The 112559-nt window shown below is 72.4% G+C and carries 101 protein-coding genes, 2 tRNA genes and 2 pseudogenes (1 of these 105 running past the window's edge); 27 read left to right on the forward strand and 78 right to left on the reverse strand.

The window, feature by feature from the left end; translation table 11 throughout:
* The 4 genes in view from WD794_04250 to WD794_04265 are tightly spaced (at most 27 nt apart) and all read left to right on the forward strand, a layout consistent with a single transcriptional unit that may run on beyond the window.
* Positions 1-1409, forward strand: the 3' portion of a protein-coding gene (locus tag WD794_04250) for an FAD-linked oxidase C-terminal domain-containing protein (GenBank protein MEX2289524.1). 76 nt of this gene lie to the left of the window's left edge; the window shows 1409 of its 1485 coding nt (coding positions 77-1485); the start codon falls outside the window, past its left edge; the stop codon is at positions 1407-1409.
* A gap of 2 nt (positions 1410-1411) precedes the next feature.
* A complete protein-coding gene (locus WD794_04255; GenBank protein MEX2289525.1) occupies positions 1412-2599 on the forward strand; it encodes an FAD-binding oxidoreductase in 1188 nt (395 codons plus the stop codon).
* Positions 2600-4231: a glycolate oxidase subunit GlcF gene (gene glcF, locus WD794_04260; protein MEX2289526.1), complete on the forward strand. Its 1632-nt coding sequence runs from the start codon at positions 2600-2602 to the stop codon at positions 4229-4231.
* A 27-nt stretch (positions 4232-4258) separates the two neighbouring features.
* Positions 4259-6148, forward strand: a complete 1890-nt coding sequence (locus tag WD794_04265; GenBank protein ID MEX2289527.1) for an L-lactate permease — start codon at positions 4259-4261, stop codon at positions 6146-6148.
* 10 nt (positions 6149-6158) lie between these two features.
* Here WD794_04265 and WD794_04270 read toward each other — a convergent pair whose 3' ends face one another.
* The 7 genes from WD794_04270 to leuS all read right to left on the reverse strand — a co-directional run bounded on the left by WD794_04270 (position 6159) and on the right by leuS (position 14002).
* Positions 6159-6776, reverse strand: coding sequence for a lactate utilization protein C (locus tag WD794_04270; GenBank protein ID MEX2289528.1), 618 nt, complete (start codon positions 6774-6776; stop codon positions 6159-6161).
* Entirely contained in the window at positions 6773-8257 is a 1485-nt protein-coding gene (locus WD794_04275; GenBank protein ID MEX2289529.1) for a LutB/LldF family L-lactate oxidation iron-sulfur protein, read from the reverse strand. The genes WD794_04270 and WD794_04275 overlap by 4 nt, the downstream gene beginning before the upstream one ends.
* The gene (locus tag WD794_04280; GenBank protein ID MEX2289530.1) at positions 8254-8991 is read right to left on the reverse strand and encodes a (Fe-S)-binding protein; all 738 of its coding nucleotides are present in this window, start codon (positions 8989-8991) and stop codon (positions 8254-8256) included. The genes WD794_04275 and WD794_04280 overlap by 4 nt, the downstream gene beginning before the upstream one ends.
* A gap of 98 nt (positions 8992-9089) precedes the next feature.
* Positions 9090-9956: a ComEA family DNA-binding protein gene (locus WD794_04285; GenBank protein ID MEX2289531.1), complete on the reverse strand. Its 867-nt coding sequence runs from the start codon at positions 9954-9956 to the stop codon at positions 9090-9092.
* A 75-nt stretch (positions 9957-10031) separates the two neighbouring features.
* Positions 10032-10607 (reverse strand): glycerol-3-phosphate acyltransferase, encoded by a 576-nt coding sequence (locus WD794_04290; protein MEX2289532.1) that lies wholly within the window; start codon positions 10605-10607, stop codon positions 10032-10034.
* Positions 10604-11449 carry a DegV family protein gene (locus tag WD794_04295; protein MEX2289533.1) on the reverse strand — a complete coding sequence of 282 codons (846 nt, stop codon included), beginning with the start codon at positions 11447-11449 and terminating at the stop codon, positions 10604-10606. Before WD794_04295 ends, WD794_04290 begins: the two co-directional genes overlap by 4 nt.
* Before the next feature lie 42 nt (positions 11450-11491).
* Complete coding sequence (gene leuS / locus WD794_04300; protein ID MEX2289534.1) at positions 11492-14002, reverse strand: leucine--tRNA ligase; 2511 nt, start codon at positions 14000-14002, stop codon at positions 11492-11494.
* Positions 14003-14146: 144 nt separating this feature from the next.
* On the opposite strand from leuS, the gene WD794_04305 reads away from it, so the two are divergent.
* The 3 genes from WD794_04305 (at position 14147) to WD794_04315 (ending at position 16502) form a co-directional block, all read left to right on the forward strand.
* A complete protein-coding gene (locus tag WD794_04305; protein ID MEX2289535.1) occupies positions 14147-15211 on the forward strand; it encodes a phosphatase PAP2 family protein in 1065 nt (354 codons plus the stop codon).
* Positions 15212-15335: 124 nt separating this feature from the next.
* A complete protein-coding gene (locus tag WD794_04310; GenBank protein MEX2289536.1) occupies positions 15336-16205 on the forward strand; it encodes a Rieske 2Fe-2S domain-containing protein in 870 nt (289 codons plus the stop codon).
* Positions 16206-16328: 123 nt separating this feature from the next.
* Positions 16329-16502: a hypothetical protein gene (locus WD794_04315; protein ID MEX2289537.1), complete on the forward strand. Its 174-nt coding sequence runs from the start codon at positions 16329-16331 to the stop codon at positions 16500-16502.
* 30 nt (positions 16503-16532) lie between these two features.
* Here WD794_04315 and WD794_04320 read toward each other — a convergent pair whose 3' ends face one another.
* From WD794_04320 to WD794_04350, 7 genes are read right to left on the reverse strand one after another with little or no spacing between them, the layout of a single operon-like run.
* A complete protein-coding gene (locus tag WD794_04320; protein MEX2289538.1) occupies positions 16533-16907 on the reverse strand; it encodes a hypothetical protein in 375 nt (124 codons plus the stop codon).
* 12 nt (positions 16908-16919) lie between these two features.
* The gene (gene hypF / locus WD794_04325) at positions 16920-19184 is read right to left on the reverse strand and encodes a carbamoyltransferase HypF (protein MEX2289539.1); all 2265 of its coding nucleotides are present in this window, start codon (positions 19182-19184) and stop codon (positions 16920-16922) included.
* Between the two features lie 2 nt (positions 19185-19186).
* Positions 19187-20278 carry a hydrogenase expression/formation protein HypE gene (gene hypE, locus WD794_04330; GenBank protein MEX2289540.1) on the reverse strand — a complete coding sequence of 364 codons (1092 nt, stop codon included), beginning with the start codon at positions 20276-20278 and terminating at the stop codon, positions 19187-19189.
* Positions 20275-21414: a hydrogenase formation protein HypD gene (gene hypD / locus WD794_04335; protein ID MEX2289541.1), complete on the reverse strand. Its 1140-nt coding sequence runs from the start codon at positions 21412-21414 to the stop codon at positions 20275-20277. Before hypD ends, hypE begins: the two co-directional genes overlap by 4 nt.
* Positions 21411-22055, reverse strand: a complete 645-nt coding sequence (locus WD794_04340; GenBank protein MEX2289542.1) for an SIS domain-containing protein — start codon at positions 22053-22055, stop codon at positions 21411-21413. The genes hypD and WD794_04340 overlap by 4 nt, the downstream gene beginning before the upstream one ends.
* The gene (locus tag WD794_04345) at positions 22052-22765 is read right to left on the reverse strand and encodes a HypC/HybG/HupF family hydrogenase formation chaperone (protein MEX2289543.1); all 714 of its coding nucleotides are present in this window, start codon (positions 22763-22765) and stop codon (positions 22052-22054) included. The genes WD794_04340 and WD794_04345 overlap by 4 nt, the downstream gene beginning before the upstream one ends.
* 2 nt (positions 22766-22767) lie before the next feature.
* Positions 22768-23085: a HypC/HybG/HupF family hydrogenase formation chaperone gene (locus tag WD794_04350; protein ID MEX2289544.1), complete on the reverse strand. Its 318-nt coding sequence runs from the start codon at positions 23083-23085 to the stop codon at positions 22768-22770.
* 101 nt (positions 23086-23186) lie between these two features.
* On the opposite strand from WD794_04350, the gene WD794_04355 reads away from it, so the two are divergent.
* From WD794_04355 to WD794_04365, 3 genes are read left to right on the forward strand one after another with little or no spacing between them, the layout of a single operon-like run.
* Positions 23187-23948 carry a hypothetical protein gene (locus tag WD794_04355; protein MEX2289545.1) on the forward strand — a complete coding sequence of 254 codons (762 nt, stop codon included), beginning with the start codon at positions 23187-23189 and terminating at the stop codon, positions 23946-23948.
* Positions 23945-24262, forward strand: coding sequence for an AAA family ATPase (locus WD794_04360; GenBank protein ID MEX2289546.1), 318 nt, complete (start codon positions 23945-23947; stop codon positions 24260-24262). Before WD794_04355 ends, WD794_04360 begins: the two co-directional genes overlap by 4 nt.
* A gap of 21 nt (positions 24263-24283) precedes the next feature.
* Entirely contained in the window at positions 24284-24679 is a 396-nt protein-coding gene (locus tag WD794_04365) for a hypothetical protein (GenBank protein ID MEX2289547.1), read from the forward strand.
* Between the two features lie 75 nt (positions 24680-24754).
* Here WD794_04365 and WD794_04370 read toward each other — a convergent pair whose 3' ends face one another.
* Positions 24755-25543 carry an AAA family ATPase gene (locus WD794_04370; protein MEX2289548.1) on the reverse strand — a complete coding sequence of 263 codons (789 nt, stop codon included), beginning with the start codon at positions 25541-25543 and terminating at the stop codon, positions 24755-24757.
* Between the two features lie 187 nt (positions 25544-25730).
* Between WD794_04370 and WD794_04375 the strand changes: the two genes are divergently transcribed.
* Entirely contained in the window at positions 25731-26300 is a 570-nt protein-coding gene (locus WD794_04375) for a NifU family protein (GenBank protein ID MEX2289549.1), read from the forward strand.
* Between the two features lie 12 nt (positions 26301-26312).
* On the opposite strand, the gene WD794_04380 is transcribed toward WD794_04375, so the two are convergent.
* Complete coding sequence (locus WD794_04380; protein MEX2289550.1) at positions 26313-26810, reverse strand: hydrogenase maturation protease; 498 nt, start codon at positions 26808-26810, stop codon at positions 26313-26315.
* A gap of 18 nt (positions 26811-26828) precedes the next feature.
* On the opposite strand from WD794_04380, the gene WD794_04385 reads away from it, so the two are divergent.
* Complete coding sequence (locus WD794_04385; protein ID MEX2289551.1) at positions 26829-28055, forward strand: hypothetical protein; 1227 nt, start codon at positions 26829-26831, stop codon at positions 28053-28055.
* Positions 28046-28852, forward strand: a complete 807-nt coding sequence (locus WD794_04390; protein ID MEX2289552.1) for a hypothetical protein — start codon at positions 28046-28048, stop codon at positions 28850-28852. The genes WD794_04385 and WD794_04390 overlap by 10 nt, the downstream gene beginning before the upstream one ends.
* 43 nt (positions 28853-28895) lie before the next feature.
* Here WD794_04390 and WD794_04395 read toward each other — a convergent pair whose 3' ends face one another.
* The 3 genes and pseudogenes from WD794_04395 to WD794_04405 form a co-directional block, all read right to left on the reverse strand.
* Entirely contained in the window at positions 28896-29648 is a 753-nt protein-coding gene (locus WD794_04395; GenBank protein ID MEX2289553.1) for a hypothetical protein, read from the reverse strand.
* A gap of 16 nt (positions 29649-29664) precedes the next feature.
* Positions 29665-31587 carry a nickel-dependent hydrogenase large subunit gene (locus WD794_04400; GenBank protein ID MEX2289554.1) on the reverse strand — a complete coding sequence of 641 codons (1923 nt, stop codon included), beginning with the start codon at positions 31585-31587 and terminating at the stop codon, positions 29665-29667.
* A 308-nt stretch (positions 31588-31895) separates the two neighbouring features.
* Positions 31896-32867, reverse strand: a pseudogene (locus WD794_04405) (hydrogenase expression protein HypE).
* Between the two features lie 322 nt (positions 32868-33189).
* Here WD794_04405 and WD794_04410 point away from each other — a divergent pair.
* The 4 genes from WD794_04410 (at position 33190) to WD794_04425 (ending at position 34878) form a co-directional block, all read left to right on the forward strand.
* Positions 33190-33324 carry a hypothetical protein gene (locus tag WD794_04410; protein MEX2289555.1) on the forward strand — a complete coding sequence of 45 codons (135 nt, stop codon included), beginning with the start codon at positions 33190-33192 and terminating at the stop codon, positions 33322-33324.
* 1 nt (position 33325) lies between these two features.
* The gene (locus tag WD794_04415) at positions 33326-33712 is read left to right on the forward strand and encodes a hypothetical protein (protein MEX2289556.1); all 387 of its coding nucleotides are present in this window, start codon (positions 33326-33328) and stop codon (positions 33710-33712) included.
* A gap of 144 nt (positions 33713-33856) precedes the next feature.
* Entirely contained in the window at positions 33857-34114 is a 258-nt protein-coding gene (locus tag WD794_04420) for a helix-turn-helix transcriptional regulator (GenBank protein ID MEX2289557.1), read from the forward strand.
* Complete coding sequence (locus WD794_04425; GenBank protein ID MEX2289558.1) at positions 34111-34878, forward strand: AAA family ATPase; 768 nt, start codon at positions 34111-34113, stop codon at positions 34876-34878. Before WD794_04420 ends, WD794_04425 begins: the two co-directional genes overlap by 4 nt.
* A gap of 7 nt (positions 34879-34885) precedes the next feature.
* On the opposite strand, the gene WD794_04430 is transcribed toward WD794_04425, so the two are convergent.
* On the reverse strand, positions 34886-35632 hold the full coding sequence (locus WD794_04430) for an AAA family ATPase (protein MEX2289559.1): 747 nt from the start codon (positions 35630-35632) through the stop codon (positions 34886-34888).
* Positions 35629-36423 (reverse strand): hypothetical protein, encoded by a 795-nt coding sequence (locus tag WD794_04435; protein ID MEX2289560.1) that lies wholly within the window; start codon positions 36421-36423, stop codon positions 35629-35631. The genes WD794_04430 and WD794_04435 overlap by 4 nt, the downstream gene beginning before the upstream one ends.
* Before the next feature lie 127 nt (positions 36424-36550).
* Here WD794_04435 and WD794_04440 point away from each other — a divergent pair, with 127 nt between their 5' ends.
* Positions 36551-38080: a sialidase family protein gene (locus WD794_04440; GenBank protein MEX2289561.1), complete on the forward strand. Its 1530-nt coding sequence runs from the start codon at positions 36551-36553 to the stop codon at positions 38078-38080.
* Positions 38077-38553: a hypothetical protein gene (locus tag WD794_04445; GenBank protein ID MEX2289562.1), complete on the forward strand. Its 477-nt coding sequence runs from the start codon at positions 38077-38079 to the stop codon at positions 38551-38553. Before WD794_04440 ends, WD794_04445 begins: the two co-directional genes overlap by 4 nt.
* 20 nt (positions 38554-38573) lie before the next feature.
* Here the strand turns inward: WD794_04445 and WD794_04450 are convergent, their stop codons facing one another.
* The 7 genes from WD794_04450 to WD794_04480 all read right to left on the reverse strand — a co-directional run bounded on the left by WD794_04450 (position 38574) and on the right by WD794_04480 (position 49041).
* On the reverse strand, positions 38574-40220 hold the full coding sequence (locus tag WD794_04450) for an ABC transporter substrate-binding protein (protein MEX2289563.1): 1647 nt from the start codon (positions 40218-40220) through the stop codon (positions 38574-38576).
* Positions 40221-40335: 115 nt separating this feature from the next.
* Entirely contained in the window at positions 40336-40923 is a 588-nt protein-coding gene (locus WD794_04455; protein ID MEX2289564.1) for a hypothetical protein, read from the reverse strand.
* Positions 40924-42036: 1113 nt separating this feature from the next.
* Positions 42037-43284 carry an alpha/beta hydrolase gene (locus WD794_04460; GenBank protein MEX2289565.1) on the reverse strand — a complete coding sequence of 416 codons (1248 nt, stop codon included), beginning with the start codon at positions 43282-43284 and terminating at the stop codon, positions 42037-42039.
* Entirely contained in the window at positions 43284-45206 is a 1923-nt protein-coding gene (gene ftsH, locus WD794_04465) for an ATP-dependent zinc metalloprotease FtsH (GenBank protein MEX2289566.1), read from the reverse strand. The genes WD794_04460 and ftsH overlap by 1 nt, the downstream gene beginning before the upstream one ends.
* 18 nt (positions 45207-45224) lie before the next feature.
* A complete protein-coding gene (locus WD794_04470) occupies positions 45225-46421 on the reverse strand; it encodes a kelch repeat-containing protein (GenBank protein ID MEX2289567.1) in 1197 nt (398 codons plus the stop codon).
* A gap of 312 nt (positions 46422-46733) precedes the next feature.
* Positions 46734-48389 (reverse strand): hypothetical protein, encoded by a 1656-nt coding sequence (locus tag WD794_04475; protein ID MEX2289568.1) that lies wholly within the window; start codon positions 48387-48389, stop codon positions 46734-46736.
* Between the two features lie 91 nt (positions 48390-48480).
* Entirely contained in the window at positions 48481-49041 is a 561-nt protein-coding gene (locus tag WD794_04480; GenBank protein MEX2289569.1) for a hypothetical protein, read from the reverse strand.
* A gap of 267 nt (positions 49042-49308) precedes the next feature.
* Between WD794_04480 and WD794_04485 the strand changes: the two genes are divergently transcribed.
* The 3 genes from WD794_04485 (at position 49309) to WD794_04495 (ending at position 50283) form a co-directional block, all read left to right on the forward strand.
* Positions 49309-49647, forward strand: coding sequence for a metalloregulator ArsR/SmtB family transcription factor (locus tag WD794_04485; GenBank protein ID MEX2289570.1), 339 nt, complete (start codon positions 49309-49311; stop codon positions 49645-49647).
* Positions 49644-49949 carry a hypothetical protein gene (locus WD794_04490; GenBank protein ID MEX2289571.1) on the forward strand — a complete coding sequence of 102 codons (306 nt, stop codon included), beginning with the start codon at positions 49644-49646 and terminating at the stop codon, positions 49947-49949. The genes WD794_04485 and WD794_04490 overlap by 4 nt, the downstream gene beginning before the upstream one ends.
* Before the next feature lie 145 nt (positions 49950-50094).
* Complete coding sequence (locus tag WD794_04495) at positions 50095-50283, forward strand: hypothetical protein (protein ID MEX2289572.1); 189 nt, start codon at positions 50095-50097, stop codon at positions 50281-50283.
* A gap of 56 nt (positions 50284-50339) precedes the next feature.
* Here WD794_04495 and WD794_04500 read toward each other — a convergent pair whose 3' ends face one another.
* A complete protein-coding gene (locus tag WD794_04500; GenBank protein ID MEX2289573.1) occupies positions 50340-53201 on the reverse strand; it encodes a hypothetical protein in 2862 nt (953 codons plus the stop codon).
* A gap of 259 nt (positions 53202-53460) precedes the next feature.
* Between WD794_04500 and WD794_04505 the strand changes: the two genes are divergently transcribed.
* On the forward strand, positions 53461-55356 hold the full coding sequence (locus WD794_04505) for an AAA family ATPase (GenBank protein ID MEX2289574.1): 1896 nt from the start codon (positions 53461-53463) through the stop codon (positions 55354-55356).
* Positions 55357-55381: 25 nt separating this feature from the next.
* Here the strand turns inward: WD794_04505 and urtE are convergent, their stop codons facing one another.
* The 16 genes and pseudogenes from urtE to nadD all read right to left on the reverse strand — a co-directional run bounded on the left by urtE (position 55382) and on the right by nadD (position 68303).
* Positions 55382-56074 (reverse strand): urea ABC transporter ATP-binding subunit UrtE, encoded by a 693-nt coding sequence (gene urtE / locus WD794_04510; GenBank protein ID MEX2289575.1) that lies wholly within the window; start codon positions 56072-56074, stop codon positions 55382-55384.
* Positions 56074-56862 (reverse strand): urea ABC transporter ATP-binding protein UrtD, encoded by a 789-nt coding sequence (urtD, locus tag WD794_04515; protein MEX2289576.1) that lies wholly within the window; start codon positions 56860-56862, stop codon positions 56074-56076. Before urtD ends, urtE begins: the two co-directional genes overlap by 1 nt.
* Complete coding sequence (gene urtC / locus WD794_04520; GenBank protein ID MEX2289577.1) at positions 56859-57992, reverse strand: urea ABC transporter permease subunit UrtC; 1134 nt, start codon at positions 57990-57992, stop codon at positions 56859-56861. The genes urtD and urtC overlap by 4 nt, the downstream gene beginning before the upstream one ends.
* Before the next feature lie 65 nt (positions 57993-58057).
* Complete coding sequence (urtB, locus tag WD794_04525) at positions 58058-58942, reverse strand: urea ABC transporter permease subunit UrtB (protein ID MEX2289578.1); 885 nt, start codon at positions 58940-58942, stop codon at positions 58058-58060.
* A 3-nt stretch (positions 58943-58945) separates the two neighbouring features.
* Positions 58946-60181 carry an urea ABC transporter substrate-binding protein gene (gene urtA, locus WD794_04530; protein MEX2289579.1) on the reverse strand — a complete coding sequence of 412 codons (1236 nt, stop codon included), beginning with the start codon at positions 60179-60181 and terminating at the stop codon, positions 58946-58948.
* Positions 60182-60392: 211 nt separating this feature from the next.
* On the reverse strand, positions 60393-61136 hold the full coding sequence (locus WD794_04535) for an urease accessory protein UreD (GenBank protein ID MEX2289580.1): 744 nt from the start codon (positions 61134-61136) through the stop codon (positions 60393-60395).
* Positions 61137-61138: 2 nt separating this feature from the next.
* Positions 61139-61756, reverse strand: a pseudogene (ureG, locus tag WD794_04540) (urease accessory protein UreG).
* A 91-nt stretch (positions 61757-61847) separates the two neighbouring features.
* Positions 61848-62543, reverse strand: a complete 696-nt coding sequence (locus WD794_04545; GenBank protein MEX2289581.1) for an urease accessory UreF family protein — start codon at positions 62541-62543, stop codon at positions 61848-61850.
* The gene (locus WD794_04550) at positions 62543-64264 is read right to left on the reverse strand and encodes an urease subunit alpha (GenBank protein MEX2289582.1); all 1722 of its coding nucleotides are present in this window, start codon (positions 64262-64264) and stop codon (positions 62543-62545) included. The genes WD794_04545 and WD794_04550 overlap by 1 nt, the downstream gene beginning before the upstream one ends.
* The gene (locus tag WD794_04555; protein MEX2289583.1) at positions 64261-64578 is read right to left on the reverse strand and encodes an urease subunit beta; all 318 of its coding nucleotides are present in this window, start codon (positions 64576-64578) and stop codon (positions 64261-64263) included. The genes WD794_04550 and WD794_04555 overlap by 4 nt, the downstream gene beginning before the upstream one ends.
* The gene (locus WD794_04560) at positions 64575-64877 is read right to left on the reverse strand and encodes an urease subunit gamma (GenBank protein MEX2289584.1); all 303 of its coding nucleotides are present in this window, start codon (positions 64875-64877) and stop codon (positions 64575-64577) included. The genes WD794_04555 and WD794_04560 overlap by 4 nt, the downstream gene beginning before the upstream one ends.
* 344 nt (positions 64878-65221) lie before the next feature.
* Positions 65222-65294 (reverse strand) — tRNA-Ala (locus WD794_04565).
* 16 nt (positions 65295-65310) lie between these two features.
* Positions 65311-66093: a histidine phosphatase family protein gene (locus WD794_04570; GenBank protein MEX2289585.1), complete on the reverse strand. Its 783-nt coding sequence runs from the start codon at positions 66091-66093 to the stop codon at positions 65311-65313.
* Positions 66012-66413, reverse strand: a complete 402-nt coding sequence (rsfS, locus tag WD794_04575; protein ID MEX2289586.1) for a ribosome silencing factor — start codon at positions 66411-66413, stop codon at positions 66012-66014. Before rsfS ends, WD794_04570 begins: the two co-directional genes overlap by 82 nt.
* A 46-nt stretch (positions 66414-66459) precedes the next feature.
* Positions 66460-67662 (reverse strand): LCP family protein, encoded by a 1203-nt coding sequence (locus WD794_04580; protein ID MEX2289587.1) that lies wholly within the window; start codon positions 67660-67662, stop codon positions 66460-66462.
* A complete protein-coding gene (gene nadD / locus WD794_04585) occupies positions 67659-68303 on the reverse strand; it encodes a nicotinate-nucleotide adenylyltransferase (GenBank protein MEX2289588.1) in 645 nt (214 codons plus the stop codon). Before nadD ends, WD794_04580 begins: the two co-directional genes overlap by 4 nt.
* 37 nt (positions 68304-68340) lie before the next feature.
* Here nadD and WD794_04590 point away from each other — a divergent pair, with 37 nt between their 5' ends.
* Positions 68341-69012 carry a TetR/AcrR family transcriptional regulator gene (locus WD794_04590; GenBank protein ID MEX2289589.1) on the forward strand — a complete coding sequence of 224 codons (672 nt, stop codon included), beginning with the start codon at positions 68341-68343 and terminating at the stop codon, positions 69010-69012.
* Entirely contained in the window at positions 69009-69797 is a 789-nt protein-coding gene (locus WD794_04595) for a maleylpyruvate isomerase family mycothiol-dependent enzyme (protein MEX2289590.1), read from the forward strand. Before WD794_04590 ends, WD794_04595 begins: the two co-directional genes overlap by 4 nt.
* A gap of 28 nt (positions 69798-69825) precedes the next feature.
* Here the strand turns inward: WD794_04595 and WD794_04600 are convergent, their stop codons facing one another.
* The 20 genes from WD794_04600 to WD794_04695 all read right to left on the reverse strand — a co-directional run bounded on the left by WD794_04600 (position 69826) and on the right by WD794_04695 (position 96108).
* Positions 69826-71007: a DUF4349 domain-containing protein gene (locus WD794_04600; protein MEX2289591.1), complete on the reverse strand. Its 1182-nt coding sequence runs from the start codon at positions 71005-71007 to the stop codon at positions 69826-69828.
* Positions 71007-71540: an RNA polymerase sigma factor gene (locus WD794_04605; GenBank protein ID MEX2289592.1), complete on the reverse strand. Its 534-nt coding sequence runs from the start codon at positions 71538-71540 to the stop codon at positions 71007-71009. Before WD794_04605 ends, WD794_04600 begins: the two co-directional genes overlap by 1 nt.
* Before the next feature lie 103 nt (positions 71541-71643).
* On the reverse strand, positions 71644-73041 hold the full coding sequence (locus WD794_04610) for a VWA domain-containing protein (protein MEX2289593.1): 1398 nt from the start codon (positions 73039-73041) through the stop codon (positions 71644-71646).
* Positions 73042-73043: 2 nt separating this feature from the next.
* Positions 73044-73910 carry a MoxR family ATPase gene (locus tag WD794_04615; GenBank protein MEX2289594.1) on the reverse strand — a complete coding sequence of 289 codons (867 nt, stop codon included), beginning with the start codon at positions 73908-73910 and terminating at the stop codon, positions 73044-73046.
* A gap of 67 nt (positions 73911-73977) precedes the next feature.
* The gene (locus tag WD794_04620) at positions 73978-76269 is read right to left on the reverse strand and encodes an EAL domain-containing protein (protein ID MEX2289595.1); all 2292 of its coding nucleotides are present in this window, start codon (positions 76267-76269) and stop codon (positions 73978-73980) included.
* On the reverse strand, positions 76266-77348 hold the full coding sequence (gene cheB, locus WD794_04625; GenBank protein MEX2289596.1) for a chemotaxis-specific protein-glutamate methyltransferase CheB: 1083 nt from the start codon (positions 77346-77348) through the stop codon (positions 76266-76268). The genes WD794_04620 and cheB overlap by 4 nt, the downstream gene beginning before the upstream one ends.
* Entirely contained in the window at positions 77345-79498 is a 2154-nt protein-coding gene (locus WD794_04630; GenBank protein ID MEX2289597.1) for a response regulator, read from the reverse strand. The genes cheB and WD794_04630 overlap by 4 nt, the downstream gene beginning before the upstream one ends.
* Positions 79488-80966, reverse strand: a complete 1479-nt coding sequence (locus WD794_04635) for a methyl-accepting chemotaxis protein (GenBank protein ID MEX2289598.1) — start codon at positions 80964-80966, stop codon at positions 79488-79490. The genes WD794_04630 and WD794_04635 overlap by 11 nt, the downstream gene beginning before the upstream one ends.
* The gene (locus WD794_04640; GenBank protein MEX2289599.1) at positions 80951-81493 is read right to left on the reverse strand and encodes a chemotaxis protein CheW; all 543 of its coding nucleotides are present in this window, start codon (positions 81491-81493) and stop codon (positions 80951-80953) included. Before WD794_04640 ends, WD794_04635 begins: the two co-directional genes overlap by 16 nt.
* Positions 81493-82899 carry a protein-glutamate O-methyltransferase CheR gene (locus WD794_04645; GenBank protein MEX2289600.1) on the reverse strand — a complete coding sequence of 469 codons (1407 nt, stop codon included), beginning with the start codon at positions 82897-82899 and terminating at the stop codon, positions 81493-81495. Before WD794_04645 ends, WD794_04640 begins: the two co-directional genes overlap by 1 nt.
* Entirely contained in the window at positions 82896-83417 is a 522-nt protein-coding gene (locus WD794_04650) for a chemotaxis protein CheW (GenBank protein MEX2289601.1), read from the reverse strand. Before WD794_04650 ends, WD794_04645 begins: the two co-directional genes overlap by 4 nt.
* A gap of 178 nt (positions 83418-83595) precedes the next feature.
* A complete protein-coding gene (locus WD794_04655) occupies positions 83596-85317 on the reverse strand; it encodes a hypothetical protein (protein ID MEX2289602.1) in 1722 nt (573 codons plus the stop codon).
* Between the two features lie 52 nt (positions 85318-85369).
* Positions 85370-86617, reverse strand: a complete 1248-nt coding sequence (locus tag WD794_04660) for a glutamate-5-semialdehyde dehydrogenase (protein ID MEX2289603.1) — start codon at positions 86615-86617, stop codon at positions 85370-85372.
* A gap of 38 nt (positions 86618-86655) precedes the next feature.
* Positions 86656-87735, reverse strand: a complete 1080-nt coding sequence (gene proB / locus WD794_04665; GenBank protein MEX2289604.1) for a glutamate 5-kinase — start codon at positions 87733-87735, stop codon at positions 86656-86658.
* Positions 87732-89216 (reverse strand): GTPase ObgE, encoded by a 1485-nt coding sequence (gene obgE, locus WD794_04670; protein ID MEX2289605.1) that lies wholly within the window; start codon positions 89214-89216, stop codon positions 87732-87734. The genes proB and obgE overlap by 4 nt, the downstream gene beginning before the upstream one ends.
* Positions 89217-89294: 78 nt before the next feature.
* Complete coding sequence (rpmA, locus tag WD794_04675) at positions 89295-89549, reverse strand: 50S ribosomal protein L27 (protein MEX2289606.1); 255 nt, start codon at positions 89547-89549, stop codon at positions 89295-89297.
* A gap of 11 nt (positions 89550-89560) precedes the next feature.
* Positions 89561-89893 carry a 50S ribosomal protein L21 gene (gene rplU / locus WD794_04680; GenBank protein MEX2289607.1) on the reverse strand — a complete coding sequence of 111 codons (333 nt, stop codon included), beginning with the start codon at positions 89891-89893 and terminating at the stop codon, positions 89561-89563.
* 253 nt (positions 89894-90146) lie between these two features.
* A complete protein-coding gene (locus WD794_04685) occupies positions 90147-93203 on the reverse strand; it encodes an Rne/Rng family ribonuclease (GenBank protein MEX2289608.1) in 3057 nt (1018 codons plus the stop codon).
* A 110-nt stretch (positions 93204-93313) separates the two neighbouring features.
* Positions 93314-94105: a TIGR03936 family radical SAM-associated protein gene (locus WD794_04690; GenBank protein MEX2289609.1), complete on the reverse strand. Its 792-nt coding sequence runs from the start codon at positions 94103-94105 to the stop codon at positions 93314-93316.
* A gap of 77 nt (positions 94106-94182) precedes the next feature.
* The gene (locus tag WD794_04695) at positions 94183-96108 is read right to left on the reverse strand and encodes a TIGR03960 family B12-binding radical SAM protein (protein ID MEX2289610.1); all 1926 of its coding nucleotides are present in this window, start codon (positions 96106-96108) and stop codon (positions 94183-94185) included.
* A 191-nt stretch (positions 96109-96299) separates the two neighbouring features.
* On the opposite strand from WD794_04695, the gene WD794_04700 reads away from it, so the two are divergent.
* The gene (locus tag WD794_04700; protein ID MEX2289611.1) at positions 96300-97301 is read left to right on the forward strand and encodes a hypothetical protein; all 1002 of its coding nucleotides are present in this window, start codon (positions 96300-96302) and stop codon (positions 97299-97301) included.
* A 142-nt stretch (positions 97302-97443) separates the two neighbouring features.
* Here the strand turns inward: WD794_04700 and rodA are convergent, their stop codons facing one another.
* The 8 genes from rodA to valS all read right to left on the reverse strand — a co-directional run bounded on the left by rodA (position 97444) and on the right by valS (position 107675).
* Positions 97444-98646, reverse strand: a complete 1203-nt coding sequence (gene rodA, locus WD794_04705) for a rod shape-determining protein RodA (GenBank protein ID MEX2289612.1) — start codon at positions 98644-98646, stop codon at positions 97444-97446.
* On the reverse strand, positions 98643-100673 hold the full coding sequence (gene mrdA, locus WD794_04710) for a penicillin-binding protein 2 (protein ID MEX2289613.1): 2031 nt from the start codon (positions 100671-100673) through the stop codon (positions 98643-98645). The genes rodA and mrdA overlap by 4 nt, the downstream gene beginning before the upstream one ends.
* A gap of 22 nt (positions 100674-100695) precedes the next feature.
* Positions 100696-101202: a rod shape-determining protein MreD gene (gene mreD, locus WD794_04715; GenBank protein MEX2289614.1), complete on the reverse strand. Its 507-nt coding sequence runs from the start codon at positions 101200-101202 to the stop codon at positions 100696-100698.
* Positions 101199-102017 carry a rod shape-determining protein MreC gene (gene mreC / locus WD794_04720; GenBank protein MEX2289615.1) on the reverse strand — a complete coding sequence of 273 codons (819 nt, stop codon included), beginning with the start codon at positions 102015-102017 and terminating at the stop codon, positions 101199-101201. Before mreC ends, mreD begins: the two co-directional genes overlap by 4 nt.
* 3 nt (positions 102018-102020) lie before the next feature.
* Positions 102021-103040, reverse strand: coding sequence for a rod shape-determining protein (locus WD794_04725; GenBank protein ID MEX2289616.1), 1020 nt, complete (start codon positions 103038-103040; stop codon positions 102021-102023).
* Between the two features lie 170 nt (positions 103041-103210).
* Positions 103211-103615: a nucleoside-diphosphate kinase gene (gene ndk, locus WD794_04730; protein ID MEX2289617.1), complete on the reverse strand. Its 405-nt coding sequence runs from the start codon at positions 103613-103615 to the stop codon at positions 103211-103213.
* A gap of 182 nt (positions 103616-103797) precedes the next feature.
* A complete protein-coding gene (locus WD794_04735) occupies positions 103798-105123 on the reverse strand; it encodes a folylpolyglutamate synthase/dihydrofolate synthase family protein (GenBank protein MEX2289618.1) in 1326 nt (441 codons plus the stop codon).
* Positions 105120-107675 carry a valine--tRNA ligase gene (gene valS / locus WD794_04740; protein ID MEX2289619.1) on the reverse strand — a complete coding sequence of 852 codons (2556 nt, stop codon included), beginning with the start codon at positions 107673-107675 and terminating at the stop codon, positions 105120-105122. The genes WD794_04735 and valS overlap by 4 nt, the downstream gene beginning before the upstream one ends.
* Here valS and WD794_04745 point away from each other — a divergent pair.
* Complete coding sequence (locus WD794_04745; GenBank protein MEX2289620.1) at positions 107601-107972, forward strand: hypothetical protein; 372 nt, start codon at positions 107601-107603, stop codon at positions 107970-107972. The genes valS and WD794_04745 overlap by 75 nt on opposite strands.
* 73 nt (positions 107973-108045) lie before the next feature.
* Here the strand turns inward: WD794_04745 and clpX are convergent, their stop codons facing one another.
* The 5 genes from clpX to WD794_04770 all read right to left on the reverse strand — a co-directional run bounded on the left by clpX (position 108046) and on the right by WD794_04770 (position 112482).
* Complete coding sequence (gene clpX, locus WD794_04750; GenBank protein MEX2289621.1) at positions 108046-109323, reverse strand: ATP-dependent Clp protease ATP-binding subunit ClpX; 1278 nt, start codon at positions 109321-109323, stop codon at positions 108046-108048.
* Between the two features lie 154 nt (positions 109324-109477).
* The gene (locus tag WD794_04755) at positions 109478-110116 is read right to left on the reverse strand and encodes an ATP-dependent Clp protease proteolytic subunit (GenBank protein MEX2289622.1); all 639 of its coding nucleotides are present in this window, start codon (positions 110114-110116) and stop codon (positions 109478-109480) included.
* Positions 110117-110128: 12 nt separating this feature from the next.
* Positions 110129-110704 carry an ATP-dependent Clp protease proteolytic subunit gene (locus WD794_04760; GenBank protein ID MEX2289623.1) on the reverse strand — a complete coding sequence of 192 codons (576 nt, stop codon included), beginning with the start codon at positions 110702-110704 and terminating at the stop codon, positions 110129-110131.
* 242 nt (positions 110705-110946) lie between these two features.
* A complete protein-coding gene (gene tig / locus WD794_04765) occupies positions 110947-112353 on the reverse strand; it encodes a trigger factor (GenBank protein ID MEX2289624.1) in 1407 nt (468 codons plus the stop codon).
* 56 nt (positions 112354-112409) lie between these two features.
* Positions 112410-112482, reverse strand: a tRNA-Pro gene (locus tag WD794_04770).
* Positions 112483-112559 lie beyond the last annotated feature (77 nt).

Consider the following 112559-nt stretch of genomic DNA (forward strand, 5'->3'; position numbering starts at 1 on the left):
CCGAACGGGTGCTGACCGACCGGGCCCAGCTGCGCACCTACGAATGCGACGGCCTGGCGAACTTCAAGGTCACCCCCGCCGTCGTGGTGCTGGCCGAGAACCGGCAGCACGTCGTCGACACGGTGCGGTTGTGCTCGCAGGCGGGGGTGCCGTTCGTCGCGCGCGGTTCCGGCACCGGGCTGTCCGGAGGCGCCCTGCCCAGCGCCGACGGCGTGCTGATCGTGCTCTCCCGGCTGCGCCGGCTGCACCCGGTCGACGCGGACAACGCGCGCGTCGTCGTGGAGCCGGGCGTCATCAACCTGTGGGTGACACGGGACGCGACCCCGCACGGGTTGGCGTACGCCCCGGACCCGTCCTCGCAGCTGGTCTGCTCGATCGGCGGCAACGTGGCGGAGAACGCCGGCGGCGCGCACTGCCTGAAGTACGGCTTCACCGTCAACCACGTCCTGGGAGCGGAGGTGGTGCTGCCCGACGGAGAGGTGGTGCACCTCGGCGGAGCCGCACCGGAGCACCCGGGCTACGACCTGCTCGGCGCCTTCATCGGCAGCGAGGGCACCCTCGGCGTGGCGACCGAGCTGACGCTGCGGCTGATCCGCATCCCCGAGGCCGTGCAGACGATGCTGGTCGGCTTCCGCAGCGTGGAGGACGCCGCGGCGACGGTCAGCGACATCATTGCCGCCGGAATCCTGCCCGCCGCGATCGAGATGATGGACGCCCTCGCCATCGAGGCCGCGGAGGCCGCGGTGCGGTGTGGCTATCCGCCCGGTGCGGTGGCTGTCCTGGTCATCGAGCTGGACGGGCCGCAGGTCGAGGTCGAGTCGCAGTTCTCCCAGGTCGAGCAGATCGCGCGGAGCCGCAACGCCTTCGAGACCCGCATCGCCGCCGACGCGGCCGAGCGGGCGCTCATGTGGAAGGGCCGCAAGTCCGCCTTCGCCGCGGTCGGGCGGATCAGCCCGTCGTACTTCGTGCAGGACGGCGTGATCCCGCGGACGAAGCTGCCCGAGGTGCTCGGCGAGATCACCCGCATGGCCGACGACGTGGGGCTGCGGGTGGCGAACGTCTTCCATGCCGGTGACGGCAACCTGCACCCGCTGGTGCTGTTCGACGACGCCGTCGAGGGGCAGGCGGACGACGCGGAGGAGCTCGCCGGCGCGATCCTGGACCTGTGCATCAGCTCCGGCGGGTCCATCACCGGCGAGCACGGCGTCGGACACGAGAAGCGCGGCAAGATGGGCAGGCAGTTCACCGCGGAGGACCTCGACACGATGCAGCTGGTGCGCTGCGCCTTCGACCCGCACGGCCTCGCCAATCCGGGGAAGATCTTCCCGACTCCCCGGCTGTGCGGCGAGCGCCCCGGCCCGCGCACCGCTGCCGACACCCACGACCCGGCACTCGGCGAGGTGTTCTGACGATGACGACGGCCACCGTGGGGCGTCGCCCGGGCAGACCTGACGAGGCCGTCGGCGGAGTCGTGCCGCGTGAGGTGGTGTCACCGTCGACGGTGGCGGAGGTCGCCGAGGTGATGCGTGCGGCGGCCGCCGACCGGCTCACGGTCGTCCCGGCCGGTGGGCGCAGCAAGACGAGCTGGGCGGCGCCGCCGAGCTCGTGCGACCTGCTGCTCGACACGAGCCGGCTCGACCGGGTGGTCGAGCACGTGGCCGGTGACCTGGTGGTGGTCGCCGAGGCCGGTGTCCGTCTCGCGGACCTGCAGGCCCAGCTCGGCGCGGCCGGCCAGCTGCTCGGGCTCGACCCGCCGGAGCCGGGCGCGACGCTGGGCGGCATCGTCAGCGCGAACGCCTCCGGGCCGCGGCGACTGCGCTACGGCACCGCGCGCGACCTGCTCATCGGTGCGACGGTCGTGCTCGGAGACGGCACCGTCGCCTCCGCGGGGGGCAAAGTGGTGAAGAACGTCGCCGGCTACGACCTCGGCAAGCTCTACACCGGCGCCCACGGCACGCTCGGCGTCGTCGTGTCGACGACCTGGCGGCTGCACCCGGTCCCGGTCGCCCGCCGCGCGGTGGTGCTCGACCTTCCGGCAGCGTCCGCGGCCGGGCCGCTGGCGGTGCGGCTGTCCCGCTCCACGCTGACGCCGTCCGCGGTGGAGCTGGTCGGCACCGCGGGCGGCGCCGGGCAGCTGCTCGTGCTGTTCGAGTCGATCGCCGAGTCGGTTGCCGCGCAGGCGTCGGCCGCCGTCACCCTGCTCGGTGGCGGCTCCGAGGTCGAGGAGTTGCCGGCCACCTTCGGCCGGCGGCCCGGCAGCCCCGACGACGTCCTGCTCCGGCTGGCCTACCTCCCGACCGCCCTGCCGGAGGTGCTCGCGGCGCTCCCGCACGGGACGGCCGTGACCGCCTCCGCCGCGACGGGTGTGGCGTATGCCGCCCTCGCCTCGTCCGACGCGGTCGACGCCCTGCCGGCGCTGCGGGCGGCGCTCGCACGGCACGACGGGACCGCGGTCCTCCTGCGCGCACCGGAGCCGGTCCGCGGCAGGCTCGACCACTGGGGGCCCGTCGGTGACGCACTGGACCTCATGCGCAGGGTCAAGGAGCGGTTCGACCCCGAACGGCGGATGTCGCCGGGACGCTTCGTCGGAGGGCTGTAGATGACCGAGATCACCCCGGGCAGCGGGTCCGCCGGCGACTCCCCGCCGGCCGGTGCACCGGGCGCCTCCCGCAGCACCGAGCCGGTGCGCGGCTCGGTGGAGGACCTGCCTGCCGGCACACCTACCGGAGCGGGCCGCGCCACCGATCAGGCATCGGCGGAGGTGGTGGGCGCCCGCCGGCCGCTCGATCTCATGCAGAACGTCGAGCTGCCCGCCAGCACCGCCGTGGCCACGGTCGGGTCGCCGGTGCCGCTCGGACTGCCCGGCCTCGGAGACCCGCAGACGCCGGCCTTCGACGACCACCACCCGCCCGATGCCGCGCTGATCGGCGACTGCGTGCACTGCGGCTTCTGCCTGCCGACCTGCCCGACCTACGTGCTGTGGGGCGAGGAGATGGACAGCCCCCGGGGCCGCATCTACCTGATGAAGGAGGGCCTGGAGGGCGAGCCGCTCGACGCCTCGATGGTCCGCCACCTCGACCAGTGCCTGGGCTGCATGGCCTGCGTGACGGCCTGCCCGTCCGGCGTGCAGTACGACAAGCTCATCGAGAGCACCCGGGCCCAGCTCGAGCGCCGGGTCGAGCGGCCCCGCGCGGAGCGGCTGATGCGGGCGGCGATCTACGCGCTGTTCCCCTACCCGAAGCGGCTGCGGGCGCTGCGCGGCCCGCTGCGGGCCTACCAGGCCAGTGGGCTCGGCCGGCTGCTCGCGCGCAGCGGCCTGCTCGCGCGACTGCCGGAGAGCCTGCAGGCGATGGAGTCACTGGCCCCCAAGCTGGGGCGGATCGAGCGACTGCCGGTCCGCATCCCCGCCCGCGGCACGAAGCGGCGCACCGTGGGGCTGTTGACCGGCTGCGTGCAGGGCAGCTTCTTCCCCGATGTCAACGCCGCGACGGTGCGCGTGCTGGCCGCCGAAGGGTGCGAGGTCGTGGTGCCGCCGGGCCAGGGCTGCTGCGGCGCGCTGTCCGCGCACGCCGGCCGCGAGCAGGAGGCGATCGACTTCGCCAAGCGCGTCATCGAGACCTTCGAGGCGGCCGGCGTGGAGACCGTGGTGGTCAACGCCGCCGGCTGCGGCTCCAACATGAAGGAGTACGGCCACCAACTGCGCGACGAGCCCGGCTGGCCCGAGCGCGCCGAGGCGCTCGCCGGGACGGTCCGGGACGTGACCGAGCTGCTCGACGAGCTCGGGCCGGCCGCGCCGCGGCACCCGCTCCCGATGACGGTCGCCTACCAGGACGCCTGCCACCTGGCCCACGCGCAGGGTGTCCGGGACCAGCCGCGCCGGTTGCTCCGCGGCATCCCGGGGATCGAGCTGAAGGAGCTGGTGGAGGCCGAGATCTGCTGCGGCAGCGCGGGAACCTACAACCTGCTCAACCCCGGGCCGGCCCGTGAACTCGGCGAACGCAAGGCCGAGGCGGTGCTGTCCACCGGCGCCCAGGTCATGGTGACCGCCAACCCCGGCTGCTGGATGCAGGTCGCCACAACGCTGGCCCGGATGGGCACCCGGCTGCCCGTCGCCCACACCGTGCAGGTCCTCGACGCGTCCATCCGGGGCGTGCCGGTGGGCTCGCTGCTGTCCGCGGCCCTCGACGGGCCCGGCACCGCGCTGCCGCGCCCGGAGGCAGCACGCCACTGACCGAGTTCACGACCCGAGAGGCACGACATGGACAACCTCGCTGTGCTCAGCCTGCTGGCGTTGACGCCGATCGTGGTGGTGGGGGTGCTCCTCGCGGGCCTGCGGTGGCCGGCGAAATTCGCCATGCCGATCGGCTACGTCACGGTCGTGCTCGTCGCGCTGCTGGTGTGGGAGATGTCGCCCACCGCGGTGGCAGCCTCCACGGTGCAGGGCCTGCTGCTGGCCGCCACCCTGCTCTACATCGTCTTCGGGGCACTGCTGCTGCTCGAGACCCTCACCCGGAGCGGCGCGATGTCGACCATCCGCGCCGGCTTCACGAGCATCAGCCCCGACCGCCGGGTGCAGGCCATCATCGTCGGCTGGCTGTTCGGCAGCTTCATCGAGGGCGCCTCCGGCTTCGGCACACCTGCGGCCGTGGTCGCACCGCTGCTGCTCGCGCTGGGCTTCCCGGCCATGGCCGCTGTCATGGTCGGCCTGACCATCCAGAGCACGCCGGTGAGCTTCGGCGCGGTCGGCACGCCGATCCTCGTCGGGGTCAGCGGCGGGCTGAGTGGTGACGCCGCGGTCGACGAGCGGCTGTCGGTCCTGGGGGTCGACCTGCCGGGCTACCTCGACCAGGTCGCCCTGCAGGTGGCGCTGCTGCACGCCGGGGTCGGCACGCTCATCCCGCTGGCGCTGGCCTGCATGCTGACCGGCTTCTTCGGCTCGCGCCGGCGGTTCGCCGACGGCCTGGGCATCTGGCGCTTCGCGCTGTTCGCGGCCTTCGCGATGACGATCCCGTACGTGCTGGTCGCCGCGATCCTCGGCCCGGAGTTCCCGTCGCTGCTCGGCGGACTGACCGGGCTGGCCGTCGTCATGTTCGCGTCCAGCCGCGGCTTCCTCATGCCGAAGGACCCCTGGGACTTCCCGCCGCGGGAGCGCTGGGCACCGTCCTGGATGGGCAGCCTCTCGCCCAAGACCGAGGACGTCGCTGCCCGGAAGATGAACATCTGGCTGGCCTGGACGCCGTACATCGTCGTGGCAGGCCTGCTCATCCTGACGCGCACCGTGGACAGCGTGATGGAGTTCCTCATCACCGACTGGCGGATCGTCAACGTCGAGGGCATCTTCGGCACGACCGTCAGCCAGCCGCTGCAGCCGTTCTTCCTGCCCGGCTTCCTGTTCATCGTCACCTGCCTGATCACCTACGGGCTGCACCGGATGCGGCCGGCCGACATCGCCGCCACGTGGCGGGTGGCCGGCAGCCAGCTGGCCGGGGCAGCCGTCGCGCTGCTGTTCGCTCTCCCGCTGGTGCGGGTGTTCATCAACTCGGGCGAGGCCTTCAACGACTCCGACCTGGCCTCCATGCCGCTGACCCTCGCGCAGGGCGCAGCGACCGTCGCGGGCGGCGCCTGGCCGGCCTTCGCGCCGTGGATCGGCGCCCTGGGCGCGTTCGTCGCCGGGAGCAACACGGTGAGCAACCTGATGTTCTCGCTGTTCCAGTTCTCCACCGCCGAGCAGATCGGCGTCGTACCGGAGACGGTCGTCGCGACGCAGGCGGTCGGCGGTGCCGCCGGGAACATGATCACCGTGCACAACATCGTGGCGGCCTCGGCCACGGTCGGTCTGATCGGCCGCGAGGGTGACCTCATCCGCAAGACGGTGCTGCCGACGATCTACTACTGCCTGCTGGCAGGAGGGTTGTCCCTGGTGGCGATCTACGGCCTCGGGGTGAACCTCAGCACGCTGTGGCTGCTGGTCCTGCTGGGCGCGATCGCCGGGCTGATCGTCGGCATGCGGCGCTCGCCCGGACGGCCCAACCCCGAGCTGGTGGGCGCCGGCTCGGCCGGCCCGGACACCGGCGACGGCCGGCAGCACACCGACAGCGAGCACACCGACCTGGTGCCGGATCCGGGCAAGAACCCGGACCGCGACTGAGAACCGAGCCTCAGTCCTCCACGACCACCACTTCGAGCCGGCGGGGGCCGTGCACACCCTCGACCCGCTCCAGCTCGATGTCACTGGTCGCCGACGGCCCGCTGACAAAGGTCAGCGGGCGCAGCGGGTCCAGCCGCGCCAGCGCCTCCGGGACGGTGCCGACGATCTGCCCGACCGGCACGACGCAGACGTGCAGGTCAGGCACCAGCGTCACGGCGCGCCGGCCCTGGTCGGGCGAGCCGTCCAGCACCAGCGTGCCGGTCTCGGCGATCGCCACGGCGCAGGCCGTGACCACGGCCCCGGTCCGGTCCAGGGCCTGCACGTCCAGTGGCGGGTCGTCCACGACAGCCCCCGGGACCCAGTCGGCAGGAAGGCCCGGCGGCACGACCACCGACGGCGACCCGTGCTCGGCCAGTGCCGCCGCGACGGCCTGCGGAACGGCCTCACGGGAGGCCCGCCGCACGCCGGCACGGTAGTCACGCAGCCGGTCCTCCAGCAGCTCGACCAGCTCGGCAGCGCCGGGGAGGTGGTCGCCGGCGGGCCGGTAGTCCCGCGGCACCGACGGCACCTCGGGGTCGGCGCCGAGCGCGCTGCGCACCCGGGCCAGCACCTGTTCGCGGGCGCTCATCCGCGCTCCCGGGCCCACCAGTCGCGGAAGGTCTCCTCCGGCGGTACGGGCAGCTCACGGCTCGAGGTCCACCTCGCGAGGGGGAAGGGCAGGGCCGGCAGCCGCCCGGACCGGCGGGCCAGCAGCCGCCCGATGCGGCTGGCGCGCTGCGCGCGTACCCACCGCTTCGATCGGGCCATCGTCCAGGCCGCCGCGGCCATCGCCACCGCCTCGGCCGACGGGACCGGGTGCTCCTCGGCCCGCGCCTCGACGTGCTGCGCCCGGAGCTCGACCAGCAGCCGCGGGATGTCGATCTTGACGGGGCAGGCGTCGAAGCAGGCGCCGCAGAGGCTGGAGGCGTAGGGCAGCGAGGCGTTGTCCTGCACCCCGGTCAGCTGCGGCGACAGCACCGCGCCGATCGGTCCGGGATAGACCGAGCCGTACGCGTGTCCCCCGGTCCGCTCGTAGACCGGGCAGACGTTCAGGCAGGCCGAGCAGCGGATGCAGTGCAGCGCGGAGCGACCGACCTCGTCGGCGAGCGTCGCGCTGCGGCCGTTGTCCAGCAGCACCAGGTGCAGCTCCTGCGGGCCGTCGCCGGGAGTGACGCCGGTCCAGGTCGAGGTGTACGGGTTCATCCGCTCGCCGGTGGAGGAGCGCGGCAGCAGCTGCAGGAAGACCTCGAGGTCACGCCAGGTCGGCACCAGCTTCTCGATGCCCATCACCGTGATGAGCGTCTGCGGCAGCGTCAGGCACATCCGCCCGTTGCCCTCCGACTCCACCACCGCGAGAGTGCCGGTCTCCGCGACCGCGAAGTTGGCGCCGCTGACGGCGACCCGGGCGGACAGGAACTTCGCGCGCAGGTGCCGCCGCGAGAGGGCCGCCAGCTCGGCCGGGACATCGCTCAGGTCGGCCGGCACCTCGGTGCCCAGGCCAGGCATCTCGCGCCGGAAGATCTCGCGGATCTCGGCCCGGTTGCGGTGGATCGCCGGGACCAGGATGTGGCTGGGCCGGTCGCGACCCAGCTGGACGATCAGCTCGGCGAGGTCGGTCTCCCACGCGGCGATCCCGGCCGCCTCCAGGGCCTGGTTGAGCCCGATCTCCACGGTCGCCATCGACTTGACCTTCACCACCTCGTCGGCCCCGGTGGCCTGCACCAGCGAGGTGACGATCCGGTTGGCCTCGTGCGCGTCGCGGGCCCAGTGGACCGTCCCGCCGCGGGCGGTCACCTGCTCCTCCAGCTGCACGAGCAGCTCGGGCAGGCGGGCCATCGTGGCCGCCTTCAGGGCCGAGCCGGCATCACGCAGCTGCTCCCAGTCGGGCACCTCGTCGACCATCCGCTGGCGCTTGTCCCGGATGGTCCCGGTGGCCCGGCGGATGTTGGCCCGCAGCTGCGGGTCGGCGAGCGCCCGGCGGGCCGCAGCGGGGAACGGCTCCTGCTCGCGCAGCATGCCCACCCCGCGAGGAGCCCGCACGAGCGGCATGCCGAGGTGGACGGTGGTCATGCGGGCTGCTCGGTCGCGGCCAGGATCTCGGCCAGGTGGACGGTGCGCGTGCCGGACCGCAGCCGGGCGAGCCCCCCGCCGATGTGCATGAGGCAGGACGAGTCCCCGGCCGTGCAGGCCTCGGCACCGGTGGACAGCACGTGCCGCATCTTGTCGGCCAGCATGGCGGTGGAGGTGTCGGCGTTCTTGAGGGCGAAGGTACCGCCGAAGCCGCAGCACTGGTCGGCCTCCGGCAGCTCGACCAGGTCCAGGCCGCGCACGTGACGCAGCAGCCGCAGGAGCTTGTCGCCGACGCGCAGCAGCCGCAGCGAGTGGCAGGTCGGGTGGTAGGTGACGCGGTGCGGGTAGGCCGCCCCGACGTCCTCGACACCGAGCACGTCGACCAGCAGCTCGGACAGCTCGTAGATCCGCCCGGCCACCGCTTCCGCCCGCGCGGCCAGCCGGTCGTCACCTGCCCTGCGGGCCACCATGGCGTGCTGGTGACGGACGCTGCCGACACAGGACCCGGACGGCGCGACCACCACGTCGTACGGCTCGAAGACCTCCACGTGGTGACGCACCAGGGGCAGCGCGTCGCGCTGGTAACCGCTGTTGACGTGCATCTGCCCGCAGCAGGTCTGCCGGTCGGGAAAGACCACCTCGTGACCGAGCCGCTCGAGCAGCGTGACGGTGGCCCGTCCGACGTCGGGGTAGAGCGTGTCGACCAGGCAGGTGACCAACAGCGCGATCCTCACTCGCTGCTCCTCCCGCTGCGGCGGCCCCTCCGGTGCTGGCACGGTAACGCGGTACGACGCGCGCACGCGGCCGGGCCGGTCCCGCGGCGCACGAGCGTTCAGACGGTGACCTTCGCGCGCAGGTCCTCGTACTTCGCCTCGCCGATGCCGGTCACCTCACGCAGCTGGTCGACGCTGGCGTAGCGGCCGTTCTGGGTGCGCCAGTCGACGATGCGCTGGGCCAGCACCGGGCCGATGCCGGGCAGCGCGTCGAGATCGGAGGCGCTCGCCGCGTTGAGGTCGAGCAGGGCCCCGGCGGCGGCACCGCCCCCACCAGGAGGCGCGGCACCCGGGGGCGGCTCGACGCCGACCAGCACCTGCTCACCGTCGACCAACCTGCGGGCGAGGTTCAGCAGCCCGGCGTCGGAACCGGGCACGACGCCACCCGCCGCCCGTACCGCGTCGTCGACGCGACTACCGACCGGCAGCCGCACCAGCCCCGGCGAGCGGACCTTGCCCGCCACCGCGACCACCACCTCGCCATCCGGGTGGGCCGACGGCTCGACCGAGGTGCCCGGCAGCGGCACGCCGGCCGCCTCGACCACCGGCACGACCACCTCCTGCGGCCGCCCGCGCAGCACCACCGCTCCCGCCCCCGACGCCGCCAGCAGCGCCACGAGCAGCAGCGCCACGGTCCCGCGGCGGCCCGGGTCCAGCCGCCAGCGAGGGCCGTCGAGCAGGTGGGCCCCGGGAGGACGGGCCGCCCAGGACCGCTCGCCGCCGTCGAGCTGCTCGTCGGGCAGGTCGCCGGCCGGGTCCAGCTCGCGCAGGTCCCCGGCCGGGTCCGTGTCACGCAGGTCCCCGGCCGGGTCCGGAACGACGTCGTCCCCCTCGTCCGGAGGCAGCCAACCCCGATCGGTCTCGGGCAGCAGCGCTGCCACCCGGGCGGCAGCGGCCGAGCCGTCGGGGCGAGAGCGCAGCAGCACGTCCGGGACGGTAGGCAGCCCGGCGCCCCGACAGCCGCGGCCCGACCCATCTGTGGAGGACCGTGGGCCTGTGGATCAGGGCTCGACCCGGGGCACCCGGCGCGACTCGAGCCGGCGACGGACGTTCGGCTGGTGGCGGACCAGGATGATGGCGGCCAGCCCCGCAGCCCACAGCACGTCCACCCGGACGACCACCGCCACCAGCAGAACGGCCAAGGCGGCGCACACCGACGCCAGAGTCATCCAGCGGGAGGCGGCCAGCACGACCACCCAGACCAGCAGCACGACCGGCGCCCAGAGTGGATGCGAGCCGAGGATCGCGCCGGCCGCCGTCGCCACGCCTCTGCCGCCGCGCCCGCGCAGGAACGGCGAGGTCACGTGACCCAGCACCGCCGCCAGACCCGCGATCAGTCCCGCCCGGTGGTCGATCGCCCCGAATCCCGCCGCGGGCAACGCACCCTTGGCCACGTCGAGCAGCGCGACGACCATCCCCGTACGCCGTCCCAGGGCACGGCCGGCGTTGGTGGCGCCCGGGTTGCCGGAGCCGACGCTACGCAGGTCGACGCCGCGCCGGCTGGCGAGCAGGGTGGCAGGGGACACCGCCCCGACGGCGTAGCCGACGAGCAGCGCCAGGACCTCGGTGCCGCTCATCGGCGCGCGACGACCACTCCGAGCAGACCCGGCCCGACATGCGCCCCGACGACAGCGCCGACCTGCGAGACGTGGAGCTCGCCGACCTGCGGGATCCGCGCACGCAGGCGATCGGCCAGTGCTGCCGCCTTGTCGGCCGCAGCCAGGTGGTGCACCGCCAGGTCGACCGGTCCAGGACCGGCTCGTCCGACCGCGAGCTCCTCGAGCCGCGCCAGCGCCTTCGACGCCGTACGCACCTTCTCCAGCGGCGCGATCCGGCCGCCACTGACATGCAGCAGCGGCTTCACCGACAGCGCGGTCCCCAGCAGCGCCGCCGCCGCACCGATCCGGCCGCCCCGCCGCAGGTGCTCGAGAGTGTCCACGTAGAACAGCGTGTCGGTCCTGCCGGCGGTCCTGCGCGCGCTCGCCTCGACCTCGTCGACACCGGCGCCCCCCTGGGCCGCGCGAGCGGCGGCCAGCACCGAGAAGCCCAGCCCCATCGCGATGGACAGGCTGTCGACGACCCGTACCTCGATCCCCTCCGGCGCCACCTCGGCCGCGGCCACCGCCGCCGCGTCACAGGTCCCCGACAGCTCGGCGGACAGGTGCACCGACACCACACAGGCGGAGCCGGCGGCACGGTAGGCCGTCGCGAACTCGCCCGGCGTCGGCCGTGACGTCGACACCTGCAGCCGCCGCTCGGCCAGCGCCGAGGCGACGTCGCCGGGCGAGACCTGATCCCCCTCCGTACCGGTACGGCTGCCGAGCACGACGTGCAGCGGCACCACCCCGACGTCGTACTCCTCGGCCACGCCCTCCGGCAGGTAGGCCGTGCTGTCGGTGACCACCGCGACCGTGCTCATGAAGCGCAGGCTAGAGGCCGCGCGCAGGCTCCGGCGGCAGGGTCAGCTCGGCACCACGTTGACCAGCCTCGGCGCCCGCACGATCACCGTGCGGACCTCCCGGCCCTCGAGCGCCTTGACGACGCCGTCGGACGCGAGCGCCAGCGCGCGCAGGTCGTCCTCGGAGATGTCCGGCGCGACCTCCAGCCGGTCGCGCAGCTTGCCGGCGACCTGCACGACACAGGTCACGGACTGCTCGACCAGCAGCACCGGGTCGGCGGTCGGCCAGCGGGAGTCGTGCACCGAGTCCCCCGCCTCCACGTCGTGCCCCAGCCGCGACCACACCTCCTCGGCGGTGTAGGGCGCGAAGCAGCCGAGCATCACCGCGAGCGCCTCGGCACCGTCCCGCAGCGAGGCCACGGCCGGCGTCGGCGTATCCGCCGCCTTGCGCAGCGCGTTGGTCAGCTCCATCAGCCGGGCGATGCAGACGTTGAGCCGCTGCGCCTCCACGAGCCGGGTCACCTCGTCGACGGTCCGGGCCACCACCCGGTCGACCGCCTCGTCGCGACCGCCGCCGCTCAGCAGCGCCACGTCCTCGGCGAGCCGCGCCACCCGGGCCAGGTACTTCACCGAGCCGGACGGCGACACGTCGGCCCAGTCGATGTCGTCCTCCGGCGGGCCGGCGAACACGACCGTCAGGCGCACCGCGTCCACGCCGTACGTCGTCAGCTCCTGGCCCAGGTCGACACCGTTGCCGAGCGACTTGCTCATGGCCTTGCCCTGGTTGATGACCTGCCCCTGGTTCATCAGCGCAGCGAACGGCTCCACGCCGTCGACCATGCCCATGTCGTGCAGCACCTTCATGAAGAAGCGGCTGTAGAGCAGGTGCAGGATCGCGTGCTCGACCCCGCCGACGTACTGCGCGACCGGCATCCACTCGCGCACGGCCGCCGGGTCGAATGGGCCGTCCTGGTGATCCGGTGAGCAGTAGCGCAGGTAGTACCAGGAGGAGTCGACGAAGGTGTCCATCGTGTCGGTGTCACGCCGGGCCGCACCGCCGCACGACGGGCACGGCACGTTCACCCACTCCTCGGCCGCCCCCAATGGCGAGGTGCCGGCCGGCTTGAGCGCCGCGCCGCGCAGGTCGGGAAGCCGCACCGGCAGCTGGTCGTCCGGCACCGGCACCTCGCCGCACGCCTGGCAGTGCACGATCGGGATCGGCGTCCCCCAGAACCGCTGCCGCGACAGCAGCCAGTCGCGCAGCCGGTAGTTGACGGCTCCCCTGCCACCGCCGCGCGCCTCGAGGTCGGCGACGATCCGCGCGATCGCCTCGTCCTTGCGCAGCCCGTCGTACGGGCCGCTGTTCACCAGCACGCCGTCACCCACGGTCGCGACTCCGGTCGCAGCCGGATCCGCGTCGCCGGTGTCGACGACGACCCGCACCGGCAGCCCGAAGGCGCGGGCGAAGTCGAGGTCGCGCTGGTCGTGTGCAGGCACCGCCATGATGGCGCCGGTGCCGTAGTCGGCCAGCACGTAGTCCGCCGCGTACACCGGGATCTGCTCGCCGGTCACCGGGTTCAGGGCGGTCACACCGAGGTCGACGCCGGTCTTGGGCCGGTCGGTGGACTGCCGGTCGATGTCGGAGAGCGTGCGGACCTGCTCGCGGTAGGCCTCCAGCGCCTCCCGCTGCGCCGGCGCGCACAGCTCCAGCGCCAGCGGCGCGTCGGCCGCGACGACGAAGAAGGTCGCGCCGTACAGCGTGTCCGGTCGGGTGGTGAACACGGTCACGCTCGTGTCGCCGGCTGCGCCCTCCCGGTCGGCCCGACCGACCAGGAACTCCACGTGGGCGCCCTGCGACCGGCCGATCCAGTTCTTCTGCATCAGCAGCACGCGCTCCGGCCAGGAACCGCGCAGCGACTCCATGTCCGCCAGCAGCCGGTCGGCGTACTCGGTGACCTTGAAGAACCACTGGGTCAGCTCGCGCTTGGTGACCTGCGCGCCGCACCGCTCGCAGGCCCCCTGCACCACCTGCTCGTTGGCGAGCACCGTCTGGTCCACCGGGCACCAGTTCACCGCCGAGGACTTCCGGTACGCCAGGCCGCGCTCGCGGAAACGCAGGAACAGCCACTGCGTCCAGCGGTAGTACTCCGGGTCGCTGGTGTGCAGCCGGCGCGACCAGTCGAAGGAGATCGCGTACCGCCGGAACGACGCCGCCTGCGTCTCGATGTTGCCGTACGTGTAGGTGGCCGGGTGCTCGTCCCGCTTGATGGCGGCGTTCTCGGCGGGCAGGCCGAAGGAGTCCCAGCCGATCGGGTGCAGCACGTCGAAGCCGCGGCGCATCCAGTAGCGCGCCAATACGTCGCACAGGCCGTAGGCCTCCGCGTGACCCATGTGCAGGTCGCCGCTCGGGTAGGGGAACATGTCGAGCACGTACTTCTTGGGCGCGGCTGTCCCCGCCTTCTCGGCCATCCGGCCGGCGCGGTAGAGGTCGAGGCGGTCCCACACCGGCAGCCAGCGGTCCTGTACGGCGTGCGGGTCGTACGCCTGGCGTTCGGGCGCCGTCTCGGTCGTCATGTGCGCCGATCCTACGCGGCGCCGGTCAGGCCTTCTTGATCCACGGGGAGTTCGAGGCGGTTGTCGCACCTGGATCCACCTCGAGATGCGCGTGGATCACCGGGGGAAGCGCCGCCCGTAGGCTCGAGCACGACAGGAGGACGCGTGACGGACACGGGCGGGTCCGCGGGGCGGCTGCGGGTGCTCTCCCCGTGGCAGGCGATCTCGCCGCAGGCGAAGGCGCGCCGCAGGACGTGGTTCCTCGGCGTCGGCGCGCTGTTCGTCCTGGTCTCGCTGCCGTTCGGTTTCCCGACCGGCCGTGAGGTGGTCACCGGCTGGGTGCTGCTCCTGCTGCTGGCCGCCTGTGGCGGCGAGTGGCCGATCTGGCGCCGGTCGGTCGCCCGGGACTGGCTGCCGCTGATCGGCGTGCTGTTCCTCTACGACCTGCTGCGCGGCGTCGCCGACGAGGTCGGCGGCCGGCTGGTCGACCTGCCCGCGCTGCAGAACGGCAAGGCGGGCGCTGCGGGCACCGATCATGCCCACGTGCTGCCGCAGTTGCGGGCCGACGAGGTGCTGTTCGGCTGGCTGACCGGAGGCCCCGTGCCGACCGTCTGGCTGCAGGACCGGCTGCACGTCGCGGGTGATGTCCGGTGGTACGACGTGCTGATCGTCCCGGTCTACATGTCGCACTTCGTCGTGCCGATGGCATTGGCCGTCGCGCTGTGGGTCACCCGTTACCACCTGTTCCGCCGCTACGTGTGGACCCTGGTCGCGCTGACGCTGATCACCCTGGCGACCTACGTGGTGTTCCCGGCCGCTCCGCCGTGGATGGCCGGGCTCAACGGCTACCTGCCGGAGGTCGCGCGGGTGGTGGGCGACACGCTGCGGGCGACCGGCATCGGGGAGGTCCGCAACGCCGTGGCGCGCGGCGAGGCGTACGCCAACGGCGTCGCGGCCATCCCCTCGCTGCACTCGGGCGTGCCGGTCATGGTGCTGCTGTTCAGCTGGCGGCTCGTCCGAGTCCGCACCCGCGTGCTGCTGGTCCTGTACGTCCTCGCCATGACCTTCACGCTGACCTACGCCGGCGAGCACTACGTCGTCGACGCCTTCGTCGGCTGGGGCTACGCCGCGGTCGCCGTCCACGGCGTCGCCTGGCTGTTCCGCCGCAGGCAGGTGCCGGTGACCGCCGACGACGCCGAGGTGCTCGACGCGCTGGTCCCGCGGGCCTGACACCGAGCGGCCGGCGCCGGCGCCGGCTCGCCCAGCGACACGGGCCCCTCGGGAGCGTGCGGAGGAGTTTGCGGGCCGGCCGCGGGGGCCACGTCCTGTGGTGGGACGACCCCGAGGAGGCACCGTGTTCTGGTCGACGCTGACCGGCAGGCTCGAGCAGGCCAAGGTTCTGGACCCGGTGGTCGAAAGCGTCGCGGGCGTCGTGCACGCGGCGCTCCCCCGCGGCCGGGTCAAGGACGCGCTGCACGGCACCTGGCTGGGCCACCAGCTGCACCCGCTGCTCATCGCCGGCCCGATCGGCCTGTGGTCCGGCGCCGTGCTGCTCGACCTGACCGCCGGTGAGGGCGGGCGCGACGCCGCCCGCCGGCTGGTCGGGGCGGGTGTGCTGGCCGTCGCGCCCACCGCCGCCTCCGGGCTGGCGGACTGGTCCGAGCTGGGCAGCGCCAAGCGGCCCAAGCGGGTCGGCCTCGTCCACGCGGCGGCCAACACCGCCACCACGGTGCTGTACGCCGCCAGCTGGCTGGCGCGGCGCCGGGGCGACCACGCCGCGGGCCGCCGGCTCGCGCTGGCCGGCACGGCCGGCCTGGTTGTCGGCGGCTATCTGGGCGGCCACCTGTCCTACGCGCAGGGCGTGGGGGTCAACCGCAACGCCGACGAGCAGGTCGAGCCGCGCGACTGGACGGACGCCGCGGCGGCGGCCGACCTCGTCGACGGTCGTCCGTACCGCGTCGAGGTGCAGGGTCAGCAGGTCGTGCTGGTCCGCTCCGGCGGCCGGCTGCACGCCCTCGGCGCGACGTGCGGCCACTGGGGTGCACCGCTCGAGGACGGCACCTTGGTCCAGGCGGGCGGTGACACCTGCCTCGAGTGCCCCTGGCACGGCAGCCGCTTCCGGCTCGCGGACGGCAGCGTCGCTCGGGGGCCCGCCACCTCACCGCAACGGTCGTACGACGTGGCGACCGTCGGCGAGCGCATCCAGGTCCGGGTCCACTCGTAGCCCCCCGGGCTGATGAGCCTGCTGCGGCCCTGCTCCTCGCGGCGGCCGCCGGCGTACCCGCCGGGAATGCCGCCGGCCGACCGCGTTGTTGCACCGACAACTTGACCTCGACGGAGAGACACCATGACCCACGACGGCACCGACATCCTCGACCCGGCGACGGGTCTGACCCCGGCGAACCTGCGCGCCGCGGCGCTCACGGCCTGCAACTACGCCACCGACGCCGAGGACGCGCGCTACCTGCTGGAGGCCCTCGGACTTCTTCAGGACCTGCGCCCGGACGCCCTGGCGAGCTAGTGCGGGCCTGTCGCCTCCAACCGAGGTGGCTCAGCCGCCGAGCTCCTCGATCAGCTGGCTGACCGCACGCAGCAGTTCGCCGTGGTCCGGCTCGTCGGCGTGCGGGTCACGCTGCCCGGCGGCGAAGGCCTCGGCAGCCACCGCGGCGGTGACGGCGGCGAACGCAGTGAACTGCCGGCCGACGACCTCCAGCATCACCGTCAGCGCCGGGACCGACTCCTCGCGTACGTGGCCGATGCCGCCGACCACGCGGGCCAGCAGGTCGTTCAGCGCCACCCCCGAGACGGCCCGCAGGCCGTCAGCGCCGGCATCGGCGTACATCGCCGTCAGCAGCGCGAGGGCAGCGCGGCGCGCGGCGGCGTCCTGCTCGGGGTCCGGCACCAGCTCGATCGAGATGTCCACCACGCCTGAAGCGTCTCAGGCCGGCGTCGCGGCCGCGACGGCAGCCTGACCGACGCTGATCGACCCGTCGTTGGGCGACAGCTGCTCGTGCTGCAGGACCCGCAGCCCGGCGCTGCGCAGCCGGGTGGCCAGCAGGTCGCTCAGCAGGACGTTCTGGAAGACGCCCCCGCTCAGGGCCACGGTGTCGACACCGGCCTGCGCGGCCTGCGCGACGGCCAGCGCGGCGGCACCCTCGGCCAGGCCGCGGTGGAATCCGGCAGCCATCACCTCCACCGGGAGACCTCGCCGCCGGTCCCCGAGCAGCGCGGCGAGCATCGGCGCCGGGTCGAGCGTGGCGTCGCGGATGTCGAACTCGTACTGCGGCACCGATCCCGGATCGGCTGTCCGCGCCACCGCCTCGAGGTCGACCGCAGCCTGTCCTTCATACGTCACGCAGGTACGCAGCCCCAGCAGGGCCGCGACCGCGTCGAAGAGCCGGCCCGCGCTCGAGGTCTCCGGTGCGCGACCGGACGCCACCACCGACAGGACGGATGCCCACCGCTCGTCCAGGCGCGGGCCGTGCTCGGCGGCGACGTCGGCTCCCAGGCTGCGGTGCAGCCATGCCAGCGCCATCCGCCACGGCTCGCGGACGGCCGCATCACCGCCCGGCAACGCGACGGTGGCGAGATGGCCGACCCGGGTGAAACCGGTCAGGTCGGCGAGCAGGAACTCCCCGCCCCACAGCGTCCCGTCGGTCCCCAGACCCACGCCGTCGAAAGCGATCCCGAGGACAGGCGAGATCACCCCGTGCTCGGTCAGGCAGGCCGCGATGTGCGCGTGGTGGTGCTGCACGCCCAGCAGCGGCAACCCGCTCTCGGCGGCCCAGGCCGTCGACCGGTAGTCCGGGTGCAGGTCGTGCGCGACCACCGCCGGCAGCACCCCGCTGAGCGAGACGAGGTGCTCGACGGCGGCGACGAAGGCGGTGTACGCAGCCCACTCGTCGAGGTCACCCAGGTGCTGGCTGAGCACGAGCGAGCGGCCGCGCGCGAGCGCGACGGTGTTCTTGAGCTGGGCCCCCACCGCGAGCACGGGGCGGGCAGCCTCGACCGGCAGGCGTAGCGGCTGCGGGACCCAGCCCCGCGCGCGCCGCACCATCTGCACCCGCTCGCCCGGCAGGCTGCGCAGGATCGAGTCGTCGACCCGGACGTGGATCTCCCGGTCGTGCGACAGCAGCCCGTCGGTCATCGGGCCGAGCCGGTCGTGGGCCTCGTCGTCGCGGTGGACGACCGGCTCGTCGCTCTGGTTCCCGCTCGTCATGACCAGCGGCCGCCGGGCGGCGCCGAGCAGCAGCTCGTGGAGCGGGCTGGAGGGCAGCATCACGCCCAGGTCGGGCAGCCCGGGAGCCACCGCCGCCGCGAGACCGGCCGCCGGAATACGGGGCGCGAGGACGATCGGGCGCCGCGAGGACACCAGGGCCGCCCGGGCCACGGCGTCCAACCGGCACAGTTGCTGCGCGCCGGCCAGGTCGCCGACCATGACCGCGAACGGCTTCTCGTCCCGCCGCTTGCGCTGCCGCAGCGCCTGCACCGCGGCCTCGTCGGTGGCGTCGCAGGCCAGGTGGTAGCCGCCGATGCCCTTCACCGCGACGATGCCGCCGCCGGTCAGGCAGGCCACGGCGGCATCCAGCGCAGCCGGTCCGTCCAGCTCCGCTCCGCCGCTGGACCAGGTCAGCCGCGGCCCGCAGACGGGGCAGGCGTTCGGCTGGGCATGGAAGCGCCGGTCCGCCGGGTCGTCGTACTCCGCCTGGCACCGGGCGCACATCGCGAAGGACGCCATCGTGGTCGCCGGGCGGTCGTACGGGACCGACCGGACGATCGTGTAGCGCGGGCCGCAGTCGGTGCAGTTGGTGAAGGGATAGCCGAAGCGCCGGTCGGCCGGATCGGCCAACTCCGCCAGACAGGCCGCGCAGGGCGCGACGTCGGCGCTGACCCGCACGTCGGTCGCGTCCCCCGGCGTGCTGGCGACGATGGTGAAACCGGTCCCGCCCTGTGGGGGGAGCACGGCGGCGTCGACGGCCTCGACGGCGGCCAGTGCAGGCGGATCGGTCTCCAGCGCGCGCTGCAGCAGGTCCAGCGCCGCGGCCGGACCCTCGACCTCCAGAACGACGCCCTGTCCGTCGTTGCCGACCCACCCGGCCAGGCCGAGCTCGACCGCCCGCCGGTAGACGAACGGGCGGAAACCGACACCCTGCACCGTGCCCCGGACAGAAAGGCGCCGACGCTCGACGGCGGGCAGGGGCACGGTCAGCAGATGCGCGGGAGCGGGTCGCCGACGAGCATGTCGACGATCCGGGTGCCACCGAAGGCGGTCTCCAGCAGCACGATCCGTTCCGGCTCCGCCGCGATCCGGCCGATGACGGCAGCGTCGGCGCCCAGCGGGTGCTGCCGCATCGCGGCCACCGCGGCCTGCGCCTGGTCGGCCGGCACGACGGCGACGAGCTTGCCTTCGTTCGCGACATAGAGCGGGTCGATCCCGAGCAGGTCGCAGGCGCCGACCACCGGGCGGCGCAGCGGCAGGGCGGCCTCCTGAAGCACCACCGCGACCTCGGCATCGGCCGCCAGCTCGTTGCACACCGTCCCGACACCGCCCCGGGTGGGGTCTCGTAGCCAGCGGGTGTCCGGCGCTGCGGCCAGCAGGAGCTCGACCAGCTCACCGAGTGGCGCCGTGTCGGACTCGACGTCGGCCTCGAGGTCGAGGTCCCCGCGCGCGAGCATGACCGCGACCCCGTGGTCGGCGAGCGTCCCGCTCACCAACACCGCGTCACCCGGGCGCACCAGCTGCGCGCCCAGCTGGCGCTCCGCCGGGATCATCCCCACACCGGCCGTGGTGATGTAGAGGCCGTCGGCAGCACCGGTGTCCACCACCTTGGTGTCACCGGTGACGATCGTGACGCCGGCCTTCGCCGCGGCCTCCGCCATGTCCGCGACGATCGCCTTGAGCTCCTCGACCGGGAAGCCCTCCTCGATCACGAACGCCGCCGACAGCCACATCGGGCGGGCACCGCACATCGCCAGGTCGTTGACCGTCCCGTGCACGGCCAGATGGCCGATCGAGCCGCCGGGGAACCGGCGGGGCTTCACGACGTAGGAGTCGGTGGAGAACGCCATGCGGTCCCCGGACGGCGTCACGAGCAGCGCCCCGTCGCCCAGCTGCTCGAGCTGCTCGTTGCGAAACGCCTCGAGGAAGACCGCGTCGATCAGGGCCGCGGACGCCTTTCCCCCGGCGCCGTGCGCGAGCGTGACGACATCGTCGGTCAACCGAGGGCGGCGCCGACGGAAGGACTCGACCCGCTCGAGCACCAGCTCCTGGCGGCCGTCCGCGGTCGGCGCCGTCACACCGCCGCCGCGGCGAGACCCGCGGCCGTGCTGTGCAACCGGCCGAAGGTGTAGTAGGCCGCGCAGGCGCCCTCGGAGGAGACCATGCAGGTGCCGATGGGTGTCTCGGGCGTGCACGCCGTGCCGAAGACCTTGCACTCCCAGGGCTTGATGACGCCCTTGAGCACCTCACCGCACTGGCAGGACTTCGGGTCGGCCACCCGCACGCCGGGCACCTCGAACAGCCGCTCCGCGTCGTACGCCGCAAAGTCGTCGTTCAGAGCCAGCGCGCTCTGGGCGATGAAGCCCAGGCCGCGCCACTCGAAGTGCGGCCGCAGGGTGAAGACCTGCTCCAGGATCCGGAGCGCAATCGGGTTGCCCTCATCGGTGACGACCCGGTTGTACTGATTCTCCACCTCACACCGGCCGTCGGCGTACTGCTGCAGCAGCATGACTACGGCCTGCAGGATGTCGAGCGGTTCGAAACCGGCGGTGACCAGCGGCAGGCCGTACCGCTGCGGGACGAAGTCGTACGGCCGGTTGCCGATCACGGTACTGACGTGGCCCGGGCCGAGGAAGCCGTCCAGGCGCAGGTCCGGCGAGTTCAGAATGGCCTTGAGCGGCGGCACGATCGTCACGTGGTTGGAGAAGACGCTGAAGTTCTGCACTCCCAGCTCGCGCGCCCGCAGCAACGTCACAGCGGTCGACGGCGCAGTCGTCTCGAAGCCGACGGCGAAGAACACCACCTGCTTGTCCGGGTTGGCCAGGGCCAGCTTCAGCGCGTCGAGCGGGCTGTAGACCATGCGCACGTCGGCGCCGCGGGCCTTGGCCTCGAGCAGGCTGGAGGTGCTACCGGGCACTCGCAGCATGTCGCCGAAGGACGTGAAGATCATGTCGGGTCGCTCGGCCAGCGCGATCGCGTCGTCCACGCGCCCCATCGGGATCACGCAGACCGGACAGCCGGGCCCGTGCACCAGCTCCACGGTGTCGGGGAGCAGCTGCTCGATGCCGTGTCGGTAGATGGTGTGCGTATGACCGCCGCACACCTCCATGAAGGCGTACGGCACGCCGCCTCGGCCGCCCTCGGCCAGCTCGGTGATGCGGCGGACCGCGACGCGCGCGGCCGCAGGATCGCGGTACTCGTCGACGTACTTCACAGGCCCTCCTGGGGCTCGAGACGATCCTGGACTCGCTGCCAGAGCGCATGGGCGAGCGCCGACTGCGCCTCCTGCGTCCGGTGCACACTCTGCCCCTCGACAGCGAGACAGTGCTGGAGATCGGCGCAGGTACCCATGGCCCCGCCGCCGTAGCCGGCCAGCCCGACGGTCAGCATCCCGGCTCGACGGGCCTGTGCGAAGGCGCGCAGCACGTTCGCAGACCCGCCGCTGGTGGACAGCCCCAGCGCGATGTCGCCGGCCCGGCCGTGCGCCATGAGCTGGCGGGCGAACACCACCTCGACGCCGACGTCGTTGGACAATGCCGTCAGCACCGCCGGGTCGGCCGCCAGGGACCGCGCGGGCAGCGACCGGCCGGTCGTCGGGGAGACGAACAGCGCCGACATGCCCGCGGCGTCGGTGGCCGAGCCGCCGTTGCCGAAGCAGAACAGTCGCCCGCCGGCGGCGAAGGCCGCGGCCATGGCGTCCGCAGCGGCGTCGAGCACCGGTCCCAGCTCGACCACGGTACGGATGCGTGCCTGCGCGCTCTCCAGCGTCTTGGCCTGCGCCGAACGGGCGAGGTCGGCGAGCAGGGCCGTGGCGTCACGCTCGTCCGTGTCGAGCATCGGGTACAGGAAGCTCATGACGGGCCCGCCAGGCTGGTGATGGCCATGCCGGCGTGCACCACGAGCAGGTCATCGGGTGCTGCCGCTCCCACGAGCGAGAGGTCGACGTCCTCGAGCCCGTCGGCGGTGCGCACCCGCGCCGTGGAGCCCGACGCACTGACGACTTCCGCGAGGCGCCCTTCGTCGGAGCAGGTGATGCACACCGGGCCGTCGCAGTCGGCGGGCGGCACGAGCAGCCCCGCATGCTCGAGGCAGACGTGGGACAGCTCCCACAGCAGGTGATAGAGCAGGATGAAGCTGCCGTCGTGGGCGGCCGTCTGGTCGTCGGGCAGCCACAGGACGTGGTCGGCCGCGCCCGCCTCCGGTCGCTCTCCCGCGCCGATCCACAGCGTGGCCGCACCCCAGACCGGGGCCCGGCGGACGAGCTCGCGGGCCACCGGGTCCTGCGCCGTGGCGATGACCAGGAGCACGTCGCCGCTGCTCAGGTTGGCGCGCGCGGTCGGGATCAGCTGGTGCGACGAGAGCGCCACCGAGGCCAGCGCCGGCTTGCCGACGATGACCGGGTGCACGAACTCCACCGCGACGTGCTGCGCGTGGTGCGGCCAGGCCGGTGACGCGCACCAGAGGGTGCCGCCCGCCGACAGCCGCCGCGCGAGCGCGAGCGAGGCCGCCGCGAGATCGTCGGCGAGGCCGCCCGACAGCCCGGTGGCGACGGCAGCCTCGGCCACACTCACGACTGGCCGCCGGCGCCGACCGCTGTCCCTTCGAGGCCCTCGATCGCTGCCGAGTAGTCGTTGATCTCCTGCTCGTACATGTCGCCGAGCGCTTTGAGGGCGTCGAGCGTCTCGCGCGCCTCGGCCTCGTCGATCTTGGCCATCGCGAAGCCGACATGGACGAGCACCCAGTCACCGACCTGCGCACCCCCGGGGCCGTCGAGCCCGATCAGGGACACCGAGACCTCACGGCGGACGCCCTCGACGTCCACCTTCGCGCGCTGCTGTGCCGGGTCGTTGATCTCGACGATCTGGCCCGGAATGCCGAGGCACATGTCGCGCTCCCTTGTCAGTGTTCCTCCGACTGTAATCCCGTTCGGTAGATGTGTGGGGCCAGTAGCAAACAGAAAATCCGAGCCGGCCGTACAGTCCGCCCATGCGACTGGCATTCGTGGGCAAGGGCGGTGCGGGCAAGTCCTCGTTGTCGGGCACCTTCGCCCGGTTGCTCGCCGGGACGGAGGAGCGGGTTCTCGCCATCGACTCCGACCCGATGCCGGGCATGGCCTTTTCCCTCGGGGCTCCGCAGAGCGACGCGGGGCTGCCCGACGAGGCCGTCGAGGAGTACGAAGACGACCAGGGCCGCCGGCGCTACCGGCTGCGCGAGGGGCTGACCGGGCCGGAGGCGGTCGAGCAGTACGCCGTACGCACGCCCGACGGCGTGCACTTCTTCCAGCTCGGCAAGGCCCGCGGGCCGAAGTGGACCAATCCGCGGCAGCACTTCGGTTTCCAGCGCGTGCTGGACGACCTGCCCGGCGACGGCTGGAGCATCGTCGGCGACCTGCCGGGCGGCACCCGTCAGCCGTTCCTGACCTGGGGCCGCTACGCCCAGACGTTCCTGGTCGTCGTCGAGCCGACGCCCGCGTCCCTGCTCACGGGTCGCCGGCTCGCCAAGCTCGCCGCGAGCGCCAAGGCTCCCCGTGTCGTGGCGGTCGCCAATAAGGTCCGCGAGCCGCAGGACGCCGCACGGGTTGCCGACCGGACCGGCCTCGAGGTGATCGCCTCGGTTCCGTTCGATCATGCGGTCGGCGAGGCGGATCGTCTCGGCCGGGCGGTCCTGGACCACGATCCCGACGGACGGACCGTGACGGCGGTACGGTCCCTTCTCGAGGTCCTGAGGAACGAGACGGAGCGCGTATGAAGGTCGCCGTGGTCGGCAAGGGCGGATCGGGCAAGACGACGACCTCCGCCATCCTCGCCCGTACGTTCGCCCGCTCGGGCCGGACGACGCTCGCGCTGGACTGCGACAGCAATCCCAATCTCGGGATCTCCCTGGGAATCGGCGAGGACGCCACCGAGCAGCTGGTCGCGGTACGCGATGCGCTCGACGCGGGTGAGGAGCAGCACGCCACCTCGTCCGACGACCTGATGGACCGCTTCGGTGCCGACGCCCCCGACGGGGTCCGGCTGGCGGTCGTCACCGCGATCCAGAATCCCGAACCAGGCTGTCCATGATGTGGCATCTCACCTGAGCAGTTGCTCGGGAAGCTGGCACGTCCGGACCGTGTGGTCATCGCCGACTTCGAGGCCGGCATCGGCACCGTGATGCGCCTCGATGCGCCGGTGGACGTCGTCGTGGTGGTGGTCGAGCCGACAGCCAAGTCGCTGGAGGTCGGCCGCCGGGCCGCCGATCTCGTCGCCGAGGGACATCTGGGACGCGTCGTGGTGACGGCGAACAGGGTCCGCGACGCGGAGGACGAGGCGCGGGTCCGTGCGGCCTTCCCGGGCCTGGAGCCGGTGCTCGTCCCCGACGACCCGGCGATCGTCGACGCCGAGCGGCGTGGTCTCGCCCCGCTCGACGCCGCGCCGGGCTCTCCCGGTGTGCGCGTCCTGGTCGCCCTCGCCGAGAGCCTGGCGGCCGACGGCGGCTGAGCGCCGGGCCCCGGCGGCGAGCGAGCCGGGCACCGCCGCGGCCGGCTGACCGCGGCGGTCCCTGAGGCTCTCCCGTCAGCTGCGGGCGCGGGCGTGCGCCTTGTCGAGGGCGTCCAACACCTCGTCGAGGGCGACCTGCACGTCCGGTGCGACCGGCGTCAGGCCGACGGCGCCGGTCCGGTCCGCCGAGGCGACCTCGGGGTCGTAGGGCAGCACGCCGGCCAGCGGGATGCCCTCAGCGGCCAGCGCGTCGCGGAAGAACGCGACGTCGTCCGGCGTGCGTGCCTTGTTACCGAGCGCGAGCACCTCGGGGATGCCCAGCTCGGCGGCGAGCGCCGCGGTGCGGGACGCCGTCAGCACCGACTTGCGGGTCGGCTCGCAGACCACGAGCAGCACGTCGGCGTGCGCGAGCGTGCCACCGGAGCGGCTCAGGTGCTCGAGGCCGGCCTCCATGTCGACCAGCGCGAGCTCGACGTCCTCGAGCGCGTCGGCGAGCAGGCTGCGCAAGGTCGCGTGGCCACTGCAGGTGCAACCTGCGCCGGCCTCGGTCACCTTGATGGCCGACAGCAGGGTGGGGCCCGCCGGCGTCGGTCGGCCGTACTCCGTCAGCAGGTCGGCGGCGGAGGTGTTCCCGCCGGAACCGACGATGGTGGCCCGTGGGAGGACGGGGACCAGCTCGGTCTCTGCCAGCGACAGGCCGAGCGACAGGCCCAGGTTGGGGTTGGAGTCGGTGTCGATCGCCACGACGTGCCGGCCCCGCTCGGCGTACGCGCGAGCGATCAGCCCGGAGACGGTCGTCTTGCCGACGCCGCCCTTGCCCACGACCCCGAGCTTGAGCTTGAGCTGGTTGGCGACAGTGGTCATGTGTTCCTCCTACGGAAGGGGCGGTAGTGGCGCGAATCACCTAGTAGCGTGAGCCAGGTAGTAGGAGGCACACTGCCAGGAGTGGGCCCGGGAGTCGACAGCTAGGAGCTGTGCATGGTGTTTGCCTCGCTCATGAATGCGGTCGGGCCGCCCGTCGTCGATCACGTCACGAAGGGCCGATCCAGCCGTGGCTGAGTCGACTCCGGAGGTCAGCGTCGCGGAGACCCGTGGTGGCTCTCTTGCTGCGCTCGGTCCGCTGCTCGACCGCCTCGAGGAGCTGTTGGAGGACATCGAGGGGCTCGACGAGCAGGTGCGCAACCGCATCTTCGAGTTGCTCGACGGCGTCGACGCGGTGCACCGCCTCGCGGTGACCCGGACTGCGGAGGTCCTGGGCGAGGACCTGGAGCCGCTCCGGCGCAAGGACGTGGCCATCGACTGGCTGTTCGAGGCGTACGGCGTCGGCGTGAACGACAGCGAGGCGGCTGAGCAGGCGCTGGAGCAGATCCGCCCCTACCTGCATGAGCACGGCGGTGAGGTCGAGGTCCTGGGGGTCGAGCACGGAGTGGTGCAGGTCCGTCTCACCGGTGCCTGCTCCGGGTGCACGTCGGCCGGCGAGACGCTGCGTCACGGCGTCGAGGAGGCGCTACGGGAGAACCTGCCGGGCTTCGTCTCGATGGATGTCGCACCGGACGACGGCGCGGCGGCGCACCCGCCGCCGAACCAGGTGCTGCTGCAGATCACCACGCGGCCGGCCTGATCCGTTGGTGCGTCAGGACACCGCGGCCGCATGCTCGCTCAGCAGCCGCCGCACCTCGGCGACGGCGAACGGGACGGCTCTGGTCGTGACGGCGGACAGGCCTATCCGCGGCTCCTCGGTGTCCGTCGTCTGGACGCCGATGAGCAAGCGGGTGGCGGGCAGCACCCCCAGCCCGAGCGCGACCATCATCGCCTTCTCGGGCGTCGCCAGGTGCATGTCGGCCAAGGTGTCGCGGCGCCGGTCGACGCCCAGCGTGTTGACGTCCAGGACGTCGGGTCGCTGCACGAGGACGGTGCCCGGCGGCCGGCCGAGATCCACCGCGTCGACGATCAGCAGCAGGTCGGCTCCCTCCCGCAGCAGCTCCTGCACCAGGTGGATGCCCCCGATCCCGATCTCCATCACCCGCACCCCGTCCGGCAGGGGTTCGTCGAGCAGCGCATGCGCGACAGCGGGACCGACCCCGTCGTCAGCCTTGAGGACGTTTCCGAAGCAAGCCACCACCGCGTTCATGGGCGAAGGGTAGATCCAGTGGCACAGTCCGAGCAGGAGGTGCTCACCGCGCGCCTCACGCAGTACCCCGTGGATCGCTATCCGGTGCAGCACGCGACGACGCAGTTCCACCTGGGGTCGGTGCTGCTGCAGGCCGGCGAGACCGACCCTGCGCTGGCTGCGCTGACCATGGCACGCGAGATGTTCCGGAGCGCCGGCATGCGGCTGGAACAGGCCAAGGCGGCCGTCATGCTCGGCGCGGGTCTGCGCCTGGCCGGTCGGCTCGAGGAGGCGGCCGAGACCTTCTCCGCCGCGTCCACCGAGCTGGCCGACCTGGACTCGCCCCTCGAGCAGGCCGCTGCCGCGTACAACCTCGGGCTGGTCCGTCAGGACCTGGGTGACGTGGAGGCTGCCTGCGCTGCCTGGGCGCGCGCGATGGAGCTCTTCCTGGCCGCCAACTACCCGGCGCAGGCCGGTGCCGCCGCACGCGATCACGGTGCTGCCCTGCTGGCCGCAGGAAGAGCCGAGGAGTCCCTGCGCCTGCTCGAGGAGGCACTGACACTCGCCGAGCGAGCCGGTGACGAGGCAGGAGCCGGCATGGCGGCCAACGCGCTCGGGCTGGCCCAGATGGCGGCGGACGACCCCGCCGCCGCCGTGAAGTCGCTGCAGCATGCCCTCGGCGCGTTCCCGCGCAGCATCCGGCCCGCCGAGTACGCCATGGCCAAGGCGAACCTCGCCCTCGCGCACGAGCAGGCCGACGATCCCGCCCGGGCCCGGCTGGCGGCCCGGCAGGCCCTCGGCATCCCGAGTGCGGCAGCCCCGGTCCGGGCGCAGGCGCAGGCGGTGCTGAGCCGGCACCCGGGAAGGCCCGAGGACGATCTGCTGGCCGTCCTGGACGGCGAGGATCCGGAGCAGTGGCCCCGGGTGATCCGCGAGGAGGTGCTGCGGGTGAGCGAGTTGTCCACCGAGCACCGCTGCGCCCTGGTCAGCGGCTTCTTCGACGGCCTGCTGGTCCGGACGCCCGCGATGTACAACCTGGCCGAGAGCCTGCTGCAGGTCATCCTGGAGCTGCCACCACGCACCTACCAGCAGTTCGCGACGGCAATCGTCCAGGCCAGTGCGGACCGGCCGGAGCCGGACGACCAGCGCATCCGCGCGGTGCTGGCTTCGGCTCTGGCCAGGTTCGCGATCCCTCAGTGGCAGCGCCTGGTCGAGAGCCTCAACGCGGCGGCCACTGCGGAGGGGCAGCCGGCCACATGGCGATGAACGCCGATCTGAGCGTCGATGCCCTGGCGGATGTGCTGGGCGACCGGTCGGTGCGCAGCTACCCGGCTCTGCTCTCGACCGAGGCCACCGCCATGGCGTGGGCGCGCGAGGGCGCGCCCTCCGGCTCGCTGGTGGTGGCCGACTACCAGGCTTCCCCCCGCGGGCGTGGCGGGCTGCCGTGGATCGTCACGGCCGGTCACGGCTTGGGCTTCACGCTCATCGCCCGTCCCGTGCTGGCTCCGGAGCGGGAGGGCTGGCCGTACGTCACCTCGTTGCTGGCCCTGCACGACGTCCTCGGCGCGCGGAACACCGGCCTCACCTGGCCCGATACGGTGCACGGCCCGACCGGCGAGACACTGGCCTCCCTCGGCGTCTACGTCGAACTCGGCCCCTCACGCACGGAGTGGCTGACCATGACGGTGCTCGTCCAGGAGGCGACGCCGCCGCGCGACGGCCTGCTCGCCGAGCTGGTGCAGGCGCTGGAGGAGCGGCTGGCGGCGCCGCCAGGAGTGGTGCTCTCAGCCTATCTCGGCCGCTGCAGCACGCTCGGCCAGCAGCGCCGGGCCCGCCTCATCCCGATGGGCCCGGGCGGTCCCGAGGTCACCGGCGAAGCGGTCGACGTGCTGGCCGACGGGGCCCTGGTGCTGCTCACCGAGCGCGGCAACCGGGTGGCGATCCCACCGCAGAACCTCGGCATGCTGCAGGAGCCTCAGGGCGTGATCGAGATGCCGGCAGAACTCATCGGCCGGCCCGGCTTCGAGATCCCCGAGCAGCCCCCCACCACACCCGAGCCGTAGCCGTCGTCCGGCCGGGTCGTCCTGGACGACCCGGCCGGCACGCTCAGTGACCGACGGCCTCCACGGCCTCGAGCCGGTCCAGCTCCTCGATCAGCATCCACCACAGAGCCCAGTCACGCGGCTCCATCCCCTCGCTGCTGTTGGTGCTGCCGATCGCCAGCTTCATCCGGTCCCGCAGGGCGAAGGTGTGGCCCCAACGGCCCTCCCGCTCGAGCAGCTCGAGCTCTCCGAGCAGCTCGCGCAGGGCGAGCAGGGCAGGCGAATCCTCCAGCCGGTCGCCGACGACCGTCGGTCGCAGGTCGTCGGCCAGCGCCAGCAGCGGCGCGCGGCGGACCTCCACCCGCACCAGGTCCAGCGCCACCTCGAGGGCGTCCTGCACCGAGGCGCTGAGCCCCTCACCCGTCGTGACGACCTCCGGCTCCACCTCGATCGCGATGCTTCGCGGGGGCAGGAAGCCGAGCGCCGCGGCGATCTCCACCACCAGGTCGGGATGGACATAGCCGGTCACCGCGTCGCCGACCAGCGCCTGGACGTGGGCCGGCGAACTCTGCGGCGGCTCGATCCGTGAGCGCACCACCGAGCCCGGCTTCCGCCCCCGCACGACCGCGCTCACCAGGACGAGCGTGGCCGGGCGAAGGTCCTCCAGCCGCTGGGCGACGGCCACCGCACCGTAGTGCAGCTCCTCGACCAGGACGCCCGGGCCGAGGTCCTCGCCCTGCAGTCTGTCGATCACCACGCGGCCCAGATCCAGATCGCTCTGGTACAGCTCGCTGACGCCGCCCACCAGCACGGTCACAGGCTGACCCGTGGGGTCAGTCACCGCCACACGAGCAGGTGTTGACCTCACGCGTGACCTCGCCGTCACCCGTGTGGGCGTGCGTGGTGCACGGCATGCAGGGGTCGAAACTGCGGATCGCCCGCAGCATGTCGATGCTCGTGAACGTCTCCGGGTTGGACAGGTCCTCGATCATCGGCGTGTTCATGACCGCCTCCTCGTACGCACCCGGCTGACCCCAGGGGTCGCGTGGTGAGGCGTTGATGGTCGAGGGTGTGGAGATCTGGTAGTTCGTGATCTTGCCCTTGTCCATCACGAGGTGGTGGATCAGCCAGCCGCGACCCGCTCCCCAGAAGCCGACCCCGACCTGCTCGTCCTGCGGGATCGCCTCCTCCAGCTGCACCGGGGTGAGCGCGGCCACCCGGCGCTCGCCGCGCTGGAAGAGCTTGTAGGCCTCGAACAGACTCTCCAGCGAGACCAGCTGGCTGAACAGGTAGTGATAAGCGCGTCCGCGGTTGCGCTCCAGGGCGTTCCACTTGTCCGGGACGTGCCACTCGACCTCGCGCTCACCGGTCTCGCCCTTGGGGACGAGGAAGCGCATGCTGTGGCCGGTCGCCTCCATGTAGTCGCTGGCCGGCATCTTCTGCGCCAGCGCCGTGATGAGCAGCCGGGAGTAGCAGCCGGCCTCCATCACCCGGCGGTCCCAACGGGGCGCCGTGGACCAGGTGTACTTGTCCTTCCAGTCCCGGCCGCCGGGCTTGGGCAGGGTCCGCTTGTTCCAGGGGTGGTAGGGCGAGATGGGGTTGCCGAGCGGGTCGGTCGCGTAGCGCGAGGTGTGCGACGGCTCGTAGTAGGAGTGCTCGATGAACTCCTCCCAGCCGATGTTGATGTCGGTGAGCCGGGTGGTGACCAGCTTGCCGTCGAGCACGACCCCGGGTGTGGACCAGCGCTTCTCGCCCCACTCGTTGCAGTTCTCGTACTTGGCGTCGTAGGAGTAGGGGTCGTCCCAGAAGCCCAGGTCGATGTGGTTGGTTGCCCGGGAGCCCACCAGTCTGTAGCGCTCGTCCGCCTCGTAGAAGAAGGCCGGGATGTCGTCCCAGACGGCCATCATCCGCTGCGCGAAGTCGAACAGCCGACCCAGCTTGGAGTGGAACTCGTTCAGCGACTGCAGCGTCACCGTCGTCGACACGCCGCCGGGCACGACGTTCTGCGGGTGCGGGAACTTGCCGGTCAGGATGACGACCTGCTCGCGGGACAGCCTGGTGAACTCCAACCCCTCGCGGTAGAGCGCACCGGTGAGCGGGTTGAGCGCGGTCATCAGGTCGGCCATGGTCTTGAAGCCGTGGATGTGCTCGTTGGGGCACTTCCAGCTCTCCGCCTTCGGCCACAGCTCGGGGTTGGAGTGCCGGATCACCGATTCGGAGTAGTCCGGGCCGGCCAGCAGGTAGAGGTGCAGCGGGTTGTCGTAACCCATCTCGGCGGCCTGCTCCATGTTGCGCACCACGATGCCCAGCGGCGGCGGCGAGATGCCCATCGCCATCTCGATGGCCTGCGCCGCGCAGTGCGCGTGCACGCCGCCGCACACGCCGCAGGCGCGCGAGGAGACGAAGATGGCGTCGCGCGGGTCGCGCCCCATCAGGATGAGTTCGTAGCCGCGGAACAGCGTGGCCTGGGCGTGCGCGTCGAGGTACTCGCCGTTGTCCAGGTCGGCCGTCACGTGGACCGCCAGCGCGCCCGCGATGCGGGTGACCGGGTCCATGTTGAGGTCCTTGATGTGCCCGTTGCGCGCGATGAGCCGATTGATGCGGTCCTCACGCTCGCGCTCGGTCACGCCGGCGGCGCCGAGCTGGCCGGGGATCTGGGGTTGGGCGACCGCGACGTCGTACGGGTTCGGGATGCCCCCGCGCAGCGTCGCGTTGCCGCGCGCGTCGAACTGCACGGGCAGGGTCTTGAAGCACATAACAGCAGCTCCTGAGGTCAGGCCTGAGTGGTGCGAGAGGGACGTGCTGGGTGACGCGGGCTGGATCAGACGCGGCTGCCGGAGCGCTTCCGCTTCCCGGGAGGGGCGATGACACTCGGGCTGCCCGGGTGGCTGCCGTCGGTCCCGTCGTCGGCGATCTTGCCCCAGGCCTCGCCGGAATGACGCGAGGTGTCGCTGAACAGGCGCATCCTGTCGTAGAACTTGTGGGCGACGTCCTGCACCAGCGTGGGCTCGTCCTTGTGGCGGGCGAACGCGGTGGGTGCGTCGCTCTCCCGATCCCAGCGGACCTCACGGTTGAGGTTGTCGTTGCTGAACTTGCGCAGCGGCCGGATCATGCTGCCGGTGATCCGCGACACGGTCGTCGAGGCCAGCGAGCCGGGCGGGCGCTTGTAGAAAGGCGTGAACTTGTCCGGGAAGCCCGGCATCGTGCAGCCGATGCAGGCGCCACCGGCGTTCATGCAGCCGCCGGCTCCCCGGATCGCCCCACGCGCGGTGATGTTGCAGTTGACGACCGGACCCCAGCAGCCGACCTCGACCAGGCACTCCGGGTCGCCGAACTCGTGCGCGAAGGTGCCCTCCTCGTAATACGCACCGCGCACGCACCGGCGATGCACGGTCTCCCCGAACAGCCATGCGGGTCGGCCCAACTCGTCGAACTCCGGCAACGGGCCGAAGCCCTGCAGAAAGTAGAGGACCGCGGCGATCGTCTCGGTGAAGTTGTCGCCGATCGGCGAACAACCTGGGATGTTGACGACCGGCACGCCCAGGGTGGAGCGGTAGTCCTTGCCGAGGAAGTCCATCAGGCTCATCGCGCCGGTCGGATTGCCCGCCGCCGCCGGGATGCCGCCCCACGTCGCGCAGGTGCCGATCGCCACCATCGCCGCGGAGTTCTTGGCCAGCCGGGCGATCCACTCCGTGGTGCTCACCGCCCGCATCTGGCCGCCCGGCCCCCACGGCTCCTCACCAGTGGCAGACCAGTAGCCACCCTGCGAATGGGCGAGCACCTCGTCGGCGATGGAACCCTCGAGGATCACGACGTACGGCGCGTTCAGCGTGCCCTCGATCGCCTGCTCCGCCGCCACCAGGTAGTGCGGCCCGGACTCCATGTTGATGACCGGGTGGTGCAGGATCACGCGTGGAATGCCCGGGTGTGCACCCAGCAGAAGGCTCTCCACCGAGGGATTGGCCGCCCCGGTGACCGCCACGCTGCAGCCGTCACAGCTCATGCCGGCGAACCAGAAGGCGTGCACCTTCTCCAGCGGCCCGAACCGGGTCGCGGCGGTCGCCGACGCGGCCGGCGCCAGCATGTCCTCGGTCATGGCTCCGGTCGGCATGCCGAACTGGCCGATGTGCTCCAGATCGTGGAATCCGGTGATCGGGCCGAGCGTGTCGAGCAACTCCTCTGCCGGCGTGCGAACCGCGACGTGGCGGGAACCGCCATTGCCCTTTGCCATCTGCTGCTCCTGTGTCAGGGACGGTTGTGCAGTGGGTCACACCAAGGTCGTAGATGCACCATACACATACCGGACGGATTGCGTGTACCGTCCGATCGCAGGGAATCTGGAGCAATCTGGAGGCGCCGTGAACGGCCCCGTCCTGGGCTACGTTTTGGACGCGGAGGCGGTCCGCGACCAGCTCTACGGCGTCCTCGCCGCCTGCACCGATTCGACGGGCCTGTCCAGCGTGGCGGCCGGTCCCGTACTGCGGAGGCACTGACATGGATGAGCTCCACCCACCGAAGTCGGAGGCGCTGCGCGCCCTCTACTGGCGTAGCGAGATATTGCAGGTCATGTACTGGCTCCGTGGCGAGGGCCTCGGCGAGGTGGTCGACGCGGTGCTGCTCGAGCGCTTCCTGGGTGTCGAGGCCGAACTCGGCGTCGGTTACCTGGACCGGCTGGTCGTCGACGGCTACCTCGAGCTCTCGCCCGGTGGCTATGTGATGTCCGAGACGGGGCTGGCCGAGGGCAAGACGGAGTTCGCGCTGAGCTTCGCCGACCTCACCCGGCCGGCGCACGGCGAGTGCAGCGCGGACTGCTGGTGCCAGAACTCCGTGGAGGAAGCCCTCGCGTGCGCGGCCGAGCGGTCGCCGGGGTCGGCCGGATGACCGGCCAGGCCGAGGACGTCCCGATCGGGCTTCCCCGCAACTATCTGCGCCCGTGCCTGCTGCTGCTGCTGGCCGAGGGCACCTCGCACGGCTACGAGCTGCTCGACCAGGTGGGCAGTCTCGGGTTGGCCCGGGTCGCCCCGGGTGGGCTGTGGGGGGGGGGCGGGGGGCGCCCGGGGCGGGCTCTACCGGTGCCTGCGGGCGATGGACGAGGAGGGCCTGGTCCGCTCGACCTGGGAGCCGTCCGGATCCGGTCCGGCCCGACGCACCTACGAGCTCACCGATGAGGGCCTTGACTGGCTGCACGTCGTCGCCGGATCGCTGTCCGAGCTCAGCCGGGCGCTGACCAACTACCGCCGCCGCTACCAGCGCATGGCCGAGCAGCACGAGCCGGTCCGTTGAGGCTCGCACTCGCCGGCAAGGGCGGCGCCGGCAAGACGACGATCAGCGCGACGCTGGCCCGGCTGGCCGCCCGGTCAGGCCTCTCGGTCGTGGCCATCGACGCCGACGCCAACCCGAACCTGTCCTTCGCCCTCGGTGTCTCGCCCGACCTGGCGGCCTCGCTCGGGCCCGTGCCCACCTCGATGGTCTCCCGACGGATCGGCGGCGCCGGACTCACCGAGCCTGTCGACGACATTTTGGAGCGCTACTCCGTTCTCGGACCGGACGGCGTGCGGCTGCTGGGCATGGGCGCACCGGCGCACGCGGACGAGGGCTGCCTGTGCTCGGCGCACGCCGTCGTGTCGTCCCTGCTCGAGGACCTCGGGTCGCCGGACCGGATGGTCGTCGTCGACATGGAGGCCTCGCCCGAGCACCTCAGCCGCGGCACCGTCCGGCACGTCGACGCCATCTGCATGGTCGCCGAGCCCTACTACCGCTCGCTGGAGACGGTCCGCCGGATGGGCGAGCTCGTGGCGGAGCTGCCGGTCCAGCGGGTCGCGGTCGTGGCCAACAAGGTGCGCTCGTCGGCCGACGAGGCTGCGATCCAGGAGTTCTGCGACCGGCACGGCTTCGAGCTGGCCGGCAGCATCCCCTGGAGTGACGAGGTGGTGGCTGCGGACCGCCAGCGCGTGCCGGTCGTCGAGTGGCCGGGTGCCGAAGCCGTCGTGACCGCGGTCCAGGCGCTCGCCGAGCAGCTGGCCGTGACGACACCGGCCCGCTCGTGACCTCGGGCTAGGACGGCCGCAGGTCGAGCCGGCCGGCCAGCTCGACGAGCGCGCGGACGGCCGGCGAGGACGGATCGACGTCGATCGGCGCGAGCCCGTCGCGGTCGGCCTGCGCGAGGGCCGGGTCGTCCGGCACGGCGACGGCCGGTAGACCGGTCAGCCGCGACAACCGCTCGACGTCGGAATCAGTGGCCCGGTTGGCGATGACGACACGTCGCCCGACGCCCATACCGGCGGCGAGTTCGCAGGCGCGGCGCGCCACCTCGTACGCCTTGGCGCTGGGCTCCGCGACCGCCACGACCAGGTCGCCGGGCTGCGGTCGCGCCCACATCAGGTCGTTGAGCCCGGCCTCGAGGTCGGCCAACACGATCCGGTCGTCGTGAGGCAGGTTGCTGAAGAGCTTGCGGGTGGTGTTGTGGGAACCGCAGCACACGCAGGCGCCGTCCAGCCGCTCGATCCGGCCGGAGATGAGCAGCCGCACCCCGTCCGGACCTGCGACGCCGTAGCGGGCCAGCAGGTCCTCCGGATCGGGCTCCGGGTCGTTGTGCGTGTGCCCTGCATCGACCAGGCTGTTCAGCACGGCCGGCGCCGCCTCGGTGCGCTCCGGACCGAAGCCGAGGGTGATCCCCAAGGTCGGGCTCGGATCGCAGTCGAGCGCCACGACCGGATGTCCCGCCCTCGCGAGAGAGCGGGCCAGCACGCCGGCGACGGTGGTCTTGCCCGCGCCGCCCTTGCCGGTGACGACGATCTTCATGCGCGCTCCAGGATGGTGGGGGTGGGCGTCACGGGGCGGATGTCCAGGAGCAGGTCGGCCAAGGCCTCCACCGCGAGCAGCGCCGGCGCACCGGGGCAGGCGTCCAGCGGAGCCCTGCCCTCCCGCTCGGCGGCGGCGACGGCGGGGTCGTACGGGATGCGGTGCTGCACCGGCAGGCCCCACCGCGTCGGATCACTGGCGCCCGGCAGGCTCTGCGCGGCGACGACGATGCGGGGCACGTCGGGGAACAGCGCGCACAGCCGCCGCGCCGTGTGGCACGAGCGCCAGGCCCCGGTGGCCAGCACCACCACGACCTCGGCGAAGCGGGCATAGCCTTCGTACGGCGTCGTGGGTCCGGCTTCGAGATCGGCGACGACGTCCCACGGACCGTCCATCTCGTCGAGGAGCCGGCGCACCGTCCCCAGGGAGCGCTTCAGCTCGCTCTTGCCGTCGACGGTCGTGCCGATCTTGCCCGGGCTGAGGTACCGGACCCCGTCCGGCGCAGCTCGGCTCAGCGTCATGGCGCCGGTCGTGAGGTCCAGACCCGGAGCGGGACCCCAGCCGTATGCACCCCGCTCGACCTGCACCGTCGCCGCCTCCGGCAGCCCGTCGTCCGTGGGCGGGAGGCCGAGGCTGTACGCCAGACCCGGGTTGGAGTCGAGGTCGACGGCGAGCACGGATCGACCCCGGCGGGCGAGCGTGCGGGCCAGCGTGGCCGACAGCACCGACTTGCCGACGCCGCCGCTGCCGACGACGGCGACGCGCAGGGGCCGGTCGACGGCGTCCGTCATGCGAGCCACACCCCTTCTGGCTATGTCGGGAGAAGCAGCGACCCTACGGGAGGAACTGCCGAGGGGCAGTAGATGTGCGCTGCATCTACCGCCCGCGCGGCGGCCGCGATCACTAGGGTCTGAGGTGATGACGGACCGGAAGAGCAGGCTCGGCCTGGCCGCCATGGCGCTCGGGCTCACCGCTGCCGTCGTCGCGGCGATGGCGCTGTTCGGGCGTGGGGGCGAGCCTGCTGTCGGCGCGAACGTCCTGGTGAACCCGGCCGGGCTGATCACGGTCAACAACTCCCCCACCGTGGTGCGCCATCCCCGGGAGCCGGGGCACCTCGTCGTCGCCCACCGCATCGACCGGCCCGGGTTCTCGGCCCTGCTCGAGTGGAGTGACGACGGCGGTGCCACGTGGCGGCCGACCACGCTGCCGCTGCCCGCGGGCACGGAGCCCTGCGCGGCCTCACCCGAGCAGGAACCATGTCCGTTCGGCCCCGACGTCGCCTTCGGCCCCGACGGCACGCTCTATGCGCTGTACGCGTCGTTGCAGGGCCGCGGCAACACGCCCGCGGCACTCTGGCTGGCAACCTCCTCCGACGGCGGCAGGACGCTGGATGCGCCCGTGCGGGTGGCCGGTGAGCTGGCCTTCCAGCCACGGCTGGCCGTCGACAGCGACGGTACGGTGCACGCCGTGTGGCTGCAGGCGCAGGCGGTCGCCCTCAACCAGATCGTGGGCGCGGCTCAAATCGTGGCCGTGCGGTCGCAGGACGGCGGTCGTACCTTTTCCGAACCGGTGCCGGTCAGCGATGCCGGACGAGAGCGGGTCGGCGCCGCCAGCCCCGTTCTGGACTCCGAGGGGAGCCTCGTGGTGCTCTACCAGGACTTCAAGGACAACCGCAGGGACTTCAGCGGTCTCGAAGGGCCCGTGGCCGAGAAGCCGTTCGCCCTCGTCGTCACCCGGTCCGAGGACGGCGGCGCGAGCTTCGGTCAGGGGGTCGAGCTGGAGTCGGGTGTGGTGCCTGCCCGCCGGTTCCTCGTCTTCCTCCCTGAGTATCCGTCGATCGCACCCGGACCGGACCGTTCGCTGTACGTGTCGTGGGCCGACAACCGCAACGGCGACGAGGACGTCTTCCTGCGCCGGTCCCCGGACGGCGGTGCCAGCTGGTCCGAGCCCGTGCGGGTGAACGACAACACCGCGGGCGACGGCACGACCCAGTCGCTGCCCCGCCTGTCCGTCGCTCCAGGCGGTCGGGTGGACGTGCTGTTCCACGACCGGAGAGCGGATCCGGCTGACGTGCAGACCGAGGTCTTCCTCGCCTCGTCCGACGACCGGGGCGCGTCGTTCGGCAACCACCGCGTGTCGTCGGAGCCCTTCGACTCGCGGGTCGGGCCCACCTTCGGCTCGGATTACGGCACCGATGTCGGCACCCGCCTGGGCCTGACCAGCAACGACGACGGCGCCTTCGCCGTCTGGACCGACACGCGGCTGGGCGACCAGGACACCGGCCGGCAGGACATCTTCGCAGCCGCCGTCACGGTGGGAGGATCCGGCGGGCCGCGTCTCGGGTTGGCGCTGCTGGTGCCCGGCCTGCTGCTGATCGGGGCAGCCGTTCTCTGGTCGCAGCGTCGGCCGGGGCCCGCCGCTCGTCCGGCTGCCGGGACCCGCTCATGAGCGCCACCGGGCCCGGGGGCAGGGGTGCGCTGTCGTCCGTACGGGCGGCAGCCGTGCCGATGCTCGCCGGCGCAGGCGTGCTCCTCGGCACCTGGGCGCTGCTGCCGCGCTACCTCGGGCCGGCCCTCGAGCTGGGGCCCCGCGGGGACCAGCTGGAGTTCGTCGACCACACCGTGCCGGGAAGCATCGTGATCGTCCTGTCGCTCGCGGCCCTGCTCGTCGTACGGCTGCCGAAGGCCGCGCCGCTGCTGTTCGGGATGGGGCTGGTCGTCGTGCTGGCCGGGCTGTGGATGGACGCCACGCACCTGCCGCTCGTGCTGCAGGCCCTGCGGGACCAGGCGCCCTGGCCGGCCACGCTGCATCACAGCCTGCCCGGCCTGGTCGTCCTGCTGTTCGGGATCGCGTGGTGCCTGGTGTTCCGGACCGATCCCGACGAGCCGGTCGCGGGACCGGACGTCTCCGGACAGGACTGACCTACGGGGTCAGCGTGTGGTCAGCGCGACAGGAACACGCCGTGCCAGCGCTGGGCACCGCCGACTGCCGACGGCTCGAACTGCTCGAGTCGCGGCGAGACCAGCCAGGCGTTCGGCAGCGTGGCCAGCGGCAGGGCCACCACCTCCTCCGCGACGGCCACCTGGATGAATTCGGCCGCCAGCCGGCGCGCGGTCTCCGGTGAACCGGCCGTGTGGACCTGGTCGTACAGCGCGTCGGCGGCGGCACCCGCACGAACCGTCCCGGAGACGGTCAGGTCCCCGCCGGGACGCACGGTGAAGAACCGGCAGAGGGCGCAGGGGTTCGCGTCCTCCTGTGACCGCACGTCGAGGAACAGGTCGAAAGAACCCGCGTTGACACGCTGCAGCGGCGTGAACCGATCAGCGGGATCTGCCGTCATGGAGGTCGCGATCCCGACGGCAGCCAGCTGCTCACGGATGGCGGCGGCAGCCACAGGCAGCCCGTCCGAGTCGCGGCGCACCAGCAGGTCCAGAGCCAACCGGTCCCCCTTCCGGATGCGGATGCCGCCCGGACCCGGCAGCCAGCCGGCCCCCGTCAGCAACTCTTCTGCTGCCGCCACGTCGCGACGCTCCGGGCCTGCTGCGTCGGCTGCACCCAGCACGACGGGCGGGATCACACTGTCCTCCGGCTCGCCGACGCCGGACCAGGCCGCCTCGGCCACGGCGGCTCGGTCCAGCGTGAGCGCCACCGCACGGCGGACGGCGTCCTCCTGCAGCGTCGACCACCGCCCGATCCCGCCCCGGTTGAACAGCAGCATCGCTGAACGCGCAGGTCGCGACACCACCCGCTGGTCGGGGCCGTCCGTCACGTTCGCCAGCAGGTCTGCGGAGACGTGACCCACCGCCTCGACCTCCCCCGTCGCGAGGAGCAGGCTGGCCTTCTCCTCCGCCCCGAAGCGGAAGGTGATCGACGCGAGCTGTGGCGGCCCATCCCAGTAGTCGGGATTGGCCACGACCTCCAGGTCCAGACCCGGCGTGTAGGAAGAGAAGCGGAAGGGTCCTGTGCCGGTCGGCGTGGTCGCAGCGGTCCGGCCGTCCCCCGCCCGCGTGCCAGGAGCCTGCACGCCTGTCCGTGGGTTCGCCAGCTGCTCGGCCAGGCGGAGGTTGGGCTCGGACAACGCGATCGCGACGACATGCTCGTCGACCGCCGAGGACGAGTCGGCCTCGAGCCCCCGCGGCGCGCCGAGCCACCGGACACCTCCCCCGGGCGTGTCGGCGTCCGGGGACAACGCACGCCGCAGGGACTCCACGACCGCGGCTGCCGTCAGCGGCGTCCCGTCGTGGAAGCGGACGTTGCGGCGGAGTTCGAATCGCCACTCGGTGGGCGAGCGGGCCTCCCAGCTGACGGCGAGTCCCGGAGCGGTCCCGAAGCTCGGCGTCAGGCTGGTGAGCGTCTCGAAGATGCCGGGCGCAGGACCGTCGGCGAACAGCCCGAGCTGGGACGAAGCCGCACCCCTGCGCAGGAAAACGTCGTCTCCGACGGCGACCCGCAGATGCTGATCGGCGGCGCGCGGAACGGCTGCTGTCCGCGTCGAGGGAGCCGCCTGGGAGCAGCCGGCGATCAACAGCAGCGCGAGGGCCGCCACCACCCAGACCGGCGGGCGACCTGAGCGCAGGGGGACGGTCATCGGCATCCGCCCATCCTTGCCCACCTGGCGGTCGTCGGGCACCAGAACGGGCGCCCCTTGCGGGACGCCCGTTCTGGTTGCTCTTCACCCGCCTGAGAGCGGGCCGTTCGATCGATCAGTTGTTGCGGACCTTCGCCGGAACCGGAGCCTCCTGGCGACGCGCCTGGCGGCTGAAGGCGACGAAGCCGGCAGCAAACAGGGCGAGGCCGAGCGCACCGAGGCCGACGGTCAGGGCGAGGATGCCGCTCCCGTTGCCGCCACTGACGGCCGGGGTCTGGGTGCCCTGCGGGGCGAGAACGGACTCGCCGTTGGCGCCGAGGATCTGGAACGCGGCGCGAGCCGGCGTGCCGTAGGCGTCGACACCCTTGTCCAGCTGGGTCGCCAGGACGACGTAGTAGCCCGCCTGACCCTCCGGCACCTGGAACGACGCCGAAATGTTACCGGCGGCGTCCGGGACGGCCTTGCCCAGCAGCGGGCCGTCCGCGCCGTTCCAGTGCAGCTCGACCGGCATCGGCACGTCGCCGGCGCCCCTGGGGGTACGGAACGAGGAGCCGGTCACCGTGACGTTGTCGCCGACGTTGCCGCTGGCGGTGCTCAGGTTCAGGGTGGCGAGGTTGGTGCAGGCGTAGGCCACCCCGCCGAACACCATCATCATGGCGACGAGGGCACCGAACACCGTCGTCGTCTTCTTCTGCACTGCCATGAGCGTTCCTCCGGTTGTGGTGAAGCCGGGCGGCTGCCCAGTCTGCGGTCCGCAGCGGGTGGAGCCGACATGGCCTCCGCTCCTGCGATCGATGCTCAGGGTCGCAGAGAGCGCAGCTGCTGGCAATAGGTGTGTTTCTACATATATGTCAGGCACATCTATATGCGCACCGCCTATATGTCGGGGACATCTAGTTTTGCCCGCTCCACCTGCTCTTTTCCTGTTCAGGACACTGACCCGGCGGCCGCAAGGCTTGTTCAGTGGACGGCGTGCCGCGTCGGGATCTTGTGCTGGACAAGACGGACGCCAGGCGCTCCTGAGCGCTGAAAGGCCGTGCAGATCAGCTGCGTGACACGCCCTCCGCACGAGGCGGCGGCGGTTCCCCGCACGGGGCGCAAGGGCGCTGAAAATCACGGAGCGGGTGCTGGGACCGGTGTCGCTCCGGCGGAACGCGACACGGAGCGGGAGCCAGGGAGTGTCCGGTCCGACCCGGGCAGGTCGACTTTCCGGTCGGGTTCAGAGAAAAGCCGCCAACGGGAGGCTGCCTGGTCGCGTGTCGCTCCGGAGATGTATGTGCTGTCGGGAGGTGTACAGCACAGGTCAACAATCCCGGAAATTTGACCTGCGGTGTACACCCGCTGTGCGGCGCATGTGTCGACCGCAGGTCGATGGCGCGCCGACCCGCACCCGCACCCGCACCCGCACCCGCACCCGCACCCGAGGAGCAACCCCGCGCTCCTTGCCCTCTCCCTCACATGATCAACGCCGGGTAACCACCCCATCGCCTGCACGAAAATCCGAGGAAGCCTGGCGTTGATCAACGACCGGAACGACGAGTCCCTGCGCCCGCGACCGCGGCGCGGGCGGACGACGGTCGGCGACAGGCCTGGACGCTTCCGTGGAGCGCCTGCACGCTTCCGTGGAGCGCCTGCACGCGTCCGTGGAGCGCCTGCTCGCTCACGTGGAGAGCCTGCACGCTCCCGACGTGGAGCGGCGGCCAGCCCCGACCAGACCCGCAGCCGTCCTGCAGCAGTCCCGCCTGCCGAAAACCCGCAGGCACCGGCCAGCAACGTGCCACCCGGATGATCGTGCGCTGGCGAAGGCAGGCCGCAGCTAGGCCGCCGTGACCCTCGTCAGGAACTGCGTGATGCGCGCGATGGCCTCGGCCGAGCGCTCGCGGGTCGGCGCGACGCCGATGTTGTCGTGCGCATGCTCGGCGTCGGCGATCGGCGCACCCTGCACCAGCAACGTGGGGCCGGCGTCGCCGGCTACGAAAGCCTCGTCGGCGGAGAGGGCGCCGCGAAGGGCGGACTCGTCGGCCGCGGTGACGAACGTGGCGACGCCGCCGCGTACGACGAGTGCTGGGATGTCGACCTCGCGGGCCAGGGCGACGGGCTCGAGGGAGAAGATGTCGGTGAGATATTCCTGCCGGCCGGCTGGGAAGAAGCCGGCGAGCGACGCGGGGATGTCCGCCGGCAGCTTGCCGTCCTCGAGCAAGCTGGCGACGACAACGCGCAGCCCGGCAACCTCCTCGCCGCGATGAGCCGAGCCGGCGAAATCGTCGGCAAGGACTTCCACGAAGGGACGCCCCGGGACGGAGATCAGGCCCAGGCCGCGAATGCGCGGCTCCTGGTCGGCCAGCTGCATCGCGACCAGCCCACCCTCCCCGTGCCCCACGACCGCGATCCGCTCCGGGTCGACCTCGGCGCGCTGGGCCAAAAACTCTACGGCAGCGGCCGCGTCACTCACCAGATCCTCGAAGCGGAGCGGTTCGCTCTCCGGGAGCACGCTCTGACCGGTCCCCCGCTTGTCGTAGGTCAAGGTAACCATCTCCGACTCGGCGAACGCCTCGCTCAGCTCGCGGTAGAGGTTGTCCGGGACACCGCCCTCGGCGACCACGCCGTTGCGGTTCGTCGGGCCGTAGCCGGCGAGGATGACGACGCCGGCCAGCTTCGAGCCGGACGCCGCCCCCTCGGGGAGGGCGAGCGCCCCGGCGAGCTTGAGGTCGTCCGCCCCCTCGAACTGCACTGTGCGCAGGGCGGCTCCGCCCTGCAGGATGGGCGCGGTGGCGCGGGTGGAGCCGCCCGAGCCGTCGGAGCTCAGGTTGGTCGCCACCAGCACGAGTGCGACCAGCGCAGCTCCGCCGCCGGCCGCCCAGATCAGCCGGCGCCGGCGCGCAGCGGTCGCGGCCTTTTCGCCCGGACGGCCGATGCAGGCGGAGCACTTGACGCCGACGCTCGTCGGCACGACACAGTCCCGGCAGACCCCCGCGCCACAGCGCGCGCAGCTGGTGACCGCCGGCTTGCGCCCGTGCCGGGTGCAGGTGCGGCTCAGCTGCTCGGGTGCAGGCGTGGTGGTCATCAGGGGACGAGCGTCGCGGAGCCGGAATTCGCGCTGTGGACGGGGAGCAGCAGGGCGTCGAGCAGCTCGCCCTCGAGCGTCTCGTGCTCCATCAACGCCTTGCCGACCGCTTCCAGCGCGCTGCGCTGGGCGAGCAGGACGTTGCGCGCCCGCTCGGCCGCATCGGCCAGCACTTGCTGGATCTCCGCGTCGATCTCCGAGGCGACGCGCTCGGAGAAGGCCTGGTTCAGCAGGCCCTCCTTCATGTTGGCGTTCTGCAACGCGTGCGCCGAGAACGCGCCGAGGGAGGACCCCATGCCGAACTCGGTGACCATCCGGCGGGCGAGCAGCACGGCAGAGTCGAGGTCGCCGGCGGCACCGGTCGACAGATCGCCGGTGATGATCTCCTCGGCCGCTCGACCGCCGAGCAAGGCGGTGATCCGGTCGAGCAGCTGGGCCCGCGTGATGGAGGTCTGGTCGCCGTCGTTGATCCACCAGGTGAACCCGCCACCGTGGCCGCGCGCGACGATCGACAGCTTGCCGACGCGGTCAGTGCCGGGCAGGGCCGTGGCGACGACGGCGTGGCCGGCTTCGTGGTAGGCGATGCGCAGCCGGTCCTGCGGGGACAGGATGCGGGACTTGCGCTCGGGACCGGCCACGAGCCGCTCGATCGCCTCGCTGAAGTGCGACTGCTCGATGATCGCAGCGCCGCGCCGGGCGGCGAGCAGGGCCGCCTCGTTCACGACGTTGGCCAGGTCGGCGCCGGAGAAGCCGGCTGTGCGCTTGGCGATCTGGGCGATGTCCACGCCGTCCGCGAGCGGCTTGCCGCGGGTGTGGATGCGCAGGACACCTTCTCGTCCGTTCACGTCCGGACGCTCCACGGCCACCCGGCGGTCGAAGCGGCCCGGCCGCATCAGGGCGGAATCCAGGATGTCCGGCCGGTTCGTCGCGGCCAGCACGACGACGCCAATGCCGGACTCGAAGCCGTCCATCTCGACGAGCAGCTGGTTCAGCGTGGCCTCCCGCTCGTCCGTGCCGCCCATCGAGTGCGTGCTGCGACCGCGACCGACCGCGTCGAGTTCGTCGATGAACACGATGCAGGGCGCTGCGGCCTTGGCCACCTTGAAGAAGTCCCGGATGCGCGCGGCTCCGACACCGACGAAGATCTCGACGAAGTCCGAACCGGAGATCGAGAAGAACGGCACCTCCGACTCCCCCGCCAGGCCTCGCGCGAGCAACGTCTTGCCGCAGCCAGGGGGGCCGGTCAGCAGGATGCCCTTGGGTACGGAGGCGCCCATGGCCAGGAAGCGGTCCGGGTTCGACAGGTAGTCACGGACCTCGACGAGTTCCTCGATGGCCTCGTCGACGCCGGCCACGTCCGAGAAGGTGATCTTGGCGTCACCGCCCTCGAGCCGTTTGCCCCGCGACTGGCCGAAGGCGGTGAACCCGTCACCGCCCCGGCCGAATGCGAGAAAGAGGATGAACAGGCCGTCGATGATGATCAGGGCCGGCAGCAGCATGCTCACCGGCATCACGAGGTTCTTGAGCGGCTGCTGCTTGACGGAGTACGGCACGCCGGCGTCCTCGAGAGCGCTGGTGAGGCGTGCGAAGATCGTCTCGTTCTCCCCCGAGTAGGCGACCCAGAACTCGCCGCCGTCGTAGGTGCCGATCATCCGGTTGTCCGTCTCGAGGATCTTGGTCTCCGCGATCCGGCCCTGGCGGAGCAGCGCGGTGAACTCGTCGATCCGCAGCTCCTCGCCGGCTGTGCGGGGGTTGGACCAGTAGAGGATGAGGGCGTAGAAGGCGATCAGCAGGGGCAGCGCGAGCAGGCAGAGGACGAGCGCCCGCTTGCGGTTGTTCCGCTGCGGGTCCTCCTCAGCCGACGGCTTCTGGCCGTCGCCGTCCTGCTCTCGCCGACGTCGGGCGCTACCCAGCATGGCCATGTCTCTCCCTCGGTCGGTTCACGGAACGTACCTTTCTGCGCAGCTCTGGGCGATCGGCGCCGCTCCGGGGAACGCTGCGTCGCCGGCGGCCACGAGTACGCTGCCGTCCTCGAGCAGGACCGCCGCCTGCTCGCTCCGGGGACAGGACATGTCGCCCGCCGGCCCCCACTGTCCCACCGCGCCGGCGGTGAAGTCGAACACTTCGGCGCTGGTGAGAGAACGCCTCGTACCGCGCTGGACGGACTCGCCGCCGGCGACGAGCACCCGGCCGTCCGCGAGCCGGGTCGCGGTGTGTCCGGTGCGGGTTCCGCCCATCGGGGCGACCCTGCTCCAGGTGCCGCCGGGCGCGTTGAAGACCTCGGCGCCGGCCAGCGAAAGGTCTGCACCCTCGCCCCCCGCGCCCCCGGTCACCAGGACCGCGTCGTCCTCCAGGAGCACCGCCGCGTGGTTGGCCCGCGGCTCGCTGAGGCTGGTCGAGCCGACGAAGGCGCCGGCAGCAGCGTCGTAGATCTCGGTGGAGGCAAGCGGCGCCGTCGCATTGGTGCCGACGGAGCCGAGCCCACCCACGACCACGACGCGACCGTCGCGGACACGGGTGGCGGTGTGCTCGAAGCGCGCCGAACCCATCGATCCCGTGGCTGACCACGCTCCGGTTGCGGGGTCGTACAACTCCGCGGACGGGGTGGCGCGGATGGTCTGGCCACCCGCTGCCGACTCCGCCGACTCGAGCGTGCTGCCTCCTGCGGCGAGCACCCGCCCGTCGTCGAGCAGCGTGAGGGTGTGGCCGAGCCTTGGAACGCTCATCGGCTGGACGGACGACCACGACCGGGCGCCCGGGTCGTAGACCTCGGCCGAAGCCAGCGGGTTGCCCTCGGACAACCCCCCGGTGACGAGCACCCGGTCGTCCTGCAGGAGCACCGCCTGATGGCCGCGGCGGGGCGCGGAAAGTGGTCCGACACGTTCCCAGCTGTCGGCGCCGGGATCGAAGACTTCGGCAGCGTCGATCGCCAGCGCCCCGACGCCGCCGCCGGCGACCAGCACCGTGCCGTTCCGCAGCACGACGGCACTGGCCGTACCGCGGATGGCCGACAGCGCCGGCAGGTCGCTCCACGTCCCGACCGGCTCGGCGACGGCACCGGGCCCCTCCTGTGACGGTCCCGGGCGGAGCACCAGAAGGACCACCACCAGCGCCCCCACAGCCAGCGCTGCACCCATCAGGAGGAGCGGGCGCCGGCTGCGCATCGGCGTCGTCGAAGGCTGAGAAGCGGCCGGCGCCGCACAGGTCGCGCATTTCAGACCCACCTCGGTGCGGGTCATGCACTTGGGGCAGAGCGGCCGATCACAGTCGACACAGCTGAGGCGCGTGGCCTCCCCATGCGTCTCGCAGCGACGGGCTTCTGTCATCACCATCTCGCAGTTCCACCCCGCTCTGACCCCGGTCGCCACGGCCCGGACGAAAGCCTCATCATGCCCGAGGCCCCCTCACCGACGGCGTGTCCGCCGTCGGAGCGAGCAGTGGAGACCTGCTCACGCCGTCGCAGGCGCAGCGGGCTCTTGGCGACGTCGGCGCGCCAGCTGGGACGCGAGGAATAGGGCGATCCCGGCCACCGCCAGGCCGCCGAAGACGGCAGCGACGATCGGCAGGACGGAGGTCCCCGTCCGGATCCGGGAGAACTGCGCCACGGCGCCGAAGTTGTCCTGCGTCTCGTTGAGGTTGTCACCCAGGCGAGGGTCCGCCCAGCCGAACGCGGCGTACTCGTTGGCCGACGCCACACCGGGTGGCTGCCGGATGTCGGAGTTGAAGCTGATGCCGAGGGAGAAGTCGATCGGCTGGTCGGTCACCTGGATGTTCTTCGCCCACGTCTTGCCGCCGTCCGTCGAGTAGGAGTAGCGGACGTGGAAGTGGTAGTCGGTCGTGTCGCGATTGTCCTGCCACACCGCGTCCACCCGGCCGTTCGGCGCCACGGAGAGCTGAGGATAGAAGCTGGTGTACTGGTCGGCCGGATCGTCATCGTCGATCGCGACGGGCTCGCTCCAGGTCTCTCCCATGTCCGTCGAGCGGTACAGCACGATGTCGGCCACACCGGAGCTTTCGGCGGTCTCGGGTGTCGCGGCCTGGATGGCGAGGAACGTGCCGTCCGGCCCGCCCTCAGGCGTCCAGCCCATGCCCGTCTGCGCGCCGGTCCCGGTGAAGACGGGCGGACCCAGCGTGGTGACCGTCCAGGTCTTGCCCTGGTCGGTCGAGCGGCCGACGAGCATCGGCAGGGCGTGGTAGCTCTTGCCGGGCAGCTTGACGTCGAACGGCGTCCGGGAGTCGGCGACGACCAGCACCACCCCGTCGTGGGCGGTGAGGAACGGGCGGCCGAAGCTCGTGCTCATGATCAGCGGATAGTCCTTGCCGGCGACGGTCTGGGTCACGTCCACGAACTCGTTGACGTTCACCTGCTCGAAGGTGTCCCCGCCGTCAGTGGAGGTGGCGACGACCACCTCTGAGTTGTTGAGCGGCGAGTCCTCCGGGATCTTGAGGTAGCGCTGGCTGTAGCCGACGTGGATGACGTCCTCGGACCCGGCGGTGTCGACGGTCAGATCGGTGACACCGGAGACGGTAGGGATCGGGTCGGTCTTCCCGCGGTTGTCGACCACCGTGCTCGACGACCAGCTCTCGCCCCGGTCCGTCGACTTCGACAGGATCACGCTGACGTTGCCCTCACGAGGACCCTCGCCCGGGCCGTACCCGAGCGTCACGTAGTAGAGCGTGCCATCGCTCCCCCACGCGAGGTGCGTCTGACCGGTGCCCGAGGTGTTGATCGTGCAGTTCGGGTACTCCGCCGGAGAGGGGCTGGTCTCCAGGATGCGCCAGCTGGCACCCGCGTCCTCCGAGCGCATCAGGTAGCAGAGCCGGGAACGCAGGTCGGCGGTCGCCGCGAAGATCAGCCGGGGATCGTCCGGGTCGGCCAGCATCGAGGTGGGACCGGTGAACGCCCGCACGGGCGTGAGCTTGTCGTCCTTGGTCATGTGCACGGCCTCGGTCAGCCGCTGGATGTCGGCGTCCTGGTCGGCGAAGGTGGCCTGCTGGAAGCTGTACGACGTGGGTTCCTGGCCCGGCTGCTCGGTGGCTGTTGCCAGCCCCGGAGCCATCGTCATCACGGCGAACGCGGCGGTGACCGCTACTGACCTGCGCATCTTGCGACTCCTCATTCATCTGTTGCCCTGCCGTGTCTGACAGCGGGCAGGGCCGAGCCGGCCCCGCTGCGGGAAGCGAGAGTGTGACGTGCTACGCGGGAGGGGGACCGTCCGACCGGCGCTCGGCCGGTGAGCGACGGTTCACCAGGGCCGCGAGGAGCAGGGCGGCGGCGGCGACGGCAAGGCCCACCAGGAGGAGCACCGGCCAGCTCGAACCGGGCCCCATCTCGACGGAGGCGGCACGCACCGCCGGCACAGCGGCGGCAGGCGCCTCGGTACCGACGAAGATGGCGGCCCGGGCCGGGGCGCCGGAGTTCATGTGGTGATAGACCTGGTTCGCCAGGATCACGTGCTCGCCGGGCTCGACGTCTGCCGGGATGGTGACCGGCACGTTGAACTTGCTGGTCATCGTGGACTCCGGCGGCGGAATGGTGGCCAGCAGCGGCCCGTCGAGCGAGTCGAGGCGCAGCTCCACCGGCTCGTCGCTGGCGAAGTCGGCACCGAAGACGTTCACCGTGCCGCCGGGCTCCACGGTGGAGACGTCGGTCTTGATGGCCATGACCGCCACACAGGCGTACGCGATCGCGGCCGGTGCCAGCAAGGCCGCCGAGAGCAGGGAAGGAATGACCCAACGAAGGGTTGATCTAGTCATGTCGCGGAAGATAGCAACATTCGAGAAATGCCGCGGTAAGTGTTGAACGCACCTAGTGCGGCTTTCGGAACGGGCGGTCACTGCGAAAACACCTACCGGTGTTCATCGCCCACCTGCCTCTCCGGCCGGACTGGCGCCGCTGCCGGTCCGGCTCGCATCGAGCGGGATCCGGCCAGCCTGAGGTCCAGGCCACCGTGGGCATGCACCGACGTGCGGGACTTCCTGCGGTGCTTGCATGCACGTATGCGCATGGGTACTGTCGAGCCGATGAGAGATCCGGCACGGTACGAGCCGGCAGTCGAGCTGCTCAAGGCGTTGGCCGCCCCCGTGCGGCTTGCCGCCGTCGAGGAGCTGACCCACGGGCCGCGCTGCGTGCACGAGCTGGTCGAGCTGCTCGACGTGGCCCAGCCGCTGGTGTCGCAGCACCAGAGGGTGCTGCGGGCCGCGGGGCTGGTGACCGCCGGCCGACGCGGTCGAGAGGTGGAGTACACGCTGGCCGACGACCACGTCGTCCACGTCGTCCTCGACGTCCTGCGGCACGCCGACGAGCCACGCCCGTCCTCTTCCGACCCGACCGACGAGCAACCCCACGAGGAGCCAGCATGACCGCCACCGACCACCGCACCCACGACACGCACGACGCGCACCGCCACGGCGAGGGCTGCGGCCACGTCGCGGTGCGCCACGACGAGCACACCGACTATCTGCATGACGGCCACGTGCACGCCGAGCACGACGACCACTACGACGAACACGAGCTCACCCAGCACGTGCAGGCCGAGGAGCACAGCGGGCACGAGCACCGCGACGGCTGCGGGCACGAGGCCGTCTCCCATGGCGACCACACCGACTTCGTCCACGACGGGCACCGGCACGCTGCCCACGCCGGGCACTACGACGAGCACTGAGCCGACCAGGCGGACCGCCGTCGGCAGGGCTGCCAACTGTGCAACCGCACGCTCCCCGAGGCGGCACCACTATTGATAATGAGATCTGTTTTCGTTAGAGTGCGACATGTCGGGCATCCGGCCCGACCCGTACAAGGAGAAACACATGCGTCGTACTCTGCTGCTCGCCGTCACGGCCGCTGCTGTCGCAGCCGCCGCCCCAGCCGCCACCGCCTCGTCCTGCTCGGGCGGCATCACCGGCCCCGCCAAGCCCATCGTCCACTCGCTCGAGAAGCCGGTCGAGGGCACGCCGGCGGCTGACGCCATCCACACCGTGGAGTGCAACCTGCCGTAGCAGCACCGGTTCTGACGGCCCCGTGGCAGCAGCCACGGGGCCGTCTGCATTCGGCGTCACTCCCGGCGGCGCCGTCGTCCACCGACGGCCGGCGCTGTGACAGGAACACTGGAGCGACGTCGTTGCGCGAGCAGGTGCGCTGTCGCGGCCGCCGCGGCCGCCGCACCTCCCGTCAGCGGCACGGCGGCCAGAGGCACGTCCCGCTGCGCCGACGTCCCCGCGTACGCCTCGGCCTGCCCCCGCGCCCTCTCCTGGGGCGCACCGGCCAGCCCGGCGCTGCCGTGCCCGACGGCACCCGGCACCTGCCCCGGGACAGCTCCGCCTGCTCCCGCGGCCGCCCCGGCGCCGGCCCCGGCCCCGGCTCCGGCAGCGGCACCCGCCCCTGCGGGAAGCGGAACCGGGGCCGGGACCTGCACGGCCGGCGGCGGCGCGGCCGGTGGAGCGGCGGCCACGGCCGCAGCCGGTCCGGCGTCGGACGGGGCGGCCTGCGCGCCAGCGGGCCCGTCCGCCGGCGGCGGCCCGGCTGTGCCGCACTGCATCTGCGCCACGGCAGTCGCCACTGCGGCACCGCCGGCGATCGCCTCCAGCTTCGCGGTGACCGGCGCGTCGGCGGCGCCCAGGCAGCGCGCGGCCACGGTGAACGAAAACGTCCCACCCGCCCGCAGGTCGACCTCGTCGTACCGCTCGGCGACCGTGACCTCGAGCAGGTCGGCCGGCGCGGACGGCCGCAGCGCCACAGCGCCGCGGGCATCCAGGGCCCGCAGCAGCGCCTGGACCGGAGCGCCGACCGGCACCTCCCCGTCCTGCTCGACCGCCAGGCAGACCAGCGGGTCGCCGGCACGCAGGTCCGGCGTGCCGTCGCCGTCGCAGTCGACGCCGCCGGCCGGTGCCAGCGCCCCGCTGCCAGCGGAGAACCGGTCGAGCTGGACCCGCAGCAGCGCATGCTGCTCGACGCCGCTGAGCCGGTCGCCGCCGGCCCGGGAGGCGCCGTCGCGGTGCGCGACCTGGATGCCGACGTGCTGGACGGCGGCCGCGCGCAGCGCTGAGATGACGGCGTCCTCCGAGGGCTCGCCGGGCGTCGTCGGCGTCCACGGCTCGTCGGTCAGGTGCAGCACGACGCGCAGCGCGTCCTCCCGGAAGCTTGCGGCCTGGTCGGGCCGGACGACCTCCCGGCCGTCGACGACGAGTCCTTCCCCGGTGACCGCCTGGTAGAGCGCGCTGCGGTGCGCCTCCTCCCCTCCGCGGGTGGTGACGGTGCGCAGCTGTCTCTGCAGCTCCCGCCCGGGCGACGCGAGGTCGACCAGGCGGCGGTAGCGCTCCGGGCTCTTGTCCCAGAACTCGCCCAGCCCGACCCGCAGGTCGACTCCCTCGCCGGCCAGCGCGGTCACCAGTTCCTGCAGGCCGCACGCCAGCCCGTCGGCAGCCGACTTCATCGAGTCGGAGGTGTCCAGCAGCACGAACAGGTCCAGTGCCCGCGCGGCGCCCGACAGCTCGAGCAGGTACTCCTGGGCACCGACGCCGGCGGCGTCCGGTCTCAGCGTCGTCTGCGACGGCGTCAGCTCCGCCGTCGGTGAGCGCACCGGCGGCGGCGCCAACACCGGCGCGTCGGAGCAGGCCGCCGGCGGCGGCGGGAAGAGGCCGTCATCGACAACGGCCGCACCGGTGCCGTCATCGACCGTCGGCGGCACGATGCGACCGGCGGCGGGCGGGTCGTACACCACGTACCGGTCCGGGCCGGCCGGCGTCGACAGGCTGCTCGAGTGCAGGTGCACAGCCGGGTCCAGCGTGCGGTCGACGGCCGCACCCAGCAGGGGATGCCCGCGGCCGTCCATCACGTCGACCCACGTCCCGCGCGGGCCATCGAACAGGAACAGCGCCCCCGGACCGGTGTAGCCGCTGGGGAAGTTCGGCCCCAGGTCCCGCGTGGCCAGGACGAGCTCGTCGCCGTCGCGGCCGACGGCCAGCGACTCCGGCACGCCTTCCAGGCCCAACCTGGGCAGCTCCCCCACCGCGCCGTCCCGCCGCACCTGGTACACCGCGCCGGAACCCGGACCGACCGCGGTGTTCAGCGAGCCGGTCCCGACCACGACCGTGGTGCCGGCGGAGTCGCCGCCCGCCGGATGGACGGCGAGCCCATGCGTCCAGCGCAGCTGGTTGCCCTCGAGCAGGGTACGAAAGGTCAGGCCGCCGTCATCGGTGGCGGCCAGTCCTCGACCGGCGACCGCGGCGTGGCTGCTGCGCTCGGGATCGACCCCGATCCGGTGGGTGAAGACGTCGGGGGTTGCGGCGGACTCGCGCCGAATTCCGGGCAGCGGCCGGAACGACGCCCCGCCGTCGTCGCTACGGGCGGCCACCGTCCCGCCGGCCAGGCCGGCCGCGACCGCGTACACGACGTCAGGATCGCCTGGCGCCGGCGCCACCAGCACCGGCCCGGCGAACGGCAGCGCCGCCAGCACGAACTCCTGCCCGGGACCGCGCCGCGACAGCAGCCGCCCCCCGTTGGCGACCTCGCCCAGCACCCGATCCCGCACGGTCACGTGCAGTCGACCGGTGGGCTCGGGACTGTCCGGGACCACCAGCGCGGTGATCGTCGTCGTCGGGCCGGCCGCATCCACGGTCAACAATGGCGCCCAGGTGCAGCCGGCGTCGGTGCTGACCGCGACGCGGGTCGGGTCGGCCAGGTAGACCGTGCGCGGGTCGGCAGGCTCCACGGCATGCGCCACCAGCGGCCCCGGCAGCAGGTCGTCCGGCTTGTCCACCGACCGGAAGGCGCCGTCGATCTGGTGTGCCGTCTGGCAGGCCGCTGCCCGGACGGGTTCCGCCGACGGAATTCCCGCGAGCGACACCGCCCCGACCACGACGGCCAGTCCAACGGGCCAGGAGCGGCGGGCGCCACGTGCGTACAAGGTATGTGTCACCGCTGCACCTTACGACAACGGTTATCAATACTGGCTCGGAGTCGGCACCCACGGACGGGACCCGGCAGGCGCTGCAGCGCCCCTTGTCTGTCTGCTGGGCCGATCCTGCGCCGGAGCGCGTGATGCCATTGAGAGTCGTTTCCATGTAGCCTCGCTGCGCGGCACATCCGCTCGTTCGCCCGCTACCTCCTGGGAGCCGCACGTGAAGAGCGGCACCACGACAGGTACGCCGCCACCACAAGACCTGGAGCCCCACGCGATGACCACCCGACTCGCCCGACTCGTGCCGCGGAACCCGGTCACCCTCCTGAGCGCCTCCCTGGTACTGCTGCTGGCCCTGGTCGCCGCCGCGTTCACCGCCACCGCCCCCCGGTCTCCGGGCCTTGAGCTGACGCTCGACCGGCTCACGGCACTCGCGGCGGAGGAACAGGTCGCCGTTGCGGCCCTGCGCGACCAAGAGGCAAGGGTCGAGGGCCGGCTGGACGACGGAACCAGGTTCTGGACCGGCTACCCGGCCAGCGACAGCGCGACCGGGCAGCTGCTGACCACGCTCACAGACAGCGGCGCGCGGGTTCGGGTCGACGCCCAGGCGGGCCAGGCCACGATCCGGCTGCTCGCGACGGTGCTGCTGCCGCTGGCGGTGCTGGCCAACCTGTTCGCGCTGCTGTTCGTCGGGCTGCGCGGCGGCGGGCAGGGTGACGTCGCCGCCTTCGGCACGGTACGGGGCGGCAAGGGCGCCCGCACCGGCGCTCCGCCGCGGGTCACCTACGCCGACGTGGCGGGCGCCGACGACGCCGTCGAGGAGTTGCGGGAGGTGGTCACCTACCTCACCGATCCCGGCCGGTACGCCGCGCTCGGTGCGCAGCCGCCCAAGGGTGTGCTGCTGCTCGGCCCACCCGGCACCGGCAAGACGCTGCTGGCCCGAGCCACCGCCGGCGAGGCCCAGGTGGCGTTCTTCTCCGTCAGCGGCGCGGAGTTCGTCGAGTCCCTCGTCGGCGTCGGCGCGGCCCGAGTGCGCGACCTGTTCGCGGCCGTACGGGCGGCCGCCCCGGCGATCCTGTTCATCGACGAGGTCGACGCCGCTGGGCGCCGGCGCGGCTCCGGCGAGGCCGGCGGCGGGTCCGACGAGCGCGAGCAGACGCTCAACCAACTGCTCGTGGAGATGGACGGTTTCGAGGTCAGCAGCGGTGTCGTGGTCATGGCCGCCACGAACCGGGCCGACGTTCTCGATCCCGCGCTGCTGCGGCCGGGCCGGTTCGACCGACTCGTCACCGTCGACGCCCCCGATCTCGCCGGCCGCCGGCGCATCCTCGAGCTGCACGCCCGCTCCATCCCGCTCGGGCCGGACGCCGACCTCGGACTGCTCGCCCGCCGTACGCCCGGCTTCACCGGCGCCGACCTGGCCAGCGTGGTCAACGAGGCTGCACTACTCGCTGTCCGCGACAGCCGCGCCGAAGTCCGTGGCGACGACCTCGCCCTGGCCGTGGACCGGGTTCGGCACGGCACCGGCAGCCGCGGTCGCGTGCTCTCCGACGACGAACGCCGCCGCATCGCCGTCCACGAGGCGGCGCACGCCGTCGTCGTCACCGCCACCGGTGGTGACGTCGACAAGGTCTCGGTGCTGGCCCGCGGTGACCGGCTCGGCGGCGTGCGGCTACGCAGCGAGGACGCCGACGCCGCGGTGCTGTCCGCCGGGCAGCTGCGGGTCCGGTTGGTGCGCCTGCTCGGCGGCACGGTCGGCGAACATGTCGTGCTGGGCGACGGCTCCACCGCCGGCGAACTCGACCTGCAGCGCGCCACCGGCCTGGCCCGCGACCTGATCGCCCGCTACGGGCTGTCCGACGCCGTCGGTCCGGTGCGGCTGCTCGCCCCCGACGCCGACGCCTACCTGGGCGGCGGCGCCCGGCTCGGACCGATCGGCCCGTCCACCGTCGACGTCCTCGACGCTGCCGTGCGCCGCACCGTCGAGGACGCCGCCGCCGCCGCCGAGCGTCTCGTGGGCACTTACCGGAGGACCCTCGATGCCCTCGCCGCGGCACTGGTGGAGGCCGAGCACGTCGAGGGCCAGGCCCTGGCCGAACTTCTGGCACCCGTGCGCCCGGCGGCGCCGGGCCCGCCGATGCGCACCCGGCGCCGCTCCGTCACCATCGGCTGATGTCGCGGTCCGGCAGCGGCAGTGGTCAGATCGCCATGGCAGCTCGCACCGCAGCGCCGGAACTGCTGCCTCCTTCACCCGTCACGCTGACCCGTCCCGACTCCAGGACGTAGTACCGGCTGGCGGCGCTCAGCGCGAACCCGACGTGCTGCTCGACGAGCAGCACGGACAGCCCGCCTCGGCGGGTCAGCGAGAGGACGGCCTGCTGGATCTCCGTGACGACACTGGGCTGGATCCCCTCGGTCGGCTCGTCCAGGACGAGCACCCGGGGCCGTGTCATGAGTGCCCGCGCGATGGCCAGCTGCTGCCGCTGGCCACCCGACAGCAGGCCGGCTCGGCGGCTCAGAAGTGCGCGCAGGGCAGGGAACAGGTCGAGAGCCTCGTCGGTGCGAGCACGAGCGTCGCGGGTGCCATCGGCGATCAGCTGCAGGTTCTCGCCGGCGGTCAGCTGGGGAAACGACTGTTGCCCCTGCGGCACATAGGCCAGGCCCCGCCGCACGCGCTGGTGCGGTCGCAGCCCGCTGACGTCCTCGCCGTCGAGCAGGACGACGCCCCGGCGCGCCGGAAGCAACCCGACAGCGGCCCGCAGCAGCGTCGTCTTGCCCGCGCCGTTGTGGCCGAGCACCGCGGTCACCCCGTCGGTCGGGACGGCGAGGTCGACGCCGTGCACGACCTCCGTGCGTCCGTAGGCGACGTGCACGCCGCGCAGCTCAAGCACTAGGTCACCTCCACGGCAGCGCGGGCCTCGTCGGGTGCGTCCGGTGGCGTGGCCGCCTCGCCAGGACCGAGATAGACCTCCTGCACCCTGGGATCGGCCTGCACTTGTGCGTAGGTCCCTTCCGCCAGCACCTTTCCGGCCGCGAGCACGGTGACCGAGTCTGCATACTCGCGGAGGAACTCCATGTCGTGCTCGACGACCACCACCACGTGGTCGCGCCGCACCCTGCGGAGCAGGTCGCCGGTCTGCGCGCGCTCCTCGACACTCATGCCCGCCACCGGCTCGTCGAGCAGCAGTACCGTGCCGTCCTGCACGAGCAACATGCCGATCTCCAGCCACTGCTTCTGACCGTGCGCCAACTCCCCGGCCTTTTGGTCGCGCAGCGCCGTGAGACCAGTTGTCGCCATGGCCGCCTCGACGGCCTCGGGCACCGCACTGCGCGCACGCAGCAGGGTGCGCCAACGGCGCGACGAGCCCGCTGCGATGTCGAGGTTCTGCAGCACCGTGAGCTCCTCGAAGACGCTGGCCGTCTGGAACGTCCGTCCGATCCCGGCTCGGGCGATCTGATGTTCCTTCTTGCCGAGCAGCTCCACGCCGTCGAGCCTCGCGGAACCGGTGGCCGGGGCCAAGCCGGTGATGGCGTCGACCAGGGTCGTCTTGCCGGCCCCGTTCGGCCCGATGAGGAAGCGCAGGTCCCCCTCGAGGACGGTCAGGTCGACGCCGTCGACAGCGACGAACCCGTCGAAGACCACGCGCAGGCCACGTACCTCGAGGTAGTCGCGGCTCACTGTGCGTCTCCCGTCCGTACGGACACCGGCATGGCCTGCGGCCCTGGGTCGTCGACCAACGGCGGACCGTCCTGACCCGCTCCGGCGAAGGGGTCCGGCTTCCCACCGCTGTCGTCGGCCGTCGGGCGTGGCCGGCGGCGCCACAGCATCTGCGCGATTGACCCCAAGCCCCCGGGCAGGAAGGCCACGACGACGATGAACAGCAGTCCTTGCAGGTAGATCCAGACCGACTCGTACCGTGCCGAGAGCTCGCTGCCGGCGTACGAGACGGCGAGCGCCCCCAGCACCGGCCCCAGCAGCGTCGCCCGGCCCCCGACGGCGACGCCGATGAGGAAGCCGATGGAGGGGACGACCCCGACGTTGTTCGGGGAGATGATGCCGACGACGGGCACGAACAGCGCACCCCCGATCGCGGCGAACACCGCGGCGACCGCGTAGGCGACGACCTTGACGACAGCAGGGTCGTAGCCCAGGAAGCGCACCCGCTCCTCCCCGTCGCGCACGGCCGTCAGCAGCTCTCCGAACCGGCTGCGCATCAGCTGGTGCACGACGGCCACCATGGCGACCAGCAGCCCGGCAGTGATGAAGAACAGCAGCTGCCGGTTCACCGGGTCGCTGAGCGAGTAGCCGAAGAACTGCCGGAAGTTGCTCAGCCCGTTGGAGCCGCCGATGGTGTTCTGCTGGCTGACCAGCAGCAAGGCGAAGGCACCCGCCGAGGCTTGCGACAAGATGGCGAAGTACGCGCCCTTCACCCGCCGACGGAAGATCGACAGGCCGAGCAACAGGGCCAGCAGGCCGGGCACCGCCACGATCCCGACGACGGCCACAACCGGATGACGGAAGAGCTCCCACCACCACGGCACGCCGCTGCCGGTCACCATGAAGCTGGGACGCCCGCCGGGACCGGCATCGCTGAGCTGCAGGTGGATGGCCATGATGTACGCACCAAGACCGAAGAACAGGCCTTGGCCCAGGGTCAGCATGCCGCCGCGGCCCCATGCCAGTCCGATGCCGACGGCGACCATCGCCAGGCACAGGAACTGGGTGAGCAGCCGCAGACGGAAATCCGAGAGCAGGGCCGGTGCGCCGACGAACAGTATGACCACGGCCAGGCCGTAGCCGCCGGCCACGGCGAGTCGCCGGTTCCAGTTGCCCTCGGCGGCCGTCGGCTGCTCGGCGGTTGCTGTCCGCCCGGTCACACGACGCTCCTGGTTCGGACGCTGAACAGGCCCTGGGGACGGATCTGCAGGAAGGCGATGACCACCACCAGCAGCAGCACCTTCGCGGTGCTGACCGACTGCGAGTACGCGAAGGCCGCTTGCAGCAGTCCCAGCCCGAACGCCGCGATGACGGCGCCGCGGATCTGGCCGATTCCGCCCGCCACGACGACCAGGAACGCGTCGACGATGTAGGTGGACCCCATGTACGGCTGCGTCGAGGCGATGAGGGTCAGGGCCACGCCGGCCATCCCCGCCAGACCCGAGCCGACGAAGAAGGTCACCCGGTCGGTGCGGCGGCTGTTGATACCCGAGGTCTCGGCCAAGCCCCGGCTCTGCACCACGGCCCGGATCCGGCGTCCCAGCGAGCTGAACCGCAAGATCAGGCTCATTGCCGTGACGGACGCGACCGCCAGGACGACGATGAACAGCCGCCCCGTCGTGAAGGGCGTGCCCAGGACCTCGACGTTGCCCTGCAGCCACGAGGGCGCCCGCACCTCGACCGCGGGCGCCCCGAACACGTCCCGCGCCAGCTGCTGAAGCATCAACGAGACACCCCACGTCACCAGCAGCGTGTCCAGGGGGCGGGCGTAGAGCCGGCTGATGAGGCTGACTTCCAGCAGCACGCCCAGCAGGCCCCCGACGAGGAACGCGAGCGGCAGCGCGACGAGCAGGGACAGGCCGGCGCTGCTGAACACCTGCTGCACGACGAAGGCGGTGTAGGCACCTGCCATGAGGAACTCGCCGTGCGCCATGTTGATGACGCCCATCTGCCCGAACGTCAGCGTCAGGCCGAGTGCGATGAGTAGCAGCACGGAACCCAGGCTGATACCGGCGTAGAGCTGCCCGAGTACGACGTCCATTGGTCAGCTCCCGCAGTAGGTCTTGTCCTTCTGGATGCTCTGGGCCCACGGGTATGTCTCGAGGCACGGGTCCGGCTCGATCGGACTGTCGGATGACCACACCGTGTCGATGAGCCCCTGCCGGTTGACCCGGCCGATGAGCGCCGTCTTGGCGATGTGGTGGTTGTCGCCGTTCACGGTCACCTGGCCTCCAGGGGCGTCGAAGACGACGCCGCCCGCGGCCTCCTGCAGCGCTGCGACCTCGAAGGAACCGGCCTTCTCGACCATGCCTTTCCACAGGTAGAGCGAGGTGTACGCGGCCTCCATGGGGTCACTGGTCACGGCATCAGCCCCGTACTTCGCCTTGAACGCGGCAACGAACTTCTGGTTCTGCGGGCTGTCGACCGTCTGGTAGTAGTTCCAGGCGGTGTACTGGCCGGCGAGCTTGTCGACGCCCACCCCTGGGACCTCCTCCTCCGCGATCGAGACGGACAGCACCGGCATGGTCTCGGCGTTCAGACCGACGTTCGCGTACTGCGAGAAGAAGCTGACGTTGGAGTCGCCGTTGAGAGTGTTGAAGACGGCGTCCGCTCCGGAGCTGCGGACGCGGTTGACGATGGTGGGGACGCCCTCCACGGAGCCGAGCGGCTCGTAGTCCTCGCCGACGATCTCGATGTCGTGCTCCTCGGCGTACGCCTTGATGATGGCGTTGGCCGTCCGGGGGAAGACGTAGTCGCTGCCGACGAGGTGCAGCGACGTCACGTCCAGCTCGTCCTTGAGGTAGTCCAAGGCCGGGATGATCTGCTGGTTGGTCGTCGCGCCGGTGTAGAAGATGTTCTCGGAGGCCTCGAGGCCCTCGTACTGCACGGGGTAGAACAGCAGCCCGTCGTTGTTCTCGAAGACGGGGAGCATCGCCTTACGACTGCTCGACGTCCAGCCGCCGAAGACCGCGGCGACGCAGTCGCTCTGGAGGAGCTTCGTCGACCGCTCGGCAAACACGGTCGGCTCCGAGGCGCCGTCCTCGGTGACCGCCTCGATCTGCTTGTCCAACACCCCGCCGCCGGCGTTGATCTCTTCGATCGCCAGCTCGAGCGAGCGGCGGACCGTCGTCTCGCTGATCGACATCGTTCCCGACATCGAATTGATGAGCCCCACCTTGACCGAGTCGCCAGAGGTGTCGACGCACGAGCTACCGCTGAGGGAGCCGGCGTTGTCCAGGTCACCGACGCGACTGCCACCGCACGCACTGACGGCCACCATGAGCGCGGTGAGGACGAGGGGGACGAGGAGAGGGCGGTGTCGAGGGGTGTACATGTCGTCCTTCGGAGTCGGGCGCGCCGGAGCCACCGCCGAGGTGCGGAGGCGCGACGTGCCGTTGACGCCTGCGCGTGCTCGCGAGGCGGTCTGGCGTGGTGCGGCGGACGCTAGGAAGCGCAGGTTTCAGCTGTCGTCAATTTCCGTGAACGCGGTGTTACACGGACGTCGCATGCTGCAGGTCGGCGCATTTCGCCAGGAACACAGCGACCGCTCGCGACGCCGAGACCGTGTCGTCGCCGAGCCAGCTGTAGAGCACGCCAGGGCCGGCGAGGTCCAGGACCTCACCTCCTTGCACCCTGCCGTCGTCGAGGTGTGGTTTGGCGCCGACGACGAGCGCCGCCACGAGCACCCGCGCCCCGCCGGTCGTCGCCGGCCCGTTCCAGCCGTCGTGCGCGCCGGGCCCGATGTCGAGGTCAGTCGACAGCAGCGGCTCATGCCCGACGGTGACGCGCCAGCGGGAGCGGTAGCGGCCAGGTGTCTCGCCGCAGCGTCCGAGGACCGCCGTCTCGACGAGCACGGCCGACCCCGTCTCCGCGACCCGGACGTCCAGGTCGACGTGGTGCTCGGCGCCGGCGGTCACCACGGTCGGCTGCGGTTGCCAGTGCAGGTGCGCGCCGGGACCCACGTCGACGTCCACTGCGGCCCGCGAGATGCGGTCGTGCACGCCCGGCTGTGCGATCTGGGCGGCCGCCGAACCGACCCGAAGCCGAGCTCCACGCTGCACGGCCAGCTCCAAGCGGGTGGTGTCACCACCGAGCGGACCGAACGCCGAGGCCACCAAGGTGAGGCCGTCCACGGTCTCGCGCACCGACAGCGGGACCGCGGAGCGAACAGTGGTGAGGCGGGTGCGGCCATCCACATCACGGGCTACGGCGCGGGCGACGGCGTCGAGCGCCACCGTCAACCGACGAGGTGCGCTGCTGCGGCACGCCAGCTCTGCCGCTGCTGCTCCACCCACTGAGCCACAGCGGTCGCCCCCGGGTCGTCGGTGAGGCTGGTGAACAGCACCGGCGCACCTCGGCGCATCCGCTCGGCGTCGCGCGACATCACCGACAGGTCGGCACGGACGCGGCCGGCGAGATCGGTCTTGTTCACGACGAGCAGGTCCGAGCCGGTGATGCCCGGTCCTCCCTTGCGGGGCACCTTGTCTCCGCCGGCGACGTCGATGACGAACAGCTGGACGTCGACGAGCCCCCGGCTGAAGGTCATCGTCAGGTTGTCGCCTCCGCTCTCGACGAGCACCAGGTCCAGTGGGGACAACTGCAGCTCGAGCTCTTCGACAGCGTCGAGGTTGGCGCTGATGTCGTCCCGGACCGCGGTGTGCGGACAGCAGCCGGTCTCGACCGCGGTGACGCGTTCGGGCGCGATGGTGCCGCTGCGGCGCAGGAAGTCCGCATCCTCCGTCGTGTAGATGTCGTTGGTGACGACTGCGAGTTGGACGGTCGGGCCGAGGGAGCGGCACAACGCCGCAACGAGGGCGGTCTTGCCGCTGCCGACAGGACCGCCGATCCCTACCCGGAAGGCGCGCACGCCGGCCGACGGGCGCCCCTCGGCGGCGAAGCTGCCGAACTCGTCGTGGTGCGGGGAAAGATGCACGGGACCTCCGAGATCAGGATGCGAACAGGCGGACATCGGCGCGGACGTGGGCCTGCGCCAGCAGGTCGAGCAGGGGTGCGGAGGCCGCAGGCAGCTCGGCCGCCAGATCGGCGCACGCCGCACCCTGCTGCGCGACGGCGTCGACGGCGGGGGACAGTGCGGCCAGCAGCGCGGTGACGCCGAGCGGGTCGAGCCCCAGCAGTCGCACCGCTGCGGACGCCGGGCCGCTGACTGCGGTACTGGCAGAGAGTGCTGCTGCGGCCGCGGCGCCTCCGCCAGCCGCGACGACGACCACGCCCAGCGCCAGCGGTGCGTGCGGGCGGTCGCCGACGAGGCCGAGGGTGGGCGACGGCCACGCCGCCGCTCCGGCCCTCAGCAGCCCGCGGCCCTGTGCCCGCGCTGCAGCTCGGGCGGCGGCAGAGGGGGTTCGGGCGTCCAGCTCTCGGTCCAGCGCGAGCAGCGCCGCGGCGACGTCTGCTCTGCCGGCCAGCACGATCGTGGAGGCCCGGGCGGCAGCCGCCGCAGCGACGAGCCCCGTGGTGTGCAGGCGGCCGGCGAGAAAGCGACTGAGCGTCGTCTCGTCGTGCACCGTGCCAGCGTCGACCGCCGCGGCGAGGCCACCGCTGTGGGCATGGGCGCCGACGGGCAGCCGGGAGTCCGCCAGCAGCAGCATTGCCGCCGGCAGGCCGACCCCGCTCAGTGCCTGCATCAGAACAGGAAGTAGCGCTGAGCCATGGGTAGGACTTCGGCGGGCGAGGACTCGACCCGCTCTCCGTCGATGCGCACGGCGAAGGTGTCGGCGTCGACCCTGATGTCGGGCGTCGCGTCGTTGTGCGGCATGTCCGCCTTCCCCACCCGACGCACGTCCTTGCCCGGAAGGAGCCGACGGCGCACCGCGAGGCGGTCCGCCAGCCCATCGTCCAGTGCTGCCGGTGCGACGAAGTGCACGCTGGTCGCGGAGGCCGTCACCGGCTGCGCCCCCCACATCGGCCGAGGCAGAACCGGCTGAGGAGTCGGGATGGAGGCGTTGCCGTCGCCCATCTGGGCCCAGGCCACGAGCCCACCCTTGACAACCACATGCGGCCGCACACCGAAGAACCGGGGGTCCCAGAGGACGAGGTCGGCCAGCTTGCCGACCTCGACCGAGCCGATCTCGTCGTCCATGCCGTGCGCGACGGCAGGGCAGATCGTGTACTTGGCGACGTAGCGACGTGCACGGAGGTTGTCCGCGCGGCCGTCGCCGGGGAGGGCACCTCGACGTACCTTCATGGCGTGGGCCGTCTGCCAGGTGCGCAGGATGACCTCGCCGACGCGGCCCATCGCCTGGCTGTCCGAGCCGATCATGGAGATGGCACCGAGGTCGTGCAGTACGTCCTCGGCGGCGATCGTCGACGGACGGATCCGGCTCTCCGCAAACGCCAGGTCCTCGGGAACCGACGGGTTGAGGTGGTGGCAGACGAGCAGCATGTCCAGGTGCTCGTCGAGCGTGTTCACGGTGTGCGGCCGGGTCGGGTTGGTGCTGCTCGGCAGCACATTGCCCTGCGAGGCCACGGTGATGATGTCGGGTGCATGGCCGCCGCCGGCGCCCTCGGTGTGGTAGGCGTGAATGGAGCGACCACGGATGGCGGCCAGCGTCGTCTCGACGTAACCGGCCTCGTTCAAGGTGTCCGAGTGCAGCGCCACCTGCACACCTGCAGCGTCGGCCACGGTCAGACACGCGTCGATAGCGGCCGGCGTCGTCCCCCAGTCCTCGTGCAGCTTGAAGCCCGCCGCGCCGCCCCGCAGCTGCTCCCACATCGCCTCAGCGGACACCGTGTTGCCCTTGGCCAGCAAGGCGACGTTGACGGGGAAGTCGTCCAGCGACTCCAGCATGCGGGCGAGGTTCCATGCGCCGGGCGTGACGGTGGTCGCCTTGGTGCCCTCGACCGGACCCGTGCCGCCCGCGACGATCGTCGTGACACCCGATCCGATCGCCTCGGGCAGCTGCGTCGGCGAGACGAGATGGATGTGGCAGTCCACGGCGCCGGCGGTGAGGATCTTCCCGTTGCCGGCCAGCACCTCGGTCGACGGTCCGATGACAAGTGCCGGCTCGACACCCGGCATGGTGTCGGGATTACCCGCCTTGCCGATGCCGACGATGCGTCCGTCGCGCACACCGATGTCAGCCTTGACCACACCCCAGTGATCGAGCACCAGGGCGCCGGTGATGACGAGATCCGGAGCGCCCTCGGCGCGGGTAGCGCGGGACTGACCCATCGACTCGCGGATCACCTTCCCGCCGCCGAAGACGACCTCGTCCCCCGGTCCCTGCGGGCCGAGTGACAGGTCGTCCTCGACCTCCAACAGCAGGTCGGTGTCGGCCAGCCGGACGCGGTCGCCGGTGGTCGGGCCGTAGAGAAGGGCGTAGCGCTCGCGGCTGAGGGCCGTCACGACCGGCCGTCCAGCGGTCCGCTCGAGTCGATCTGCAGTCCCGGCACGACGCGGTTCCCGCCGAGGGGCACGAGCTCCACCTCCATGTCGATACCGGGCTCGAACCGCACCGCCGTGCCGGCGGGAACTGCGAGCCGCTGGCCCCAAGCCGCTTCGCGATCGAAGTCGAGTGCTGCGTTCGCCATAGGGAAGTGGAAGTGGCTGCCCACCTGTACGGGCCGGTCCCCGGTGTTGACCACCCGGAGCATCGTGACCGGACGACCGGGGTTGAGCACCACCTCGCCGTCGCCGACGAGCACGTCACCCGGCTTCACGCGATCGGCCGGTGCACGGTCACGAGCTTGGTGCCGTCCGGAAACGTGGCCTCGACCTGCACCTCGTCCACGAGGTCGGCGACACCCTCCATGACGTCGTCGGAAGTCAGCACTGCACGTCCCGCGTCCATGAGGTCGGCCACCGACCGCCCATCGCGCGCGCCCTCGAGAACGAACGAACTGAGGACTGCGACTGCCTCCGGGTGGTTGAGCCGGAGTCCGCGCGCTCGGCGGCGCGCTGCCAGATCGGCGGCGTACGAGAGCATCAGCCGTTCCTGCTCATGAGGACTGAGGTGCAACACGGAGCCTCTCTGGTGGCGGGATGCCCCCGACACTGCCCGTCCTACGTGTCCTGCGGGTTGCGCGCGTGTTGTCGACGTGTGACATGAGGCCACCCTGTCCTGCGTCCGGTCCTCAGGAGCTGCCCGAACCACTCGGGGAGCTCCTGATGGCGCAGGGCACGGCGACGGTCCTCCCCGCCGAGGTTGCCGATGCGCGAGCTGCTGGATTCGCGCCGGTCCCCGACGACCGCTACGTCAGGGCAGACCCAAGGTTCGCTGCTCGGCGTGCGGAGAACCGCGCTGGCACCAACAGACGGCTCAGGGCGTCCCCTCGAAGGAGAGAACGCCCTGGTCGTACCGGGTGGAGCTGAGGGGACTCGAACCCCTGACCCCCACACTGCCAGTGTGGTGCGCTACCAGCTGCGCCACAGCCCCGTGGCCCTGCGATCAGTCACCTTACAGGCTCGGCGTCCGGACTCTGCGGCGCGCTGCCGACGGCGCGACCGCCCAGGTCGTGCAGGCCCTCGACGGTGCCGACCATCGGTCCGAGGCCGGTGTTGTGCCGCTCGAGCCGCCAGCCGAGGTCGCCCTCGACGAGCACCGACCAGCAGGTGTTGCCGAGCGGCGCCAACCGCCCCCAGACCTCGGGCGGCAGCTCCAGCAGCATCCCGAGCGCCGCCCGGGCGGTGCCGCCGTGGGTGACCGCGACCAGCGTCCCTCCCGACGGTACCTCCGGCAGGTACGCCCGCAGACATGCCGCTGCCCGCTCCCCCGCCTGCCGGTAGGTCTCTCCGCCGCCCCGCGGGGTATCGAGGCCGGAGCGCCAGGCGCGGTGCTCCTCCGGGAAGCGCTCCCGCACCTGCGCCGAGGTCAGGCCCTGCCAGCACCCGAAGTCCAGCTCGCGCAGCCGGGGGTCCGACACCGGCGACAGCCCGGCAGCCTGTGCGAGCGCCAGCGCCGTGTCACGGGCGCGTACCAGGTCGCTGGTGACCACAACGGCCGGCGCCGACCCAGCGAGCACCTGCGCGGCGGCGAGCGACTGCGCCCGGCCGACCGCGTCGAGCGGCGTGTCGAGCTGGCCCTGGATCCGGCCCGCGGCATTGTCGCCGGTGCGCCCGTGCCGGAGCAGGACGAGCCGGCGGGATCCCTCGGTCAGGACGAGCCGGCGACGCGGCGGCCGGCGCTGCGCTCGACGTCGCGGTCGGTGAAGGGGATGGCGGGGCAGTCCTTCCACAACCGCTCCAGGGCGTAGAAGACGCGCTCCTCCTCGTGCTGGACGTGCACGACGATCTCGCCGAAGTCGAGCAGCACCCAGCGGCCCTCCTGTGCCCCCTCGCGCCGCACCGGCTTGCTGCCCAGCTCGCGCAGGCGGTCCTCGATCTCGTCGACGACGGCCTTGACCTGCCGGTCGTTCGGTGCGGAGGCCAGCAGGAACACGTCGGTGATGACCAGCTGTTCACTGACGTCGAGCAGCAGGATGTCGCTGGCGAGCTTGTCGGCGGCGGCCTGTGCGGCGGCCAGCCCCAGCTGCACGGCGTGCGGGGAGGCGGGCACGGGCTCTTCTCTCGTCGACGTCGGAACGTGCAGGATACGTCCCGGGTCAGGCGCGGAAGTCGGCTCCTACGAGGACCACCACGTCCGCCACCGTCCCGAAGTCCTGCGTCACGACGCTGGTCGGCGGCACGCCGATGGCCTGCGCCACCCGCTCCCCCAGTGCCTGCGCCTCCGGAGTGGCCTCCCGCACCAGGATCTGGGTGGCCGGGTGGCCGAAGGTGGGGGCATTACGTGAGCCCACGAACACGAAGCCGGCCGGCGTCAGCTTCTTGCGCACCGCCTCGCCGAGGCCGGGCGTGCCGACCCCGTTGAGGACGAGCACGCGGTTGCCGCCCTCCCGCACCCCCGCCGGGACCGAGCCGGCGAACAGCCGGTCCACCACCGCGGTAAGCCGCTGCGCATCGACGCGGAACGCCGTGACGCCGCCGCCGGGGTCGATCGGGACGACCGGCAGGGTGTCGTACTGCATCTGGCCGGCCTCGTCGTCGGCGGCCAGGGCGAGCAGGAATTCGGCCAGTGCCTCCGGTTCGAGCGTCGACACCGACCGCTGGCCCAGGACCTGGAGGTGCGCCGCGAGCTCCGCCGCCGTGCGTGGCAGCACGTTGACCAGCCCGTCGAGGACCTCCTGCAGCCGGGCCAGCCGGGCCTGCTCCTGCTCCTCCGGAGCCAGGTAGCGCAGGAACTCGACCGCCTGCGCGCCGTCGAGGTTCTGTGCGCCGGCGCTGAGCACCACCGTCTGACCGCGCACCACCGGGACATCGACGTCGACCGGCACCCCGCCGAGCGCATCGACCAGCTGCGCGAACAGGGGCGTCGTCAGGATCCAGCCCTCGTCCACGGTCACGCCCATCAGGTCCGACAGCGCATCCCGCGAGCCCTGCGGCGGCACGGTGGCCAGCGCCCGGCCGAACGGCAGCGACCCGCTGCCCGGCACCGTGACGAGAACCTGCGGCGGTACGAGCAGCGCCGCGCCGGCCGGCCCCTCGCTGTCGTGCGCGAGCAGCGCGCTGGCCGCCGCCGCGCCGTTCTCGCCCTGCACCTGCAGCAGCAGCGTCCGCTGCGTGCGCACCTCAGCAGACGGCCCGCCCGGCGGCTCGGGCGCGTCGCTGGCCAGGTAGACCGCGAAGGCCGCCGCCAGCAGCGCCAGCACCGTCACCAGGGCCGCGACCAGCTGCCGCCGCCGCCGGCGCCGGCGCCGGCGCAGCTCCGCGCGGCGGCTGCCGCGGCTGCCGGGCACGACCTCCGTCACGACCCGCCCCGGTAGAGGGAACGCTTCTCGATGTACTGCACGACGCCGTCGGGAACGAGGTACCACACCGGGTGACCGCGGCTGACCCGCTCCCGGCAGTCGCTGGAGGAGATGGCCAGCGCCGGCACCTCGAGCAGCGTGACGGCCCCGGCGGGGAAGCTCCCGAGGTCGACGGGCGCGTAGCCCGGCCGGCTGACGCCGACGAAGTGCGCCAGCTCGAACAACCCCTCCGCGCCGTGCCAGCCGAGGATCTGCGCCAGCGCGTCCGCCCCGGTGATGAAGAACAGCTCGGCCGGGTCGATCGCCCGGTGCATGTCCCGCAGGGTGTCGATGGTGTACGTGGGACCGGCCCGGTCGACGTCGGTGCGGCTGACCGAGAAGCGCGGGTTGCTCGCGGTGGCGATGACCGTCATGAGATAGCGGTCCTCGGCCGGGCTCACCTCACGGTGCGCCTTCTGCCACGGCGTGCCCGTGGGGACGAACACGACCTCGTCGAGGGCGAATTCCGCGGCCACCTCGCTGGCCGCCGACAGGTGCCCGTGGTGGACCGGGTCGAACGTCCCGCCCATGACCCCGATGCGCCTGCCCACGCAGCGGGAGCCTAGCGACCCCGGCTGCCAGAGGGGGTGGGACCGATTCATCCTTGACTACCTAATGATCGTAGGACATCCTCCGAACATGCCTTCGCAATTGGCTCCACGTGCCGACCGGCGGCACCTGCGCCGCGCGGAGACCATCGAGCAGATCGTCCTCGTCGCGGTCGAGGTGATGGCCGAGCAGGGCGTGGCGGGTCTGTCGCTGGGCGAGGTGGCTCGCCGCATCGGCATCCGGCCCCCGTCGCTCTATGTCTACTTCGATTCCAAGCATGCGGTGTACGACGCCGTGTTCACCCGTGGCTGGCGCAGCGTCGCGGCGGCGATGGAGCAGCTCGGGCCACCGGAGGAGGGCACGGACCTACCGGCATACGCCCTGGAGATGGCGCGGACCTTTGTCCGCTGGGCAGTGCAGAACCCGGTCCACTCCCAGCTCATGGGCTGGCGACCGGTCCCCGGCTACGAGCCGTCGGCCGAGGCGTACGAGCCCGCCGTCGCGGTGCTGGAGCGATCGCTCGAGGTCATCACGCAGCTGCAGTCGCTGGGCCTGTTCCACGCCGACGTCCCCACCGAGGAGCTCATGCGCGGCTGGACGGTGCTGATCAGCGGCGTGATGACCCAGCAGCTCGCGAACGCACCAGAACAGTCCTTCGAGACCGGCACCTACACCTCGATGCTGCCTCAACTGGTGCAGATGTTCCTGGCGCACTACGCGCCGGACACCCACACACCGGCCTGCGGGGAGGGGAAACCATGACCGAGCAAGCGAATGCGCCCACCGAGCGCGCGCACGCGACCACTGCACGCCGTCCCGCGCTCGACCGCCACGTCGCGATGCGCCTGGCGGCGACCGAGTACGAACGGGTATCTGTCCAGCTGGCGTCGCTGTCGCCTGAGGACTGGACCAGGCCGAGCGGCTGCCCGCCGTGGGACGTGCGCGCGTTGGCGACGCATGCCCTCGGGATGGCGCAGATGGCCGCCTCGCTGCGCGAGCAGCTGCGCCAGATGCGCAAGGCCAAGCGGGCCGGCGGCATCTTCATCGACGCACTGACCGGGCTCCAGGTCGACGAGCACCGCGACCTGTCACCGCAGCAGGTCCGCGACCGGCTCCGTCAGGTCGGGCCGCGCGCCGCGAAGGCACGACGGCGTACGCCCGGCCTCGTCCGGCGGAGAACCATGCCGGACGAGCAGCCGCTCGGCGGTCGGCCGGACAGCGGCACCGAACGCTGGACGTTCGGCTACCTCGTCGACGTCATCCTCACCCGCGACCCGTGGATGCACCGGACCGACATCGCCGCGGCAACCGGGCGGCCGCTCGAACTCACCGCCGAGCACGACGGGGTGCTCGTCGCGGACGTCGTCCAGGAGTGGGCCGCGCGGCACGGCTCCCCGTGCAGGCTCATCCTGACCGGCCCGGCCGGCGGCAGTTGGACGTTCGGCGCCGGCGGTCCCGAGATGGGGCTCGACGCCGTCGAGTTCTGCCGGATCCTTGCCGGGCGCGGCTCCGGCGAGGGGCTGCTCGCGACCGAGGTCCCCTTCTGAGCGCTCGAGTCCCGCCCGCGGCCGACGGTCAGACCAGACGCCTCCTCCAGATCCGCCAGCCGAGCCGGACGGCCACCACGGCCACGGCCAGGCACAGCACGAGCAGGATGGCACGGCCGCTGAGCCGGATCAGTGCCTCCACCCCGGTGGTGAAACCGTGCCATGCGTCGGCAAAGGCCTTGGACAGCCCGGTGTCGGGCTGGGCACCTTTGACGAGCGGGTCGTCGGCCTCGGTGACCGACACCTCCAGGGTCGCCAGCTCACTCTGGTCGGCGAGCACCCGGCGCTGACCCTCGAGTTGGTCGATCTTGCCGGTCACGTCGTCCACCCGCTGCTGCACGGCCAGCACGTCGCCGATGCTGCGGGCCCGGGACAGGATGTCCAGGAAGCGTTCACGGGCGGCGCGCAGCGTGCGGATCTGCGCCTCCACGTCGGCGTACTGCGCCGTGATGTCCTGGCCGCTCGTCGTCGCGCTGCGCACCTGGGCATCCAGCGAACGCACCTGTTCGACCAGCGACTCGAACTGCTCGACCGGCACCCGCAGGGTCACGGATCCGGACGGCGTCGGCCCGGACTCCTGCGTCTTGGTGGCGGCGATGTCACCACCGGCCGCACCTGCCAGCCGTCGCACCTCGGTGAGCACGGCGGTGACCCGGCCGTCCTCGACGACGAGCGCGACGGCGCCGGTCCTGAGGATGCGGCTGCCGTCGGCGGCGACCGGCGCGGCCGGTGCCGGCGCCCGACCCGGTGCGGCGGCCTGACCCGGTGCGGCGGCGACCTCGCGGGCGGCGCCGGTGAGTTTGGTCGCCGCGGCGGAGCCGTCCTCTGGTTGCAGGGCGCCGTGCAGGGCGCGGCCCTCGGGGCCCGCGGCCGAGCCGCTCCGCTGCCGCGCGACGTCCGGCGCCTCGGGAACCGGTTCGGCGCGCTGCTCGTCGCCGCCTGCCGGGACGGGCGGCCGCGCGGCGCCGGCAAGCTGCCCCACCCGGTCGTCGGCGTTCCCGGCGAACAGGCCGAGACCCAGAGCCAGCCCGACAGCGGCAACTGCGGCTGCGGCCGACAGCTGCACCGGGCGCCGCCGCAGCAGCGGCACCACCGCACTCTCTTCGACGATCGCGTCCAGCACCTCCACCGGGCCGTCCTCGGGAACGGGGTAGCCGTCGGCGGCCTCGGCCAGCAGCGAGCGCAGGTCCTGCTCGGTCAGCGTCCCCATCACACGTTCTCCAGCTCGTCGTCGCGGACCCAGGCCGACAGGCGGGGGTCGAGGGCGAGCCGCTGCCGGGCGTCGTACAGGCGGCTCTTCACGGTGCCCGGACGGCGGTCGATCGCGGTCGCGATCTCCTTCTCGCTCAGCCCGGCGTAGAAGCGCAGCACCAGCGGGACCCGCAGGTGCTCGGGGAGGTCGGCCAGTGCCGCCAGCACGTCGCCGGCCAGCTGCGACTGCTCGGCGACCTGCTCGGGAGCGGGTGCGGTGTCCGGCAGCGCCGCCAGCCCCGCCGGCCCGTCGTCCTTGCCGACCCGCACCGACTGCGCCCGCACCCGACTCAGACAGGCGTTCACCACGACGCGGTACAGCCAGGGCTTGCGGCCCTCGCCGGCCGGGATGGCGCTGCGAAAGCGCCAGACCCGCAGAAAGGCCTCTTGGACGGCGTCCTGCGCCTCGTGCGGGTCCCGCAGCACCAGGCACGCCGTGCGGTAGGCGATGGCGTAGTCGCGGGCGAGCCACGCGTCGAAATCGTCGGTCACGTCCAGTAGACGCAGCCGGCGGCAGATCGGTTCGGGGTCAGGCTGCTTGCGTCATGCTGAGAGGAGCGCCTGCGCGCGACGGCAGCATGACGCCAGCCCCGGGTCAGGTCGGCAGCAGCCGCTGGACGAACTCCTCGAGCTGCACCGCGTTGCGGCACTCGACCATCTCGATCACGTCGGCGTACTGCGCCGTGGCGCTGTCGCCGCTGCCCCAGTACGCCGCCGGCTCGGGGTTGAGCCAGTAGGCGTGCCGCGACTTCTGCACCAGCGAGCGCAGCGTCGGCACCCCGGTGGCCCGGTAGTTGTTGCGCGCGTCGCCGAGGATCAGCAGCGACGTTCTGGGCCCCACCGCGTCGGGGTAGTCGGCGGCGAAGGTCTCGATCGAGTGCCCGTAGTCGCTGTGCCCGTCGAACCAGACCAGCTTCGCCTCGGCCGACATCCGCGCGAGGGCGTCCGCCACGTCGCCGCCGGGCGTGAAGAAGCGGGAGACCTCGTCGACGGTGTCGATGAAGGCGAAGGCCCGCACCTTGGTGAACTGCTCGCGCAGGGCGTACGACAGCATCAGCGTGAAGTGCGCGAAGCCCGCGACGGACCCGGACACGTCGCACAGCACCGTCAGCTCGGGCTTGTGCGGCCGGTGCGGCCGGTGGTGGGTCACCAGCGGGACCCCGCCGGTCGCCAGTGAGGCCCGGACGGTACGGCGGAAGTCCAGCCGGCCGGAGCGCCCGAGCCGGCGCTTGGCAGTCAGCCGGGTGGCCAGCCGCCGGGCCAGCGGGAAGACCTGCCGGCGCAGCTCGGCCATGTCGCTCCGGCTGGCCCGCAGGAAGTCGACCTGCTCGGCCAGCGGCTGCACGGCGTTCTTGGCGAGGGCCTCGGGCCCGCGGTCCTCGGCGAGTCGCCGTCGTACCTCGGACTCGACCATCTCCTGGAACTGCCGGATCCGCTCGGAGATGGTCTGCCGGGCGACCTTCTCGGCCATCCCGCCGCGCTGCTGGCCGGCCAGCAGCGCCTCGAGCAGGGAGGCCATCAGCGTCTCGGGGGACAGACCGCGCAGCACCCGGTAGGAGAACCACGCCTGCCGGCCGGGCTGGGTGTCGGCGCGGCCGAGCTCACTCACGGTGCGGCGCGCGAAACGCCGCAGCTCCTCCTCGTCACCGTCGAGCAGCAGTCCCTTCAGCCGCTCGCGCAGGGCCTGGACGTCGGGCGGACCGTCGCCGTCCAGCTCGTCGTGGTCCGGGTCGGTGTCCCCGCCCTCACGGGCATGCGGCTCCCCCGTCACGGGCGGGAACCACAGGTCGAACAACGTGTCGAAGGTCCGCCGGTGGGCCGGGCGCTTGAGGACCGTGGCGGCGTAGCCGGCGCGCAGCTGCTCGCGGTCGAGCAGGTCGACGACCCCGAGAGCGCGGGTGGCGTCGAGCACCTCGGCCAGCGAGATGTTCAGTCCCGCCTCGCGCAACGCGTGGAAGAAGCCGATCTCCCGATCGAGCAGCCCGCCCTGCACGGTCAGTCCAGCTTCAGCTGTGTGCCGGCCCGCTCGTGGTCGCTGGCGTGCTTGAGGACGACGCCGAGGGTGCCCTTGACCGCCGCCTCGTCGAGGGTGTCGAGGCCGAGGGCCAGCAGGGTGCGAGCCCAGTCGATGGACTCCGAGATCGACGGCGACTTCTTCAGCTCCATCGACCGCAGCGCCCGCACCGTACGCACCAGCGAGTCGGCCAGCTGCTCGGCGATCTCGGGCACCCGGGACAGCACGATGGCCTTCTCCCGCTCGGCGGTCGGGTAGTCCAGGTGCAGGTAGAGGCAGCGCCGCTTGAGTGCCTCGGACAGCTCACGGGTGGCGTTCGAGGTGAGCACGACGATCGGCCGGCGGGCGGCGGTGATGGTGCCCAGCTCCGGAATGGTGACCTGGAAGTCCGACAGCACCTCGAGCAGCAGGCCCTCGACCTCCACGTCCGCCTTGTCGGTCTCGTCGACGAGCAGGACGGTCGGGTCCTCGCGACGGATCGCCGTCAGCAGCGGCCGGGAGAGCAGGAACTCCTCCGCGAAGACGTCGTCGTGGATGTCGTCCCACGCGGCGTCGTCGTGCGCAGCCTGGATACGCAGCAGCTGCTTCTTGTAGTTCCACTCGTACAGCGCGCGGGCCTCGTCCAACCCCTCGTAGCACTGGAGGCGGATCAGCGCGGAGCCGGTCGCCTCGGCGACGGCCTTGGCCAGCTCGGTCTTGCCGACACCTGCCGGTCCCTCGACGAGCAGCGGCTTGCCGAGCCGGTCGGCCAGGAAGACGGTGGTGGCGATCGCGTCGTCGGTGAGGTAGCCGGCGGCGGACAGCCGCGACTGCACGTCGGCGACCGATGCGAACTGGGGGGTGAGCACGTCAGGATCCTCCTCGAAACCGAACGCCATTCTGCCCCGAGCGCCGCCAGGGGTCGCGCAGCGGGGGTCAGGAGCCCCGGGCCGTCAGCCACCACTGCTCGAACTCGCCGGGCGGCAGCGGGCGGCTCCACAGGAATCCCTGGCCGAAGTCGCAGCCCAGCCGGCGCAGCTCCTCGGCCTGCTCGGCCGACTCCACCCCCTCCGCGACGACCCTCAGCCGCAGTGCAAGGGCCAGGCTCACGGACGCCGACACGATGGTCGCGTCATCCGGGTCGGTCATCAGGCCGTCGACGAACTGACGGTCCACCTTCAGGGTGTCGACCGGCAACGTGCGCAGCTGCAGCAGCGAGGAGTAGCCGGTGCCGAAGTCGTCCACGGCGATACCGACCCCCATCGCCCGGAGCCGGTGCAACTGAGCGGTCGCCGCCTCGGCGTCCTGCACGACACCGGCCTCGGTGATCTCCAGCGACAGCGCGTGCGGGGACAGCCCGCTCGCGGCCAGCGCCGCCTCGACCCGCTCGACGAAATCACCCTGGACCAGCTGCCGGGGCGAGAGGTTCACGCTGACGGTGAGGGCACCGCCGCCGGGCAGGTCCCGGCGCCACCGGGCCATCTGCTCGCAGGCCTTGCGCAGCACCTCCCAGCCGAGCGGGACGACCAGCCCCGACTCCTCGGCGAGCGGGATGAAGTCGGCCGGCGACTGGAAGCCGCGCTCCGGGTGTTGCCACCGTACGAGCGCCTCGACCCCGGCCAGGCCGTTCTCGAGCGACATGATCGGCTGGTAGTAGACTTGGAGTTCACCCTGCTCGATGCCCCTGCGCAGGTCCGCCTCCGCCCTCAGCCGGTCGGCGGCGCCTTCCACGGCGCCCGGCGACGAGCTCTCCACCCGGTCGCCACCCCACCGTGTGCCGAGATGCGCCGCCGCCGCGGCCGCCGGCACCAGCTCCTCCGAGCGGGTGCCGGCCGCCGCGGTCGCGCTGAAGCCGGCGGTCAGCGTGACGGTGAGGTCCAGATCGTCGATCCGGTACGTGCCGGCCATGTGCCTGCGCAGGACATCGGCGGCCAGCACGCCGTGCGCCTCGTCACCGAGGCCGGGCAGCACGACGGCGAACTCGCCGCCGCCCAGGTAGCCCGCGGAGGGCCCGTCGACGTGCTGGCGCACGACAGGTAGCTCGAGCGCCTCCCGGAGGCGGTCGGCGAGGGAGGCGATCAGCCGGTCCATGCGGCCCTTGCCGAGGCTGTCGCTCAGGTCCGAACTCCTGTCCAGGACGACGACGACGACACCCACCACGGCGTTGGTCTCGGTCAGTGCCTCCACGGCCGTGTCGACCCGCTGGGCAAAAGCGGTGTGCCCGGGCAGGTGGGTGAGCGGGTCGTGCAGGCTCAGCGCCTCCAGCTCGTGCGCGATGACCACCACGCCGCTCGTGCGGCCGGCCCTGTCGCGCACGGGTGCCGTCTGCATCAGGACGGGCACGCTCTTGCCGTCCGCACGGTCGGCGAGCACGTCGAAGGCCCGGCCGATGTCGGCCGGCTCGCCGGTCCGCATGGTCATGAAACCGGGCCGCTCCTCGCGCGCGAACTCCTCGCCGGTGTGGTGGCGCAGCCGCAGGATCTCGCGCAGCTGGCGGCCCTGGAGCTCGGCGGGACCCTGCGCCCCGACGAATCTGGCGAGGGCATGGCTGGCGGCGGTGACCACGCCGTCGAGGTCGATCACCCCCATGACCTGCGGCACCGAGGCCAGCACGGTCGCCAGGCGCTCGCGCTGCGCGTGCACCTCCGACAGCTGCTGGGCCAGCTCGTCGCGCGCGGCGGCCAGCTCGGCCTCCTGCTGGCGCAGCTGCTGGTTGCTGATGACCAGGTCCTCGAAGCTGGACACCAGCAGGTCCAGGATCTGCTGGCGCTCGGCGGTGATCATGAAGCGCTGGTTGAGGAAGAACAGCTCCAGGCCCATCTGCGTCTGGCCGCTGTCCCGCAGGTTCCTGTTGTGCAGCATCATCTCGACCCGGCTGTTGAGGTGCGAGAAGGAGTACGGCTTGCGCAGGAAGTTGTCGGCGCCGGCCTGCAGACCGTGCACCACGTCGAGCGGGTCGGTCATCGACGTCAGCAGCACGACCGGCAACCGGTGGTCGTGCTGCTTGGCCTGCCGGCACAGCTCGTAGCCGTTCATGCCCGGCATGACGATGTCGCTGATCAGCATGTCGACGCCGCCGCGCCGGATGTGCTCGATCGCCTCCTCGCCGTCGGCTGCCGCGACCACCTCGTAGCCGACGTCCTCCAGGTGAGCCCGCAGGACCTCGCGCTGAGTGCGGCTGTCCTCGGCGATGAGCAGCTTTCCCGGCACGGCTGTTCCCCTCGTCACGATGTCGCCGGCAGCATGCGTGCCAGCGTCTCTGCCAACTGCTGGATCGTTCCGACCGAGGTGGCCAGACCCGCCTCCGCCACCGCTCGCGGCATCCCGAAGACCACGGAGGACTCCGCGTCCTGCGCCAGCACCGGTGCGCCGACCTGGCGCAGCGCGCGGGCGCCCTCGAGTCCGTCCGAGCCCATCCCGGTGAGCACCACGCCCGCTGCACCCGCGCCGTACGCCGCGGCCAGCGAGCTGAACAGCACCGACGCCGATGGGCGGAAGCCGGCGATCGGTGGGGTGTCCGACAGCACGACGCGCCCGGCGCGCCCCACCTGCAGGTGGCACCGGTCGGGCGCGACGTAGATCCGGCCCCGCACCAGCGGCTCGTCCTGCTCGGCGAGCGTCACCGGGAGCGACGTGGCGCCGCCGAGCCACGACCTCAGCCCCGGGGCGAAACCGTCGGCGATGTGCTGCACGACCAGGACCGGCACGGACAGTCGCGTCGGCAGCAGCTCGAGCAGCCGGTAGAGCGCCGCCGGCCCTCCGGTGGACGCAGCCACGCCGACCGCACGCAGCGGCACCGCCGGCCGCACCCCGGCTTCCGGCACCGGCACCGGCACCGGCTGGCTTGCCGGGGCCTCGGCACCGCTGACGTCGAGGTACCGGCGGACCGGGTGCACGCCGGCCAGCAGCCGGACCAGCCGGACGAACCGCTGGGAGTCCTGCAGGAAGGTCGGCGAGCCGGGGCCGGCCGGCTTGGGGGCCAGGCTCAGCGCCCCGGCCTGCACGGCCCGCAGCGACAGCGCGACGTCGTGCGCGTCGTGGTGAGCGGTGACCACCAGGATCGGCGTCGGAAAGCGCATCATGATCTGCCGGGTCGCCTCGATCCCGTCCAGGTGCGGCATCTCGATGTCCATGACGACGATGGACGGGCGCAGCGCGGCGACCTGCTCGACGGCCTGCCGGCCGTCACCCGCCTCACCCACCACGACCAGCCGCGGGTCGTCCGCGCACAGCTGGCGCATCAGCTCTCGGGACGTCCGGGAATCGTCGGCGAGGAACACCCGCACGGGCGGGGCGGCGGCGTTCACAGCAGTCGCGCAATGGTGTCGAGCAGGGTGCCCTGCTGGAACTCGCCCTTGACGACGTACGCGTCGGCACCCGCCTCCAGCCCGCGCTGACGGTCCGCGGCGGTGTCGAGCGAGGTCACCAGCACGACGGGCAGCTCACGCAGCCGGGTCGAGCTGCGGATCCTGCGGCACAGGTCGATGCCGCTCATGCGCGGCATGTCGACGTCGGAGACGACCAGGTCCGCGCCGTCGGCCTGCAGCTGCTCCCAGGCGTCGGCGCCGTCCACCGCCACTGCGACGGAGTAGCCGGCGGCCTCGAGGATGCTGCGCTCCAGCGCCCGAGTCGTGACGGTGTCCTCGGCCAGCAGGATCCGGGCGGCGGCGGTCGGGGCGGCGCTGGCCGTCGCCAGCACCAGCGGTGCGGCGGTACGGCCGACGGCCACCGGGTTGACGACCACGGCGGGCAGATCACCCTGGACCACGATCACGCCGAGGAGGCCGGGCGCTCCCGCCAGCCGTGCCGGGACCGGCTCGACCGCGACCTCGAACTCGTCCAGCAGCGCGTCGACCACCAGGACCACGTCCCCGCCGCGCGGCACGATCACCCCGATCAGGTCACCGTCGTCCAGGGCCTGGTCGCCGAAACCGAGCGCACCGGACAGCGACACGGCTCGCACGCTCCGGTCGCCGAGGGTGAGCAGCACCGAGCCCTCCACCTCGCGCAGCGCCTGCCGCTCGACCTGCACCACCCGGTCGACCGAGGCGGTGGGCACGGCGACCGTCTGTCCGCCGGTACGGACGAGCAGGACCCGGAGTACGGCCAGGGTCACCGGAGTCGTCAGCCGCACCTCGGTCCCGACGTCTGGCTGCGAGACGACCTGTAGGTTCCCGCCGAGCTGCTCGAGGCGGGCGCGAGCGGCATCCAGCCCCACGCCCCGCCCGGAGACGGCGGTGACGTCGGCACGGCTGGACAGGCCGGGCACGAAGGCCAGCTCCATGTCGTCGTCCGGTGCCGCCAGTCCTCGCCGCTCGGCCGCCTCGCGCAGCCGACGGGCGTCGATCCCGGCTCCGTCGTCCCGCACCGTGACGTGCAGCATGCTGCCGTCCAGCGTGGCGACGACGCTGACCGTCCCGGTCGTGGACTTGCCGGCGGCGGCGCGCCCCGCGGGCTGCTCCAGACCGTGATCGACGGCGTTGCGGACCAGGTGCAGGAGCGGATCGCGCAGCGCGGCGATGACGCCGCGGTCGACGTCGATGTCGCCGCCCACCAGCTCGAACCGGGCTGCCTTTCCGGTGGTCGTGGCGACGTCCCGTACGACGCGGTCGAGCGAGCCGCAGGCGTCGGCGAAAGGCTGGGTGCGCAGGGACTGGGCGGCTTCGGCGACACCGGCGCTGGTGTGCTCCAGCGCGCGGTCGGTCACCTCCACCGACCGGGCGAGGGTAGTGACGGCCCGGGCTGCGTCGTCGAGCAGGGTGTCCAGCGAGTGCGCCACGCTGCCGGCGCGCTCCTGCCGGAGCGCGGCGCGCAGCCGGCTGCGTGCCGCCTCGACCCGTTCTGCGGCGTGCGCCGCCTGGTCGGCGACCTCGTGCAGTCGCCGGGTGGCGACCAGCCCCTCGCCGGCGCGGCGCAGCACGGCGTCGAGCTTGTCGGCGCTGACACGCAGGGAGGCGGCCGGCTGTGCCGGGACGGACACCGGCTCCGCCGGTGCGGGCTGCGCCGGTGCGGGCTGCGCCGGTGCGGGCTCCGGGTGCGGCGGCTGCGCCCGCGCGGGCTGCTCGGGGCCGGCGGACCTCCCGCCGGTGGGCGGCCCGTCCGCCGGCGCGGCGGCGACCTCGTGCAGGCCTGCGGCCAGTGCGGACAACGTGTCCGTCTCGCCGAGCAGCCGGGTGACCAGCGCGGAGTCCGGGTGCAGCTCCCCGTCGCGGACGGCGGCGAACGTGCTCTCCAGCCGGTCGCACACCTCGACGGCCTCCGGGACGGAGGCGGCGTGCGCTGCCCCCTTCAGGCTGTGCGCCGTGCGGAACAGCTCCTGCACGAGATCGGCGCCCGGCGCCTTGCCGGCATCCTGCTCCAGCCGGAGCAGCCCGGCGCCGAGGAGCTGCAGCCCGTCGTCGAGCTCCTCGGCGAACAACGCCCGGAGCCGGTGCTGCAGCTGCTCGTCAGCGCCCATCGGCAGCGGCTCCCACCAGCTCCTTCAGCTCGGCGGACACCCGGTGCAGGTCGCGGGCGGCCTGCTCGGCCTCGCGAGCCGACCTGGTGTTCTGCTCCATCACCTGCTCGATGTTGCGCATCGCCTCGCCGATCTGCCCGGTCACCACGGCCTGCTGCACCGAGGAGGCCGCGATCTGCTCGCCGGCCTCGGCGGCAGAGGCGACGTTGTCGGACAGCTCACGGATGGTCTGGCCGGCCTGCTCGGTGCGGCTGACGCCGTCCGCCACCCGCTTGGTGCCCTCCTCGCTGGCCATCACCGCCGTCGTCGTGCCCTGCTGGATCTCGCCCAGGATCTGGGAGACCTGCGCGGTGGCACGGCGGGACTGTCCGGCCAGGCCGCGCACCTCCCCGGCCACGACGGAGAACCCCTTGCCGTGCTCGCCGGCCCGAGCCGCCTCGATCGCGGCGTTCAGCGCCAGCAGGTGCGTCTGCCCGGCGATCTCCTCCACCGCCGAGACGATGTCGGAGATCGCCTGGGCCCGCTCGGCCAGCTCGACGACCGTACGGGCTGTCGTGTCGACCTGCTCACGGATCGCCACCATCCCCGCCGCGGACTCCGCGACGGCGCGTGTCCCGTCGTGCGCGACCTCGGCGGCACGCTGGGCCTGCTCCGCCACCGCCCGGGCCCGCTCGGCGCTCTGCTGCGCGGTCTGGACGAGTTCCTCCACCGTCGAGACGGTCTCCTGCACGGCCGCCGCCTGCTGCGCCGAACCGGACACCTGCTGGGTGGTCCCGGCCAGCACCTCGGCGGCGGCGGCGTCGACCGTGAGCGCCAGCCCCGACAGCCGGCGGGAGATGCGGTTCGTGAGCCACAGGCCGACCAGGAGTGCCGCGAGGAAGGCCACGGCGCCCAAGGCCCAGACCAGGTTCGTCGCTTCCTGGGCAGCGCTGTCGGAATCCGCCACGGCCGAGTCGATCTGCTCTTCCTGCAAGGCGATGAACTCGTTCAGCAGGGTCTCGAGCCGAAGGAGCGCCGGGGCCTGCCGCTCGGCGAACAGCGTCCCGATCGCCGCGGTCGTGATCCCCGGCCGCTGGGCGTCCCGCATCACCGCCGCAGACTCCTCCAACCAGCGGTCCCGGGCCGGCCGCACCTGCGCCACCAGCTGGCGCCCCGCCTCGGTGTAGACGCGACTCTCCAGGGCGGCGACGGCCTCCTCCGTCCGCCCCTCTGCCTCCTGGATCTGGGCCAGGTAGCCGGCGTCCCGGGTCAGCAGATAGCCGCGACTGGCGTTGGCCCGCTCGTGCACCGCGGCGTTCGTCCGGTGCGCATCGCTCACCAGTCTCGCGTCGCGGTCGATGACCTGGTTCTTCGCGGTGAGGACGCTCTGGAGGGCCAGGACGGCCACCAGGATCATCGCCAGGGTGGCCAAGAGCGGCACCGCGTAGCCCGCGAGCACCTGCTTGCGGATCGTCATGGTTGTTGCCACGAGGGCTCCTTCGTCGGGTCGGGCGGCGTGAGCGAGAGCCGGGGGTCGCGCAGCAGGACGGCGGGGTCCAGAACGAGGTCGCCGCCGGGAAGGAGCGCGGTGACCAGCCCGCCCGGCTCGGCCGGCGAGCTCAGCTCCTGCCGGCTGACCGTGACGATGTCCACGGTCGTGTCGGCGAGCAGCCCGAGCGGGGCCCGGGCGTGGTCCAGCACGATCACCCACTGCTGGTCGGGAGGGACGGATCCGGGCAGGCCGAGCAGGACGGCCAGGGCCGCGACAGCCAGGGCGTCTCCGTGCCCGCCCACCAGGCCGGTCAGTGCACCGCGGCCACCGGGCACCTGCGCCACCGGCCCCGGCGGGAGCACCTCCCGGATGCTGCCGACGGGGATCGCGACCTGCTGCCCGCCGGCGATGACGACGAGCAGGTCCACCGTGTCGTCGTCCTGCCGCTCGGCCAGCGGACGGGCCAGCTCGGCGGCGCGGGCGGCCAGCAGGACGTCGTCCCCGGTGCGCGTCGGCGGCGGCATCAACCACCGGCCGGGTGGTGGGACAGGTAGCGCGCGGCGATGGCGGCCAGGTGCCCGGCAGGCAGGTCGCCGACCAGGGCGACCGGAGCGTCGTCGGGCGCCGCCGCCAGCAGCCGGGAGCCGTTGCGGAAGCTGCGCCGCGCCCGCTCGGCGTTCCCGCGGGCATGCTCCACCTGACCCAGCAGCAGGTGCGCCGCGGCCAGCTCCGGCCCGAGGTAGACGGCTGAGGACGCCGCCTCCGCCGCCTCGTCGAGCCGCCCTGCCTCCAGCAGCACCACACCCGCGAGGTACCTCAGCTCCACGTCCAGCGGATGGGCCTGCGCCGCGTCGCCGGCGATGCGGCATGCCTCGGCGACGCGCCCGGCGTCGCCGAGGAGCCGGATCTGCTCGGCCAGCGCGGTGGCCGGCGTCGCCGCCGGGACCGGCGCGGGTATCGCCGCCGGGGCGGGCGGCCGCGCCGGTGACCGGTGGGCAGGTCGGGCGGCCGGGCGGCGGCGGTGGGCCTCGGGTGCCCCCGGCCGCGCGGAGGATCGCGGCTGCGACACGGCGGGCGGTAGCGCCGTCGCGGGCTGCAGCGCCGACACGGGGGGCGGCAGCCCCGGGAGGCCGGCGCGGGCGCGGCGGTAGGCCAGCCCGTACCGGGTGCGCACCGGCTCCAGCCCGGGCGCGTCCAGCGGCGGGTCCCCAGCGGCGGTGATCAGCCAGCCGTCCTGCGTGAGGGCACTGGCGAGCACCGCGGAGGCCCGCTGCACCGCCTCCCGGGTGAGGTAGATCAGCAGGTTGCGGCACAGCACGACGTCGAACCTGCCCGGCGGCGGCGGACCGTTGAGCAGGTTGCGCTGCACGAACCGGGTGCGCTGCCGTAGCTGCTCGGCGATCTGGAAGTGCCCGTCCCGCTCCCGGAAGTGCGTGGCCTGCTCAGCCGGCGTCGTCGAGCGCATGGACCACGGCCCGTACGTGCCGCGGCGGGCCTTGTCCAGCGCCCGGCCGGAGGCATCGCTGCCGACGACGGTGCAGCGCTCCCCGAGCCCCGCCTCCTCCGCCAGGGCGGCGAGCGTGAAGGGCTCCTCCCCACTGGCGCACCCGGCGCTCCACAGGGTGATGCTCTGCTCCGGTCCTGACCGGGCAGCGAGTTCCGGGAGGACGAGCGCACGCAGCAGGTCGCACTGCACCCGGTCCCGGAAGAAGTAGGTCTCGCCGACGGTCACCTGCGCGACCAGCCGGTCATGCACCTGCCCAGGACGGGAGACCGCGTCGAGGAAGAGCTCGGGCGACAGGCCGGAGGCGACGCGCTGCGCCTCGATCGCCGCCAGCAGCCGGGTCCGGCGCGGCCCGCTGAAACTGAGCCCCAGAGCCGCCTCGAGATAGCCGACGACGGCGGTGGAGCGGTCGGTCGAGGTCGTCACCGCGACGCTGCCGCGAGCGCCTGCTGCAGCGCCTCGTCCAGTGCTGCCGACTCACCGCTGGACAGGAAGCCCTGGACGTCGAGGATGACGAGCAGCCCGTCCGGGAGCACGGCCACACCCGAGCTGCGCACCGCCTCCGCCGCGCCGGCCACCGCGTCGTCGACCGTCTCGGCGGGCACCGTGAGCATGTCCACTGCAGCGTCGACCAGCAGAGCCACCTCGCGGTCGGGCAGAGCCAGCACCACCAGCCGGTCCTCGAGCCGCAACGTCCGACCCGGCAGACCCAGCCGACGACGCAGGTCCAGCACCGGCAGCGGCCGGCCGCGCCGATTCACCATGCCGACGACGACCTCGGGGGCGTCCGGAAGTCGGGCGAGCTGCACCGCCGGATGGATCTCGACCACCACGTGGGCCGGCAGCGCACAGCGGTGCCCGTCCACGTCCACGACGAGCAGCGTCACCGACTCAGCAGCCGTACCGTCCGGTGTGGTGACAGGCAGCCGCAGGGACGGCTCCATGCGCTGCATCCTCCGGTTCCGCAGATGTCGCTCGGCAGGTCGGCACGGCGGGACACCGGTCCAGCCGAAAAGCTAGCCCCTCCCGGCTCCGGCCGCGCGACTTCTACCCACATCGGCCGGGTGCGAAGCCGATCATGCCCGACGCAGCCGCGCGCGACTCCACCCGCACGTCGTGCCGCTACAGCTTGTTCAGCCGCGCGAGCGAGGACCACCAGGCCGTACGGGTACGCGTCGAGGCGTAGTCGTACACGCTTCCGCCGACCACGCCGGCGGCGACCGCACCGTCCACGTACGCCCGGATGTCGCTGTCGCTGACCTGCGTGCCGTCGGCGGCGGGGTAGCCGCGACCGGCGATGTGGACGGGTCGACCGGTCCACGAGGCCGCGTAGCGCGCGTTGGTGGCGGTGTAGTCGCGGACGCAGGCGTCCCGGCAGGTCTTGGGCCAGTACGACATCGGCAGCACGAGGTCGGCGCTCTGCCCGACGCCCTTCCACGGGAAGCCCTCCCAGGTCTCGCCGGCCTCGTCGGTCGCGGTCGGCTGCGGGGTGATCGCCGTCAGGGGGGCGTTCGTGCGGGCACGGACCTGCCGCAGGTGCTCGACGGCACGGCTGTTCATCGTCGTGCGCGGCACCTCGTTGCTGCTGCCGATGCCGGTGTGCGCCTCGATGTCGACGCCGACCGCGTCGAAGCGGCCTCCGGCCGGGGTGACCACATCGGCGATGACCATGGTGCGCCGCAGGTCGCGGGCCATGTCGCCGTAGCCGGGCAGGTACCACCCGACGGCGGAGATCCCCCGGGCGTGTGCGGCGTCCACCCACTGGACGGCGTCCGGGGACAGGTCGAAGGACGCGCTGAAGCGGGAGGTCTGGAGGTAGACGGTGCGTACGCCGCGGCTGCGCAGGTCGTCGAGCGCGGCGGCCCGGTCGAGCGAGGCGTAGTCATAGAGGTCGACCCACGCGCCGAGGCCGTGGAAGACCGAGACGCCGCCCAGCGCCGTCCACAGGCTCCAGGCGCCGTCCGCCGGGCGGCTGCGCAGCACGTAGCGCCCCTGGGGGTCGCGGGCCACGACGACGGTCTCACCGGTGGAGGTGACGACCGCGCCCGGGCCGGACCGGACCGCACCGGGCAGGGTCGAGTAGCCCGACCAGCCCGTGCCTCGGACAAAGGACTTCAGCCGCAGGGCTCCGTCACCGCCGCGGACGAGGACGTCGAGCCGGCCGTCGCCGGTGGTCACCGCCGCCGGCTCGGAGTAGAGCGTGCCGCCGAGGGAGGACCAGCGCGACCAGCCGCCGCCGGGATAGTAGAGGTGCACCAGCGCCCCGTTGGTCCCGCGGGCGAAGACGTCCAGCCGGCCCGGGACCATCGACACGGCAGCGGGTGCGGAGGCCAGCGAGCCGCCGAGGCGCTCCCAGGCGAACCAGCGCCCGCCCGCGAACCACGTGTGCAGCAGCGTCCCGTCCGTGCCGCGGGCGAAGACGTCGAGTCGGCCCGGCGCCCAGGAGACGACGGTGGGGGCGCCTGCGAAGCGACCGCCCAGATGGATCCAGGGCGACCAGCGGCCGTCCACCGCGTACTTCTGGACCAGCTGGCCGGACCCGCCGCGGGCGAAGACGTCGGTACGGCCGGCGGTCATCGACACCGCGGCCGGCTTCGAGGTGATCGTGCCGCCGAGAGAGGTGGTCCGGGACCAGCGCCCGGCCTCGTCCCGGACCTGCCGCTGCGGCGTTCCGCCCGGGGCGCGGGTGTAGACCTCGAGCACCCCCGGGCGGGGCTCGACCAGCGCGGGCGAGGCGAGCTCCAGCGCCGCTGTGTCGGCGTACTGCGCGGCCGACGCCGGCGCGGCAGGGCTGAGGAGGGCGGCGAGCAGGGCGGACAGGGCGAGCAGGGTGGCGCGGCGCATGTGGCCAGGATGCCTGCGGCCAGGGTGTTTCGCAGCCGAACGGCGCGAGCCGTCAGCTCCGCACGTGCCCGTCGCCGGTGACGACGTAGGTGGTGCTCGTGAGCTCCGGCAGGCCCATCGGCCCGCGCGCGTGCAGCTTCTGCGTACTGATTCCGATCTCGGCACCGAAGCCGAACTCGCCGCCGTCGGTGAACCGGGTCGAGGCGTTCACCATCACCGCGGCGCTGTCCAGCGACCGCACGAAGCGACCGGCCTCCGCCACGTCCCTGGTGACGATGGCCTCGGTGTGACCGCTGCCCCAGCGGCGGATGTGCGCGACCGCCTCGTCGAGGGAGTCGACGACACCGACGGCGAGGTCGAGCGAGAGGTACTCCGCGGCCCAGTCCTCGTCCGAGACCGCAAGCGCGCCGACGTCGTAGGTCCGCGCGCGCTCGTCGGCGTGCCGGGTGACGCCGGCGTCCTCCAGCGCCCGGACGACGAGCGGCAGGAACTCTCCCGCCACGTCCCTGTGCACCAGCAGCGTCTCGGCGGCGTTGCAGACACTCGGCCGGTGGGTCTTGCTGTTCATGGTGATGTCGACCGCCATCTGCAGGTCGGCGGAGGCATCGACATAGACCGTGCAGTTGCCCACCCCGGTCTCGATGACCGGCACCTGCGACTCGCTGACGACCGCCTGGATCAGGCCGGCGCCGCCACGTGGGATGAGGACGTCGACCAGGCCGCGAGCCTGCATCAGCTCCTTCACGCTGGACCGATCGGTGCCGGGCACCAGCGAGATGCTGTCCGGCGGCACGCCTGCGGAGGTCGCCGCCGCCGCCAGCACGTCGACCAGCACAAAGTTGGATCGGTAGGCGCTGGCGCTGCCGCGCAGCAGCACGGCGTTGCCGCTCTTGAGGCAGAGCCCCGCGGCGTCGGCGGTGACGTTCGGCCGGGCTTCGTACACGATCCCGACCACGCCGAGCGGGACCCGGATCTGCCGCAGCTCCAGGCCGTTGGGCAGCCGGCTGCCGCGGACGACCTCGCCGACCGGGTCGGGCAGCGTGGCGACGTGGCGCAGGCCGTCGGCCATGGCGCCGACCCGCGCCGTCGTCAGCGCCAGGCGGTCGAGCAGCGCCTCGCTCGTGCCGCCCTCTCGCCCGGCCTGCACGTCCTCGGCGTTCGCGGCCAGCACCCGGTCGGTGTGCTCGACCAGCGCGTCGGCCATCGCGTACAGCGCCGCGTCCTTGTCCTTGCGGGGCAGCGGCGCGAGCCCTGCCGCCGCTACCCGTGCGCGCCTGGCAACCTCGACGACCTCGCTCATGGCATCGAGAGTACGGCGCGCCGCGCTGCGGCTGGGCCTCAGAGCACCACCAGGTCGTCACGGTGGACGACCTCGCGCAGGCCCAGCTCGCGGGTCGAGCGACCGAGCAGCGCCGGCAACTCGCCGGCGTCGTAGGCCACCAGCCCACGCGCGACCGCCAGCCCGTCCGGGCCGGCCAGCTCGACCGGGTCCCCGGCCGCGAACTCCCCGGTGACGCCCGTCACGCCGGCCGGCAGCAGCGACATCCGGCGCTCGACGACCGCCCGCACCGCCCCGTCGTCCAGCAGCAGCCGGCCCCGCGGCGTCGTCGCGTGGGCCAGCCAGAGCAGCCGGCCCGGAGACCGGGAGCCGGTCGGGGCGAAGAACGTGCCGCCGTGCCCCCGCAGCGCGTCACGCACGGCGGTGGTGGCGGCGAGCAGCACCGGCACACCGGCGCGCGTCGCCAGTCCGGCGGCGTCCACCTTGCTCGTCATGCCGCCGCGGCCGAGCCCGGCGCTGCCGGCGCCGCCCACGACGACCCCCTGCAGATCCCCGGCGCGCCGCACCTCCGGCACCAGACGGGCACCCGGCCGGCGCGGGTCGCCGTCGTAGAGCCCGTCGACGTCGGAGAGCAGGACGAGCGCGTCGGCACGGACGATGTGGGCGACCAGGGCGGCCAGCCGGTCGTTGTCGCCGAAGCGGATCTCCTCGGTCGCCACCGCGTCGTTCTCGTTGACGATCGGCACGACGCCGAGGGCGAGCAGCCGGTCCAGCGTGGTCTGCGCGTTGCGGTAGTGCGAGCGCCGGACCACGTCGTCGGCGGTCAGCAGCACCTGCGCGACGGTGCGCCCCGAGCGGGCGAACGCGCTGGCGTAGCGCTGGATCAGCAGCATCTGTCCGACCGCGGCCGCGGCCTGCTGGGTGGCCAGGTCCCGCGGCCGGCGGGCCAGCCCCAACGGCGCCAGCCCCGCGGCGATCGCGCCCGAGGACACCAGGACCAGTTGACCCTGCCGCTCGACCAGCGCCTCGACCAGCGCGTCCAGACGCCCAGGGTCCAACCCGCCGGCGGCCGTGGTCAGTGAGGACGAGCCCACCTTGACGACCAGCCGCGGCGCTGCGGCGACCGCCTCCCGGCTCACTGTCCGGCGTCCCGTCGGGACGACTTCTGCAGCGGCTCGAGCTCGGCCTCCAGCGCCGACCTGTCCAGGCCCATCCGCTCGGCCCGGCGCAGGTCCTTCTGCAGCCGCCGTTCGTCCGCTCCGGCGCGGCTGCGGTCCTCGAGACGGGCATCCTGCCCGCGCATCCCGGAGCTGAACTGCTCGAGCTCCGTGGGCTGCCAGTCGAAGCTGATCTCGCCGATGGTGACCTCGTCGCCGGGTGTGGCACCCGCCGCGGCGAGTGCCTTCTCCACGCCGAGCCGGGCCAGTCGGTCCGCGAGGTAGCCGATGGCCTCCTCGTTGGTGAAGTCGGTCTGCAGCACCCAGCGCTCGGGCTTGCTGCCACGCACCAGGTAGCGGCCCTCGCCCTGCGCCTCGAGGGTGAAGCCCAGGTCGTCGACCGCCTTGGGCCGCAGCACGATCCGGGTCGCCTCCTCGAGCGGCCGGGCCTCGCGGTCGGCTCGGACCACGTCGGCCATCGCGTACGCAAGCGCCGGCAGACCCTCGTGGCTGACGGCCGAGATCTCCAGGACGCGCAGGCCCCGTGCCTCGAGCTCGGGGCGGACGAGGTCGGCCAGTTCACGGGCCTCGGGCACGTCGACCTTGTTGAGCACCACCAGTCGCGGGCGCTCGGTCAGCCGGGCGACGTCGTCCTTGTAGAGCGACAGCTCGCGCTCGAGCAGGTCGAGGTCACTGAGCGGGTCGCGGTCCGGCTCCAGCGTGGCGCAGTCCAGGACGTGGACCAGCACGGCACAGCGCTCGACGTGACGCAGGAACTCGAGACCCAGGCCCTTGCCCTGTGCAGCGCCCGGAATCAGACCCGGGACGTCGGCGACGGTGAAGGTCGTGCCGGCCGCCTCGACGACGCCCAGGTTGGGCACCAGCGTCGTGAACGGGTAATCCGCGATCTTCGGCCGGGCGGCGGACAGCGCGGCCACCAGGCTGGACTTGCCGGCGCTCGGAAAGCCCACCAGGGCCACGTCGGCGACCGTCTTGAGCTCGAGCACGACGTCCCTGACCTCACCCGGCTCACCCAGCAGCGCGAAGCCGGGCGCCTTGCGCTTCGCGCTGGCCAGCGTCGCGTTCCCCAGACCGCCCTTGCCGCCCTTGGCGACCACGAAGCGGGCGCCCTCGCCGATCAGATCGGCCAGCTCGTTGCCGTGCTCGTCGTACACCACCGTGCCGTTCGGCACCGGAAGCTCCACGGCGGTGCCCTTGGCGCCGGTGCGCATCGAGCCCTGTCCCTGCCTGCCCGAGGTCGCCCGCTGGTGCGGGTGGTAGTGGTAGTCCAGCAGCGAGGCGATGTGGGAGCGCACGACGAGGACGACGTCGCCGCCGTTCCCCCCGTCTGCGCCGTCGGGGCCGCCGAGCGGCTTGAACTTCTCGCGCCGGACGCTGGCGCAGCCGTTTCCCCCGTCACCCGCGGCCACGTGGAGCACGGCGCGGTCGACGATGGTGGCCACGTAACTCTTCTCTCTAGGAAAGCTGCGAGGGCGGGTCGGGAAAGCCGGCCCGCCCTCGTCAGTCGCTGATGGAGCTGGTCAGCCGGCCTGGACGATGTTGACGGTCTTGCGGCCGCGCTTGAGACCGAACGTGACGGCACCCGGTGCGAGCGCGAACAGCGTGTCGTCGCCGCCACGGCCGACGAGGTCACCGGGGTGGAAGTGTGTGCCACGCTGGCGGACGAGGATCTCGCCGGCCTTGACGACCTGGCCGCCGAAGCGCTTCACGCCGAGATACTGCGCGTTGGAGTCGCGACCGTTACGCGAGGAACTCGCGCCCTTCTTGTGAGCCATGGCGGGTCCTCCTACGTCGCGGAGCCGGCAGTTGCGCCGGTCTCGATGGCGGTGACGCGCACCTGCGTCAGCTTCTGGCGGTGGCCGAGCCGGCGCCGGTAGCCGGTCTTGTTCTTGTAACGCATGATGTTGAGCTTCGGCCCCTTCGTCTGCGCGACGACCTCACCGCGAACGCTGACGTTGGCGAGCGCGGCCACGTCGGAGGTGACCGAGCCACCGTCGACGACCAGCAGCGCGGGCAGCGCCACGGCGTCGCCGGGACCGCCGGACACCTTCTCGACCTCGACGACGTCACCGACGGCGACCTTGTACTGCTTGCCGCCGGTCTTGACGATGGCGTACACGAGGGGCTCCTAGCTGGATTCGCACGGGGGCCGCGCCCGGGGCGCGGCGAAAGGGCGCGTCGAGGACGCGACTGCAGCAGCCTACCGGACCGCCGCACCGGCCGTCGAACCTCGCCGACGTGCATGATCAACGCCGGACTTACGCCGTTTTCCAGGCCGCGAAACCAGCGTGAACCCGGCGTTGATCATGAAGCTGTCGACGGTCCGGCCGGGTACGACGGCCCGGCCGGTAGGCCGCCGGCCGGCCGGCGGGTCAGCCGGTGGGGGGCCCGGCCGGTCGGCTGGTCGCGCGGCGGCGGCGGCGCGGAGCCGGTTCCGCCACGGGGGCGGCCGCCACCTCGTCGGCGCCCGCAGGCGCCTGATCGACCGACAGGTCCTCCGCGTCGGGGATCGGCTGGTCGGCCACGGCCGGCGCGACGGCCGGCACTGCCTCGGGTGGTTCGGGCAGCCCAGCCGGCTCGGGCAGTCCGACCGGCCCGGCTTGCTCGGACGGCCCGGCTTCCGCTGTCCCGCGCACGGCCGCCTCGACCAGCAGCTCGGCCATCTCGTCGTTCGGTGCGACGGTCGCCGCGCCGGCGCCGCGGCCGCCGCGCCGGCGCCGACGCGGGGTGCTCTCCGCCTCCTCGCCCTGGACGTCAGCAGCATCGGCTTCGGCGGCATCGGCGGCGGCGGCATCGGGAGCGGCGGCCGGGACGGCCTCCGCCGAGAGGGCCGACCGCGGCTTCGGGGCGTCAGCCGGGATCGGCTTGCGCTTGGGAGCCCGGTCGCGCCGGCCCTCCTCGCCTCCCCCGCCGTCGCCGCGCCGCTCGTCCACCGGCTCGGGATGCACGTGCATCCCCCGCCCGTTGCAGGACTCACACGGCTCGCTGAAGGACTCGAGCAGCCCCTGCCCGACGCGCTTGCGCGTCATCTGCACCAGCCCCAGCGAGGTCACCTCCGCGACCTGGTGCTTGGTCCGGTCGCGGCCGAGGCACTCGACGAGGCGGCGTACGACCAAATCGCGGTTGCTCTCCAGCACCATGTCGATGAAGTCGACGACGATGATCCCGCCGACATCGCGCAGCCGGAGCTGGCGGGCGATCTCCTCGGCGGCCTCGAGGTTGTTGCGGGTGACCGTCTCCTCGAGGTTGCCGCCCTTGCCGACGAACTTGCCGGTGTTGACGTCGATGACGACCATCGCCTCCGTCCGGTCGATGACCAGGGAGCCGCCGGACGGCAGGTAGACCTTGCGGTCCAGCGCCTTGAGCAGCTGCTCGTCGATCCGGTGCTCGGCGAAGACGTCCTTCTCGGAGGTGTGCCGACTCAATCGCGGCGCGAGGTCGGGCGCGACGAACTCGACGTAGTCGCGGATGGTGTCCCACTCGCTGTCGCCCTGCACGACGAGCCGGGTGAAGTCCTCGTTGAACACGTCGCGCACGACGCGGATCACCAGGTCCGGCTCCGCGTGCAGCAGCACCGGGGCGCCGCCCTTGGCCGCCTTGGTCTGGAGAACCTCCCACTGCGCCTGCAGGCGGCGCACGTCGCCGGCGATCTCCTCCTCCGAGGCGCCCTCGGCGGCGGTGCGGATGATGACCCCCGCGTCGTCCGGCACGACCTTCTTGAGGATCTTCTTCAGGCGCTCACGCTCGACCTCGGGCAGCTTGCGGCTGATGCCGGTCATCGTGCCCTCGGGCACGTAGACGAGGTACCGGCCCGGCAGGCTGACCTGGCCGGTGAGGCGCGCGCCCTTGTGGCCGATCGGGTCCTTGCTGACCTGGACCAGGACCTCCTGGCCGGACTTCAGGACCGTCTCGATGCTGCGGTTCCTGCCGCCGGCGGCGGCGTTGTAGTTGACCTCACCGGCGTACAGCACGGCGTTGCGGCTCTTGCCGATGTCGACGAACGCTGCCTCCATGCTCGGCAGCACGTTCTGCACCCGGCCGAGGTAGACGTTCCCGGCATAGGACTGCGCGCTCGCCCGGGTGACGTAGTGCTCGACGAGCACGCCGTCCTCGAGCACGGCGATCTGCGTACGGTCGCCCTTCTGGCGCACCACCATCGCGCGGTCGACCGCCTCGCGGCGGGCGAGGAACTCGGCCTCGGACAGGATCGGCTGGCGCTTGCGGCCGGAGTCCCGGCCCTCCTGCCGGCGTACGCGCTTGGCGGCCATCCGGGTGGAGCCGGTGATGCCCCGGACGCCGTCCTCGTCGGCGCTGGTGGCACCGGAGCGGCTGCGCGTACGGGGCTCGCGGACCGCGGTCCCGGTGTCGTCGGAGGCATCGTCGCCGCCGGTCCCGCCGCCGCTGCGGCGGCGGCGGCGTCGACGGCGGGTACCGGCGGGTGCGTCGCCGTCCTCGTCCTCGGTGTCGGCGGCCTCGATGTCGGCGGTCTCGGTGGTCTCGGTGGGGACCGGTTCGGTCGGCACCTCGTCGTCCTCGCCGGACGCGCCGGCGTCGTCCTCGGGGCGGCGCGGCCCACGACCCCGCCGGCCCCGGCGCCGACGGCGCGGGCGGTCCGGGTCGTCGTCGTCGCCGGTCTCGGTGCGCTCGTCGGTCTCCGCTACCGGGGCGTCGACCGTGGTGGGCTCGAGCAGTTGCGGGAGCAGGACCTCGGGCGAGACGGCACCGGACGTGCCGGCGCGGCGGCGTCGGCGGGGGGCGGGAGCACCCTCATCGGCGGCCGGGGCGTCCGCGGCCGTCCCGGCGGGCGCGGCGTCCGGCTCCAGTTCCGGTTCCGCGATCGGCTCCGGGGATTGGAAGGTGACCGAGGCGGCGCGGCGGGTCCGGGTGCGCTTCACGGCGGGGGCCGCGGCGTCGTCGGCGGAGGGCTCCGGAGCACCGCCGGCGGAGGTCTCCATCGCGGGCGTGCCCACGTCGTCGGCAGCGGCCGCCTGCACGACCGGGTCGTCCTCGGCTGCACGGACGACCGGTGGACCGGCCTCGAGCAGCGCTGCCTGCGCCGCCAGCTCGTCCTCCGTGAGCGCGACGTCGTCCGCAGCCGGATCGGCGGTGCCGGCCGGCGGCGTCGGGACCGCGCCCTCGTCGACCTTCTTGGCGGCGCGTTTGCGGGGGGCGGCAGCCTTCCTCGCCGGGGCCTTGCGGGCTGCCTTCTTCGTCGGGGCCGGCTCCTCTCCCGCGGCCACGGCGTCACCGGCAGCCGGCGCGCCGGCGCCCTCCGCCAGGACCTCGGCGGTCGCGGCGGTCGGTTCGGTGGCCTCGCTGCCGGTAGGTGCGGCAGTGGCCTTGGTGGCGCGGCGGCGGCGCGGTGCCTTGACCGGCTCCGGCGTCTCGTCGTTCGTGCGGGGACTGCTGTCGGTGGGCTCGTCGAGCACCGGATCTCCGTGTCCGGTCGGCACGTGACGCGGTCGCGCCGACCCGGGAAGGGGTCGTACCGGAGCCGGCCCGAGTGGCCGACGCCGGAGAAGTCTGGGTTGCGGCCCGTCTAGGACGGAGCGCCGGCGGCGGTCTGCTCGAGATCTGCGACTGTTCGCGTTGCCCCTTCGGCCGTCAGCCGGTCGGGTGCGAGCGGATCGCCGACCCCGCCGGGCTCGGAGAGCGGCCCCTGCGCGTACCGGGTGGCCTCGGGGGGCACCGGCGGTACGAGGTCGGCCGCGGACCGGAGTCCGGAGAGAACGTCGTCGGGTCGAACAGCAGGCGTCACGTGCCGTACGACCACGGAAAGTGTCGCACAGTCCTGATCACCTGCCGCGGACATGCTGACAACAGCGGCCCGCGCGTCGAGCTCGCGCAGCCCGGCCTTCATCAGCCGCTGGACCGGGACGGCGTCCGTGGACAGGAAGGCGGCGACCGCCTGACGGGCCGTCTCGAGCGGCACGCCAGGCAGCCGGATCGACCACTGCGACGCCTCGATCCGGTCCGGCAGGCTGCTGCCTGCGGGCGCTTCCACCACCTCGGTGATGTCGATGCCGGCGGGCAGGCTCTCGTCCAGCGCCGACTTCAGCCGTACGAGGTCGACCCGCTCGGCGACGCTGATCTCGACGTACTCCGCCTCGCTCGCCACCCCGGTGGGCGCCGCGCCGACCCAGCTGATCTTGGGGTGCGGCGAGAACCCGGCGGAGTAGGCCATCGGCACCTGCGCGCGCCGCAGCGCCCGCTCGAAGGCGCGGGCGATGTCGCGGTGGCTGGTGAAGCGCAGCCGGCCGCGCTTGGTGTAGCGCAGGCGCAGCTTCTGGACCGGCGGCGGCGGGGGCGGCCCGGTCGGCTGCTTGGCCACCTACCGCACCCCAGCTCGCTCCGGAGGCATCCGGCGCACCGGCTCGTGCCGGACGGGGCACCGGCCGCATCCTTTGCTCATAGGGCGCTCAACGGGTTCTGCACGACAGTGAGCGGCAGCAGCGTCTTGCCGGTCGGGCCGATCTGGATGTCGGTGCCCATCTGCGGGCAGACGCCGCAGTCGAAGCAGGGGATCCAGCGGCAGTCGTCGAGGTCCTGCTCGGCCAGTGCGTCCTGCCAGTCGCTCCACAGCCACTCCTTGTCCAGCCCGGAGTCAAGGTGGTCCCAGGGCAGGACCTCGCTCTCCTCGCGCTCGCGGGTGGTGTACCAGCCGACGTCGACGCCCTGCTTGCGCGCCGCCGCCATCCAGCGGTCGTAGGAGAAGTGCTCGCTCCAGCCGTCGAACTTCCCGCCGTCGCGCCACACCTGCTCGATCACGGCACCGATGCGTCGGTCACCTCTGCTGAGCAGGCCTTCGACGATGCCGGGCTTGCCGTCGTGATAGCGGTAGCCGATCGCCTTGGCGGTGCTCTTGTCGCTCGAGATGGCGTTGCGCAGCAGCTTCAGGCGGCGGTCAGTCGTCTCGTGGTCGAGCTGGCCGGCCCACTGGAAAGGCGTGTGCGGCTTGGGCACGAAGCCCCCGATGGAGACGGTGCAGCGCACGTCCCGCGTGCCGGTGACCTGCCGGCCGGCGCGGATGACTTCCCTTGCCATCTCGGCGATCTCGAGGACGTCCTCGTCGGTCTCCGTCGGCAGGCCGACCATGAAGTAGAGCTTGACCTGCCGCCAGCCCGCGCCGTACGCCGTGGTGACGGTGTCGATGAGGTCCTGCTTGCTGACCATCTTGTTGATGACCGCGCGCAGCCGCTCCGAGCCGCCCTCGGGCGCGAAGGTGAGGCCGGACCTTCTTCCGTTCCTGCTGAGCTCCTGGGCGAGATCGATGTTGAACGCGTCGACGCGGGTGCTCGGCAGGGACAGGCTGGTCTGGGTGCCCTCGTAGCGGTCTGCCAGCCCCTTGGCGACCTCGCCGATCTCGGAGTGGTCGGCGCTGGACAGCGAGAGCAGGCCGACCTCCTCGTAGCCGGTCGCCTTGAGGCCGGTCTTCACCATCTCGCCGATGCCGGTGATCGAGCGCTCGCGCACGGGTCGGGTGATCATGCCTGCCTGGCAGAACCGGCAGCCGCGGGTGCAGCCGCGGAAGATCTCGACGCTCATCCGCTCGTGCACCGTCTCGGCCAGCGGCACCAGCGGCGACTTGGGATAGGGCCACTCGTCGAGGTCCATGACGGTGCGCTTGTGCACGCGGAACGGCACGTCCGGGCGGTTCGGGACGACGCGGGCGATGCGGCCGTCGGGCAGATAGTCGACGTCGTAGAAGCGCGGGACATAGACGCCGCCGGCGCGGGCCAGCCGGAGCAGCGTCTCCTCGCGGTCGGCGCCGTCGTGCTTGGCCTGCCGGATCACCGCGCTCATCTCGAGGACGGCCTGCTCGCCGTCGCCCAGGACCGCAGCGTCGAGGAAGTCCGCGATCGGCTCGGGGTTGAAGGCTGCGTGGCCGCCCGCAAGCACGATCGGGTGGGTCTCGTCGCGGTCCTTCGCGTGCAGCGGGATGCCGGCGAGGTCGAGCGCCTCGATCATGTTCGTGTAACCGAGCTCGGTGGAGAAGCTCACGCCGAGGACGTCGAAGTCGCGGACCGGGCGGTGCGCGTCGACGGTGAACTGCGGGACGCCCGCCTCGCGCATCTTCGCCGCCAGATCGGGCCACACGCTGTAGGTCCGCTCGGCCAGGGTGCCCGGCTGCTCGTTGAGCACCTCGTACAGGATCATGACGCCCTGGTTGGGCAGGCCGACCTCGTAGGCGTCGGGGTACATCAGCGCCCAGCGGACGTCGCAGCTGTCCCAGTCCTTGACGGTGCTGTTGAGCTCGCCGCCGACGTACTGGATCGGCTTGCTCACGCTGGGCAGCAGCGGCTCGAGGCGGGGGAACAGGCTCTCGACGGGCATGTGACCAGGCTACGTGCGACTGTCGAGGGTCGCTGATCTCTCTCCGATGCCCGGTGATCTTCTGCCGTCTGGATCGGCAGCAGACGCGCCGGCGGGTCCGCTGCGGATCCAGCTGCCAGAAGATCCACTCCTGTCCACAGTCCGGGCCGACGGGCTGGTATGCGAGGCAGTCGCCCGCTGAGGTGCCGGTCATGGGCGAACTGGCTGAGCTGGGCTCCACCACGCGAGGCGTCTGGACGCGGAAGCAGGCGCTGGCCGTGACCACCCGTGGTCGGATCGACGCGCTCGTGCGGCGCGGTGAGTGGCAGGCGCCGTGGTCCGGCGTCTACGCGGACGGCGGCTACGCGCTCGACCTGGAGCAGCGCGGCTTCGCGGCCGTACTGGCGAGCGGCGGCGGACAGCCGCACCGGGACATCCACGGCAAGGAGGTGGTCGCAGCGGTCGCCTGCGGCCGGCTGGCGGCGCGTCTGCACGACCTGCCGCTCGTCGACGACCGCGACCCGGCGACGGGCGGCCGCGAGCACCTGCTGGACGACGTGGCCCTGCGCTGGGGCGGCAGCCCGCTGCACTCCACCACCTCGGACGGCCAGACCCGCACCCTCACCCGGCACCGTCGGCGGTACACGGCCGAGCAGGTCCTGCAGCTGCCGAGCGGGTTGCACGTCACCTCGTACGCGCAGACACTCGTGGACTGCGCCCTGCTGCTGCAGTCCGATTCGCTGGTGTGCCTGCTCGACGCGCTCCTGCACCGGGAGCTGCTGTCGACCGCCGACCTCGACGTGCTGGTGCGGCAGCAGCGCTGGCAGGCGGGACTCACGCCGCTGCGTGAGGCTGTCCGGCTGGCCGACGGGCGTGCCGAGTCGCCGCACGAGACCCTGGTGCGGCTCGTGCTGAAGCCGCACCTGCCCGGGCTCGAGCCACAGCAGCGGCTCTACGACGAGTCGGGGCGGATCCTGGCCCGCTTCGACCTGGCCGACCGGCGGCTGAGGCTCGCCGTGGAGGCCGACGGCAAGGCCGGGCACGCGGGCACGCGGATGGCCGCGCGCGACCAGCGCCGCGACCGGATCTCGGACGCCCGCGGCTGGCGCACGGAACGCTGCGTCTGGTTCGAGACGCGCTGCCGCCAGAAGGTGCTCGTCGCACGGGTGCTCGCGACCGCCCGCGACCAGGAGCGCCGGCACACCCTGTCGTGATCTTCTGCCGTGTGGATCGGCAGCAGACGCGCCGGCGAGTCCGCTGCGGATCCAGATGGCAGAAGATCACCGGAGGGAGGGGCGGGGGGCCGGGGCAGGAGCCGGGGCAGGCGGCCGGAGCTGTAGCCGGCCGGCCGGCCGGCTACAGCTCGCGGCTGCGCAGGTGGACGTTCTGGAGCAGGCCGACGGCGAGCAGGTTGGCGAACATCGCCGAGCCGCCGTAGCTCACGAAGGGCAGCGGCAGCCCGGTGACCGGCATGATCCCCAGGGTCATCCCGACGTTGACGAAGCTCTGGAAGGCGAACCAGCACACGACACCCGCCGCCACGAGCCGGCCGAAGGCGTCGGTCGCGCGCGCCGCGATCCGCAGACCGCGCCACAGGACGACCCCCAACAGGCCGAGCAGCACGGCTCCGCCCCGCAGCCCCAGCTCCTCCCCCGCGACGGTGAAGATGAAGTCGGTCTGCTGTTCCGGGATGAACCGACCACGTGTCTGCGTGCCCTGGAACAGCCCCTTGCCGGACAGGCCGCCGGAGCCGATCGCGATGCGGGCCTGGTTGGTGTTGTAGCCGGCCCCGCGCGGGTCGAGCGCGGGGTTGGTGAAAGCGGCGAACCGGTCCACCTGGTAGTCGGCGAGCACGCCCAGCTGCACCGCCCCGACACAGACGACGGCCCCGGCCAGGACCAGGCCGACGACCCACCCGGCCGAGGCGCCGGCGATGGCCAGCATGCCGAGCACGATGAACACGAGCACGAGCACCGTTCCGAGGTCCGGCTGGAGCAGGACCAGCGCGATCGGCACCGCCGCGAGCGCGAGCACGAGCAGGACGTCGCCGTGGCGTGGTTCCTCCTCGATGTCGCGCTTCTCGGCGAGCAGCATGGCCACGCCGACCACGAGCGCGACCTTGGCGAACTCCGACGGCTGCACCTGTAGGCCGCCGCCGAGCACGATCCAGGAGTGCGCGCCGTTGACCGTCCTGCCGAGCGGCGACAGCACAGCGACCAACCCCAGCAAGGCAGCCGCGTAGACGAAGGGGGCGTACGCCCGCAGCGTCCGATAGTCGATCAGCGCAGCCAGGCTGGCCAGAGCCAGGCCGATCACGGCGTTGAGCAGGTGCCGTTCGACGAACGTCGTGGGGTCGAGGTCGGTGTCGAGCAGGCGCTGCCGGGTGGCCGACCAGACGAGCAGCGACCCGAGGCCGACCAGAGCGGCGACGGCGAGCGCCAGCAGCCAGTCGAGCCGGCGCAGCGGCGAGTCGACGCCCATCGCCCGCTCGCGCAACGACGCGTCCCGGCGGCCCAGCGCGATCGGAGCCAGCCGGGTCGTCGACCCGCTGTCCCTCATGCGCCGCCCGGCCGAACGTCCGGCAGGGCCGGGGCCGCCCGACCCGTGCCGCCCGACCCGTAGATGCCGTCGTAGATCTCACGCACCATCGGCGCTGCAACGGTGCCGCCGGTCCCGCCCTGCGAGACGATCCCGACGACGACCAGCTCCGGGCGGGCGACCGGCGCGTAGGACGCGAACCAGGAGGTGTCCTGACGGTTGGCGACCTCGCCGGTGCCGGTCTTGCCGGCCACCGCGACCGGCGCGCCGGCGAAGGCGCGTGCCGCCGTCCCGCCGGGCTGCGTCACCCCCGCCAACGCGTCGCGCAGGTAGCCCAGCGCGAGCGGGTCGACCGGGACGGTACTGCGCAGCTTCGGGGCGATCTCGCGGACCTCGCCGGCCGGCGACCGCAGCGCCCACCCGACGTGCGGCTCGAGGACCTTGCCGCCGTTGGCGATCGCGGCGTAGACGGTCGCCAGCTGCAGCGGCGTGACGAGGGTGTCGCCCTGGCCGATCGCGAAGTTCGTCGCGTCACCGCCGCGGAAGCGGAAGCCCTCGTCGCAGAACTCCTGGTTGGCCCGCCGCCGCTCCCGCGGAAGTGCCGTGTTCTGGGCGCCCTTGCAGCGGTTCTCGCGGGTCGCCTCCCAGTAGGCCTGCTTGTAGGCGCGGTCGGCGATGGTGCCGCGCCGCTCGCTGGGCAGGTCGATGCCGGTGCGCTCGCCGAGACCGAACGCCTGGGCCATCCGGATCATCGGGTCCCGCGGCCGCTCGACCGGCCGGTTTCCACCGTCGCGCAGCCACTGCTCGTAGCCGAACTTGTAGAAGACCGTGTCGCAGGACTTGACCAGCGCCTTCCGCAGGTCGATCGTGCCGAACGAGGCCGAGCCGAAGTTGCGCTGCCCGGTCGGGCGGTAGACACCGGGGCACGGGTAGCGGCCGGCCAGCGGGTAGTCGCCGCTGGCCACCGCGGCCGCCGCCGACACCACCTTGAAGGTGGACGCCGGCGCGTAGGCGCCCTGGATCGCCCGGAAGACCAGCGGCGCGCCCCGGCTCTCGTCCATGAGCTGGGCGTACTCGCCCGGCGAGGCGCCGCCCACGAACACCGCCGGGTCGTACGACGGGTAGCTGGCCATCGCGACCAGGCGGCCGCTCTGCGCCTCCAGCACCACGACGGAGCCGGAGTCGGCGACCAGCGGATCGCCGCTCCCCCGCGCGCGCATCCCCCGTGCCCGCTCGATGCCCCGCGCCAGCGCGTCCTCGGCGACCTTCTGCACTGCGGCGTCGAGCGACAGCACCAGCGTGTCCCCCGGCCGCGGCGCCGTCTCCCCGTCGGAGCCGGTGACCGTGCCGACGTGGTCGACGAGCAGCCGCTGGATCCCGTCCTGACCGCGCAGCGACGCCTCGTAGGTCGCCTCGATGCCGGCCCGGCCGACCAGGGAGCTGGGCTGTACGCCGTCGTACTCCGGCTGGTCCACCTCGTCGGGGCTGATCGGGCCGAGATAACCCAGGACGTGCGCCGCCAGCCGCCCCTGCGGGTAGTCCCGGACCGGCGTGAACTGCGCTCGCACACCGGGGAAGTCCTCACGGTGCTCCTCGATCTGGAGCACCTTCGTCAGGCTGGCCCGGTCGCCCGCGTCGAACTCCGCGACGGGCACCGGCCGGTACGGCGAGCCGCGCCAGCACGGCGGCTGGACGCTCCCGCCGCACGGCCGGATCTGCTGGGCGAGTGCCTCCGCCGGCCGGCCGAGCACCGCGCCGAGCCGGGCGAGAACGGCCTGGCCGCCGTCGTGCTGCCGCAGGACGGTCGAGCGACTGACGGTCACGACCAGGGCCGTGCGGTTACGCACCAGCGGCGTGCCGCGCGCGTCGTGGACCTCGCCGCGCGGCGCCGGCTGCACGACCTCGCGCACCCGGTTGGCGCTGGCCGCCGCGGCGTACTCCTCGCTCGCATAGACCTGCAGGTACCACAGCCGGCCGAACAGGGTCGCCAGGATGGCGAGGACGACGACTCGCAGGACGAACAGCCGGAGCCGCGACCGGTCGCTCATCAGCCCCCCTCCTGCCCGCCGCTCACCAGCCCACGCGGTCCTCGCCGACCCTGCGCAGCAGGGCGTCGACGACCGGGACGACCACCGGCGCGAGGAGCACAGAGTAGGGGACCGTCCCGCCGAGCGAGCTGCCGAAGGCCGCCGCCGTGATGCGCGGATCGCCGAGCAGCAGGCCCTCCAGCGCGTAGATCGCCACCGCTCCCGTGGCGGCGGCGGCAACCGTCACCAGCGGCCGGACGCGCGAGGAGGAACGGCCGTCACCGGCCAGCCCCGCGAGGTACCCGACGAGGGCGTAGGCCAGGGCGACGCGACCCAGCTCATGGTCGCTGACGAGGTCGGCGAGCAGCCCCGTCACGAAGCCCGTTGCCGTCCCGGACAACGCTCCCTCGGTGAGCGCGAACGCGACGACGAGCACCAGCAGCAGGTCCGGGCCACCGCCGGGCAGGGGCAGCCACGTGAGCGCTGTCGTCTGCAGCACCAGGGCGACCAGCACCGTCGTCGCGCCGAGCAGCAGGCGGGGAGCGGTCACGTCGAGGGCACCGGCACCCGCGGGGTGCTGCGCGGCGGCGACGTCACGATGCCGACGAGGTCGAGCGCGCCGACGTGGACGAACGGCTGGACGTGGGCGGTGGTGACCAACGCTCCGGCGGGCTCCACGGAGACGACCCGACCGATCGGCACCCCCGGGACGAAGGTCTGCGAACCGGTCGTCAGCAGCCCGTCGCCCTGCTCCACCCGGCCACCCTCGACCAGCTCGTAGCTCAACCGACCCGAGCCGTCACCGGTCGCCAGGCCGAAGGTCCCCTGGCGGGTCAGCCGGGCGCCGACGGTGAAGCCGGGGTCGGTCAGTAGCAGGACGGTGCTGGTGAACGGGCCGACGCGGGTGGTCCGGCCGACCAGTCCGTCCCCGTTCACGACGGTCTGGCCCGGCTCGACGCCGTCGCGGCTGCCGGCGTCGAGAGTCGCCGTCAGCTCGAAGCCGAAGGCCGAGCCCACTGCCACCACCCGGGCCGGCACGAACGTGTAGGTCCCGGCGTCGTTCAGCGCGAGCAACGCATCCAGCTCGGCGGCCCGGCGCCGGTCGGCCTCCCCGCGCACGAGCTCGGCCCGCAACCGGGCGTTCTCGTCGCGGAGACGGCGCAGCTGCTCCCTGTCCGCGCCGTCGAACAGCCGGCCGACACCGCCTGCCACCCCTCCTACCGCCCGCTGGGCGGGGCCGAGCACCGCGTCGGCGCCGCGGCGTACGGCATCGAACCGGGAGCCCTCCCCGGACCGGGCGTCCAGAGCGGTCAGCGTGAAGGCGGTGAGCAGGAGGAGGACCAGCAGCAGCCGGGGCCCACGCACGGACTAGCGGCGCGGCTCGGAGATGAGGACCTGCTTGAGGGCCTCGAACTCCTCGACGCACTTGCCGGTGCCGACGGCCACAGAGTCCAGCGGCTTGTCAGCGACGTGCACCGGCATCCCGGTCTCGTGGCGCAGCCGCTCGTCCAGGCCGGTCAACAGCGCGCCGCCGCCGGTGAGCACGATGCCCCGGTCCATCACGTCGCCGGACAGCTCCGGCGGGCAGCTGTCCAGCGTCGTCTTGACCGCGTCGAGGATGGCGTTGACCGGCTCCTCGATTGCCTTACGGATCTCCTGCGCGCTGACCGTGATCGTCTTCGGCAGTCCGGAGACCAGATCCCGGCCACGGATCTCGGCGACCGGCTCGTCCGGCCTCGGGAAGGCCGACCCGATGGACATCTTGATCTCCTCGGCCGTGCGCTCCCCGAGCAGCAGGGAGTACTCCTTCTTGACGTAGGCGATGATGGCGTGGTCGAGCTCGTCTCCGCCGGTGCGGATCGAGATGGCGGTGACGATGCCGCCGAGACTGATGACGGCCACCTCCGTGGTGCCGCCACCGATGTCCACGACCATGTTGCCGGTCGGTTCGTGCACCGGGAGTCCGGCCCCGATCGCCGCGGCCATCGGTTCCTCGATGATGTAGACCTTGCGCGCACCGGCCTGGTAGCCGGCGTCCTTCACCGCCCGCTGCTCGACACCGGTGATGCCGCTGGGGACGCAGACGATGACCCGCGGCTTGGCGAAGTGCCGGCGCCTGTGCACCTTCTGGATGAAGTAGCGCAGCATCCGCTCGGTGGTGTCGAAGTCGGCGATCACACCGTCACGCAGTGGCCGGATCGCCGTGATGTTGCCGGGGGTGCGGCCGATCATCCGCTTGGCCTCGATGCCGACCGCGACGATGCCTCCGGTCTTGCTGTCGACGGCGACCACGCTGGGCTCGTTGAGCACGATGCCCCGGCCACGGACGTAGACGAGGGTGTTCGCCGTACCCAGATCGATTGCCATGTCACGGCCGAGGAAGGACAGGGCGCTGCTCTTCGCCATGGTGGTGAGGGACCTTCCGGGTGGTGCGGGCGGGGTCCGCAGCGTAGTGCCGCGGCCGCCGCCGGCCGCACGGACGCGCCGGGCTCACAGTCGCACCAGCCGCACGGACGCGCCGGCCTCACAGGCGCGCCGGCCTCACAGGCGCGCCGGCCTCACAGCGAGGGGAAGAAGATGCCGATCTCGCGCTTGGCCGACTCCTCGGAGTCGCTGCCGTGGACCAGGTTCTGGCCGATCTCGAGGGCGTAGTCGCCGCGGATCGAGCCGGGGGTGGCCTCCACCGGGTTGGTGACGCCCATCAGGCGACGGGTGCCGGCGACGGCATGCGGGCCCTCCACGACCAGCGCGACCAGCGGGCCACCGGTGATGAAGTCGACCAGCTCCCCGAAGAACGGCCGCTCACGGTGCTCGCCGTAGTGCTCCTCGGCGGTCGGGCGGTCCAGGGTGCGCAGCTCCATCGCGACGAGGGCCAGCCCCTTCTTCTCCAGCCGCGAGATGACCTCGCCGGCGAGGCCGCGGCGGACACCGTCGGGCTTGACGAGGACGAGGGTGCGCTGCACAGGGGACTCCTTGGTAGACGGTTGCGCCCGAGGCTACCGGCGGCCGATCGCACCAGGCGCCGACGGCCCGCGCGGTGAGGATCTTCTGCCGACTGGATCGGCATCGGACACGCCGGCGCGTCTGCTGCCGATCCAGTCGGGAGAAGATCGCCGTCGGAGCCGTCGGAGCTGCGGACTGGCGGTCAACCCCGGTGGAGCAGCGTCCTGGCCTCGCCGACGGTGACCACCGAGCCGGTCACCAGCACGCCCGCACCGCCGTACTCCGCCTCCGCGTCGGCCAGCCCGACCGCCGTGGACAGCGCGTCGTCGAGGGCGTCCTCGATCTGGACGCGGTCCTCCCCGAAGACGTCCCGCGCGAGGTCGGCCAGGACGTCGACCGGCATCGCGCGCGGCGAGCCGTTCTGCGTCACGACCAGCTGGGCGACGGCGGGCTCGAGCACCCCGAGCATCGCCGGCACGTCCTTGTCGCGGAGCACCGCGACCACCGCGACCAGGTGCGTGAAGGCGAAGGCGTCGGTGAGCGCCGCGACGGTCGCAGCCATCCCAGGGGCGTTGTGGGCGGCGTCGAGCAGCACCGTCGGGCTGGTCCGCACGACCTCGAGCCGGCCGGGGGAGGCCGTGCGCGCGAAGCCTTCTCGTACCAGGTCCGGGTCGAGCAGGCCCTTGTCACCGCCGCCCAGGAACGCCTCGACGGCCGCGAGCGCCGCTGCGGCGTTCGCGGCCTGGTGCGCGCCGTGCAGCGGCAGGTAGATGTCGTCGTAGCGACCGGAGAGCCCCTGCAGCGAGAGCAGCTGACCACCGACCGCGGTGGCGCGCGAGACGACCCCGAACTCCATGCCCTCCCGCGCGACGGTGGCGTCGACCTCGGCGCACCGCCGCAGCAGCACCTCCGCGGCCTCCGGTTGCTGCGAGGCGAGCACGACGGTGGCACCCGGGTGGATGATCCCGGCCTTCTCGGTGGCGATCTCTGTCAGCGTGGTGCCGAGCAGCGGCACGTGGTCCAGGCCCACCGGCAGCACGACGGCGGTGGCTGCCTCGACCAGGTTGGTGGCATCCCACGAGCCGCCGAGGCCGACCTCCAGCACGGCGACGTCGACCGGCGCGTCGGCGAAGGCCGCGAAAGCCATCGCCGTGAGCACCTCGAAGAAGGTGAGCCGCTCAGGCATCCGGGAGTCGACGAGCTCGACGTACGGCGCCAGCTCGTCGTGGACCGCAGCGAACTGCTGCTCGGTCAGCGGCTGCCCGTCGACGGTGATCCGCTCGGTGATCGAGTCCAGGTGCGGGCTGGTGTAGCGGCCGGGCCGCAGACCGAAGCCCTGCAGCAGCGCGTCGATCATCCGGGCGGTGCTGCTCTTGCCGTTGGTGCCGGTCAGGTGGATCGACGGGTAGGACTTCTGCGGCGAACCGAGCAGGTCGCACAGCAGGGCGATCCGCTCGAGGTCCGGAACCATCGTGTCCTCGGCCGGATAGCGGGTCGCCAGGTCTGCGAGCACTTGCTGGAGCGTCACCGGTTCTGCTTCGGCGGCGGCTCGCCGAGAACCGTGTCGACGCCGAGCTCGGTGCCGATCCGGGCCGTCACCTGCTCGACGACGCCGGCGTTGCGCAGATCGCGCTCCACCAGCCCGAACAGCTCGAGCACCTGCTCCGGTGCGGTCACCGTCAGGGAGGTGACGGGGGTCCGCATGGACACCTTCGCCTCGCTCTTGGCACGCCGCACGGACTGCAGGACCTCGGAGGCGACGGGCAGGCAATCGGGCGGGTCCCCTGCGACCGCGCGCAGTGCAGCGGCGTCCGGCCACGCCTGCGCGTGCACCGAGCCGTCCTGCCACCAGGACCAGACCTCCTCGGTGACGAACGGCAGCACCGGCGCGAACAGCCGCAGCAGCGTGTCGAGCGCGATGCGCAGCGCGCGGTTGGCGCTGTCGGCCTCGGCACCCTGGCTGTAGGCGCGCCCCTTGACCAGCTCGATGTAGTCGTCGCAGAACGACCAGAAGAAGTCCTCGGTGCGTTCGAGCGCACGGGTGAAGTCGTAGGCCGCGAAGGCGCGCGTGGCCTCGTCGAGGACGTCGGCCAGCCGGGCGAGCAGCGCGCGGTCGACCGCCTCGGTCACCGGACCGCTGTCCGCCTGCGGGAAGCCGAGCGCGAACTTCGAGGCGTTGAGCAGCTTGACCGCCAGCCGCCGGCCGACCTTCATCTGGCCCTCGTCGAAGGCGGTGTCGGTCCCGAGCCGGCCGTTGGCCGCCCAGTAGCGCACGGCGTCGGTGCCGTGCTGCTCGAGCAGCCCCATCGGCGTCACGACGTTGCCGACCGACTTGCTCATCTTCTTGCGGTCCGGGTCCAGGATCCAGCCGGACAGCGCCGCGTCCGTCCACGGCAGCGAGCCGTGCTCGTGGTGGCTGCGCACCACCGTCGAGAACAGCCAGGTACGGATGATGTCGTGGCCCTGCGGGCGCAGGTCGTACGGGAACACCCGCGCGAACAGGTCCGCGTCCTGCTCCCAGCCACCGGCGATCTGCGGCGACATCGACGAGGTCGCCCAGGTGTCCATCACATCCGGGTCGGCGGTGAATCCGCCTGGCCGGTCGCGTTGCCCGGCGGTGTAGCCGGTGGGCACGTCGCTGGTGGGATCGATCGGCAGGTCGGCCTCGTCCGGCAGCAGCGGGGCGTCGTAGAGCGGCTCGCCGCCGTCGTCGAGGCGGTACCACAGCGGGAACGGCACGCCGAAGAAGCGCTGCCGGCTGATCAGCCAGTCACCGTTGAGCCCGCCGACCCAGTTCTCGTACCGACTCTGCATGAAGCCGGGATGCCAGACCAGCTCCTTGCCGCGGCCGACCAGCTCCTCGCGCAGGTCGGTGTCGCGGCCGCCGTTGCGGAGGTACCACTGCCGGCTGGTGACGATCTCGAGCGGCCGGTCGCCCTTCTCGTAGAACTTCACCGGGTGCGTGATCGGCTTCGGCTCGCCGACCAGGTCCCCCGACTCGGCGAGCATCTCGACGATCCGCTTCTGCGCCTGCTTCACCGTCTTGCCGGCCAGCTCGGGGTACGGGCCGCCGACGCCCTCCGGGGCGTTCTGCAGGAGGCGCCCGTCGCGACCGACGATGCTGCGCACCGGCAGGTCCAGCTCGCGCCACCAGGTCACGTCGGTGGTGTCGCCGAAGGTGCAGATCATCGCGATGCCGGAGCCCTTGGCGGGATCGGCCAGCTCGTGCGCGTGCACCGGCACCCGGACCCCGAACAGCGGCGTGGTCACGGTGCTGCCGAACAGCGGCTGGTAGCGCTCGTCGTCCGGGTGCGCGACCAGCGCGACGCAGGCCGGGATCAGCTCCGGCCGGGTGGTCTCGATGAAGACCGGCTCGCCGACCGGCTTGCGGAAGCCGATCCGGTGGTAGGCGCCGGGCAGCTCGCGGTCGGCCAGCTCGGCCTGGGCCACCGCTGTCTTGAAGTCGACGTCCCAGAGCGTCGGGGCCTCGGTGGCGTACGCCTCACCGCGCGCGAGGTTCCGCAGGAAGGCCCGCTGGGCAGCGCGGCGCGAGCGGTCACCAATGGTCTCGTAGGTGTGGTTCCAGTCCACCGACAGGCCGAGGTGCCGGAAGGTCTGCTCGAAGACCTTCTCGTCGCTGCCCGTCAGCTCGTGACACAGCTCGACGAAGTTCTGCCGGCTGATGCTGACCTGCGGCGTGCCCTTCGCGAGCGCCCCGCTGTCGGCCGGCGGCTGGTAGGACGCGTCGTAGGGCCGGCTCGGGTCGCAGCGCACGCCGTAGAAGTTCTGCACCCGGCGCTCGGTCGGCAGCCCGTTGTCGTCCCAGCCCATCGGGTAGAAGACGCGCTTGCCGCTCATCCGCTGGTAGCGCGCGATCAGGTCGGTGTGCGTGTAGCTGAAGACGTGACCGATGTGCAGGCTGCCGGACACCGTCGGAGGCGGCGTGTCGATGGCGTAGACCGCGGGCCGCTCGGCCGTGCGGTCGAACCGGTAGACGCCCTGCTCCTGCCATACCGCGTCCCACTTCGCCTCGAGGCCGTCGAGGGTCGGACGCTCGGGCACGCGGGAGGAGTCGGTCACGGGGTCAGTCTAGGGAGGGGCACGAGCCGGTTTCCGGCGTCCGTAGCCTCGCTCGTCGTGACCGCACCCATCGCCTCCGCCACAGCCGATCTCGACCTGTCCGACTCCTGGTCCTACGGCCCCGGGGTGGAGCTCACCGTCTTGCTGCGCTGCCAGCCGGTGGACGGGTGGCTGCGCGTGGTGCAGCGGGCCAAGCTGGTGCAGGCCGGCTGGCTGGACGAGGAGTGCGAGATCTGGGACAGCACGGACTCGCTGGTGGTGCAGGCCCGCCAGGTGGCCGGTTTCCGCGTGGAGTGACCCCCGTAGCGTCCTGCTACCTGGAGCGGAGTCAGGCTCAGCATGCAGGACGCAAGCAGGGACTAGGCCAGGACTAGGCGGACTTCTCGCGCCGCTCGCGGCGGGCGGGCGCCGCGGCGTCACGCGGCACGAGAGTCGGGTTGACGTGCTCGAGCACGACCTCACGGGTCACCACGCACTTGGCGACGTCACCTCGGCTGGGCAGGTCGTACATCACCGAGAGCAGGACCTCCTCGAGGATCGCCCGCAGGCCACGGGCGCCGGTGCCGCGCAGGACGGCCTGGTCGGCGACCGCCTCGAGCGCGTCGTCGGTGAACTCGAGCTCGACGCCGTCGAGGTCGAACAGCCGCCGGTACTGCCGGATGAGCGCGTTCTTGGGCTCGGTGAGGATCTGGATGAGCGCGTCGCGGTCGAGGTTGTGCACGCTGGTGAGCACCGGCAGTCGGCCGATGAACTCCGGGATCATGCCGTACTTCAGCAGGTCCTCGGGCATCGCGTCACCGAAGACGTTGCCGGCATCGACCTCGTGCTTGGAGTGCAGCACGGCCCCGAAGCCGACCGCCTTCTTGCCGATGCGCTGCTCGATCACCTTGTCGAGCCCGGCGAAGGCGCCGCCGACGATGAACAGGACGTTGGTCGTGTCGATCTGGATGAACTCCTGGTGCGGGTGCTTGCGGCCCCCCTGCGGCGGGACCGACGCGGTCGTGCCCTCCAGGATCTTCAGCAGGGCCTGCTGCACACCCTCGCCCGACACGTCGCGGGTGATCGACGGGTTCTCGCTCTTGCGGGCGATCTTGTCGACCTCGTCGATGTAGATGATGCCCGTCTCGGCCTTCTTGACGTCGTAGTCGGCCGCCTGGATGAGCTTGAGCAGGATGTTCTCGACGTCCTCACCGACGTAGCCGGCCTCGGTCAGCGCCGTCGCGTCGGCGATCGCGAACGGGACGTTGAGCATCTTGGCCAAGGTCTGCGCCAGCAGCGTCTTGCCGCAACCGGTCGGGCCCAGCAGCAGGATGTTGCTCTTCTGCAGCTCGACCGGGTCCTTGTCGTTGCCCACGGCCTGGACCCGCTTGTAGTGGTTGTAGACGGCCACCGCCAGGGTCCGCTTCGCGGTGTCCTGGCCGATGACGTAGGAGTCGAGGAAGTCGTAGATCTCGCGCGGCTTGGGGAGCTCGTCCCACTTGAGCTCGGAGCTCTCGCTGAGCTCCTCCTCGATGATCTCGTTGCAGAGGTCGATGCACTCGTCGCAGATGTAGACGCCGGGACCCGCGATGAGCTTCTTGACCTGCTTCTGCGACTTCCCGCAGAACGAGCACTTCAGCAGGTCGCCGCCGTCACCGATGCGTGCCACCTCGGAGTACCTCGTCCCTGTCGTCCCGGCGGACCCGGGTCCTGTCCTTCGACCGTACCGCCTGACACCGTCAGATCCAGTGCTTCTACGCCAAGCCGAGGACGGCGGGCGCTCCGCCGCAGCGCCGGCCGGACCGGCCCTGCGGCGGCCTCGGCTACCGGCCGGCAGCCGACGAGGAGCCGGTGGCGATCTTGCGGGACGCGACGACCTCGTCGATGATCCCGTACTCCACGGCCTCTCGCGCCGTGAGGATCTTGTCGCGCTCGATGTCCTTGCGGATCAGCGCGACGTCGCGGCCCGTGTCGCGGGCGAGCATCTCCTCGAGCAGGTCGCGCATGCGCAGGATCTCCCGCGCCTGACCCTCGATGTCGGACGCCTGGCCTTCGCCGCCGCCGGAGGGCTGGTGGATGAGCACACGGGCGTGCTCGAGCGCGAGGCGCTTGCCCTTGCTGCCGGCGGCCAGGATGACGGCCGCGGCCGAGGCGGCCTGTCCCATGCAGATCGTCTGGATCTCGGGCTTGACGAAGCGCATCGTGTCGTAGATGGCGGTCAACGCGGTGAACGAGCCGCCCGGACTGTTGATGTACATGTTGATGTCGCGGTCCGGGTCCTCGGATTCGAGGTGGAGCAGCTGGGCCATCACGACGTTGGCGACGCCGTCGTCGATCGGCGTGCCCAGGAAGATGATGCGTTCCTTGAGAAGCCGGCTGTAGATGTCGAACGAGCGCTCCCCGCGGGACGTCTGCTCGATGACGATCGGGATCGTGTAGTTCATCGGGTCCGAGAACGACATGTGCTAGCCCTCCTAGGCCCGGGTGCCGGCACCGGACGGGACGTCCTTGGCTCCGGTGATGACGTGGTCGATGAAGCCGTACTCCTTGGCTTCCTGCGCGGAGAACCAGCGGTCCCGGTCTGAGTCCTTCTCGATCTGTTCCTCCGACTGCCCGGTATGGAAGGAGATGCGCTCGGCCATCTGCTTCTTGACGTACAGCATCTGCTCGGCCTGGATCGCGATGTCGGCCGCGGTGCCACCGATGCCGCCGAGCGGCTGGTGCATGAGGATGCGCGTGTGCGGGGTGGCGTACCGCTTGCCCTTCGCACCGGCGCAGAGCAGGAACTGCCCCATCGAGGCCGCCAGGCCCAGGCCGACGGTGGCGACGTCGTTCTCGACGAACTGCATCGTGTCGTAAATGGCCATGCCCGCCGTGATCGAGCCGCCCGGGCTGTTGATGTAGAGGAAGATGTCCCGCTCGGGGTCCTCCGCGGCCAGCAGCAACAGCTGGGCGCAGATCGCGTTGGCGACCTCGTCCATCACCTGCGAGCCGAGGAAGATGATCCGCTCCTTGAGCAGCCGGTTGAACACCTGCGCGTCCAGGCCCACCTCACTGCCGGGAGCGCGGCCGGACGGCGTGGAGCTGGCGACGCTCAGGCTGGCGGGGACGACCAGCCCGGTCGCGGGGTCTGTCTGGGTCACGGTGTGGCCTGCCTCGGGGCTCGGGGCCGGCGGCCGGCGGAGGGCCGGTCGCGCCGTCCTTGACGGGCGTGCGTAGCGACCCTAACGCCGGGCGCGGACGGGCAGTCCCCTGCACCGGCCCGTTTCGCCGAGGGCGAAGACGCCGGCGGCTACTGCTCGTCGAGGTAGTGGACCGAGCCGTCGGGGTGGGTGTGGAACGGCCGGCCGTCCTCGTCGAGCTGGGTGTCCTCGCTCGCCGGCATGTCGTCGCGCAGGTCCTCGAGGTCCACCGCATTGCCGGAGGCGTCCGTGATGGTCGCCGCCTCCATGACGGTGGCCAGGGCCTTGCCGCGGCGGATCTCCGCGTACAGGCCCTGCAGCTGGCCGGACTGGACGACCGACTGGGCGTACTGGTCCGGCGAGATGTTGGCGCGCTGGGCGCGCCGCACGACCTGGTCGGCGAGTTCTGCCTCGCTGACGCCGAGCTGCTCGGCATCGGCGACCGCGTCCAGGACCAGCTGGGCCTTCACGGCCGTGGCCGCACCCTCGCGGATCTCCTCGGCGAACTCCTCCTCGCCCTTGCCCTCGCGCTCGAGGTACTGGTCCAGGGTCATCCCCGCCTGCTGCAGCTGCTGTGTGGTGCTCTCGCGGCGCCACTCGATCTCGGCCTCGACCACGGACTGGGGCAGCGGCGCCTCGACCTGCGCCAGCAGCGCCTCGAGCACCCTGTCGCGGGCCTCCACCCCCTGCTCCAGCTTCTTCATGCGTTCCAGGCGCCCGCGCACGTCGGCCTGCAACTCCTCGAAGGACGCGAAGCCGGTGCTCTCGGCCCAGGTGTCGTCGGCCTCCGGCAACTCCCGCTCGTTGACGGCCTGGACGGTGACGGCGACCTCCGCCGACTGTCCTTCGTACTCACCGGCCACCAGCGTGGTGCTGAAGGTGGTGGCGTCGCCGGCGCTCCTGCCCGTGACGGCCTCGTCCAGCCCGTCTAGTAGGTCCCCAGAGCCGATCTGGTACGACAGCCCCTGCGCGGTGCCGCCCGGCACCTCCTGGCCGTCGACGGTCGCGGCCAGGTCGAGAGTGACGAAGTCACCGTCGGCCGCAGCACGCTCGACCGGCACCAGTTTGGCGAACCGCTCGCGCAGCTCGTCGACCTGCTTCGTGACGTCCTCGTCGGCGACCGCGGCGTCGGCGACGGTGACGCTGAGGCTGTCGTACGCCGGCAGGGCGAACTCCGGGCGGACGTCGACCTCGGCAGTGAACGACAGCGAGGTGCCGTCGTCGAGCTGGGTGACGTCGACCTCGGGCCGGCCGACCGGCGACACGCCCGCCTCGGTGACGGCCTCGGAGTACAGCCGCGGCAGCGCCTCCTGCACCGCCTCGTCGAGCACGACGCCGCGGCCGACCCGCTGGTCCAGGATGCGCGGCGGGACCTTGCCCGGCCGGAAGCCCTGCACCTTGACCTGGGCGCCGATGGTCTTGTACGCCTTGTCGAGCTCGGGCTTGAGCTCGTCGAACGGAACCTCGACCGAGAGGCGGACCCTCGTAGGGCTCAGGGTCTCGACGGCGCTCTGCACTGGGGCGGTCCTCTCGCGAAGTGGCATGGCGGAGCGCACCGCAGCAGGGAGGGCGGTCGGGGCGGGGAGACTCGAACTCCCGATCTCCTGCTCCCAAAGCAGGCGCGCTAGCCACTACGCTACGCCCCGCGTGACTGGGGCCACTGTAGGCCCCTGCCCTCGCGCGGGCGTAGCTCAATGGTAGAGCCCCAGTCTTCCAAACTGGC

It is taken from the genome of Mycobacteriales bacterium, from assembly GCA_040902655.1.
Lineage (GTDB): Bacteria > Actinomycetota > Actinomycetes > Mycobacteriales > SCTD01 > SCTD01.

Excerpts from the sequence above, each read along its gene's own strand:
- WD794_04380 (MEX2289550.1), bottom strand. The coding sequence starts at position 26,810 with ATGAACGCGGTGGTGGCTTGCTTCGGAAACGTCCTCAAGGCTGACGAC.
- WD794_04290 (MEX2289532.1), bottom strand. The coding sequence starts at position 10,607 with ATGAGCGGCACCGAGGTCCTGGCGCTGCTCGTCGGCTACGCCGTCGGG.
- leuS (MEX2289534.1), bottom strand. The coding sequence starts at position 14,002 with ATGACGACCGAGACGGCGCCCGAACGCCAGGCGTACGACCCGCACGCC.
- WD794_04430 (MEX2289559.1), bottom strand. The coding sequence starts at position 35,632 with ATGAAGATCGTCGTCACCGGCAAGGGCGGCGCGGGCAAGACCACCGTC.
- WD794_04400 (MEX2289554.1), bottom strand. The coding sequence starts at position 31,587 with ATGTGCTTCAAGACCCTGCCCGTGCAGTTCGACGCGCGCGGCAACGCG.
- WD794_04475 (MEX2289568.1), bottom strand. The coding sequence starts at position 48,389 with ATGCGCAGGTCAGTAGCGGTCACCGCCGCGTTCGCCGTGATGACGATG.
- WD794_04390 (MEX2289552.1), top strand. The coding sequence starts at position 28,046 with ATGGCGATGAACGCCGATCTGAGCGTCGATGCCCTGGCGGATGTGCTG.
- WD794_04415 (MEX2289556.1), top strand. The coding sequence starts at position 33,326 with ATGGATGAGCTCCACCCACCGAAGTCGGAGGCGCTGCGCGCCCTCTAC.
- WD794_04650 (MEX2289601.1), bottom strand. The coding sequence starts at position 83,417 with ATGGAGCCGTCCCTGCGGCTGCCTGTCACCACACCGGACGGTACGGCT.
- mrdA (MEX2289613.1), bottom strand. The coding sequence starts at position 100,673 with ATGAGCGACCGGTCGCGGCTCCGGCTGTTCGTCCTGCGAGTCGTCGTC.
- WD794_04590 (MEX2289589.1), top strand. The coding sequence starts at position 68,341 with ATGCCTTCGCAATTGGCTCCACGTGCCGACCGGCGGCACCTGCGCCGC.
- WD794_04630 (MEX2289597.1), bottom strand. The coding sequence starts at position 79,498 with ATGGGCGCTGACGAGCAGCTGCAGCACCGGCTCCGGGCGTTGTTCGCC.
- WD794_04640 (MEX2289599.1), bottom strand. The coding sequence starts at position 81,493 with ATGCCGCCGCCGACGCGCACCGGGGACGACGTCCTGCTGGCCGCCCGC.
- WD794_04600 (MEX2289591.1), bottom strand. The coding sequence starts at position 71,007 with ATGGGGACGCTGACCGAGCAGGACCTGCGCTCGCTGCTGGCCGAGGCC.
- WD794_04545 (MEX2289581.1), bottom strand. The coding sequence starts at position 62,543 with ATGCAGGCACTGAGCGGGGTCGGCCTGCCGGCGGCAATGCTGCTGCTG.
- WD794_04655 (MEX2289602.1), bottom strand. The coding sequence starts at position 85,317 with ATGCGCCGCGCCACCCTGCTCGCCCTGTCCGCCCTGCTCGCCGCCCTC.
- ftsH (MEX2289566.1), bottom strand. The coding sequence starts at position 45,206 with ATGGCCATGCTGGGTAGCGCCCGACGTCGGCGAGAGCAGGACGGCGAC.
- WD794_04315 (MEX2289537.1), top strand. The coding sequence starts at position 16,329 with ATGACCCACGACGGCACCGACATCCTCGACCCGGCGACGGGTCTGACC.
- WD794_04360 (MEX2289546.1), top strand. The coding sequence starts at position 23,945 with ATGAAGGTCGCCGTGGTCGGCAAGGGCGGATCGGGCAAGACGACGACC.
- WD794_04495 (MEX2289572.1), top strand. The coding sequence starts at position 50,095 with ATGCGTCGTACTCTGCTGCTCGCCGTCACGGCCGCTGCTGTCGCAGCC.
- rodA (MEX2289612.1), bottom strand. The coding sequence starts at position 98,646 with ATGAGGGACAGCGGGTCGACGACCCGGCTGGCTCCGATCGCGCTGGGC.
- WD794_04350 (MEX2289544.1), bottom strand. The coding sequence starts at position 23,085 with ATGTGCCTCGGCATTCCGGGCCAGATCGTCGAGATCAACGACCCGGCA.
- WD794_04660 (MEX2289603.1), bottom strand. The coding sequence starts at position 86,617 with ATGAGCGAGGTCGTCGAGGTTGCCAGGCGCGCACGGGTAGCGGCGGCA.
- rpmA (MEX2289606.1), bottom strand. The coding sequence starts at position 89,549 with ATGGCTCACAAGAAGGGCGCGAGTTCCTCGCGTAACGGTCGCGACTCC.
- WD794_04505 (MEX2289574.1), top strand. The coding sequence starts at position 53,461 with ATGACCACCCGACTCGCCCGACTCGTGCCGCGGAACCCGGTCACCCTC.
- WD794_04700 (MEX2289611.1), top strand. The coding sequence starts at position 96,300 with ATGGGCGAACTGGCTGAGCTGGGCTCCACCACGCGAGGCGTCTGGACG.
- urtB (MEX2289578.1), bottom strand. The coding sequence starts at position 58,942 with ATGGACGTCGTACTCGGGCAGCTCTACGCCGGTATCAGCCTGGGTTCC.
- WD794_04695 (MEX2289610.1), bottom strand. The coding sequence starts at position 96,108 with ATGCCCGTCGAGAGCCTGTTCCCCCGCCTCGAGCCGCTGCTGCCCAGC.
- WD794_04270 (MEX2289528.1), bottom strand. The coding sequence starts at position 6,776 with ATGAGCGCCCGCGAACAGGTGCTGGCCCGGGTGCGCAGCGCGCTCGGC.
- WD794_04460 (MEX2289565.1), bottom strand. The coding sequence starts at position 43,284 with ATGACCACCACGCCTGCACCCGAGCAGCTGAGCCGCACCTGCACCCGG.
- WD794_04445 (MEX2289562.1), top strand. The coding sequence starts at position 38,077 with ATGAGCGCCACCGGGCCCGGGGGCAGGGGTGCGCTGTCGTCCGTACGG.
- WD794_04355 (MEX2289545.1), top strand. The coding sequence starts at position 23,187 with ATGCGACTGGCATTCGTGGGCAAGGGCGGTGCGGGCAAGTCCTCGTTG.
- WD794_04265 (MEX2289527.1), top strand. The coding sequence starts at position 4,259 with ATGGACAACCTCGCTGTGCTCAGCCTGCTGGCGTTGACGCCGATCGTG.
- nadD (MEX2289588.1), bottom strand. The coding sequence starts at position 68,303 with ATGAATCGGTCCCACCCCCTCTGGCAGCCGGGGTCGCTAGGCTCCCGC.
- WD794_04470 (MEX2289567.1), bottom strand. The coding sequence starts at position 46,421 with ATGGGTGCAGCGCTGGCTGTGGGGGCGCTGGTGGTGGTCCTTCTGGTG.
- WD794_04275 (MEX2289529.1), bottom strand. The coding sequence starts at position 8,257 with ATGACCACCGTCCACCTCGGCATGCCGCTCGTGCGGGCTCCTCGCGGG.
- WD794_04440 (MEX2289561.1), top strand. The coding sequence starts at position 36,551 with ATGACGGACCGGAAGAGCAGGCTCGGCCTGGCCGCCATGGCGCTCGGG.
- WD794_04455 (MEX2289564.1), bottom strand. The coding sequence starts at position 40,923 with ATGGCAGTGCAGAAGAAGACGACGACGGTGTTCGGTGCCCTCGTCGCC.
- glcF (MEX2289526.1), top strand. The coding sequence starts at position 2,600 with ATGACCGAGATCACCCCGGGCAGCGGGTCCGCCGGCGACTCCCCGCCG.
- WD794_04595 (MEX2289590.1), top strand. The coding sequence starts at position 69,009 with ATGACCGAGCAAGCGAATGCGCCCACCGAGCGCGCGCACGCGACCACT.
- WD794_04480 (MEX2289569.1), bottom strand. The coding sequence starts at position 49,041 with ATGACTAGATCAACCCTTCGTTGGGTCATTCCTTCCCTGCTCTCGGCG.
- WD794_04490 (MEX2289571.1), top strand. The coding sequence starts at position 49,644 with ATGACCGCCACCGACCACCGCACCCACGACACGCACGACGCGCACCGC.
- WD794_04435 (MEX2289560.1), bottom strand. The coding sequence starts at position 36,423 with ATGACGGACGCCGTCGACCGGCCCCTGCGCGTCGCCGTCGTCGGCAGC.
- WD794_04340 (MEX2289542.1), bottom strand. The coding sequence starts at position 22,055 with ATGAGCTTCCTGTACCCGATGCTCGACACGGACGAGCGTGACGCCACG.
- WD794_04755 (MEX2289622.1), bottom strand. The coding sequence starts at position 110,116 with ATGTCGTTCTCGGACCCGATGAACTACACGATCCCGATCGTCATCGAG.
- WD794_04450 (MEX2289563.1), bottom strand. The coding sequence starts at position 40,220 with ATGACCGTCCCCCTGCGCTCAGGTCGCCCGCCGGTCTGGGTGGTGGCG.
- WD794_04370 (MEX2289548.1), bottom strand. The coding sequence starts at position 25,543 with ATGACCACTGTCGCCAACCAGCTCAAGCTCAAGCTCGGGGTCGTGGGC.
- urtA (MEX2289579.1), bottom strand. The coding sequence starts at position 60,181 with ATGGTGGCCGTCAGTGCGTGCGGTGGCAGTCGCGTCGGTGACCTGGAC.
- WD794_04295 (MEX2289533.1), bottom strand. The coding sequence starts at position 11,449 with ATGAGCACGGTCGCGGTGGTCACCGACAGCACGGCCTACCTGCCGGAG.
- WD794_04485 (MEX2289570.1), top strand. The coding sequence starts at position 49,309 with ATGAGAGATCCGGCACGGTACGAGCCGGCAGTCGAGCTGCTCAAGGCG.
- WD794_04255 (MEX2289525.1), top strand. The coding sequence starts at position 1,412 with ATGACGACGGCCACCGTGGGGCGTCGCCCGGGCAGACCTGACGAGGCC.